This is a genomic window from Pantoea rwandensis (assembly GCF_000759475.1).
GTDB classification, from domain to species: Bacteria; Pseudomonadota; Gammaproteobacteria; order Enterobacterales; family Enterobacteriaceae; genus Pantoea; species Pantoea rwandensis_B.
Genome location: NZ_CP009454.1, coordinates 575,659 through 691,001 on the forward strand (window position 1 = coordinate 575,659; position 115,343 = coordinate 691,001).

At 52.8% G+C, this 115,343-nt stretch carries 104 protein-coding genes, 4 tRNA genes, 3 rRNA genes and 1 riboswitch (1 of these 112 running past the window's edge); of the genes, 53 read left to right on the top strand and 58 right to left on the bottom strand.

Going from position 1 to position 115,343, the window contains the following annotated elements:
• Positions 1–57: 57 nt before the first annotated feature.
• From yihX to fabY, 4 genes are read left to right on the top strand one after another with little or no spacing between them, the layout of a single operon-like run.
• Positions 58–654, top strand: a complete 597-nt coding sequence (yihX, locus tag LH22_RS02520; protein WP_038644008.1) for a glucose-1-phosphatase — start codon at positions 58–60, stop codon at positions 652–654.
• Positions 655–1,527, top strand: coding sequence for a virulence factor BrkB family protein (locus LH22_RS02525; protein ID WP_038644010.1), 873 nt, complete (start codon positions 655–657; stop codon positions 1,525–1,527). It begins immediately after the preceding gene.
• A complete protein-coding gene (dtd, locus tag LH22_RS02530) occupies positions 1,524–1,961 on the top strand; it encodes a D-aminoacyl-tRNA deacylase (RefSeq protein WP_038644012.1) in 438 nt (145 codons plus the stop codon). Before LH22_RS02525 ends, dtd begins: the two co-directional genes overlap by 4 nt.
• Positions 1,962–2,020: 59 nt before the next feature.
• Positions 2,021–2,968 carry a fatty acid biosynthesis protein FabY gene (gene fabY / locus LH22_RS02535; protein ID WP_038644013.1) on the top strand — a complete coding sequence of 316 codons (948 nt, stop codon included), beginning with the start codon at positions 2,021–2,023 and terminating at the stop codon, positions 2,966–2,968.
• Positions 2,969–3,097: 129 nt separating this feature from the next.
• Here the strand turns inward: fabY and LH22_RS02540 are convergent, their stop codons facing one another.
• From LH22_RS02540 to LH22_RS02550, 3 genes are all read right to left on the bottom strand, one after another.
• Positions 3,098–4,777 carry an AsmA family protein gene (locus LH22_RS02540; RefSeq protein WP_038649774.1) on the bottom strand — a complete coding sequence of 560 codons (1,680 nt, stop codon included), beginning with the start codon at positions 4,775–4,777 and terminating at the stop codon, positions 3,098–3,100.
• A gap of 122 nt (positions 4,778–4,899) precedes the next feature.
• Positions 4,900–6,276, bottom strand: a complete 1,377-nt coding sequence (locus tag LH22_RS02545; RefSeq protein WP_038644014.1) for a nucleobase:cation symporter-2 family protein — start codon at positions 6,274–6,276, stop codon at positions 4,900–4,902.
• Positions 6,277–6,368: 92 nt separating this feature from the next.
• Positions 6,369–7,304: a quinone oxidoreductase family protein gene (locus LH22_RS02550; protein WP_038644016.1), complete on the bottom strand. Its 936-nt coding sequence runs from the start codon at positions 7,302–7,304 to the stop codon at positions 6,369–6,371.
• 70 nt (positions 7,305–7,374) lie between these two features.
• Here LH22_RS02550 and LH22_RS02555 point away from each other — a divergent pair, with 70 nt between their 5' ends.
• On the top strand, positions 7,375–7,851 hold the full coding sequence (locus LH22_RS02555; RefSeq protein ID WP_038644017.1) for a MarR family winged helix-turn-helix transcriptional regulator: 477 nt from the start codon (positions 7,375–7,377) through the stop codon (positions 7,849–7,851).
• A gap of 52 nt (positions 7,852–7,903) precedes the next feature.
• On the opposite strand, the gene recG is transcribed toward LH22_RS02555, so the two are convergent.
• Genes recG through gmk form a run of 5 tightly spaced genes read right to left on the bottom strand, consistent with a single transcriptional unit; the run spans position 7,904 to position 13,763 of the window.
• Positions 7,904–9,982 (bottom strand): ATP-dependent DNA helicase RecG, encoded by a 2,079-nt coding sequence (gene recG, locus LH22_RS02560; protein ID WP_038644019.1) that lies wholly within the window; start codon positions 9,980–9,982, stop codon positions 7,904–7,906.
• A complete protein-coding gene (gene trmH, locus LH22_RS02565; RefSeq protein WP_034823857.1) occupies positions 9,979–10,674 on the bottom strand; it encodes a tRNA (guanosine(18)-2'-O)-methyltransferase TrmH in 696 nt (231 codons plus the stop codon). The genes recG and trmH overlap by 4 nt, the downstream gene beginning before the upstream one ends.
• 3 nt (positions 10,675–10,677) lie before the next feature.
• Positions 10,678–12,786 (bottom strand): bifunctional GTP diphosphokinase/guanosine-3',5'-bis pyrophosphate 3'-pyrophosphohydrolase, encoded by a 2,109-nt coding sequence (gene spoT / locus LH22_RS02570; RefSeq protein ID WP_038644020.1) that lies wholly within the window; start codon positions 12,784–12,786, stop codon positions 10,678–10,680.
• A 20-nt stretch (positions 12,787–12,806) separates the two neighbouring features.
• Positions 12,807–13,082 (bottom strand): DNA-directed RNA polymerase subunit omega, encoded by a 276-nt coding sequence (gene rpoZ / locus LH22_RS02575; RefSeq protein ID WP_034823855.1) that lies wholly within the window; start codon positions 13,080–13,082, stop codon positions 12,807–12,809.
• A gap of 57 nt (positions 13,083–13,139) precedes the next feature.
• Positions 13,140–13,763, bottom strand: coding sequence for a guanylate kinase (gene gmk / locus LH22_RS02580; RefSeq protein WP_034823854.1), 624 nt, complete (start codon positions 13,761–13,763; stop codon positions 13,140–13,142).
• A gap of 239 nt (positions 13,764–14,002) precedes the next feature.
• Here gmk and ligB point away from each other — a divergent pair, with 239 nt between their 5' ends.
• Positions 14,003–15,745, top strand: a complete 1,743-nt coding sequence (ligB, locus tag LH22_RS02585) for an NAD-dependent DNA ligase LigB (protein WP_038644021.1) — start codon at positions 14,003–14,005, stop codon at positions 15,743–15,745.
• On the opposite strand, the gene LH22_RS02590 is transcribed toward ligB, so the two are convergent.
• The 12 genes from LH22_RS02590 to LH22_RS02645 form a co-directional block, all read right to left on the bottom strand.
• Positions 15,686–16,303 carry a trimeric intracellular cation channel family protein gene (locus LH22_RS02590; RefSeq protein WP_038644022.1) on the bottom strand — a complete coding sequence of 206 codons (618 nt, stop codon included), beginning with the start codon at positions 16,301–16,303 and terminating at the stop codon, positions 15,686–15,688. The genes ligB and LH22_RS02590 overlap by 60 nt on opposite strands.
• A gap of 321 nt (positions 16,304–16,624) precedes the next feature.
• On the bottom strand, positions 16,625–17,269 hold the full coding sequence (locus LH22_RS02595) for an oligosaccharide flippase family protein (protein ID WP_038649777.1): 645 nt from the start codon (positions 17,267–17,269) through the stop codon (positions 16,625–16,627).
• 74 nt (positions 17,270–17,343) lie between these two features.
• Positions 17,344–17,610 (bottom strand): hypothetical protein, encoded by a 267-nt coding sequence (locus tag LH22_RS02600; protein WP_034823852.1) that lies wholly within the window; start codon positions 17,608–17,610, stop codon positions 17,344–17,346.
• 436 nt (positions 17,611–18,046) lie between these two features.
• The gene (locus tag LH22_RS02605; protein ID WP_034823851.1) at positions 18,047–18,442 is read right to left on the bottom strand and encodes a hypothetical protein; all 396 of its coding nucleotides are present in this window, start codon (positions 18,440–18,442) and stop codon (positions 18,047–18,049) included.
• Positions 18,443–18,660: 218 nt separating this feature from the next.
• Positions 18,661–19,803: an alanine racemase gene (locus LH22_RS02610; protein WP_369801880.1), complete on the bottom strand. Its 1,143-nt coding sequence runs from the start codon at positions 19,801–19,803 to the stop codon at positions 18,661–18,663.
• 72 nt (positions 19,804–19,875) lie between these two features.
• Complete coding sequence (locus LH22_RS02615) at positions 19,876–21,357, bottom strand: efflux transporter outer membrane subunit (RefSeq protein ID WP_240474686.1); 1,482 nt, start codon at positions 21,355–21,357, stop codon at positions 19,876–19,878.
• A 112-nt stretch (positions 21,358–21,469) separates the two neighbouring features.
• Positions 21,470–22,393, bottom strand: a complete 924-nt coding sequence (lpxP, locus tag LH22_RS02620; protein ID WP_038644026.1) for a kdo(2)-lipid IV(A) palmitoleoyltransferase — start codon at positions 22,391–22,393, stop codon at positions 21,470–21,472.
• Positions 22,394–22,813: 420 nt separating this feature from the next.
• Positions 22,814–24,082 (bottom strand): maltoporin, encoded by a 1,269-nt coding sequence (locus LH22_RS02625; protein WP_200539252.1) that lies wholly within the window; start codon positions 24,080–24,082, stop codon positions 22,814–22,816.
• Between the two features lie 43 nt (positions 24,083–24,125).
• Positions 24,126–25,775 (bottom strand): alpha,alpha-phosphotrehalase, encoded by a 1,650-nt coding sequence (treC, locus tag LH22_RS02630; protein ID WP_038644030.1) that lies wholly within the window; start codon positions 25,773–25,775, stop codon positions 24,126–24,128.
• Entirely contained in the window at positions 25,759–27,210 is a 1,452-nt protein-coding gene (treB, locus tag LH22_RS02635) for a PTS trehalose transporter subunit IIBC (RefSeq protein WP_052059339.1), read from the bottom strand. The genes treC and treB overlap by 17 nt, the downstream gene beginning before the upstream one ends.
• Before the next feature lie 199 nt (positions 27,211–27,409).
• Complete coding sequence (treR, locus tag LH22_RS02640) at positions 27,410–28,366, bottom strand: trehalose operon repressor TreR (RefSeq protein WP_038644031.1); 957 nt, start codon at positions 28,364–28,366, stop codon at positions 27,410–27,412.
• Positions 28,367–28,547: 181 nt separating this feature from the next.
• The gene (locus LH22_RS02645; RefSeq protein WP_038644032.1) at positions 28,548–29,411 is read right to left on the bottom strand and encodes a YicC/YloC family endoribonuclease; all 864 of its coding nucleotides are present in this window, start codon (positions 29,409–29,411) and stop codon (positions 28,548–28,550) included.
• A gap of 174 nt (positions 29,412–29,585) precedes the next feature.
• Between LH22_RS02645 and LH22_RS02650 the strand changes: the two genes are divergently transcribed.
• Positions 29,586–30,029 carry a DUF3574 domain-containing protein gene (locus LH22_RS02650; protein WP_038649786.1) on the top strand — a complete coding sequence of 148 codons (444 nt, stop codon included), beginning with the start codon at positions 29,586–29,588 and terminating at the stop codon, positions 30,027–30,029.
• Between the two features lie 67 nt (positions 30,030–30,096).
• Here the strand turns inward: LH22_RS02650 and LH22_RS02655 are convergent, their stop codons facing one another.
• Positions 30,097–31,281: a NupC/NupG family nucleoside CNT transporter gene (locus tag LH22_RS02655; RefSeq protein ID WP_038649789.1), complete on the bottom strand. Its 1,185-nt coding sequence runs from the start codon at positions 31,279–31,281 to the stop codon at positions 30,097–30,099.
• Positions 31,282–31,427: 146 nt separating this feature from the next.
• On the opposite strand from LH22_RS02655, the gene rph reads away from it, so the two are divergent.
• Entirely contained in the window at positions 31,428–32,144 is a 717-nt protein-coding gene (rph, locus tag LH22_RS02660) for a ribonuclease PH (RefSeq protein ID WP_034823841.1), read from the top strand.
• A 49-nt stretch (positions 32,145–32,193) separates the two neighbouring features.
• Entirely contained in the window at positions 32,194–32,835 is a 642-nt protein-coding gene (pyrE, locus tag LH22_RS02665) for an orotate phosphoribosyltransferase (protein WP_034823839.1), read from the top strand.
• A gap of 95 nt (positions 32,836–32,930) precedes the next feature.
• On the opposite strand, the gene slmA is transcribed toward pyrE, so the two are convergent.
• The 3 genes from slmA to coaBC form a co-directional block, all read right to left on the bottom strand.
• The gene (gene slmA, locus LH22_RS02670) at positions 32,931–33,527 is read right to left on the bottom strand and encodes a nucleoid occlusion factor SlmA (RefSeq protein WP_038644034.1); all 597 of its coding nucleotides are present in this window, start codon (positions 33,525–33,527) and stop codon (positions 32,931–32,933) included.
• Between the two features lie 115 nt (positions 33,528–33,642).
• The gene (gene dut / locus LH22_RS02675; RefSeq protein WP_034823835.1) at positions 33,643–34,101 is read right to left on the bottom strand and encodes a dUTP diphosphatase; all 459 of its coding nucleotides are present in this window, start codon (positions 34,099–34,101) and stop codon (positions 33,643–33,645) included.
• Positions 34,079–35,299, bottom strand: coding sequence for a bifunctional phosphopantothenoylcysteine decarboxylase/phosphopantothenate--cysteine ligase CoaBC (gene coaBC / locus LH22_RS02680; RefSeq protein ID WP_038644036.1), 1,221 nt, complete (start codon positions 35,297–35,299; stop codon positions 34,079–34,081). Before coaBC ends, dut begins: the two co-directional genes overlap by 23 nt.
• A gap of 189 nt (positions 35,300–35,488) precedes the next feature.
• Here coaBC and radC point away from each other — a divergent pair, with 189 nt between their 5' ends.
• The 4 genes from radC (at position 35,489) to mutM (ending at position 37,691) form a co-directional block, all read left to right on the top strand.
• A complete protein-coding gene (gene radC, locus LH22_RS02685) occupies positions 35,489–36,145 on the top strand; it encodes a RadC family protein (RefSeq protein WP_038644038.1) in 657 nt (218 codons plus the stop codon).
• 243 nt (positions 36,146–36,388) lie between these two features.
• Positions 36,389–36,625 (top strand): 50S ribosomal protein L28, encoded by a 237-nt coding sequence (gene rpmB, locus LH22_RS02690; protein ID WP_007885297.1) that lies wholly within the window; start codon positions 36,389–36,391, stop codon positions 36,623–36,625.
• 18 nt (positions 36,626–36,643) lie between these two features.
• Positions 36,644–36,811 carry a 50S ribosomal protein L33 gene (gene rpmG, locus LH22_RS02695; RefSeq protein WP_001051798.1) on the top strand — a complete coding sequence of 56 codons (168 nt, stop codon included), beginning with the start codon at positions 36,644–36,646 and terminating at the stop codon, positions 36,809–36,811.
• A 70-nt stretch (positions 36,812–36,881) separates the two neighbouring features.
• Positions 36,882–37,691 carry a bifunctional DNA-formamidopyrimidine glycosylase/DNA-(apurinic or apyrimidinic site) lyase gene (gene mutM / locus LH22_RS02700; protein ID WP_038644041.1) on the top strand — a complete coding sequence of 270 codons (810 nt, stop codon included), beginning with the start codon at positions 36,882–36,884 and terminating at the stop codon, positions 37,689–37,691.
• On the opposite strand, the gene coaD is transcribed toward mutM, so the two are convergent.
• From coaD to LH22_RS02730, 6 genes are all read right to left on the bottom strand, one after another.
• Complete coding sequence (gene coaD / locus LH22_RS02705; RefSeq protein ID WP_038644042.1) at positions 37,692–38,177, bottom strand: pantetheine-phosphate adenylyltransferase; 486 nt, start codon at positions 38,175–38,177, stop codon at positions 37,692–37,694.
• The gene (locus LH22_RS02710) at positions 38,174–38,950 is read right to left on the bottom strand and encodes a glycosyltransferase family 2 protein (protein WP_038644044.1); all 777 of its coding nucleotides are present in this window, start codon (positions 38,948–38,950) and stop codon (positions 38,174–38,176) included. Before LH22_RS02710 ends, coaD begins: the two co-directional genes overlap by 4 nt.
• A gap of 3 nt (positions 38,951–38,953) precedes the next feature.
• Complete coding sequence (gene waaA / locus LH22_RS02715; protein WP_038644046.1) at positions 38,954–40,228, bottom strand: lipid IV(A) 3-deoxy-D-manno-octulosonic acid transferase; 1,275 nt, start codon at positions 40,226–40,228, stop codon at positions 38,954–38,956.
• Between the two features lie 85 nt (positions 40,229–40,313).
• On the bottom strand, positions 40,314–41,447 hold the full coding sequence (locus LH22_RS02720) for a glycosyltransferase family 4 protein (protein ID WP_038644047.1): 1,134 nt from the start codon (positions 41,445–41,447) through the stop codon (positions 40,314–40,316).
• A complete protein-coding gene (gene rfaQ / locus LH22_RS02725) occupies positions 41,440–42,516 on the bottom strand; it encodes a putative lipopolysaccharide heptosyltransferase III (RefSeq protein WP_038644048.1) in 1,077 nt (358 codons plus the stop codon). Before rfaQ ends, LH22_RS02720 begins: the two co-directional genes overlap by 8 nt.
• Before the next feature lie 73 nt (positions 42,517–42,589).
• Positions 42,590–43,579 carry a glycosyltransferase gene (locus LH22_RS02730; protein ID WP_071845579.1) on the bottom strand — a complete coding sequence of 330 codons (990 nt, stop codon included), beginning with the start codon at positions 43,577–43,579 and terminating at the stop codon, positions 42,590–42,592.
• A 177-nt stretch (positions 43,580–43,756) separates the two neighbouring features.
• Here LH22_RS02730 and LH22_RS02735 point away from each other — a divergent pair, with 177 nt between their 5' ends.
• A complete protein-coding gene (locus tag LH22_RS02735) occupies positions 43,757–44,788 on the top strand; it encodes a glycosyltransferase family 9 protein (protein ID WP_038644052.1) in 1,032 nt (343 codons plus the stop codon).
• Here the strand turns inward: LH22_RS02735 and LH22_RS02740 are convergent.
• Complete coding sequence (locus LH22_RS02740) at positions 44,763–45,734, bottom strand: deacetylase (RefSeq protein WP_038644053.1); 972 nt, start codon at positions 45,732–45,734, stop codon at positions 44,763–44,765. The two genes, LH22_RS02735 and LH22_RS02740, sit on opposite strands and share 26 nt — an antisense overlap.
• Before the next feature lie 186 nt (positions 45,735–45,920).
• Here LH22_RS02740 and LH22_RS02745 point away from each other — a divergent pair, with 186 nt between their 5' ends.
• Positions 45,921–47,003 (top strand): glycosyltransferase, encoded by a 1,083-nt coding sequence (locus LH22_RS02745; RefSeq protein WP_038644055.1) that lies wholly within the window; start codon positions 45,921–45,923, stop codon positions 47,001–47,003.
• Between the two features lie 35 nt (positions 47,004–47,038).
• Here the strand turns inward: LH22_RS02745 and tdh are convergent, their stop codons facing one another.
• Together tdh and LH22_RS02755 are read right to left on the bottom strand one after the other, a co-directional pair.
• Positions 47,039–48,067, bottom strand: coding sequence for an L-threonine 3-dehydrogenase (gene tdh, locus LH22_RS02750; RefSeq protein ID WP_038644056.1), 1,029 nt, complete (start codon positions 48,065–48,067; stop codon positions 47,039–47,041).
• Positions 48,064–49,272 (bottom strand): glycine C-acetyltransferase, encoded by a 1,209-nt coding sequence (locus LH22_RS02755; protein WP_038644058.1) that lies wholly within the window; start codon positions 49,270–49,272, stop codon positions 48,064–48,066. The genes tdh and LH22_RS02755 overlap by 4 nt, the downstream gene beginning before the upstream one ends.
• Positions 49,273–49,503: 231 nt before the next feature.
• Here LH22_RS02755 and rfaD point away from each other — a divergent pair, with 231 nt between their 5' ends.
• From rfaD to LH22_RS02780, 5 genes are read left to right on the top strand one after another with little or no spacing between them, the layout of a single operon-like run.
• On the top strand, positions 49,504–50,436 hold the full coding sequence (rfaD, locus tag LH22_RS02760; protein WP_038644059.1) for an ADP-glyceromanno-heptose 6-epimerase: 933 nt from the start codon (positions 49,504–49,506) through the stop codon (positions 50,434–50,436).
• 17 nt (positions 50,437–50,453) lie between these two features.
• Positions 50,454–51,497, top strand: a complete 1,044-nt coding sequence (gene rfaF, locus LH22_RS02765) for an ADP-heptose--LPS heptosyltransferase RfaF (RefSeq protein WP_038644061.1) — start codon at positions 50,454–50,456, stop codon at positions 51,495–51,497.
• A gap of 2 nt (positions 51,498–51,499) precedes the next feature.
• Positions 51,500–52,462 (top strand): lipopolysaccharide heptosyltransferase RfaC, encoded by a 963-nt coding sequence (gene rfaC / locus LH22_RS02770; protein WP_038644062.1) that lies wholly within the window; start codon positions 51,500–51,502, stop codon positions 52,460–52,462.
• Complete coding sequence (locus tag LH22_RS02775; RefSeq protein ID WP_038644063.1) at positions 52,463–53,371, top strand: hypothetical protein; 909 nt, start codon at positions 52,463–52,465, stop codon at positions 53,369–53,371.
• Positions 53,349–54,506 (top strand): O-antigen ligase family protein, encoded by a 1,158-nt coding sequence (locus LH22_RS02780; protein WP_052059342.1) that lies wholly within the window; start codon positions 53,349–53,351, stop codon positions 54,504–54,506. Before LH22_RS02775 ends, LH22_RS02780 begins: the two co-directional genes overlap by 23 nt.
• A 43-nt stretch (positions 54,507–54,549) precedes the next feature.
• On the opposite strand, the gene LH22_RS02785 is transcribed toward LH22_RS02780, so the two are convergent.
• From LH22_RS02785 to envC, 3 genes are all read right to left on the bottom strand, one after another.
• Positions 54,550–55,629, bottom strand: a complete 1,080-nt coding sequence (locus tag LH22_RS02785) for a glycosyltransferase family 9 protein (RefSeq protein ID WP_038644064.1) — start codon at positions 55,627–55,629, stop codon at positions 54,550–54,552.
• Between the two features lie 129 nt (positions 55,630–55,758).
• On the bottom strand, positions 55,759–56,658 hold the full coding sequence (locus LH22_RS02790; protein WP_038649794.1) for a divergent polysaccharide deacetylase family protein: 900 nt from the start codon (positions 56,656–56,658) through the stop codon (positions 55,759–55,761).
• Between the two features lie 3 nt (positions 56,659–56,661).
• Positions 56,662–57,963, bottom strand: coding sequence for a murein hydrolase activator EnvC (gene envC / locus LH22_RS02795; RefSeq protein ID WP_038644065.1), 1,302 nt, complete (start codon positions 57,961–57,963; stop codon positions 56,662–56,664).
• A gap of 249 nt (positions 57,964–58,212) precedes the next feature.
• Between envC and LH22_RS02800 the strand changes: the two genes are divergently transcribed.
• The 5 genes from LH22_RS02800 to cysE all read left to right on the top strand — a co-directional run bounded on the left by LH22_RS02800 (position 58,213) and on the right by cysE (position 61,322).
• Entirely contained in the window at positions 58,213–58,644 is a 432-nt protein-coding gene (locus LH22_RS02800) for a rhodanese-like domain-containing protein (RefSeq protein ID WP_034823789.1), read from the top strand.
• 17 nt (positions 58,645–58,661) lie between these two features.
• Entirely contained in the window at positions 58,662–58,916 is a 255-nt protein-coding gene (gene grxC, locus LH22_RS02805; RefSeq protein ID WP_007885328.1) for a glutaredoxin 3, read from the top strand.
• Positions 58,917–58,955: 39 nt separating this feature from the next.
• Positions 58,956–59,420 (top strand): protein-export chaperone SecB, encoded by a 465-nt coding sequence (secB, locus tag LH22_RS02810; RefSeq protein WP_034823785.1) that lies wholly within the window; start codon positions 58,956–58,958, stop codon positions 59,418–59,420.
• Entirely contained in the window at positions 59,420–60,439 is a 1,020-nt protein-coding gene (gpsA, locus tag LH22_RS02815; protein ID WP_038644068.1) for an NAD(P)H-dependent glycerol-3-phosphate dehydrogenase, read from the top strand. The genes secB and gpsA overlap by 1 nt, the downstream gene beginning before the upstream one ends.
• A 67-nt stretch (positions 60,440–60,506) precedes the next feature.
• Complete coding sequence (cysE, locus tag LH22_RS02820; protein ID WP_034823780.1) at positions 60,507–61,322, top strand: serine O-acetyltransferase; 816 nt, start codon at positions 60,507–60,509, stop codon at positions 61,320–61,322.
• Here the strand turns inward: cysE and trmL are convergent.
• From trmL to cpxR, 3 genes are read right to left on the bottom strand one after another with little or no spacing between them, the layout of a single operon-like run.
• The gene (trmL, locus tag LH22_RS02825) at positions 61,319–61,792 is read right to left on the bottom strand and encodes a tRNA (uridine(34)/cytosine(34)/5-carboxymethylaminomethyluridine(34)-2'-O)-methyltransferase TrmL (RefSeq protein ID WP_038644069.1); all 474 of its coding nucleotides are present in this window, start codon (positions 61,790–61,792) and stop codon (positions 61,319–61,321) included. The two genes, cysE and trmL, sit on opposite strands and share 4 nt — an antisense overlap.
• Before the next feature lie 35 nt (positions 61,793–61,827).
• Positions 61,828–63,204, bottom strand: a complete 1,377-nt coding sequence (gene cpxA, locus LH22_RS02830) for an envelope stress sensor histidine kinase CpxA (RefSeq protein WP_034823776.1) — start codon at positions 63,202–63,204, stop codon at positions 61,828–61,830.
• Complete coding sequence (gene cpxR / locus LH22_RS02835; protein WP_007885339.1) at positions 63,201–63,899, bottom strand: envelope stress response regulator transcription factor CpxR; 699 nt, start codon at positions 63,897–63,899, stop codon at positions 63,201–63,203. Before cpxR ends, cpxA begins: the two co-directional genes overlap by 4 nt.
• A gap of 150 nt (positions 63,900–64,049) precedes the next feature.
• Here cpxR and cpxP point away from each other — a divergent pair, with 150 nt between their 5' ends.
• The 5 genes from cpxP to LH22_RS02860 all read left to right on the top strand — a co-directional run bounded on the left by cpxP (position 64,050) and on the right by LH22_RS02860 (position 68,861).
• Positions 64,050–64,562 carry a cell-envelope stress modulator CpxP gene (gene cpxP, locus LH22_RS02840; protein ID WP_038644071.1) on the top strand — a complete coding sequence of 171 codons (513 nt, stop codon included), beginning with the start codon at positions 64,050–64,052 and terminating at the stop codon, positions 64,560–64,562.
• A 200-nt stretch (positions 64,563–64,762) separates the two neighbouring features.
• On the top strand, positions 64,763–65,665 hold the full coding sequence (gene fieF / locus LH22_RS02845; protein ID WP_038644073.1) for a CDF family cation-efflux transporter FieF: 903 nt from the start codon (positions 64,763–64,765) through the stop codon (positions 65,663–65,665).
• 207 nt (positions 65,666–65,872) lie between these two features.
• A complete protein-coding gene (pfkA, locus tag LH22_RS02850; protein WP_034823768.1) occupies positions 65,873–66,835 on the top strand; it encodes a 6-phosphofructokinase in 963 nt (320 codons plus the stop codon).
• A gap of 147 nt (positions 66,836–66,982) precedes the next feature.
• Positions 66,983–67,972 carry a sulfate ABC transporter substrate-binding protein gene (locus tag LH22_RS02855; protein ID WP_034823765.1) on the top strand — a complete coding sequence of 330 codons (990 nt, stop codon included), beginning with the start codon at positions 66,983–66,985 and terminating at the stop codon, positions 67,970–67,972.
• A gap of 130 nt (positions 67,973–68,102) precedes the next feature.
• Positions 68,103–68,861, top strand: a complete 759-nt coding sequence (locus LH22_RS02860) for a CDP-diacylglycerol diphosphatase (protein WP_038644075.1) — start codon at positions 68,103–68,105, stop codon at positions 68,859–68,861.
• Between the two features lie 138 nt (positions 68,862–68,999).
• Here LH22_RS02860 and tpiA read toward each other — a convergent pair whose 3' ends face one another.
• From tpiA to fpr, 3 genes are all read right to left on the bottom strand, one after another.
• The gene (gene tpiA / locus LH22_RS02865; protein WP_038644077.1) at positions 69,000–69,767 is read right to left on the bottom strand and encodes a triose-phosphate isomerase; all 768 of its coding nucleotides are present in this window, start codon (positions 69,765–69,767) and stop codon (positions 69,000–69,002) included.
• 120 nt (positions 69,768–69,887) lie between these two features.
• A complete protein-coding gene (locus LH22_RS02870; RefSeq protein ID WP_038644079.1) occupies positions 69,888–70,478 on the bottom strand; it encodes a YiiQ family protein in 591 nt (196 codons plus the stop codon).
• 106 nt (positions 70,479–70,584) lie between these two features.
• Positions 70,585–71,331 (bottom strand): ferredoxin--NADP(+) reductase, encoded by a 747-nt coding sequence (gene fpr / locus LH22_RS02875; protein WP_038644081.1) that lies wholly within the window; start codon positions 71,329–71,331, stop codon positions 70,585–70,587.
• A gap of 290 nt (positions 71,332–71,621) precedes the next feature.
• Between fpr and emrD the strand changes: the two genes are divergently transcribed.
• Entirely contained in the window at positions 71,622–72,818 is a 1,197-nt protein-coding gene (emrD, locus tag LH22_RS02880; RefSeq protein WP_038644083.1) for a multidrug efflux MFS transporter EmrD, read from the top strand.
• On the opposite strand, the gene glpX is transcribed toward emrD, so the two are convergent.
• The 3 genes from glpX to LH22_RS02895 form a co-directional block, all read right to left on the bottom strand.
• The gene (gene glpX / locus LH22_RS02885; protein ID WP_038644085.1) at positions 72,808–73,818 is read right to left on the bottom strand and encodes a class II fructose-bisphosphatase; all 1,011 of its coding nucleotides are present in this window, start codon (positions 73,816–73,818) and stop codon (positions 72,808–72,810) included. The two genes, emrD and glpX, sit on opposite strands and share 11 nt — an antisense overlap.
• Positions 73,819–73,914: 96 nt before the next feature.
• On the bottom strand, positions 73,915–75,426 hold the full coding sequence (glpK, locus tag LH22_RS02890; protein WP_038644087.1) for a glycerol kinase GlpK: 1,512 nt from the start codon (positions 75,424–75,426) through the stop codon (positions 73,915–73,917).
• A 29-nt stretch (positions 75,427–75,455) separates the two neighbouring features.
• Positions 75,456–76,304, bottom strand: coding sequence for an MIP/aquaporin family protein (locus LH22_RS02895; RefSeq protein WP_034823747.1), 849 nt, complete (start codon positions 76,302–76,304; stop codon positions 75,456–75,458).
• A 421-nt stretch (positions 76,305–76,725) separates the two neighbouring features.
• On the opposite strand from LH22_RS02895, the gene zapB reads away from it, so the two are divergent.
• Positions 76,726–76,965 (top strand): cell division protein ZapB, encoded by a 240-nt coding sequence (gene zapB / locus LH22_RS02900; RefSeq protein ID WP_034823745.1) that lies wholly within the window; start codon positions 76,726–76,728, stop codon positions 76,963–76,965.
• A gap of 53 nt (positions 76,966–77,018) precedes the next feature.
• Here zapB and rraA read toward each other — a convergent pair whose 3' ends face one another.
• The 6 genes from rraA to priA form a co-directional block, all read right to left on the bottom strand.
• Entirely contained in the window at positions 77,019–77,504 is a 486-nt protein-coding gene (gene rraA / locus LH22_RS02905; protein WP_034823742.1) for a ribonuclease E activity regulator RraA, read from the bottom strand.
• A gap of 153 nt (positions 77,505–77,657) precedes the next feature.
• Positions 77,658–78,995, bottom strand: a complete 1,338-nt coding sequence (gene hslU / locus LH22_RS02910; protein WP_038644089.1) for an HslU--HslV peptidase ATPase subunit — start codon at positions 78,993–78,995, stop codon at positions 77,658–77,660.
• 5 nt (positions 78,996–79,000) lie between these two features.
• Positions 79,001–79,537, bottom strand: coding sequence for an ATP-dependent protease subunit HslV (gene hslV / locus LH22_RS02915; protein WP_071845580.1), 537 nt, complete (start codon positions 79,535–79,537; stop codon positions 79,001–79,003).
• A gap of 179 nt (positions 79,538–79,716) precedes the next feature.
• Positions 79,717–80,607 carry a cell division protein FtsN gene (gene ftsN, locus LH22_RS02920; protein ID WP_038644091.1) on the bottom strand — a complete coding sequence of 297 codons (891 nt, stop codon included), beginning with the start codon at positions 80,605–80,607 and terminating at the stop codon, positions 79,717–79,719.
• 171 nt (positions 80,608–80,778) lie between these two features.
• Positions 80,779–81,816, bottom strand: coding sequence for a DNA-binding transcriptional regulator CytR (gene cytR, locus LH22_RS02925; protein ID WP_038644093.1), 1,038 nt, complete (start codon positions 81,814–81,816; stop codon positions 80,779–80,781).
• Positions 81,817–81,983: 167 nt separating this feature from the next.
• Positions 81,984–84,182: a primosomal protein N' gene (gene priA / locus LH22_RS02930; protein WP_038644095.1), complete on the bottom strand. Its 2,199-nt coding sequence runs from the start codon at positions 84,180–84,182 to the stop codon at positions 81,984–81,986.
• 372 nt (positions 84,183–84,554) lie between these two features.
• On the opposite strand from priA, the gene rpmE reads away from it, so the two are divergent.
• Complete coding sequence (rpmE, locus tag LH22_RS02935) at positions 84,555–84,770, top strand: 50S ribosomal protein L31 (RefSeq protein ID WP_021506837.1); 216 nt, start codon at positions 84,555–84,557, stop codon at positions 84,768–84,770.
• A 76-nt stretch (positions 84,771–84,846) separates the two neighbouring features.
• Here rpmE and metJ read toward each other — a convergent pair whose 3' ends face one another.
• Entirely contained in the window at positions 84,847–85,164 is a 318-nt protein-coding gene (gene metJ, locus LH22_RS02940) for a met regulon transcriptional regulator MetJ (RefSeq protein WP_034823729.1), read from the bottom strand.
• Between the two features lie 277 nt (positions 85,165–85,441).
• Here metJ and metB point away from each other — a divergent pair, with 277 nt between their 5' ends.
• The 3 genes from metB to metF all read left to right on the top strand — a co-directional run bounded on the left by metB (position 85,442) and on the right by metF (position 90,150).
• Positions 85,442–86,602 carry a cystathionine gamma-synthase gene (gene metB / locus LH22_RS02945; RefSeq protein ID WP_038644098.1) on the top strand — a complete coding sequence of 387 codons (1,161 nt, stop codon included), beginning with the start codon at positions 85,442–85,444 and terminating at the stop codon, positions 86,600–86,602.
• A 2-nt stretch (positions 86,603–86,604) separates the two neighbouring features.
• On the top strand, positions 86,605–89,037 hold the full coding sequence (locus LH22_RS02950) for a bifunctional aspartate kinase/homoserine dehydrogenase II (RefSeq protein ID WP_038644100.1): 2,433 nt from the start codon (positions 86,605–86,607) through the stop codon (positions 89,035–89,037).
• Between the two features lie 216 nt (positions 89,038–89,253).
• Positions 89,254–90,150, top strand: a complete 897-nt coding sequence (gene metF, locus LH22_RS02955) for a methylenetetrahydrofolate reductase (RefSeq protein WP_038644102.1) — start codon at positions 89,254–89,256, stop codon at positions 90,148–90,150.
• 231 nt (positions 90,151–90,381) lie between these two features.
• Here the strand turns inward: metF and ppc are convergent, their stop codons facing one another.
• Both ppc and argE read right to left on the bottom strand, forming a co-directional pair.
• Positions 90,382–93,033, bottom strand: coding sequence for a phosphoenolpyruvate carboxylase (ppc, locus tag LH22_RS02960; protein WP_038644104.1), 2,652 nt, complete (start codon positions 93,031–93,033; stop codon positions 90,382–90,384).
• A gap of 246 nt (positions 93,034–93,279) precedes the next feature.
• Positions 93,280–94,428, bottom strand: coding sequence for an acetylornithine deacetylase (gene argE / locus LH22_RS02965; RefSeq protein WP_038644106.1), 1,149 nt, complete (start codon positions 94,426–94,428; stop codon positions 93,280–93,282).
• A 169-nt stretch (positions 94,429–94,597) separates the two neighbouring features.
• Between argE and argC the strand changes: the two genes are divergently transcribed.
• The 5 genes from argC (at position 94,598) to oxyR (ending at position 100,256) form a co-directional block, all read left to right on the top strand.
• Positions 94,598–95,602, top strand: coding sequence for an N-acetyl-gamma-glutamyl-phosphate reductase (argC, locus tag LH22_RS02970; protein WP_038649797.1), 1,005 nt, complete (start codon positions 94,598–94,600; stop codon positions 95,600–95,602).
• A 15-nt stretch (positions 95,603–95,617) separates the two neighbouring features.
• A complete protein-coding gene (gene argB / locus LH22_RS02975) occupies positions 95,618–96,391 on the top strand; it encodes an acetylglutamate kinase (protein WP_038644108.1) in 774 nt (257 codons plus the stop codon).
• A gap of 15 nt (positions 96,392–96,406) precedes the next feature.
• Positions 96,407–97,624: an argininosuccinate synthase gene (locus LH22_RS02980; protein ID WP_038644110.1), complete on the top strand. Its 1,218-nt coding sequence runs from the start codon at positions 96,407–96,409 to the stop codon at positions 97,622–97,624.
• Between the two features lie 76 nt (positions 97,625–97,700).
• Positions 97,701–99,074 (top strand): argininosuccinate lyase, encoded by a 1,374-nt coding sequence (gene argH, locus LH22_RS02985; RefSeq protein ID WP_038644112.1) that lies wholly within the window; start codon positions 97,701–97,703, stop codon positions 99,072–99,074.
• 264 nt (positions 99,075–99,338) lie between these two features.
• Complete coding sequence (oxyR, locus tag LH22_RS02990; RefSeq protein WP_034823715.1) at positions 99,339–100,256, top strand: DNA-binding transcriptional regulator OxyR; 918 nt, start codon at positions 99,339–99,341, stop codon at positions 100,254–100,256.
• Here oxyR and sthA read toward each other — a convergent pair.
• On the bottom strand, positions 100,239–101,639 hold the full coding sequence (sthA, locus tag LH22_RS02995; RefSeq protein WP_038644114.1) for a Si-specific NAD(P)(+) transhydrogenase: 1,401 nt from the start codon (positions 101,637–101,639) through the stop codon (positions 100,239–100,241). The genes oxyR and sthA overlap by 18 nt on opposite strands.
• Before the next feature lie 194 nt (positions 101,640–101,833).
• On the opposite strand from sthA, the gene fabR reads away from it, so the two are divergent.
• Positions 101,834–102,478: an HTH-type transcriptional repressor FabR gene (gene fabR, locus LH22_RS03000; RefSeq protein ID WP_034823706.1), complete on the top strand. Its 645-nt coding sequence runs from the start codon at positions 101,834–101,836 to the stop codon at positions 102,476–102,478.
• Positions 102,479–102,496: 18 nt separating this feature from the next.
• Positions 102,497–102,853, top strand: coding sequence for a YijD family membrane protein (locus LH22_RS03005; RefSeq protein WP_034823705.1), 357 nt, complete (start codon positions 102,497–102,499; stop codon positions 102,851–102,853).
• Between the two features lie 36 nt (positions 102,854–102,889).
• Here the strand turns inward: LH22_RS03005 and trmA are convergent, their stop codons facing one another.
• The gene (gene trmA / locus LH22_RS03010; protein WP_038644116.1) at positions 102,890–103,993 is read right to left on the bottom strand and encodes a tRNA (uridine(54)-C5)-methyltransferase TrmA; all 1,104 of its coding nucleotides are present in this window, start codon (positions 103,991–103,993) and stop codon (positions 102,890–102,892) included.
• Between the two features lie 112 nt (positions 103,994–104,105).
• A riboswitch (cobalamin riboswitch) is annotated at positions 104,106–104,286 on the top strand.
• Between the two features lie 70 nt (positions 104,287–104,356).
• Here trmA and btuB point away from each other — a divergent pair.
• From btuB to LH22_RS03055, 9 genes are all read left to right on the top strand, one after another.
• Positions 104,357–106,234 carry a TonB-dependent vitamin B12 receptor BtuB gene (btuB, locus tag LH22_RS03015; protein WP_038644118.1) on the top strand — a complete coding sequence of 626 codons (1,878 nt, stop codon included), beginning with the start codon at positions 104,357–104,359 and terminating at the stop codon, positions 106,232–106,234.
• Complete coding sequence (gene murI / locus LH22_RS03020; protein WP_038644120.1) at positions 106,179–107,030, top strand: glutamate racemase; 852 nt, start codon at positions 106,179–106,181, stop codon at positions 107,028–107,030. Before btuB ends, murI begins: the two co-directional genes overlap by 56 nt.
• A 397-nt stretch (positions 107,031–107,427) precedes the next feature.
• Positions 107,428–108,967: ribosomal RNA gene (locus LH22_RS03025) — 16S ribosomal RNA — on the top strand.
• A 74-nt stretch (positions 108,968–109,041) separates the two neighbouring features.
• Positions 109,042–109,118 (top strand) — tRNA-Ile (locus tag LH22_RS03030).
• 142 nt (positions 109,119–109,260) lie between these two features.
• A tRNA-Ala gene (locus tag LH22_RS03035) sits at positions 109,261–109,336 on the top strand.
• 202 nt (positions 109,337–109,538) lie between these two features.
• Positions 109,539–112,445: ribosomal RNA gene (locus LH22_RS03040) — 23S ribosomal RNA — on the top strand.
• Between the two features lie 226 nt (positions 112,446–112,671).
• Positions 112,672–112,787: ribosomal RNA gene (rrf, locus tag LH22_RS03045) — 5S ribosomal RNA — on the top strand.
• Together the 16S, 23S and 5S rRNA genes with 4 tRNA genes alongside form the textbook arrangement of a ribosomal RNA operon.
• A gap of 102 nt (positions 112,788–112,889) precedes the next feature.
• Positions 112,890–112,966 (top strand) — tRNA-Asp (locus LH22_RS03050).
• A gap of 7 nt (positions 112,967–112,973) precedes the next feature.
• Positions 112,974–113,049 (top strand) — tRNA-Trp (locus LH22_RS03055).
• A gap of 126 nt (positions 113,050–113,175) precedes the next feature.
• Here LH22_RS03055 and hdfR read toward each other — a convergent pair.
• Positions 113,176–113,997 carry an HTH-type transcriptional regulator HdfR gene (gene hdfR, locus LH22_RS03060; protein ID WP_034820037.1) on the bottom strand — a complete coding sequence of 274 codons (822 nt, stop codon included), beginning with the start codon at positions 113,995–113,997 and terminating at the stop codon, positions 113,176–113,178.
• 121 nt (positions 113,998–114,118) lie between these two features.
• Between hdfR and LH22_RS03065 the strand changes: the two genes are divergently transcribed.
• Positions 114,119–114,457 carry a DUF413 domain-containing protein gene (locus LH22_RS03065; RefSeq protein WP_034820034.1) on the top strand — a complete coding sequence of 113 codons (339 nt, stop codon included), beginning with the start codon at positions 114,119–114,121 and terminating at the stop codon, positions 114,455–114,457.
• A 30-nt stretch (positions 114,458–114,487) separates the two neighbouring features.
• On the opposite strand, the gene LH22_RS03070 is transcribed toward LH22_RS03065, so the two are convergent.
• On the bottom strand, positions 114,488–115,343 hold the 3' portion of the coding sequence (locus tag LH22_RS03070) for a YifB family Mg chelatase-like AAA ATPase (protein WP_038644123.1). It continues 665 nt past the right edge of the window; the window shows 856 of its 1,521 coding nt (coding positions 666–1,521); the start codon falls outside the window, past its right edge; the stop codon is at positions 114,488–114,490.

Consider the following 115,343-nt stretch of genomic DNA (forward strand, 5'->3'; position numbering starts at 1 on the left):
TCAGCAATGCTTTTTGCCGCTAGAGTGAATGATCCAGGGAATAGAAGGAGAGGCGTCATGCTGTACATCTTTGATTTAGGCAATGTGATTGTTGATATCGATTTTAATCGCGTGCTCGGCGTCTGGAGTGACCTGGGACGTGTGCCGCTGGCGACATTACAAAGTCGCTTCCAGATGGATGAAGCATTCGAGAAACACGAACGTGGTGAGATCAGCGATCCCGAGTTTGCGGCACGTATCTGTGATCAACTGGATATCGCCTTGAGCTATCCGCAATTCACCGCGGGCTGGCAGGCGGTGTTTGTCGGTGTGCGTCCGGAAACACTGGCGATCATGAACACACTGCGCGCTAATGGCGAGCGTGTGGTGATCCTGTCCAACACCAATCAGTTGCACTTTGAGTTCTGGCCAACGCAATATCCGGAAGTGCAACAGGCAGCCGATCACGTCTATATGTCGCAAGACATAGGCATGCGCAAGCCTGAGGCGCGTATCTATCAATATGTGCTTGAGCACGAAGGCTATACCGCCGATCAGGCGGTGTTCTTTGATGATAATCGCGCCAACATTGATGCGGCCCGCGCTCTGGGGATTGAGAGCGTGCTGGTGGAAGACGCGAAAACTGTGCCGGACTGGTTCGCGAGCCGTCGCTGAGTGGTAACACGTAACCATTTGCGCCATTCGGCGCACGCGTTTTTCCTGTGGGTCAAACTGCTGTGGCGACGCGTTGATGAAGACAACATGACGACGCAGGCCGGGAATCTGGCCTACGTCTCATTGCTGGCTTTGGTGCCGCTGATCGCCGTGGTGTTTGCGCTTTTTGCCGCTTTCCCGATGTTTTCGGAGATCAGCGTCCAGCTTAAACACTTCATCTTCAGCAATTTTATGCCGGCAGCCGGTGACGTTATCCAGCGCTACCTCGATCAGTTTGTGGCCAACGTCAATAAAATGACAGCGGTGGGGATTGTCGGATTGATCGTGACCGCGCTGTTGCTAATGCACTCGGTGGACAGCGCACTCAACGCGATCTGGCGCAGTACTAAACCACGGCCAATGGTTTACTCCTTTGCCGTCTACTGGATGATCCTGACGCTGGGCCCGATACTGGCCGGTGCCAGTCTGGCCATCAGCTCTTACTTGTTATCGCTGCGCTGGGTCAATGTCACTGGCGTGACCAGCCTTATCGATCAGGTACTACGAATCTTCCCTCTGGTGCTCGCTATCCTCGCGTTCTGGTTGCTCTATAGCATCGTCCCGACGCGCCGTGTGCCAACGCGTGATGCACTGATCGGTGCGATTGTCGCCGGGCTGCTGTTTGAGCTGGGCAAAAAAGGGTTTGCGCTCTATGTTACGATGTTCCCTTCGTATCAATTAATTTACGGCGTACTGGCAGTCATCCCGATTCTGTTTTTATGGGTTTACTGGACCTGGTGTATTGTGTTGTTAGGCGCGGAAATCACCGTCACCCTGGATGACTATCGCCAGCTAAAACAGCAGGAACGCGAAAAAGAACGAGAGGAAACATGATTGCTTTGATTCAGCGCGTCAGTCGCGCCAGCGTCGTGGTGGATGACGCGACGGTGGGTGAGATTGGCGCCGGTTTGCTGGTGTTGTTAGGGGTGGAGAAGGGCGATGACGAACAAAAGGCCCAGCGGTTGTCTGAACGTGTGCTGGGTTATCGCATCTTCGGTGATGAGAACGACAAAATGAACCTGAATGTACAGCAGGCCGGTGGCAGCGTGCTGGTGGTTTCGCAATTCACTCTTGCCGCCGACACCAACAAAGGCATGCGTCCCTCATTCTCAGGTGGTGCCGAACCGGCGGAAGCCGAACGTCTCTATTACCATTTCAGCGAGTGTTGCCGGGCACAGGGTGTGACCACGGCGAACGGTCGTTTTGCTGCCAACATGCAGGTTTCACTGGTGAATGATGGTCCAGTGACCTTCTGGTTGCAGGTGTGAGGTTTTCAGCCGAGCGGCCAGGGATCAGCCACGCAAGCTCCGAACGAGAGAATCACTTTATGTATCATCTTCGTGTGCCGCAAACGGCGGAAGAACTGGATACTTATTATCAGTTCCGCTGGGAAATGTTACGTAAGCCACTGCGTCAGCCGCAGGGCTCTGAGCGTGATGCCTGGGATGCGCTGGCGCATCATCAGATGGTGGTCGATGAGCAGGGCGATCCTGTTGCGGTTGGCCGTCTCTATATCAATGCGGAAAACGAAGCGGCCATCCGCTTCCTGGCCGTACACCCTTCAGTGCAGGGCAAAGGATTAGGGACGCTGGTGGCGATGACGCTGGAATCCGTTGCGCGTCAGGAAGGGGCGAAGCGTGTGACCTGTAGCGCGCGTGAAGACGCCGTGGAGTTCTTCGCCAAGCTGGGCTATGTCAATCAGGGTGAAATCACCGCGCCACAAACCACGCCGGTGCGCCATTTCCTGATGATCAAACCGGTGGTGACACTGGATGATATCCTGCACCGCGCTGACTGGTGTGGTCAGTTGCAGCAGGCCTGGTACGAGCATATTCCGCTCAGTGAGAAAATGGGCGTGCGCATTCTGCAATATACCGGGCAGAAGTTCGTTACTACCATGCCAGAAACCGGCAACCAGAACCCGCACCACACGTTATTCGCTGGCAGCTTGTTCTCACTGGCTACGCTCACAGGCTGGGGGCTGATTTGGCTATTACTGCGCGAGCGGCATCTCGGCGGCACTATCATCCTTGCCGATGCTCATATTCGTTACAGTAAGCCCATTAGTGGACGTCCGGGTGCGATTGCCGACCTGGGATCACTGAGTGGCGACCTTGACCGTCTGGCGCGTGGTCGTAAAGCGCGCGTGCAGATGGAAGTGGAACTGTTTGGTGATGATGAGCTGGGTGCGGTGTTTGAAGGGGTTTATATCGTACTGCCAGCCGATGCAGATGGTGCATTAGAAGAGGGTGGCTCGGGTGCACGCATTAATTAATGCGTGCAGATTACGTTGTAGCCATCTTCAACCTCAATCGGTAGCAGCGTGAAGAATGGCGCATCGGTGAGCGACAGGGTGTCGCTACTGATACGCGGCATTCCTCGCACCGCTGCCTTTTCTGAAAACCTATTGAACCTGACCCGCATGCATCGTCTGCTGCACCGATTGCGTATCGGTGGTCACTGACACATTCCCCTCAACGCTTTGGCGCAATGGCGCGGCAGCACTCAATGAACCTTTCACCTGCAGCAAAAGATTACTGTTGCCGCTAAGAGGCAATGCAGGCCAGCCCCAGTTTTGCAACACATTGGCTGGCACCGCCTGACCTTTGAGATTCAGTGTCAATGGGCGCTGTGCATCCTGCCCAACGCTCGCGGTGCCCTCCAGCAAACCATTGCCGTTAAAGGCGCTCATTTCTGTCACCTGAATTTGCTGATCGTTAGCATTAAAGGCAATGGAAGGATGGCGCAGATCGGTGCGATTAAACGTTGCTTCCGCCGCGTTAAAGCTCGCTTTACCGCCCCAGATTCCCCACTGATGCTGGCGTGCCAGTAGCAGGTTATCGGCGTTACCATCCAGCGCGGTCATCTGGAATGGGAAAGCAGGGTTGATGTCGATCACCAGATTTCGATTGGCCGTAGCGTGTGTCACCAGCACGCTATCCAGCCATGATGGCAATGCTTGCTGCCAGCGATCGCGCCAGTTCTGCGGTAAGGTATATTCCAGCCCGGCAATAGCTAAATCATTCAGCGTCAGGCGTTTATCGCTGCGCGTCCAGTTGCCGCTGGCACGGATCACGCCATTGGCCCAACGTGAACTGAACTGGGCCAACTCAATGCCCTGCGCCGAGAAGTTGGCATTCACAATCGGATCGTTAAGCTCAAAGCCACCATTAATGAAGTTACCGGCATTCATCGACAGTGAGCCATCATCGCTTTGCCAGTCATCTCCACGCAGCGTGATGTTCTTCAGGGTTAAATCGAGGTCGGTGACAGCCCAATCCGGCCCTTGCAGTCGCGCATCGGTCATATCCAGGCGATTGATGCTCACTGACGGCACGTCGCGCAGCGGATTGAGGAAATCACTCAGATTTTGATGGGTCTGCAGGCGGATATCATTAAGACGTAGCTGATCAATCTTCCAGTTACCCTGCGTGTCGCGCTCGGCGTTGCCGGTCATCGAACCACGCGCGAGATCGGCCCCAATATTGCTGAATATCATGCGGTGCTGCTTCACACTTCCCTGCAGCAGCACATTGTTGCCCGGAACACCATTCAGCGTCAGCTTGCCCGCACTCATCTGGAACTGTGCATCGCTGCCCAGCATATCCGTCGGGGTCGGTTTCCACGGGATAATTCCGCCATTAACCCGTTCAGCGATCATCGGCAGCATGCTGTGCGGGCTATCAATGCGCACGTTATTCAGTTGCAGGCGATTGGCCTGGATAGGCAGCGTGGTATCGGGCGTCTGATTCGCGAGGTTAATCTCGCCATCACGCACGTCGATGCTATCAAAATGCAGCCAGTCACTGAATTGCACCAGTGCCAGTCCGAGGTCGACGCGCTTGGCCACCAACACCGCTGGCTGACCATCGTGCCCAAAGCTGAAATCATCCAGCATGATGTGCGAGGGAGAAGAGAAGTTATGCTCAATCTTGCTGAGGGAGAGATGCCAGGCGGTCTTGTCACTTACCCAACGGCTAAACCAACCTGCGCCCCACTGTGTCTGCAGCAAGACATACAGGACAACCAGCCCCAGCAGAATCAGCAGCAGTAAGGTAAGGAAAAACTTGCCTAAAAATTTCATCGCATCCATCCATCCCGATATTTATCCGGTAAGAGGTTGTTATGCCTGAATTACCGTTACAGCTCAACAGCCTGGATGTAAAAGCGGATAAATAACAGGCAGGCCGCAGCCTGCCTTAAGGATTACTTTTCCTGTGGAAAGACGAGGTTAAGCACGATTGCGGTGATACCACCGGCAGCAATGCCTGAGGAGAGCAGGGTTTTCAGCCAGTCCGGGGCGAATTGCAGAATCAGCGGTTGCTGTGAAACACCCAGGCCAACGGCCAGCGACAGTGCGATGATCATAATGGCGCGGCGGTTCAGCGGCTCGCGCGAAACGATGCGTACACCCGATGCCGCAATCGTGCCAAACATCACGATGGTGGCTCCACCCAGCACTGGCTCAGGAATGTGCTGCACAAAACCACTCACCGCCGGGAACAGGCCGAGCACAATCAGCATCAGCGCCACGACAAAACCCACATAACGGCTGGCAACGCCGGTCAGCTGAATCACGCCGTTGTTCTGCCCGAAGCAGGAGTTCGGAAACGTATTGAACAATGCGGATACAAATGAGTTGAGGCCGTTAGCCAGCACGCCGCCTTTCAAGCGCTTTATATACAGCGGACCACTCACCGGTTGTTCTGACACATCCGAGGTGGCAGTAATATCGCCAATGGTTTCCAGTGAGGTCACCATAAACACCAGCATCAGCGGGATCAACAGGTTCCAGTCAAAACCGAGGCCGTAATATAGCGGTGTTGGCACCGCCACCAGTGGTTGATCGGCGGGCGCGCTGGTGGCAGGTAACATATCCAGCGCCCATGCCAATCCGTAACCGACAGCCATGGCGATCACCAGTGAGGCCACACGCAGGTAGGGATTGCGCTGACGGTTAAGCAGGATAATCACCACTAATACCGCGCCAGCCAGCAGCAGATTTTTTGGCGCGCCGAAAGAGTGATCGCTCATTGCCGCGAAGCCGCCGCCAATCGAGGTCAGGCCAACCTGAATCAGTGACAGGCCAATAATCATCACCACAATGCCGGAAACCAGCGGTGTAATAATACGACGAGCCAGATGCAGGACGCGTGACAGCACCATTTCGGTACAGGAGGCCACCATCAACGTACCGAACAGCGCGGCCATCATGGTCGGGACATCGGCACCGCCATTTTTCAGCGCCATGCCGCCCATAATCAGCGGTGTCACAAAGTTAAAGCTGGTGCCTTGAATCGACAGTAAACCAGAACCGACTGGTCCCCAGGTTTTGATTTGCAGGATTGAAGCCACACCCGATGCAAACAGCGACATGCTGATAATGTGTTGCGTATCCTGAGCCGGTAAACCCAGCGCCTGGCAAATCAATAGCGCAGGAGTGATGACCGCGACAAACATCGCCAGCAGATGCTGACAGGCCGCAAAGAGGGTTTGCGGTAGCGGTGGACGGTCTTCGAGGCGGTAAATCAGTTCACTCTGTGGACGGGCTGACTGATGAGATTCAGCAGTATTAACGGACATGGTGCGCGTTCTCAATGACAACAAAGGGGCGATTTTAAACGGTTGCGGTGTGAAAGCAATCGTTTGCAATGCCCCTTTTCACTTGCATTGATTTAAAGCGTAAACACGGTACGACTACGGCTATCATCTTCCTGCCAGGCCTGAGCCACTTCACTCAACGGACGCATCTGGAAAGCGACCGAAAAATCACTCTCTGCCGCGGCATTCAACATTTCGCTGATACAGGCAATCAGCTCCGCATCGGATACGCTACCCAGCCCGCTGCCCATTAATGTCAGACCGGATGAGCGCAACAGCTTGCTGTGCAGGGTGATCTCCTGGCCACTCAGCGAGCCGATTTGCACGAAGCGCACCGCTTTCTCTCCCCCCGCGACAGCCGCCTGCATGATATCAAGTGCACTCTGGCCCCACAGGTAATCCAGCACGATATCGATGCCTTCTTTCATCAGTGCAGGCAGTGCGCCGGGCAACTCATCCAGCGTCAGGGTGATGTCCGCGCCTTGGGCACGCAATTGATCCAGTACTTCACGATTGCGTCCGGTGGCGATGATTTTGCCTGCGCCAAGATGGCGAGCTATTCGCACTGCTAATCCACCTGAGGTGCCGGTGGCGCCATTGATCAACACGGTTTCACCCGGCTGCAACTGCGCCCGGCGCGTCAACGCTGCCCAGGAGGACATGCCCGGATTGGCGATGGCGGCAGCCAGCACCGGATCGAGCGAAGCGGGCAATGGCACAATGGCCGCGGCGGGAACCTGCGTTCTTTCCGCCATGCTGCCCCAGGGCGCATTAAAGGCGAGAAAATAGACCGGATCGCCATTGCTGAGCGTACCGGTACCGTCAATGCCGGTGATAAAAGGATAATGTGTGGTGGCGCTGTAGTGTTTGCCAGAAGCGCGTGCCTTCGCCAGTTGACTGACGGCAGCCGCTTTAACGCTGACAACCACATGCTGTTCATCGGCTTGTGGCTCGGGAAAATCACCGTAAACCGGCTGTTCGCCCGCTGTGGAAACGATAGCTGCTTTCATGCTTTCTCCTTCAGATAATCGGAAATTATGTGTAATATGCACACATTAGTTCTGCCTCGGGATAACGTCAATGAAAAGTGTGCAAAATACACATAATAATGCAGAGTTCGACGATCTGCATAATGCGCTGCTGATGATTGTGGGTACTTTTAATCGCCCGCAACGTGATGAATTACTAATAAAAGAGTCCAATATTCAACTCGATCGTGCGTTATTTCCGCTGCTGATCCAGATTGGCCGCTTTGGACCGATTGGCGTGGTGGAACTGGCAGAGCGCGCCGGACGCGATTACACCACCGTGAGCCGTCAGGTGGCAAAACTGGAAGAGCTGGGGTTAGCGCAACGGCAGAAAAATGCCAAAGACAAACGCGTCAACGAAGCAGTCATTACCGTCACTGGCAAAGCGATGACGGATAAAATCGATGCCGCACGGGCGCAGATTTATCAGCATCTGTTTGAGAACTGGCAGGATAGCGAGCGCACCGAGCTGGCGCGTCTGTTGCAGAAATTTGTCGGAGATTTTATGGCGATCGATCGTAGCGAGTAAGGGCGGGCATCGTGTCGTTTTGGCTCTTCAACACGCCGCCTTTTGCCCACTTTTAAGCGTTGCTGTAGCGCTCGGTCTCTGGCAACCAGCGTTCAATCAACGCCTGAGCCTGCTCTGGATAGTGCTGGTGGATATGGCGTGCCACGCGTTGCACTTCCGGGATCATGCCCTGATCGCGCAGTAAGTCTGCGACCTTAAACTCTGCATTACCGGTCTGACGCGTACCCAGTAATTCACCGGGACCGCGAATTTCCAGGTCGTGCTGAGCGATGACGAAGCCATCGTTGCTGTCGCGCAGTACCTGCAAACGCTTCTGCGCGGTTTTGCTGAGCGGCGCTTTGTACAGCAGCACGCAATGCGAGGCGACTGCACCACGGCCCACGCGGCCACGCAGCTGATGCAGCTGAGCCAGGCCCAAACGTTCCGGGTTTTCGATGATCATCAGGCTGGCGTTGGGCACGTCTACCCCGACTTCAATCACCGTCGTTGCGACCAGTAACTGAATCTCGTTGGCTTTGAAGGCCGCCATCACCGCCTGTTTCTCTGCCGGTTTCATGCGGCCATGCACCAGCCCAACCTGCAAGCCAGGCAGCGCGAGTTTCAACTCTTCCCAGGTGGCTTCCGCCGCTTGTGCTTCCAGTACATCTGACTCTTCAATCAGCGTACAGACCCAGTAAGCCTGGCGACCTTCATGGCAGGCGTTTTTCACCCGCTCAATAATATCGCCGCGGCGACTGTCAGGAATGGCCACCGTGGTGACCGGTGTGCGGCCAGGCGGTAATTCGTCGATGGTGGAGGTGTCGAGATCGGCATAGGCGGTCATCGCCAGGGTACGCGGAATCGGTGTGGCGGTCATAATCAGCTGATGCGGATGGAAACCCTGCTCTTCACCTTTTTCCCACAGCGCAAGCCGTTGATGAACGCCGAAGCGGTGTTGCTCATCAATGATCACCAGCGCCATGCCGTTGTATTTCACCTGTTCCTGGAACAGCGCATGCGTGCCGACCACCATCGCTACCTGCCCGCTGGCAATCGCTTCCTGCTGGGCTTCACGTGCTTTGCCTTTTTGCTTACCAGCCAGCCAACCCACTTCAATACCCAGCGGCGCAAACCACTGGCGGAAATTGTTGGCATGCTGCTCGGCCAGCAGTTCAGTCGGCGCCATCAGCGCCACCTGTTTGCCATGCGCGATGACATCAAGCGCCGCCAGCGCAGCGACCAGCGTTTTGCCCGATCCGACATCACCCTGCACCAGACGCATCATCGGGAAGTCGTTGGCTAAATCGCGCTCGATCTCCTCAACCACGCGTTTTTGCGCACCGGTGGGTGAGAAGGGCAGCGCGGCCAGCAATTGATTCACCAGATTATGCTTAGCAGGCATCGGCAACGCATGATGACGTTGAGCACCGGCACGAACCGCCAGCATGCTGAGGTTGTGCGCCAGCAGCTCTTCAAGGATTAAGCGCTTTTGTGCGGGATGGCGACCAGTTTCCAGTTCGCTCAGACGTAAATCGGGCGGCGGACGATGCAGCGTGCGCAGGGCATCCGGCAAACTCATCAAGCCACCGCTCAGTTCTGACGGCAGCAATTCGGCAATCGGGCAGCTTTCCAGCAACGTCAGCGCTTGATCGGTGAGATTGCGCAGCGTGGCCTGACGAATGCCTTCAGTGGTGGGATAGACCGGTGTCAGGGTTTCCTGTAGCTCGACGCCGCCCTGTTCGCCCTGCACGCGATACTCGGGATGAATAATTTCAGCACCGCGCTGGCCACGTTTGATTTCGCCATAAGCGGTGACGCGGCGGCCTGGCGCCAGACTGTTTTTCATCCCGGCATTGAAATTGAAGAAGCGCATGGTCAGCATGCCGCTGCCATCACTGATCTGGCACACCAGCATGCGGCGGCGGCCAAACGTGATCTCACTGTGCAGCACTTCACCTTCCACCGTGGACCAGACGCCCGGCAGCAGGTCATTAATCTTGTAGAGTTGGGTGCGATCTTCGTAGCGCAGCGGCAGATGCAGCAGCAAATCCTGAATGGTGAACAGGCTGAGTTTAGCCAGTTTTCCCGCCTGACTGGCGCCGACGCCGGTCAGGGTACTGAGCGGTATGGCATCCAGCAGACGACCTTTCATTTTTTACCTGTGGATTGCATGGTGGCCCACCAGTCGGCATCGGCTTCCACCTCGCCCTGGGCGTTGATATGCGGATAAGGCAGACCTTTTTGCTTCGCCACGCGCGCAAGCACAGGATAACCGCCTTCAAACAGCAAACGCTGCTGTTCATCGGCATCAAGCAGGCTGTGCTGACGTTTGTACATGCCCGCGTTCTGCCGTTGACGCTGCGCTTCATACAGAATCAGCGCGGAGGCAACGGACACGTTGAGCGACTGCACCATGCCGACCATGGGCACAATGATGTCCTGATCGGCGAGCGCCAGCGCTTCAGCGGTGATGCCGGTTTTTTCCTGCCCCATCAGAATGCAGGTTGGTTTGGTGTAATCAATCTCGCGGAAATCCACCGCATTGGCCGACAGATTGGTGGCCAGCACCTGCATGCCTTGATCTTTCAGGTGACGCACGGCTTCCGCGATATGACGATGCGTCTGCACTTTCACCCAACTGTTGCTGCCCGCTGAAGCGGATACCATGGTGCGCATGCGCACGCTAGGCCAGACGGCGTGCACTTCATGGATGCCGACCGCGTCAGCAGTACGAATCACCGCCGAGACATTATGCGGCTTATGGACCTGCTCCATGCAGACGGTGAGGTCGTGCTGGCGCATGGCCAGCATTTCCTGGATACGAGCAAAACGTTGAGCGTTCATGCACTAATTACGGTTACGGTGAACTTTAATCACATCTGGCATCACGCGGATTTTACGCATAATGTTGGCCAGATGGACGCGATCGTTCGCGGTGAGGCGGATAAAGGCGCTGTAAACACGGCCGTCGCGCTCTTCCGTGTTAAGACTTTGGATGTTGGATCCCGCGGTGTTGATCGCCGCCGTCAGGTTCGCCAGTGCGCCCTGATGGTTGAACATATCCACCTTAATTTCCGCAACGAACTCCTGATCGATAACTTTATCCCACTCAACCGGCATAAACTTCTCGGGCTCTTTCTGATAGCCACGGATGTTACGACAGGATTCGTGGTGCACCACCAGGCCTTTGCCCGGGCTGACGTGCGCAACAATCGGATCGCCAGGAATCGGGCGACAGCACTTGGCAAAGGTAATCAATACGCCATCAGCACCTTTGATCGGCAGCTTTTTGCGTTTGCTGTTGCTTTGCGGCTGTTCAGCACCCGACTGCAGCAGGTTTTTCGCCACGACCACGCTCATGGCGTTGCCGAGGCCGATCTCTGCCAGCAGATCGTCAATGCTGGCCAGCTTCATGCGTTCCAGCTCGTGCTGGATATTCTCCGCCGGAATTTCCGCCAGTTTTTTGCTGCCGCCGAGAGCATGGCTCAACAGGCGACGGCCAAGGTTAACGGAGTCTTCGCGTTTCAGGTTTTTCAGCAGCTGACGAATCTTGGCGCGCGCTTTTGAACTCACCACAAAGTTAAGCCACGCCGCATTCGGACGTGCGCCTGGCGCGGTGATAATTTCAATGGTTTGGCCGCTGGTTAGCGATTGCGACAGCGGATAAGGCTGGCGATCGACGCGGGCGCCGACACAGGCATGGCCAATATCGGTGTGCACGGCGTAAGCGAAGTCTACCGGCGTGGCGCCAGCAGGCAGTTCGACGATGCGTCCTTCCGGCGTGAAGACGTAGATCTCATCCGGGAAGAGATCGGATTTGACGCTCTCGATAAATTCAAACGAGCTACCGGCGCTTTGCTGCAGCTCCAGCAGGCTTTGCAGCCAGCGCTGGGCGCGAATCTGTGCGGTCGTGCCGCTTTCACCGGCCTCTTTATAAGCCCAGTGTGCCGCTACCCCCATCTCCGCCATCTGATCCATATCTTCGGTACGGATTTGCACTTCAACGGGCACGCCGTGCGGACCAATCATTGATGTATGCAGTGATTGATAGCCGTTGGCCTTGGGAATCGCGATGTAATCTTTGACGCGTCCAGGACGCGGTTTGTACAGGCTGTGCATCTGACCGAGCACGCGATAACAGGTATCCAGGTCTTTCACGATAACGCGAAAGGCATAAATATCCATGATCGAGTGGAATCGCTGCTCTTTCAGGTGCATTTTGCGGTAGATCGAATAGAGATGCTTCTCGCGACCACTCACACGGCAGGGAATGCCTGCTTCCTGTAAGCGCCCATCGATTTCAGAAAGGATCTTCTGAATCATCTCTTTACGATTACCGCGTGCCGCTTTCACCACCTCTTTTATCACGCGGAAACGATTTGGATAGAGGGCTTCAAAGCCGAGTTCTTCCAACTCTGTTTTCAGGTGATGAATACCAAGGCGGTGCGCCAGAGGACTGTAAATCTCCAGCGTTTCCAATGCGATACGACGTTTCTTATCCGGCCGTAACGCACCGAGCGTGCGCATATTGTGCGTGCGGTCAGCCAGCTTGATCAGAATGACGCGGATATCCTGCACCATCGCCATGATCATTTTGCGAAAGTTTTCAGCCTGCGCTTCTTTCTTGTCGCGGAACTTCAGCTTGTCGAGTTTCGACACGCCTTCCACCAGTTCGGCCACGCTTTTGCCAAACAGCTGTTCCATATCCTGGTAAGTGGCGGGTGTATCTTCGATCACGTCATGCAGCAGCGCTGCCATCAGCGTTTCATGGTCGAGTTTCATCTCGGCCAGAATGCAGGCAACGGCAACAGGATGGGTGATGTAAGGTTCACCGCTGGAGCGTGTCTGACCCTCGTGGGCATCACGCGCGACGAGATAAGCTTGCTTGAGGCGCTTGATTTGCTCCTCAGGCAAGTATTTTTCAATCAGTTGATTGAGGCTTTCAAACAGATACAAGGTTGACCTGCGAAGTGCTGTTAACGACGACCTTCAGCGATAGCGGTAACGGCTTGTAACTCAGCGGCTTCCTGCTCTTGCTGCTCCTGACGATCACGCACATCCAGAATCTGGGTGGTGATCAGGCCTTCTTCGATTTCGCGCAGGGCGATAACGGTGGCTTTATCGTTCTCTTCCGGAACCAGCGGATCTTTACCGCCTACCTGCATCTGACGTGCACGACGTGCAGCGACCAACACCAGGTCAAAACGGTTACCAATTTTCTCTACTGCGTCCTGAACGGTTACGCGTGCCATAGGTGTGCTACTCCACAGATGATGAAGAAATGACTGGGCATAATACTGAAAGTGACTTCAGACTGCCAATAGTTTGCTGATTAAAGCATCATGTCGCGATTTTTGGCGACTCATACGCAGACGTTCTGCGCGAATAATGTGTTTCAGGTCGGTCAGTGCCAGGTCGAAATCATCATTCACGATCAGATAATCGTATTCAGCGTAGTGACTCATTTCCGCCACGGCTTGAGCCATACGGCGGGCGATAACCTCTTCGCTATCCTGACCACGGCCACGCAGGCGACGATCTAACTCTTCAGTCGACGGCGGCAACACAAAAATGCTGCGTGCGGCAGGCATTTTCTGACGAATTTGCTGAGCACCTTGCCAGTCGATATCCAGAAATACATCGACACCGGTCGCCAGCACGCGCTCAATCGCGGCGCGCGAGGTACCGTAGTAATTGCCAAACACTTCCGCATGTTCGAGGAAGTCTTCAGCGGCAATCATGGTCTCAAATTCGGGCTTGGAGACAAAGAAATAGTGTTCACCATGAACTTCACCGGGACGCACGCCGCGAGTGGTATGGGAAACAGACACCTGCGTATCGTACAGCGGCTGTGTCTTCAATAAAGCCTGAATCAGACTGGATTTACCCGCGCCACTGGGGGCGGAAACAATATAAAGCGTGCCTTGAGCCATGGTTATCTTGAATTGAGTAAAGAGCGGAGTCGATTTCCTGCACAGTATACACGGCTTAACGGTGCCACGCAGCGTTTGCCGTTGGGCTAAGGTAATTCTTTTTCTGTGAACCCGCGCCAGACAACGCGGTAAGCCGCTGCAAACGGCTTAAAAAACCGGGAATACGTTTGCTCTTTATCACCTTCAGCACTGGTCATTGCCCTCATCGCACTCTCCAATAGACAAAAAGGAGAGCAACGATGAAAGGATGGTGGTGGCTGTGTTGCTGGTTTTTCACTGCGGCTTGCGGGGCTGAAGCGTTGTGCCCTAACTGGTCACCGGTGCGCGCCGAACAAGAGATAGTTCAATTACATAGCCAGCTACGGCACTGGGATGATGCCTACTATCGCAAGGGCACGAGTCTGGTTAGCGATGGGGACTATGACAGCCTGCAGCAACGCTTACTGCATTGGCAGCGCTGCTTCACGCCGGATCAACAGGCTTATAAAGCGCAGCCCACAACGGACGGTAGTACCCGACATCCGGTGGCACACACAGGGGTACGGAAACTGCGTGACAAGCTGGCAGTGGCTTACTGGATGCAGGATAAATCGCCACTGTGGATACAGCCGAAAGTCGATGGCGTAGCGGTAACGCTGGTGTATCGATGCGGGCAATTGGTTTCTCTGGTGAGTCGCGGCGATGGCCTGCGTGGGGAAGAGTGGGTAAGCAAAGCCCATCATATTCCGGCAATTCCACCGCACATCGACACCGAGCGCGAAGAGGTGGTGCTGCAAGGTGAGCTGTTTCTGCTCATGACCGATCATCAGCAAGCACGTGACGGAGGGCGAAACGCCAGAGCGCAGGTGGCGGGTGCGATGATGCGTCATGAAGCTTCCCCGCTGCTGGCAGATCTCGGCATTTTTATCTGGGCATGGCCCGATGGTCCAATTCAGATGCCCGCTCGACTGGCGCAGTTATCACGCTGGGGATTCGGTCTGGCGCAGGACTGGAGCCGCCCAATCGAGAACGAAGAGGAGGCGGAGGTGTGGCGCGATCGCTGGTTCCGTGCATCTTTGCCGTTCGTCACCGATGGCGTCGTGATCCATCAATCACCCGTCGGTGCCGGGCGGGACTGGCAGCCTGGTCAGGGACACTGGTCCGCCGCGTGGAAATATCAGCCGGTTGAAGTCAGCAGTGAAGTGCTGTCCGTGGATTTCAATGTAGGGCGCACAGGGAAAATTGCCGTGGTGCTGAACCTCATTCCCGTTCAGCTGGATGATAAAACCGTGCGCAGAGTGAATCTTGGATCGCTGCGGCGATGGCGGGAGCTGGATGTCATCGCAGGTGATCAAGTGATAGTCACGTTAGCCGGTCAGGGGATTCCTCGCTTAGAGCGAGTAATTTGGCGGGTGAGAGGGCGCGATTATCCTTTAACACCGCAGCAGGGCGAATTTAATCCGCTGTCTTGTTTGCACTTCAATCAGGATTGCCGGCTGCAGTTTTTATCACGCCTCAGCTGGCTCAGTCAGAAATCGGTGCTGAACATCCCTGGCGTGCAACGGAGTAGCTGGCAGCGATTACTGAACAGTGGCGCGATCACCCATCTTTTCTCCTGGCTGACGTTAACGCCAGAAGAGATCGCGCACGACAGCGGGATGTCCTCTGCGCGGGCACAAGAGATTTGGCAGCGTTTCCAACAGACACGTCAGCAACCCTTTCGGCGCTGGGTGAGCGCATTAGGTCTACCGCTTCCCCGTTCCGCGTTGCAGGCCTTACCGGATAACGACTGGACAGCGTTACTGGCTCGCTCGACAGAAGAGTGGCAGCAGTTACCGGGCATCGGGCGCACGCTGGCAGAGCGAATTGTGACCATGCTGCAGGATGAGGAGTTACAGCAACTGATTCGCTTTTTACAGCAGCAGGAAATTCCTGCTGCACCTTCAATGCTCGGGGTGGGGATAGTTGAAGATCGGCAGGCCAAGGCGGAAGCGCAGCGCTAATAAGCGGCCAATGAAGCCGGCCAGCAGCGTAATGATCACCACGGCTTCATGGGGAAGCGGCGTTTTGAGCAGCAGAATGTAGAGCCAGCCTGCGGCAAATGCGATACCGGCATAGAGCTCTTTTTGGAATACCAGCGGGATGCGATTGCAAAACATATCACGCAGCACGCCACCAAAAACCCCCGTGATCACGGCGGCAATAGCGGCAATGATCGAGGCATGACCAGAATCCAGCGCGACCTGCGCGCCAATAATGGAGAACACCACCAGGCCAAGCGCATCCAGTACCAGAAACACTTTACGCAGATGATTCATTAAAGGGGCAACAAAAGTGGTCACCACCGCAGCGGCGGCCACTATCATGATGTACTCCGGGTTTTTAACCCAACTCAACGGATAATGCCCGAGCAAGATGTCACGCACCGAGCCGCCTCCGATTGCAGTGACGGACGCAATGATGATGACGCCAAACAGGTCCATTTTGCGGCGACCAGCGGCCAGCGCACCGGTCATAGCTTCGGCGGTGATACCAATAATGTAGAGAACGGTTAATAACATAGAGCACTCCAAAAGATCGGCGGCCAGCCTAAAGATTTCCTCAGCTATCGACCACTGAGTATTTCTAAAGCAGACATCATCGGATTAGCTGTTTTGATGCCGCACATGCTAACAGGCTTAACCCGCTTGATAAATCAGGCGTGCGTTATGCTTTCGCATTAAAAAATGTGATGTGCTCCGTGTGATCGTGCAGGTCTGAGAGGTAAGAGGACGGGGAAGAAGAGATGTTAACCGTATCAAAAAAGAAAAAAGCGTGCTGGCGACCAGCACGCGAACGCATCTTCTCAGATGCCCAGAGCCCACCATACAGACTTGTTTTTATTATCCGTTTCTTGCTCGCACGTTAGCGAAACTTTTCAGGCTAAAACGGTATTCTGGCTGGAACCAGGAACGACCGTAGTAGCAGTAGACCAGCATTCTGATGGATACCATGGCCAGGTAGCCCCAGATAGCGCACAACACTGAAGGGGTCAGCCATACGGTAAACAGTGTGACACCCAGGCCTACCAGCACCGATGAGGTTTCTGTGAAGGCGATACGCGAGAATTGTTTCTCACGCTGTAATATGGCGCGATAATGTTGCCCTTGCGGAATAATGATGAAAATCACCGAAATCATTTCCAGCATAATCGCCATTTCCGGTTGATTCATTATTCGGCTATATAAATCACTACCAATAAACAGCACGGCGAATATCATCATGCCACTTAACACATTTCCCCAGTAGAGAATGGAAAGTTCGCTGTTATTAAGGTTTATATTTCTGATAACTGAATTACCAAACCCACGATCGGCAAGCGTATCAATAATCAATAACATCACAATGGCAATGGCGAGTAAATCTAACTCGTTTGCCTGAAGTATTTGTGCCAGAAGTGAAAGCTGTAAAACACCAATGCCGACGATTTTTATGGATGACAAAATTGACCATTTGGCGCTGGCCAAACTTTTTTCTCTTATCGCCATGTTCTGCTCGTTATGGTACATGTACCAATGCAATTAAGGGTTCACCCGGGCGCCTGCCCAGAGTACAGATCACATCAATGCAGCGTGTCCTGACGCAGCCCTGAAATGCCTTTCAGAGTTTGCCACGTAAAGATGCATTCAATTAAATGATGCTCTGAATTTAAAGAGATGCCCCTGGCGCGTAAATATTTCATTGTCTCAGCGGTATCTCCTCCTGTTCGGAGGAAATCCGCAAGATCATTATAAAATCCCTTTGAATTATTATATTCCCCGGCCAGTATCCTACTGGCAATCTCAACAAATTCTTTTTCAGACAACAAAGGATAGGTTGAGCGATCCATGTTATTTCCCTGCTGTTGTTATTATCGGGTATTGCTGTGTGTGAATGAGTTATACCGTGTTTTAATTAAATTAACACCATAAGAAAACTCCTATAAATGAACTTCAGGAATAAATGGTTTCAGACTTTGCATCAGAATAGATAAGGGGACGGCTGAGCGATTAATAAGTTATGTCAGACATTTTGATCGGCGATTAAACAAGTCATTTGAATAAGTAAGAAAAAACACCGATAAATCAGAGGGACTAAGATTTAGGTGACGTGCTCTCACCAGGAATTTTCCTGGTGAGAAGACTTTAGCCAGACTGGTGATTAGCACGAAAAGGAGCAGATATCATCGTTAAACAGTTAAACGCTATTACGTGGAAAAAATTGACTCTTTTATGGATTACTTCCAGCGAAAATTAAAGCATTACGATTTTTATAATGCATTGATTCTAATGAGTTAACAGGTGTAGAAGTTGATCCAGGTCGCGTTTTACCCAGGCAACATCCTGAGAAAATTTTTCATCAGACATAAGGGGTTGGCGATAAACCACCATCACCACTTCGGCTCCCTTTTCGTTAGCAATCACGCGCATCGGCATATAAATCTCCTTACCGCTGCCGGTATCGATCCAATGATCCATGACGCCAAAGGGGTTATGTGGCGTGAAGCGGATTTTCACTGAACCTTCAGGTCCTTTGGCTTTCCAGTAGTTACCCTCTTGCGTGAGCGTACTGGCACTTAGCCCACTGGCCCATTTGGCAAAGCATTCAGGTTTCCAGATGGTTTCATATAAATCTAACCAGTTGCGGGGAATGGTCAGCGTGACTGTTTGAGATGGCAGCATGGAACCTCCGTTAGGCGAATGAAAGGCAGGGAATCCGTAAGGGTGGCTTCTGGAGATGAATGATGACCGCCACAGTAAAATGGCGGTCTTAAGGCCGTACCCTACAGAATGATGAGACTGCCTACAGCAAAGAGTACCTTAACTGAAGGGGATTCCGCTGCAAATGGCAGGATAGTGGAAGTGTGCTGCAACAGAGGTTTCCAGTAAATATCCTGCTATCAGATAAACTTGCCACGTCCCTGAATATCCTTCGTCTCTGCTGTGCCGTCCTGATGGCGTAAAACAAAGCGGTCAGATTGAGCCACTACCGCGCAGCTGTGATTGGGGAAGATGCGCAGCAGAGCCCCACGCGCCGGAGCATGATCTCCGTATTGCAGAAAGCCATGCTCTTCCGAAAGCTTCAGAACGTCGTATTGGTTGCCCTGCTCATCAACGGCGATACCGAAACCGCTGGCGTTAGTGCCGTGCGGACCTTTATCAGAGCTGAGCATCTTGGAGCCGGCATCAATAATCGCGTAATGCGGATTCACCGCCACGACACGTGTTACCACGCTGAGTGCCAGTGCATCGGGCGTGCACAGCCCCAGGCGCCAGGCGGTAAGATCCAGCAGCGCATAATTTCCCGGACGAATCTCGTCGCTGCCTTCAGCCACCGGCGCGGCCAGTGCTGTAGGCGTAGAGCCAACAGAAATGGGGCAATGCGCAAAGCCTGCAGCGATCAATTGCTGCTGAACCTGGTGCATTAATATGATTTCTTGCTGTGCAACTTCAGCAATAGCCTCGGCATGACCTGCGCCGTAAGCATGGCCGGCGTGCGAAACCAGTCCGGCAAAAGGCAATCCCGCTGCTTTAATCTGCTGCGCCAATGCCACGGCGTCACCGCTGTGCGGATCAACCCCCACGCGATGCAATCCCACATCGACTTTAATGGCGATAGAGAGTTCACAGCTGGGCTGCTGGCGATGCGCTTGAGCAATGGCCGTGACGCCGAGAGTACAGTCGGCAATACAGGTGACACGCGCCTGATGTTGCACGGCGACAGCCAGTAATTCAGTGAGTGTATCGGCGTGAACAACGGGATAAGCCAGCAGTACATCACGCTCCCCGCCAAGGATAAAGGCAATACCCTCACTGGGTTTTGACACGGTAATCCCACGCGCACCTGATTGACGTTGCTGCTCGGCAATCCAGACACTCTTATGGGTTTTAATGTGTGGGCGCAGCGCGACACCCGCAGCATCGGCTTTTTGCTGCATGTGTTGCAGATTACGTTGCAGACGCGTCGCATCAATTTCGAGATAAGGCGTCAGTCGGTCAGCGATAAGCGGCCGTAACCAGCCGGCATTGGCATTCTGTTCCATCATGATAATCCGCAGAGTATTCCAGGTGCGGACTATCATTCATTAATGTGCGGCAGAATGCCAGCCGTCAGCTTATCCCTTAGCTGAAGCGCTAGCGTTCTGGAATCCGCCCCCCAGGTCTTCAATCAGCACCACCGCCAGATTGATCTGCTGCGCTTGTAACGCCACCAGTTTCTGATCGGACTCGATGAGTTGGTTCTGAATGGTTAGCACATCAAGGTACGGACGCAATCCTGCGGTGTATTCACGGTTTAAATCATCCCATGCGCTATGAATGAGTTGATTCGCGCTCTGCTGCTGCGCCAGCTGATCCTGAATCGACTGCAGTTGCGTAATGGTATCGCTGATATTACCCATGGAGCCAATCAGCAGCTTGTTGTACTGCGCCACGGCCAGATCATAGTTAGCGTCACTTTCGGCTAAATCGGCGCGGCGCTTGCCGGCATCGAAGATCGGCAGAGACAGACTTGGACCCACGTTAAAGAATCGGCTGGGTGCACCGAAAAATGCATCGCCGAGCAGTGAACGTGTACCGGCTTCCGCCACCAGGTTGATGTTGGGATAGAACTCGGTTTTCGTTGCGGCAATTTGTTTTGATGCCGCTTCTACGCGCCAGCGTGCTGCCACCACATCCGGGCGACGGCCCAAAAGCTCCGCTGGAATATTACCCGGCAGCGTGGCGGCAATTGGGACACTCATTTTCGCCGGTTTCAGTTGGTGCCAGTAATCGGGCCCTTTGCCGATCAGCGTGGAGAGTTGAATGCCAGCATCGGTGACATTCTGTCTGGCTTCGGTCTGAGTTGCTTCAGCGGTTTTTTGCTGCGACAGCGCCTGCTTATATTGATAGTCGGACGTCAGACCGGCGCTGACATACTGCTGCTGAATTTTGGCGATGCCACTGGAACGATCGGCATTCTGCTTTGCCAGTTCAGCGTTCGACCAGGCCAGGTTGAGGTTATTCCAGGCACGCGTCACGTTGACGGCGAGTGTCAACTGGCTGGCCTGACGATCTAACTCACTGGCGCGCGCCTGGCCCAGCGCGGCTTCTGCCGCATCTTTCTTACCGCCCCACAGATCAAAGGTGTAGCTCATGCCGATATTGGCCGTGCGCAGCGTGCTGTAGCTTTTCCCTTGCAGAAGCGGGTCGTCGACTTTTGCCACACGTGAACGCGTGATTCCGGCATTGAGGTCCACATCGGGATAGCGCTCAGCATCGGCGGCAATGACCTGCGCATTGGCTTTATCGGCCTGCGCATTCACCACCTGCAGATCCGGGCTTGAAGTCATGGCATCAGCAATGAGCCGATTCAGCTGTGGATCGTTAAATCCCTGCCACCATTCGGTTTTCGGCCAGTTTGCTGCGCTGAAATGCGCGCCGCTAAGGGATGCATTGGCTTGCAGTGAGTTGGCATCGAGCAATGAGTTATGAGGATGTAAGCCGTGCGGATTGGCACAACCAGCCAGCAGTGCGCTGGCCACGGCAAGCGCCAGCAGCGCGCGTGGTTTAGTGGTAAATAGCAGGTTCATGTTTTTGGTCAGAATAGAAGAGAGCATACCATTACATGAGTCTGTGCAATTTTTGACAAACCTGTTTTTCGTTAAGAATGGTTGGTAAATGTGAGCAGTGCAGAAGGGGCAGCAGGCGAATGCCTGCTGCATCAACAGATTAGACGTAAAGTGACGCTTCACCCGGTGGGCGAGTTTTAAAGCGGCGGTGCAGCCATAAGTATTGCTCAGGTGCGCGCAGGATCTCTTTCTCGATCACTTTATTCATGTATGCCGCGGCAGCCGCTTCATCTTCATACGGATAGTTTTGCAACTCCGGCTGAATGATGAGCTGATAGCCGCTCTTATCGCTGTTGCGGATCAGCACAATCGTTAGCATGGCCGGTTTAGCCAGACGCGATAAAACGAAGGTGCCATTGGTGGTAGCCGCTTTTTCGACAGCAAACAGCGGTGCGAAAACGCTGCCTTTTGGGCCGTAATCCTGATCTGGCGCGAACCAGACGGCTTCGCCCTGTTTCAACGCCTGCACCATACCGCGCAGATCGCGACGATCAATCATCGCCTTATTCGATCGCATACGACCTTTCGTCTGTGCCCATTCCATTGCCTGATTATTGTGCGGACGATACATCGCCATCATCGGCTGACACAGCCCAGTGATGCGACCCCCCAGCTCAAGCGACATAAAATGCACGCCAATCGCCATCACGCCACGTTGATCTCGTTGGGCATGTTGCAGGTTGTGCAAACCTTCAACATGGAAATAGCGGCGAACGCGCGCATCAGACCAGAACCAGGCAATGCCGGTTTCTGCCAGCGCCATACCAAGGGATTCAAAGTTACCCGCGATCAATACCTCTTTATCTTCCTCATTGATATGGGGGAAGCAAAGTTCAATATTGCGGCGGGTAATGCGCTCACGACGCTTCAGGAAGTGGCGCGACAGCTTGCCGGCAGAGGCGCCAAGCCGAATTAAAACAGGATAGGGAAGCTGCACCAGCAGCCACAGCACACCCAGCCCAAACCAGGTAAACCAGTAGCGGGGATGCAAAAGTTTAGAATTGAACTGCCCGTTTTTCTTCATAACGCCTTCAGGGAGAGAGTGGGTGTATCGCACAAAGAAGGGTGTCCATGAATTCCTGGCGGTACGGCTGTGTTAATTACGACCAGTAGATTAGCAAATAGTGCCCTCAAAGAAACGTAATCTCTGCAATCTCCAGGATTGAGAGGTTTCATTGAGATAAGGAAATTTAAAAAAATGATGATGTAAATTGTATATACTTAATTGAATTATAGATGTTTTTACACAATGAATGAAGCTGTGAGCTGAGTTCGACCTTCATACCTGGTCAAACAATATCATGAATGTATACCGATCTTTTCAATTAACCTACATTGCGAAATTTCAAAAATCGGCTAATCACATCAACAACAGATGAATATGTATACTGCCTTTCGGTTAAAACGAATAGTGCGCAAGTAGAACACCTGCGCACTAAATCAGTTACCACCACGCTTCAATCTGAGCACCAAATGCAATTTCGTTGTTTGACCCTCGGCTGTAGGTTTTTGCTGGAGTATCTCGCATTGCCAGATCCTTGCGGTATCCGCTATCGTTTGCAGAAGCATAGCCCCAGTTTTCATTCCATTTCGCATAAGTTGTATACAGGCGTAAGGCAGGGCGTGACCAGATGCTTTCTCCTGCCTGCCATTGCTGTGCCAGAGTGAGCTTGTATTGCCTATTGCGTTCATTAACCTGCTGCGATTTGACACTGTCATAACCTAGCTCAAGCTGCGTGCTCATTATCGGCGTCCATTTGTACATTGGACGAACACCCGCGCTATACCATGTCGATCCACTCTGATTGACTCTATCTACATTTTGATAAAGCGCGACATACATCAGTCCCCACTTATCGTTGATATCGAAAGCACCATGATTAATGAGCCTGATCATACTGCCATTGTTATCAACACTGGCTCCTTCAGGCCGGCCTGTCCGCTGGGAGGTCATCGCGTCAGTGGCATATTGGAAGACAAACTTATTAAATCCTTCCTTTAATGTTTGCGTATGCTCGGCCGTTGCCATCCAACCACGTGTTGAGGCACCCTCTGTGAGTGAAAAACCTTTCTGCACCTGGGCACGGCCATAGTCAACGCCGAGTTCGAGTGTGCCCCCGGGATTGGTTTCAATATCCGCCAGGCGCACATCAAAGGTGTCATTGATCGTGGGTTGCCACTTCATTTGATTCTCAATAAATCCCCACGACCCGCCTGCTTCGGTGTTGCGTGTCACTGCAAATGAAAATTTTCCGACTGGGGTATGAATATCTTCTAATCCTGCGCCAGGACCAGAAATGTCCCAGTAGTAAAAATCAATCATATGCACATCATGGCGTTGATAAAGACGTTTACCCGCCCATAACGTTGAGCCAGGCAACGCCTCAATCAGATTCTTGCCTTGAATATTGGCCTCACGAAAATTAGGCGTCACGCTCTCTACGTCATTCTGCTGGGACACAGCGTACGCGACAAGAGTATCAAGATAAAAACGCTGTTCATTAGACTCCCAAAGGGATTGACCCAGTTTAAGTTCTGCATAGGTCTCGCATTCATTGCCCAACCGGAAAGATCCATTTGCCCCCGTGGTGCGGGCACATTGCTGCTCACCTCCTTTGCTACTCCATCCAATGCCAGAACGCACATAGCCACCGAAATCGACTGCCATTACGGGGTCCACAACGATAAGTCCTAACAGCGGAATTAAGCGCATTGATTTCCCTGGTTTATTCATGATTATTTCCTTTTTTATTGAGTTATTTAAGAGTGAGGTAGAGGCATTCGTAGGGGCGTAAAGTAGTATTAGCGGCATTGCGCCGATAATTACTCAGCAGTAGGCGGCCACTCAACATTGTGGAATCAAGCGTTTGGGTTGAACTGCTGAGATTAGCGATGATCTTAAGCGTTGAGTGACCCGTGGCATGGCGTGTGTAACACCAAAGTGATGGGTGATTGGGTAACAAATCGATGTAATTGCCTTCGGTAAGCACGGGCAGTGTTTTACGCAGATGAATGAGTTGCTGATAGAGATAAAACACGGAGTCTGGATCACTTAGTGCTTGTTCCACATTGATTTCGCGAAAGTTCTCGCATAGTGAAATCCATGGTTCAGCCTGAGAAAATCCGGCATGCGGTGAGGTATCCCACTGCATTGGGGTGCGTCCGTTATCGCGAGATTTGCAGGCAAGGGTGCGCATTAATGCGCTTTCATCACGTCCCTGTGCTTTATAGGCAGAGTAGAGATTCAGTGTTTCAACATCTCGATACTGTGAAATATCGTTGAAACCTGGATTGGTCATGCCAATCTCTTCACCTTGATAGATGAAGGGAGTGCCTTGCATGCCATGAAGCAGCATGGCCAACATTTTGGCGGAAAGCACACGCCATTGATCGTCGTTACCGAAGCGAGAAACAATGCGCGGTTGGTCGTGGTTACACCAAAACAGTGCATTCCATGCATGGCCATGCATCCCTTGCTGCCATCGTCTAAAAATGGTTTTTAAAGCAACAAAGTCAGGGGCAACAAGGCTCCACTTTTCCCCTTGTTTATAATCCACTTTTAAGTGGTGAAAATTGAAGGTCATCGACAATTCGCGACCATCAATAGCGGCATATTGGCGGCAGTGCTCCAGTGAAGTGGATGACATTTCACCCACCGTCATCAGTTGCAGTGGCTGAAAAATCTCGCGGCTGAACTCCTGCAGGTAATCGTGAATATGCGGGCCATCGGTGTAGTAACGCCGCCCATCACCTTGGGTGTCATTGGGAAAATCATGAAGTTTTGAAACCAGATTGACCACATCAAGGCGCAAACCATCTACGCCGAGTTCTGCCCAGAACCGGCATACATTTTTGAGCGCTTCGCGCACGGGCGGATGTTGCCAATTGAGATCGGCCTGTTGATGGCTAAATAAGTGCAAATAATATTGCTGGCTTTGTTCATGCCATTGCCATGCGCTTCCACCAAACTTTGACTGCCAATTATTGGGCGCTCCTTTTTGCCCTGCGCTTTTCCAGATATAAAAATCCCGATACGGACTTTCAGGATTCTCTGCCTGTTTAAACCACGGGTGCTGTGTCGAAGTATGATTAAAAACCATGTCCATGACGACACGAATACCATATTGATGCGCAGTAGCGATTAGCTGTAAAAAATCAGCCAACGTGCCGTAACTGGGATCAATATTGCAGTAATCGGCGACGTCATATCCATTATCAACTTGCGGTGAAACATACATTGGCGTAAGCCATATCGCGTCGATACCGAGTTTTTTTAAATAGGGCAGACGTTGTGTGATCCCATTGATATCACCTTGTCCATTGCCCGTGCTGTCTTGAAAGCTTTTTGGATAGATTTGGTAAATGACCGCATTTTTCCACCACGGGTTACTATTCAGTTGTTCCATAACTGGCGTCCTGGCTTTGTGTCGCTTCTTGTTGAGATGAGTGGTTTTGGTGTCTATAGATCAGTGAAGTAAGAACGGCTGGAACAACTATTGCGACCAGCGTTGCTACGGCAAATACACCCCAAAACTGCGGTTTAATTGAGAGGATGCCGGGTAGGCCACCAACGCCAATTCCGTTGGCATTCACGCCATAAAGGCCACACAACAGTGCCGCAAGAGCGGAGCCGACCATGGCACAGAGCATGGGATAACGGTATTTAAGGTTGATGCCGTACATCGCGGGTTCAGTGACACCCAGATAGGCGGAGATAGCGGCTGGAACGGAAACTTCGCGCTCTTTCTGTTTTTTACTGATTAAAATAATTCCAACAAAGGCAGAAGCTTGGGCGATATTTGAAAGAGCAATCAATGGCCATAATGGCGTTCCTCCCGTGCTTTGCAGCATTTGCATGTCAATCGCCAGTGTGGTTTGGTGCACGCCAGTGATAACCAGAGGAGCATAAAGAAAGCCGAAAAGCGCAGCGCCAATAGGTGCGAAGGTACCGGACATGACGCTTTTCACGCCCCAGGCAACCGCATCGCCCAACATGCGTCCGAAAGGACCGATTAGGGCATGAGCCAGAAATACCGTCAGGAGTAAGGTAGTGACGGGCACAATGACCAGATGCAGGAAATTTGGGATGACTTTTTTGAATTGATTTTCAATGAAGGCAAGGGCGAGGCCCGCAAGCATGGAAGGAATAACCTGAGCTTGATAACCTACTTTCTCGACAGTAAACCAACCAAGATTCCATACTTCAGGTATTTGCTGTCCCAGGCCATAGGCGTTCATGAGCTGGGGTGAGACCAGCGTAATGCCTAGCACAATACCCAGTATTTCCGTGCCTCCCATCTTTTTAACCGTTGACCAGCACACGGCAACAGGCAGGAACATGAAGATAGCTTCGCCCGGCAGCCAGAGCAGGTCATACAGTGTTTGCCAGATAGGGGAGATTTGCGCCAGTGTCTTTCCGTTACTGACTGGAATATCACCAATAATGTTACGAAAACCGAGAATCAGTCCCCCGCTGATCAATGCGGGTAGCAGGGGAAAAAATATTTCTGCGAAATGTGAAATAGCGCGTTCAAACGCGCTCATATTTTTACGTGCGGCAACCTTCACCGCGTCTTTATTTTGATTATGGCTACCCGTAAGGTGCATTAATACACTGTAGTAATCCCCAACATCCGTACCGATGACCACCTGAAATTGCCCGGCATTAGTGAAGCAACCTTTGACCATCGGTAAACTTTCTATTTTTTCTGGAAATGCCAAACCGGGATCGTTTAAGACAAAACGCAGTCGTGTAATACAGTGACTCACACTCGCTATATTGTATTTTCCACCTACAAATTCAATTAAGCACTCAACATCCTGTTGTTTGTCTTTGCTCATTTTGTTTAGCCTTTAGCTCTAGAGTTTAATCACGGCTAAAAAGGCATGTCTCCTTTCTAACCCTCTGGCGCAGACAATACACAAACAAAAATGGTTAAGTCTGGGAACGTTCCCATTAATGTGCTGTTATTCACAAACTTTTTGGGAACGTTCCCAAGTTTGTGTTTGTGATCACAGTGGCATTGCAATGAAAGTGGCGTTACTCAGGTAAACCTAGCGTCGCAGAAATCACATGCTGAAGGGGGGGGGAGTTGCCCAAAAGCTGAGAGATGAGTTGTTTAACCGCCACTTCTCCGCTATCTCGATAACCCGGTTGTACAGATAGGGTGTTTGGAAAAAGAAAATTTAACAGAGGATGACTTCCAACGCAGCACACTTGAATAGCGCTGATACCCTGTAATTGTAGGTACTTATGCACGCCTAATGCAATGGTGTCTGTAGCACAAATCACCGCTTGAGTGTCCGGTTTTAGCACCTGGGAGGTTAAATCAAATCCGCTTTGATGGCTCAGATTGCCTAAGGCTATCGACACGTCTAAACCGTGTTCACGGCACTGGTTTATATAGGCTTCGGAACGTTGCTGACCGGTGGTTGCGTCCTCTGCTTCAACTCCAATATAGCTGATATTCTTAATTTTTCTTTTAATGAGCTGTTCCATTAACAGCTCGACAGCGCCAGCATTGTCATATTCTACGGAGGATATTCCCGGCATCGAACGTGCAACCATGACCATTTTGTGGTGCCACTGCGTAAACATGCTGATATCTAATCCGGAAAAGCCGAAGAGAATCAGACCGTCAATGTTGCGCCTCTCCAGTACCTGCAGATGTTCAGCAACCCGGTCAGTACAGAATTGGCTCTCAAGCACAATCGGGTCATAGCCTTGCTGATAAAGCATAGGAAGCATGGCGCGTACAGATTGGTTTTCTGAGGGGGAGTCCAATCGTGAAACAATTATTGCGACGATCTTATCGCTCCCTCCCCGCATGGATCGGGCCGATTTTGAAGGGCTGAAATTCTGATCCTGAACGACTTTAAGAACTTTTAGGCGGGTCGACTCACTGACACCCTCTTCATTATTGATTACGCGCGAAACGGTAGATTTACCTACTCCGCTAAGACGGGCGATATCTTTAATGGTGAGACGGTTTTGCATAATTTCGAGTAACTACAGTCAATGAGAAATGCGCTTATTGTAAGCGCACCTTATTCTGTTACACACTATTTTTAAAATTAGTCCTATATATTTGCTCATTTTGTGCCAAAGAACATGTAAGTTAAGAAGCAACTCAACACTCAAGCCCCCTGTTAAGGGGCTTGATCGCTGTCAGGCAGTATTACTCAATATTTTGAATCTGCTCGCGCATCTGTTCAATCAACACCTTCAGCTCGATAGCTGACGCCGTGATATCGGCATTGATCGACTTAGAGGCCAGTGTGTTCGACTCACGGTTGAACTCTTGCATCATAAAGTCGAGACGGCGGCCAACCGCTTCTTTCTTCTTCAGGATGTTATAGGTCTCTTTGACGTGCGCATCCAGACGATCCAGCTCTTCCGCTACATCAATGCGCTGCGCCATCATGACGAGTTCTTGCTCAAGGCGCGTATTTTCCAGCTGCACTTCCGCTTCTTTCAGTTTACTGACCAGACGTTCACGCTGCCACTTCACCACATCCGGCATCTGCGCACGGACTTTGCTGACTTCCAGCGACACGCCTTCTAAACGCTGCTCAATCAGGGTTTTGAGCGCAGTGCCTTCGCTTTCACGAGCAATGATGAAGTCATCCAGTGCGCCGTCGAGTGCGGTCAGCAGTTCGGTATTGATAGCATCCAGATCCTGTTCCTGAGCTGACATCACGCCTGGCCAGCGCAGAATATCCAGCGGATTGATCGCGCCTTCATCGGTCTGCATCTTCACCCAGTTGGCGGAACGCACCAGCTGTTTCGCCAACGCCTCATTCAGTTGCAGCTCACCTTGCGCACTGGGGTCGGCATCAAAGCGCAGGTTGCACTCGATTTTACCGCGCGTCAGGCGATTACGGATTCGCTCGCGAATCACCGGCTCCAGGCTACGAAATTGTTCCGGCAGACGGATGTAGGTTTCCAGATAGCGTTGGTTTACCGAACGGATTTCCCAGGCTGCGCTGCCCCAGTGGCCTTTTGCTTCGCGGCGGGCGTAAGCGGTCATGCTGCGGATCATAAGCTTGTACTCATTTTCAGGAATGTTCCTCGCATTATAGTGATGGCAGCCAAACCATGATAGGCATAAGCGCAATGAGCTAACGCAGCGCGCAACTTTCGGTGAAAAGGATGACGTATCCACCTTTCACACCCTATGATGTCCTGTGTGATACCTAAACAGTCTGAGGCTATGATGCTGAATAAATTGGCGATGCCGTTGGCGTTCGTCTTCTTTCTGGCCGGATGCCAGACAACCGCTGCACCTCCTGAACAGATCCCACCGAATACCGCTCCTGTTGCTGTGTGCGGCTCAGGGGACATCATGATGCAAACCACCCTGTGGTTCGGGATGAACAAGCCGAAAGGCGGCGTTATCAGCAGCAGCGAATGGCAGCAATTTGTTGATAATGATGTCACACCACGATTCAAAGACGGGCTTTCAGTGTATGACGGTAAAGGCCAGTGGCTGGGAGAGGGTGGAAAGCTGGCGCGTGAAAACAGCAAAGCGTTAATGCTGATACATCAGCCGGACCGTGCAAGTTCTGACAGCATCAATGCGCTGCGCGACATTTATAAAAAGCGCTTCGATCAGGAGTCGGTGATGCGTGTCGATTCACTGGTGTGTGTCGCGTTCTAAAGCAGAACAGAGCCGCTTTGATGGGCGCGGCCCAGTAAAGAGCGGCTAACTGGCCGCTCCGCTGTGATTAAATGAACAATCCTGCAAACGCGGCTGACAGCAGGCTCACTAGCGTGGAACCATAAACCAGCTTCCAGCCAAAGCGCGATACCACATTGCCCTGGCGCTCATTCAGTCCTTTAATCGCTCCCGCCACGATGCCAATTGAGGCAAAGTTAGCAAATGACACTAAAAACACGGACAGAATGCCGAGACCGCGCGGTGACATTTCCGCAGCGACTTTCTTCAGCTCAATCATGGCCACAAATTCATTGGCCACCAGTTTGGTCGCCATGATGCTTGCCGCTTGCAGGGCTTCGGCAGAAGGAATGCCAATCAACCACGCAAACGGATAGAAGACATAGCCAAGCAGTTGCTGGAAGCTGTAGCCAAATACCGCGGCAAACAGAGCGTTAATGGCGGCGATCAGGGCGATAAAACCAATCAACATCGCCAGAATAATCATCGCCACTTTAAAACCTGCCAGAATGTACTCGCCCAGCATCTCAAAGAAGCTCTGATCCTCGTGCAGCTTATCCAGTGCAATGTGTTCTTCATTTTCCGGGCGTGTCGGATTGATGATCGACAGAATAATAAAGGTACTGAACATATTCAGTAGCAGTGCGGCAACCACATATTTTGCATCAATCATCGACATGTAAGCACCGACAATCGATAGCGACACCGTCGACATCGCGGTCGCGGCCATGGTGTACATGCGCGGTGCGGAGATATCGCCGAGGATACCTTTATAGGCGATGAAGTTCTCCGATTGACCCAGAATCAGCGTACTCACGGCATTGAATGATTCGAGTTTGCCCATCCCGTTCACCTTCGACAGCAGGGTACCGACCAGACGAATCAACAACGGCAGAATACGCCAGTGCTGCAAGATGCCGATCAGGGCGGAGATGAACACAATCGGACAGAGCACGCCGAGGAAAATAAACGCCAGTCCCTGTTTCGCCATATTGCCGAACACAAAATCGGTACCTTGTGCAGCAAAGGTCAATAAGGTTTCAAAGAAGCCGCCGACAGCGGTCACCACAGACTGGCCGCCCGCAGAATGCAGGAAGAACCAACCCAGTGCCGCTTCAACCACCAGCAATTGAATAATAAAGCGCGGGCGAATCAGTTTGCGGTCATGGCTGACCAAAAGCGCAAGGGCAAAGATCACCACCAGCGCCAGCAGGAAATGGAGTATTGCTGTCATCATTTGTCTTTTTATGAGAGGAAAGGGCGCATTTAGCCACAGCTGAGGCGAAATTTCATCCGGGAAAAGTGACGCATGTAGGCAGGACAGCCGCGCACGAAGTCCGTATAATGCGCAGCCAAACCTAAGTAAGCCGGAGAGAAACCATGCGTCCAGCAGGCCGTAACGCATCTGAAGTGCGTCCCGTCACCCTCACTCGTCACTACACCAAACATGCAGAAGGATCCGTGCTGGTTGAGTTCGGTGAAACCAAAGTGCTGTGCACCGCCACCGTTGAAGAGGGTGTGCCACGTTTCCTCAAAGGCAAAGGTCAGGGCTGGGTCACTGCGGAATATGGCATGTTGCCGCGTTCCACCCACAGCCGTATGGCGCGCGAAGCGGCCAAAGGTAAGCAAGGTGGCCGTACGCTGGAGATTCAACGTCTGATTGCTCGCTCGCTGCGTGCCGCGGTGGATTTGGATGCGCTGGGCGAGTTCACCATCACACTGGACTGCGACGTGATTCAGGCCGACGGTGGCACGCGTACGGCGTCGATTACCGGTGCATGCGTCGCGTTAGCCGATGCGTTGAATGCGCTGGTTGCGGCGGGCAAGTTAAAAGCCAGCCCGTTAAAAGGCATGGTGGCGGCAATTTCGGTCGGTATCGTTGGCGGTGAAGCGCTGTGCGATCTGGAGTACGTGGAAGATTCTGCGGCTGAAACCGATATGAACGTCGTCATGACTGAAGATGGCCGCATGATTGAAGTGCAGGGCACCGCCGAAGGCGAGCCGTTCAGCCATGAGGAATTACTGCAGCTACTGGCGCTGGCGCGAGGCGGCATTGAGCAGTTGATTCAGGCGCAAAAAGCAGCGCTAACAAATTGATATAACAGGCGACCATAGAGTCGCCTTTTCTTTATTTGAGGAGTGAGAAATGAAAGCCTGGCAGCGTCAGTTTATTGAATTCGCCCTGAACAAAGGGGTGCTGAAGTTTGGTGAGTTCACCCTGAAATCGGGTCGTAAAAGCCCGTACTTCTTTAATGCCGGTTTATTCAATACCGGCCGTGACTTAGCGCTGCTGGGACGTTTCTATGCGCAGGCGCTGGTGGATGGCGGCGTTGACTTTGATCTGCTGTTTGGCCCGGCCTACAAAGGGATTCCGATTGCCACCACCACGGCCGTCGCACTGGCCGATCATCATGATCGCGATGTGCCTTACTGCTTCAATCGTAAAGAAGCCAAAGACCACGGTGAAGGCGGCTTGCTGGTCGGTAGCCCGCTGCAGGGTAAGGTGATGCTGGTGGATGATGTGATCACCGCGGGTACCGCCATTCGTGAATCAATGGATATCATCAGCGCGCACAATGCCACATTGGCGGGCGTCATGATTTCGCTGGATCGCCAGGAGCGCGGCCGTGGTGATATCTCCGCCATTCAGGAAGTGGAACGTGACTATCAGTGCAAGGTCACGGCGATCATTACGCTCGCGGAACTGATTGATTATCTGGAAGAGAAGCCGGAAATGGCAGACCATCTGGCGAAAGTGCGGGCGTATCGTAAAGAGTACGGTATTTAACATCGCGGCTTTATCACGGTCGCCATCGCTGGCGACCGGATGATGAACCACGGTGCTTTATCGCGTACCCAATCATGGGCGCGCCTGATGAATCGCTACACTAACTGTGCCGCAATCAGTGGCCAGCGGCTCTCAAAATCAGCTGTTGGACGATAGCGGAATTCAGAACGCACATAGCGGGAAAGCAATCCTTCGCAGAACGCCAGTAATTGGCTCGCCAGCAGTGTTTCATCGGTCTGGAAACCTTCACCGTCACGCATTTTCTTCTCGCGCATCACCTGACGCAGTTGCACCTCGATGCGTTCGAACAATTGGTTGATGCGCCCTTGCAGACGATCCTGTTCAAACATCAGCGCATGGCCGGTCAAAATGCGCGTCAGCCCCGGATTACGCTCACCAAATCCCAGAATCAGCTGCACGATTAAACGCAGTCGTGCGTGTGTTTCTTTCTCATCTTTCAGGATTAGATTGATGCGGGTAATCAGACTGTCTTCAATAAACTCGATCAGGCTGTCGAACATACGCGTTTTGCTCGGGAAGTGACGGTAGAGTGCCGCTTCCGAAACGCCTACATTGGCTGCCAGCTTGGCGGTGGTGATTCGCTGACTGCCATCGCCCGACTCCAGCATTTGCGCTAGCGCCTGCAAAATCTCTTCGCGACGATTCCGTTTCGCGGCTTTTTTTTCTGCCATGACCTTCAAGACCCCTGAAATTCACCAAAAACAGGCAATACTGCCTCGTCAGCCACAAGCGGTTTGGCCCGTGGCGACGAGAGATAAAAAGATGGCTTGCGAAAAGTGTCGCGTGTTACTGACGACCAGAGTGGCCGAAACCGCCGGCGCCGCGATCGCTGGTGTCAAAATCTTCCACCAGGTTGAATTCGGCTTGTACCACAGGCACAAAGACCAGTTGTGCCAAACGGTCGCCAGGCTGCAGCGTAAAGCTATCCTGACCACGGTTCCAGACGGAGACCATCAATTGGCCCTGATAATCGGAGTCGATTAAGCCCACCAGGTTGCCCAGCACGATCCCATGCTTATGGCCCAGACCTGAGCGGGGCAAAATCACAGCGGCCAGCGCAGGGTCAGCAATGTGAATTGCCAGACCGGTTGGCACCAGCGTGGTCATGCCTGGGGAGATCTCCAGTGCACCATCAAGGCAAGCACGCAGATCGAGACCCGCAGAACCCGAGGTGGCATAAGTTGGCAGTGGGAATTCGTTACCCACGCGCGCATCCAGAATTTTAACGTCGATTTTTTTCATCATAACGGCTGACAATCTCGTCTATTAATTGTTGGCCAAGGAGCGTCTTATCACTGAGCGGTAAGACTTTCTCTCCTTCCTGCCAAAAAAGGTGAAGAGCATTGGTGTCGCTATTGAATCCCTGTCCTGCCTGCGCCACATCGTTCGCGCAGATTAGGTCCAGATTTTTTCGCACCCGTTTTTGCCGCGCGTATTCTTCCACATTCTGGGTTTCGGCAGCAAATCCCACCACATAAGGGCGATGTTTCTGCAATGCCGCTACGCCTGCGACAATATCCGGGTTCTTCACCAACTGCAGCGTGACGTTATCATCGCCACCCTGTTTTTTGATTTTCTCTGCGGCAATGTTTGCCGCCCGGTAGTCTGCCACGGCAGCGCTGGCAATGAAAATATGTTGTTGGCTGATTTGCGCCATCACCGCCGCTTCCATTTCCAGTGCACTCCCCACATCAACGCGCGTGACGCCAGCGGGCGTGGGCAGTGTGACCGGGCCCGCCACCAGTGTCACCGTTGCGCCACGTTTTGCTGCTGCGGCGGCAATGGCGAACCCCATTTTACCGGAGCTGTGATTGCTAATGTAACGAACCGGGTCCAGCGCCTCACGGGTTGGACCGGCGGTGATCATAATGTTGAGATGTTGCAGATCGTTGACGGGCGCGGCCCATTCCAGCGCATGGGCGACAATTGCCAGCGGATCAAGCATGCGGCCGGGGCCCACATCGCCGCAGGCCTGGCTGCCGCTGTCTGGCCCCCAAATCAGAACGCCTCGCTGATTGAGACGCTGAAGATTTTCCTGGGTGATCGGCGCGCGGTACATCTGTTGGTTCATGGCCGGCACGATCGCCAGAGGTGCTGCGCTGGCGATGCAGGCGGTGGTCACCAAATCGTTAGCCATCCCTGCCGTGATGCGTGCGATCAAATCGGCGGTCGCGGGGGCCAGTACAATCAGATCAGCCCATTTCGCCAGCTCGATATGGCCCATCGCGGCTTCAGCAGCAGGGTCGAGTAAATCATCCAGCACCGGATATCCGGAAACGGCTTGTAAGCTGAGCGGGGTGATAAAGGCTTTCGCTGCATCAGTCATCATGACACGCACCTCTGCGCCACGATCGCGCAGACGACGAACCAACTCGGGTGTTTTATAAGCAGCAATACCGCCGCTGACGCCGAGCAGAATTTTTTTTCCGGCTAATCCCGTCATGTTCTTTGCCTCAACTCAAAACGGATTGCCGCTGTGATGCGGCAGATGCAGGCAACTTTATCACAAAATCCATCGACCGCCTTTTCACGGCCTGCGCCCTTTGCGAGATGGCTCTGAAATCGCGACCGGTTTGCTGGTATGCCTCCTGGCAAATACGCACAATCGCCCTGACCCAGGAAGGAGAATGTCATGACGGAACTGGCCCCACGAGAAAAACTGGCCATCACAGGCGCAGAATCATTGAGCGATGCAGAACTGCTGGCGATTTTTTTGCGCACCGGCAGCCACGGTATCCCGGTGATGGTACTGGCGCGACAAATGCTTAACGAGTTTGGCTCGCTATATCGCATCATGACGGCAAATGAAACAGAACTGAGCGTGATTAAAGGCGTAGGCACGGCCAAAATTACTCAACTGCATGCGGTTGCTGAACTGGGGCGACGTTTTTTCGCCAGTCAGCTGGCGCGAGAAAATGTGATGGAGAATCCACAGGTGACAAGGCATTACCTGCAAAGTGTGCTGGCGCATCAGGAGCGAGAAGTTTTTATGGCGCTGTTTTTGGATAATCAGCATCGGGTTCTGCAGGCGCAAAAAATGTTCAGCGGCAGTATTGCCAGTGTTGAAGTCCATCCACGTGAAATTGTGCGTGAAGCGTTAAAACTCAACGCGGCCGCCGTGATTCTGGCGCATAATCATCCCTCTGGCGTTGCTGAACCGAGCCGTGCCGATCGCGATATCACCGTTAAAGTCGGGCAGGCTTGCGCGCTGCTGAATATTCGCTTACTGGATCATTTGGTGATCGGTCATGGCGAGTTTACCTCTTTCGCAGAACGCGGATGGCTGTAAAACATCCGCCCGATTGAGCAGAAATGATGCATTTTCACGCGATCCATCGGGATCTTTATTTGTTCGGGACTTGAGCACTCGGGCTGAGCGGCGTATACTACGCCACCTTTGAGAATCTCGGGTTTGGCGTTTGGGCCAGCTTAGCGGGTTCACATGGAACTCGCCTGGGCGGGCTAAGGCCTGACGAGGCGGCCAAAACCTAGTTTTTAAAGCTCGAGCTGATTTGATTTTTGGAGAATAGAAATGTCACGAGTCTGCCAGGTAACTGGAAAGCGTCCGGTGACGGGTAACAACCGTTCCCACGCAATGAACGCGACGAAACGCCGTTTCCTGCCGAACCTGCACTCTCACCGTTTCTGGGTTGAGAGCGAAAAGCGCTTCGTTACTCTGCGTGTATCTGCTAAAGGTATGCGTGTTATTGATAAAAAGGGCATTGATACGGTTCTGACCGAAATCCGCGCCCGTGGTGAGAAGTACTAAGTACTAAGGAACTGAATCATGGCTAAAGGTATTCGTGAGAAGATCAAGCTGGTTTCCTCTGCTGGTACAGGTCACTTCTATACCACCACGAAGAACAAACGTACTAAACCAGAGAAACTGGAACTGAAAAAGTTCGATCCGGTTGTACGTCAGCACGTGATCTACAAAGAAGCTAAAATTAAGTAATTTTAGTGTTCTTGCGAAAAACCCGGCTTCGGCCGGGTTTTTTGTTTCTGCGGTTTGTTGAGGAGAGGACATGCCTGAATTACCAGAGGTAGAAACCAGCCGACGTGGTATTGAGCCACATATGGTAGGCGCGACCATTTTGCATGCGGTTGTGCGTAATTCACGCCTGCGCTGGCCGGTCTCGCACGAAATCCATGCGCTAAGTGACCAGCCGGTGCTGAGCGTGCAACGGCGCGCAAAATACCTGCTGCTGGAACTGCCACACGGCTGGATTATCATTCACCTCGGCATGTCTGGCAGCCTTCGAGTCCTTCCTGGTGAGCAACCCGCCGCAAAACACGATCACGTCGATTTGGTGATGAGCAACGGCAAGGTGCTACGTTATACCGATCCACGCCGTTTTGGTGCGTGGTTGTGGACTCCAGATCTGGAAGGCAGCAGTGTACTGGCACATCTCGGTCCTGAGCCGCTCAGCAGCGAATTCGATGGTGCTTATCTGTTTGAGAAGTCGCGTGGAAAGCGCACGGTCATTAAACAGTGGCTGATGGATAACAAAGTGGTGGTCGGCGTGGGCAACATTTACGCCAGCGAATCACTGTTTACCGCCGGGATCTTACCCGATCGACCAGCGATGAGTTTGAGTCGTGATGAAGCGGAGTTGATGGTGGCGACAATCAAGGCCGTATTGCTGCGTTCGATTGAGCAGGGCGGTACCACGCTACGTGATTTCCTGCAAACGGATGGAAAGCCTGGCTACTTTGCTCAGGAATTGCAGGTCTATGGCCGAACGGGCGAACCCTGCCGAGCCTGCGGTACGCCAATCGTCAGCGGCAAACACGGCCAGCGCAGCACCTTCTGGTGCCCTCGCTGCCAGCATTAATCAGGACTGCGCCAGTTTTGCCAGCAATGCCTGATGCACCACGGCAGGCAGAAATGCCTGCACATCACCTTTATGACGCGCCACTTCCTTCACCAGCGACGATGACACGAACGAGAATCCTTCGGACGGCATCAGAAACACACTCTCCAGTGAAGGAAGCAGATGACGGTTCATCTGTGCCAGTTGCAGCTCATATTCGAAATCTGATACCGCACGCAGTCCCCGCACCAGCACATTGGCATTTTGCGCTTTGGCGAAGTTCGCCATTAAATCGCTAAAACCCAAAACCTCAACATTGGCTAAGTGCTGAGTAGCCTGCCGTGCCAAATCTACGCGCTCATCGAGTGTAAACAGCGGCTTTTTGCTGGGGCTGGCGGCAATGGCAACCACGATGCGATCAAACATTTGCGCCGCGCGCGTCACAATATCCACATGGCCCAACGTGATGGGATCAAACGTGCCGGGATAAATCGCTTTGGTGCTCATACGCGACCTTGTGTTGAGGTGTGATGCAGCGCCCAGAGCGCTGAGTATTTGTTAAAGGTGTATTGCGCGTTCACGACGGCCAGGATCCAGCCCTGCTTACCATCGAGGAAACCAGCGCGCAGCAGCAACGTCTTAAGGAATGCGCCCAACGTGTGGCTGAATATCGAGAAGATGCCACAACGCTTGCCTCGCTGAAAACGTTCTTGCGCCCAGGCTTCGGCATAATTCATCTGTTTACGTTGGAAAGCGATCAAATCGCGGCAGGTGAGATGCTGGAGATCGCCTGGTAACGTCACCACCGATGCGCCCTGGGTTTCCAGCGATTCGTGCACCAGATTGTCATTGTAATTGAGTGCGCGAGGATAGAGGCGCATCACGCGATCCGGATACCAGCCACTATGGCGCATAAAGCGGCCAAGAAACAAATTGCTGCGTCCCAGGCTATAAACGGTAGCGGAGGGTGGCTGCTCCAGTACGTTTTCAATCGCGCGGCGTAACTCGGGTGTGACACGTTCATCGGCATCCAGCATCAGAATCATATCGCCGCTTGCATGAGCTTGTGCACGCTGGCGCTGCTTGCCGAAACCCGCCCAGCCTTCAGCCTGATGCACCTGCGCGCCGTGCGCGCGGGCCACTGCTACGGTGTTATCCTGGCTGCCTGAATCCAGCAGCACAATCTCATCTGCCCAGCTCACTGAGGCCAGCGCCTCCGGCAGCAATTCAGCTTCGTTTTTGGCGATCATCACCACGGAAAGACGTTGGCGTTGTGGCATGCGTTAATGAGCTCGTGGCGGCAAATGTGGTTCGAGTAACTGTAGCAGACGCTGCAATGCGCCCTGATTTTGATGCAGCACTTCGACAGCGTGGCGACCGTAATAACGGCGGTAATCATCATCCTGCAGCAGGTTGGCCACCTGTTTCTCCAGCGAAACCACGTCGGTGACGGTGATCAGGCCTTCTGCCTGCTGCAATTTGGCGCAGATATCTTTGAAGTTCCAGATATGCGGACCCATCAGCACCGGAATGGCATGGGCGGCCGGTTCCAGCGGATTATGACCGCCGCGTTCGACCAGACTGCCGCCAACAAAGGCGATATCGGCGATGCCGTACAGCAGCATTAATTCACCCATGGTGTCGCCAATCACAACCTGCGTTGCGCCAGACGGAATTTCACCGCTGCTGCGCAGAGTGAAACTGAAACCGCGCTTTTGCGTCAGTTCACAGGCATCTTTAAAACGTTCAGGATGGCGTGGCACCAGAATTAGCAACAGATCAGGGAACTGCTGCAGCAGACGACGATGCGCATCAAGGATGATGGTCTCTTCGCCTTCGTGCGTGCTGGTTGCGATCCACACCGGGCGGCGCGATGCCCATTGACGGCGCAGGGTGACCGCACGGGCCGCCAGCTCTGGCGTTACAGAGATATCAAACTTCAGGCTACCGGTGACGGCGAGATGCGTTCGTTTAAGGCCGAGGCTGAGGAATCGCTCAGCATCCTCGTTGTTCTGCGCTGCTATCAGCGTAATGCGCTGCAGCAAATCACGCATAAAGCCACCGAGTTTTTTATAACCTTTGGCCGAACGCTCTGACAGGCGGGCGTTGGCAATGACCAGCGGAATTTGGCGCTGGTGCAGAATACGGATGATGTTCGGCCACAACTCAGTCTCCATGATGATCACCAGACGAGGATCAACGGTGTCGAGGAAACGGTTAATCGAACCGGGCAAATCATAGGGCAGATAGACATGATGCACATCTTTACCAAACGCGGACTGAGCGCGTTCGGAGCCCGTGGGCGTCATGGTGGTCACGGTGATGGGCAGTGTGGGATAGCGATGGCGCAATGCGCGCACCAGCGGCACGGCAGCGAGCGTCTCACCCACAGAAACGGAATGCAGCACGATACCGTGCGGTTCAACTTTGCCCGCGCAGTAGCCGTAACGTTCCGCCCAGCGTTTACGATAGGCCGGTGCTTTTCGACCGCGCAGCCACAGGCGCAGCCAGATCAGTGGCTGTATTAAATAGAGCAGGGCTGTGTATAGAGTTGTCATAGTTATCGTTACGACAGATTCGCGTCAAAAAACACATGAAAGGCGGCATGTTATCAGAAACTGACCGCCTGCTCATACCACTTCGTCAGCTGGCCTTCAGCACCTGCTGATAGAGTGAAGTCAGCGACTGTGCCAGCCGCTGCGGACCAAAAGGTTCGATTCTGCGGCGTGCGGCTTCACCCATGGCAGAATTCTGCGAAAGTGCAGGTGTGGCGACAATGGCGTCATTTAATGCCTTGATATCTAATGCATCACAAACGAAGCCTTCCTGGCCGGCTTGAATAAATTCTGCGCCGCCACAGCCGGTGCTGGTAATCACGGCCAAACCGCAGGCCATCGCTTCCAGCACCACATTCGGAAAAGGATCATAAAGCGTGGGCAACAGTAAGGCGTCAGCGGTGTGATAATAGGGCTGCACATCCTGCTGCACGCCAACAAAGCGCAAGCGATCGAGGCAATTAAGCTGGTTAGCCAACTGCTGATAGCGTGAAAGTTGCTTGTCCTGGCCAACCACAACCAGATAGCGATCGCTGTGGGCGAGTGCTTCGATGGCGGCTTTCAAGCCTTTGCGCTCAAAGCCTGAACCCACGTAGATCATCACCGTGGCATCTTGTGGCAGCGTCAATTGCTGGCGCATGGCGTAGCGCTGAGCTTCTGTTGCTGGCTGGAAACGTTGGCTATCAATGGCGTTGTAAATGACATGGATTTTGCTGGCATCTAGCGTGAAATGACGCAAAATATCTTGCTTCACCATCTCAGAGTTACAGATTACTGCTTTTAAAGATGCTGCATTGAACATCTCTGCTTCAGCCTGTAAAACATAGCGATGATAAGGACTCAGGCTGGCGCTCAAACGCTGCCAGGGTGAGACAATACGCGCACGTTGTTCCAGCCACACGCGATGGACGCCATCACCGGCGCGAAAAATATCGCAGCCCGCAATGCGTTCGTGGCTCTGCACGATATCGAACTTTTCACGTTCCCAGCATGCACGTGCCGCGCGGGCAAAACCGCGTTCGCGCGATACGCGTCCAAATTTGGCGGGATTGCAGATGTGCAGATGCCAGGCCGGATTGGGTGTGCCCTGCCAGCTACGTGTGATGATATTCAGATCGAGCTGTTCGCCGTCCAGTGCTTCCAGCGCCCGCGAGATGAAACGCTCGGCACCGCCATCCGGACGATATTTCTGCCGGACAATCGCCAGGCGTAACTTAGTCATGCAAAAAACTCCTGGCGGCGGCCACCACATCATCCACCGGAATGGCTGAGAGATAGCGCTGTTCTGTTTTGGTATCGATGTCGTCTGGCGAAGGCAGCGGTGCATAATCACCGGCCCAGATCACGCGATTGTTTTCACCCCACGGACTCCAGTGTTGCAGTTTGGTGGGGCCAAACAGCGCAAGACAGGGCGTATCGAGTGCGGCGGCCATGTGCATGGGGGCAGAATCCACACCGATAAATAGCTGCGCGGCATCAATCAATGCCGCCAGTTGCGGCAATGAAAACTGCCCAGCAAGTGAAACCACATTCTGGCTGTGGCACAGCGACTGAATGTGGGCAATCATCGCTTGCTCTTTCTGGTCTGGGGCAGCGGTAAGAACAAGGGTATGGCCGTCAGCCGCGAGCGTATCAATCAGCTGCGCGACCTTTTCATCTTCCCAGCATTTAAATACCCAACGCGATGTCGGCTGTAACACGATAAACGGCCCGCTGACCTTTTGCTGAGCCAATGCATCCTGCACTTTCTGTTTATCTGCCGCACTAAAGTGCATTGAGGCTTTTGCACCTTCCGCGCTGATTCCTAGCGGCTCAAGCGCCGCCATATTCTGCTCGACGGTATGCAATTGATTATGTGTTTTTGTCGAAACCAGATAGGTATGGCACCAACGCCACAGGGCGTGATCACGTTTGGCGTAGGCAAACCCAATACGCACCGGAGCAGCTGAAAAACGCGTGATAATCGCGCTACGCCACTGGTCGGCGAGGTTAATCACCAGGTCATAATGACAGGCACGTACAGCTGAAAGCAGAGCCATCTCGTGGCGGAACTTCTGCCAGCCGCCCTCTTTTTTCCAGTTGCGGTCAATGATGTGCAACTGGCGAATCGCGGGGTGCGCTTCCAGCATCGGCCGCGTCTCTTTGTACAACAGGACGTCGATGTTGGCCTGGGGATAGCGTTGGCGGAGCGCATTGATAACGGGCGTGGTCAGCAGCATATCGCCGTGATGGCGTAGCTTGATCAGCAGAATGTTTTTCGGTGCAAATTGGACTGGAATCGGGCTTGCCATACTCAAATGATCTCAAATTTCAGTGAGCTGATTGTAGGGCAAACCCCTATAGGGCGAAAGCCAGCCGCGACGCTTATTTGTTACGCCAGCGATAAATGCGACTCAGCCATAACAGCAGTTGATACCACTGCCGCGCGCCGCGTGCATTACGCAGCATCCGTTTATGGGTTTGCGTGGCAAACAGATCCGCAATCATCGCCTGCCGTGCGCTCTCTTCCGGTTCACGGCGAATGGAATGGCAGACGCTGAGCGCTTCACGCGTAATTTGATAATGGAATGCGGGATAGATTTTAACTTTATCGCGATAGCGTGCATTGATCTCTTCCAGCATCTGCGCGATTTTCAGGTAATGGCGTTGATACTCGACATTTCGTTGACCGGTGCGTTTGCGGTTGCTGATGGAGGCATCGTGCAGGTAGTAGCGGTAGAGCATTTGATCGGTGTAGCGCACGCGTTTGGCGTTGAACATGAACTCTGTGGTCCAGGGAATATCCTGATGATGCAATCCCGGTTCGAAAGTGAGATTGTTTTGTTCAATCAGTTCACGGCGATAAATACCTAGCCATACAACATGCATATATCGATGGGTTTTCAAGGCTTTGTTGAGCCATTCTGGTCCACTTAACACCGCTGTGCTGGTTAAGCGATCCAGTGGGATGAGCGGTTTGGTTGTTTGGCTGGCTTTGAAAAACCACTCTGCATTACATTGTGCGGCGTCTAAATCATCCCGTTCTGCCATCTCCACCAGCGTTTGATACATCGCCGGGTTCATGGTGTCATCGGCATCCGGGAAAGTAACGTATTTCCCGCGCGCCATTGCGAGCCCGGCATTGCGCGCACGCGACACGCCGCCATTGGCTTGGTGAATGACCCGTACCTGAGGATACTGGCGCGCATAAGCCTCAGCCCGTTCGCCGGAACCATCAGTGGAGCCATCATCGACAATGATGATTTCGAGATTTATCAGCGATTGCATCAGTAGAGACTGCATAAACGTCTCGAACATCGCGCCAGCGTTGAACATGGGTGTAATGATGGAAAGTGCGGGATTATCAAGCGACATTGTTATTTATGGTTTTATGAATTATTTACGATTTTCTAACGTTAATTATTGCTAAGAAATTCAGAACTTTTTGGACATTAATGGTCAAAAGTAGTTAGCTCGCTAGCATTTTTGCGCTTTTAGGAACGGTTCTGGCCGGAATGTTTGGCATCAATCCTTTTTACCCTGGGCATCAGTATGAAAAACATCCTTGTTATCCGACGCGATAACATTGGCGATATGGTGTGTACCACTCCACTGCTGGAAGGTTTGAAACGCACTTTTCCTGACGCAAAAATCACCCTACTGGTTAATAAGATTGCTCAGGATGTGGTGAGCCATAATCCTCACGTTGACCGTCTGTATGTCTACAAAAAAGCCAAACATCGCGGTAAGAACGAAACCACACTCGGTGTTTACTGGCAGCGCGTAAAAATCATGCTGGCACTGCGTAAAACGCGCTTTGATGCCACGATTTTGGCTAATCCGGTGCCGTGCAAATACAGCTTACGCCTGGCGAATATGGCCGGCGCGCACAATATTATTGGCGCTGCTTTGCCCGACGTTCAGCTGGATCATCCGTTCCGTAAAAGCGATTTTCAGGGCAGCCATCAGGTCGAACATACCTTTTCTTACCTCTCGGCATTGACTGATAGCTTGCCTGCCGTGCCATCTGTGAATCTTTATCTCGCAGATGCAGAACGTGAAGCCGCGAAAGCGCGGGTTGCACAAAGCTTCGCCTCACCGGGCAGGGTATATGGTGTGCACATCAGCAGCCGCAGCCCTAAGCGTCGCTGGCCGATAGCCAGTTATGCGGCTTTTATCAATAAGCTGCTGGAAGATGAGCAGGCGCGCGTGCTGGTGTTTTGGTCGCCTCAAGGCACGTTGGATGTCCATGACAAAGGCGATGCGGCACGTGCTGATGAGTTGATGCAGTTGGTCAATTCACCGCGCGTAGCGCGCTATCCCACCGCATCGGTGCGGGAAGTCATCGCAGGCTTTGATTGCTGCGAGCAAATTTTGTGTAGCGATGGGGGGCAGATGCATCTTGCCGCCGGGCTGCATAAAAAGCAGGTTGTGTTCTTTGGCGATACCAATGCGACGTTGTGGCATCCATGGTCGGGTGAGTACCAGATTATGCAGACCGATTCCGGTGAATGCACTGATATCGCACTGGAAACGGTCTGGCAGGCGTGGCAAAAACTTAACGTGCAGGCTGCTGTAGCCTAAAACTGTCGTGGTATTCAGACAGGGTCTGACCAACAAAACGGGGCGCTAACCAACTAAAGAGCGCCTCTAAATCCGCATAAAGTTGTTCGATATCGCGTTCGTTTTTAAACGTTGGGCTGCCGTCTGGCATGAACTCAGAACTGTGCAGCATAAATTCCGTGTAATTATTGCCTTCTGCCAGCGACATTTCGACCACACGTTGCATATCCGCAAGATTACCGCCGGACGGGCGCAGCCAATGTACGGCGGGGCTTTTTTGCTTGCCGCGAAGTCGATACAGACTTTGTTTGAAGGTATTCATCAAAGGCGAGTATTTGTATTGAATACTCATAGGGATTTCGAGCAGTGAAGAGTTGCCGCTGCGTGAGATATCCTGCGGATCGATGAAATAAGGTTTGAACGGAAAATCTGTATAGTTAGTGCCGCCTTTACCCTGTGGCGCGCCGCGTGTGTAGGACCAGTTCACGCGCGGGGTAACGGAACAATCCACCTGATAGCCTAATTCGGTGAGAATGGCGGCATAGCGTTCATCAAATGCCCAGCGCCCTGCACGATGGCTCAGCATTTTGGTCTGGAACTTTTCTTCCAACAGATCAGTCATATAAACGACTTTATCGCGCAGCACGGTATCCGGGTATTCGACCAGGAAAGGCTGCCAACGCCAGTCATCATCGGTGAGTGGAGCTTCTGGCGGACTGTTCCATGCATGCAGATGCATGCCAATCTCACCTTGTTTGCGCGCGATGACATCTTTACCGAATTCCACAAAAGCAGGATCCATCGCCATTTCATAGTTGGTCAGCCAGGTGGGTTTAAAACCATAACGCTCGCACAGGTCCTGAAAACGTGGCAGATAGCCGGTATTTTCGGTGGTGATTGAACGGTGATTGCGCCAAAGGTTGTCGCCTTCAGTGTCAATGGTAATAAGGAACGCGTGCCGGGTCATGTTCGCCGCCTGAAGCCAATAAAATCGCAATGTTACGCTGAGCCATTCAGTGACGCAAAACTATTTGCCCGGGCAGGAAACAGGCGAAAAGCACGAAGGATCTGCGCTACTATCCTGGCCAGGACTGCAGGCAATCACATGTTATTTCATTCAGACAGGTAGAATATTTTGTCAAAACGCATACTCATGGTGATAGATGGATTGCCGGGCGGCGGCGCTGAAAAAGTGGTTCTGACGCTGGTCACCGGTATGCTGGCACAGGGGCACCGTGTATCACTGTTTTCCCTGCGAAAAGTGTGCGAATACCCCTTGCCGCAGGGAGTGGATTATCAGGTCATTCTGGACACCAATCGTCGACCCTGGCGCAAACTCACCGAGCTGAGTCGTCGGGCCCGTTTGCTGGACGCAGCAATACAACAGGCGGAGAAAACGGCAGGTGAATTTGATCTTGTGGTGTCTCATCTGCACAAAACCGACCGTATTGTGCGTCGAAGTCGCGCGCTGGATGCGAAGAAAACCTGGTTCTGCCTGCATGGCGTGTTTTCAGCCTCCTATCTTGGGCATCGCACCGGATTATCACGCTGGTTAAAGGCGCGTAAAATCCAGCAGGTTTATCAGGGGCGTAACGTGGTCGGCGTTTCACCCGCCGTGCTGGAGGATTTGAAAGAGGCCTTTGCTGTGAAGCTCACAGGCGAAGCGGTGATTGGCAATCCGTTCGATATTGCACTGATTCGGCAGTTGGCAGCAGAGCCCGCTGAAGTGCCTGAGTCTGGTTTTCTGGTGCATGTCGGGCGCTTCCACCAAACTAAACGGCATGACCGCCTGTTAAAGGCTTACGCATTAAGCAATATTCAATTGCCGTTGGTGTTATTGGGGCAGGGATCGGCACAGCGTAAAGCCGCTTTAGAAGCCCAGGCACAAGCGCTAGGGATTGCCGATCGTGTTATTTTCCAGGGCTTTACACAAAACCCTTATGCATGGATCAGCCGGGCGACAATGTTGATCGTCAGTTCGGATAGCGAGGGTTTTGGTAATGTGCTGATCGAAGCCGTATTGTGTGGCACGCCTGTCGTCAGTACGCGTTGTCCGGGTGGCCCGATGTGGCTGTTGCAAGGTGATTTAGCGCGCGGCCTGGCGGATCTCAATCCTGAATCGCTGGCAGCAGCAATGTGTGACATTTATCAGCGCCCGCCGTTGTTAGCAGCGGATGCCTTTGCCGAATTTGATACGGAGGCAATCTGTCAGCAATATCTGGCGCTGATTAAGTGAATCCATGGGAGGCCCAAAAGCCTCCCTGTGAATCCTTAATCCCAGCTCAATACCACTTTTCCTGAACGCCCGGATCGCATCTCGTCAAATCCCTGCTGGAATTCATCGATGTGGTAGCGATGTGTGATGATAGGCGTTAAATCGAGGCCGGATTGAATCAACGCTGCCATTTTGTACCAGGTTTCAAACATCTCGCGGCCATAGATGCCTTTGATGAACAGTCCTTTGAAGATCACCAGATTCCAATCGATCGCCATCTCGCCCGGCGGAATGCCCAGTAGAGCGATTCGCCCACCATGGTTCATCACCTCCAGCAGGGTGCGAAACGCGGGAGGCGCGCCAGACATCTCCAGCCCGACATCGAAACCTTCGGTCATACCCAGCTCAGCCATCACATCGCGCAGATTTTCCTGCGCCACATTGACGGCGCGTGTCACACCCATCTGGCGTGCCAGACCGAGGCGATATTCATTGATATCGGTGATGACCACATTGCGTGCGCCTACATGTTTGCACACCGCTGCAGCCATAATACCAATGGGGCCAGCGCCAGAGATCAGCACATCCTCGCCGACCAGATCAAACGAGAGCGCGGTATGCACGGCGTTGCCAAAGGGATCGAAAATCGCTGCCAGCTCGTCAGAGATATTGTCGGGAATCTTGAAAGCGTTAAATGCAGGGATGACCAGATACTCAGCAAAACAGCCCTGACGATTGACGCCGACACCCACGGTATTGCGGCACAAGTGAGTGCGACCGGCGCGGCAATTTCGGCAGTGACCGCAGGTGATATGACCTTCGCCGGACACACGATCGCCAAGGGCAAAGCCTCTTACCTCTTCGCCCATACCGACGACTTCGCCGACATATTCATGGCCAGTGATCATTGGAACGGGAATGGTTTTACGCGACCAATCATCCCAGTTGTAAATGTGAACATCGGTGCCGCAAATTGCGGTTTTACGAATTTTAATCAGCAGGTCGTTGTGACCAGGTTCCGGAATCGGTGCATCCTTCACCATCCAGATACCTTCTTCGGCTTTGAGTTTGGCCAATGCTTTCATCGTTCTGCTCCTGCGATCACGCCCAACTGTCGGCCAATGCGAGTGAAGGCGGCAACGGCATGTTCCAGTTGTGCCTGCGTATGACCTGCAGATATCTGAGTGCGGATGCGTGCCTGACCTTGCGGCACCACCGGATAAAAGAAGCCTGTGACGTAGATGCCCTCTTTTTGCAGCAGGCTGGCAAACTGCTGAGCCACTTTTGCATCGCCAAGCATCACCGGAATGATGGCGTGGTCAGCACCCGCCAGCGTAAAGCCGGCTGCGGTCATCTTCTCGCGGAAGAATCGGGCGTTATCCCAAAGGCGCTGGCGTAACCCATCGCCTTCACTGAGCAGGTCTAACACCCGCAGCGAGGCGGCGACGATGGTAGGTGCCAGGGAGTTGGAAAATAGGTAAGGGCGTGAACGCTGGCGTAGCCATTCAATCACCTCTTTTTTCGCAGCCACATAGCCACCGGAAGCACCACCTAGCGCTTTGCCTAATGTGCCAGTCAGGATATCTACGCGATCCATTACGCCGCAGTATTCATGGGTGCCACGCCCAGTTGCACCGACAAAACCGACCGCATGGGAATCATCAATCATCACCAATGCGTCAAATTCGTCGGCCAAATCGCAAATGCCTTGCAGATTGGCAATCACGCCATCCATCGAGAACACACCGTCTGTGGCGATCAGAATATGGCGTGTACCTTTATCACGCGCTTCCTCTAACCGAGCACGTAACTCAGACATATCGTTGTTGGCATAGCGATAGCGCTGGGCTTTACACAGGCGTACGCCATCGATAATTGAGGCATGATTGAGTGCATCAGAGATGATGGCATCTTCCGCACTGAGCAGTGTTTCAAACAGACCGCCATTGGCATCGAAGCAAGAGGAAAATAGGATGGCATCTTCCATGCCGAGAAAGGCCGCCAGCTTTTGTTCCAACTGCTGATGGATATCTTGTGTGCCGCAGATAAAGCGCACGGATGCCATGCCGAAGCCGTGGGAATCCATGCCTTCTTTGGCGGCCTGAATAAGTGCGGGGTGATTCGCCAGACCGAGATAGTTGTTGGCGCAGAAGTTAATCACCGGAGGACTATTAGCGACATGGATCTCAGCCTGCTGCGCCGACGTGATGGTACGTTCTTGTTTGAACAATCCATCGCTACGTGTTGTCTCAAGCTGTTGACGGATTTGCGAATAAAACTGACTGGACATGATTCTGCTCCTCAGATAGCAAAATTTTGGCACATATTACTGATCAGGACGCATCGTGCCGACATTTCCGCCAGAGAAATCTTCGTTTTGCAGCATAGTTCACGCGATGGATGCAAATTGTGCAGCGGTTACGGAGTCATCTGGCTGCCTGCCGCGGGCTGAAATGTTATGATGTTAGGCATTCGTGCGTGAAACCTCCTGTTTCACCCCAACTGTTTAAAGGCAAAGCATATGATTATCGTAACCGGTGGCGCTGGCATGATTGGCAGCAACATTGTTAAAGCGCTGAACGATCGCGGTCTTACCGATATTCTGGTGGTGGATAATCTGAAAGATGGCACCAAATTCGTGAATCTCGCAGATCTGGATATCGCAGACTACATGGACAAAGAAGAGTTCCTCTCTTACATCATGTCCGGCGAAGATCTGGGTCCAATCGAAGCGGTATTCCATGAAGGTGCCTGCTCGGCGACCACAGAGTGGGATGGCAAGTACATGATGGATAACAACTATCAGTACTCGAAAGACTTGCTGCATTTCTGCCTGGAACGCGAAATTCCTTTCCTTTACGCCTCTTCAGCGGCCACTTACGGTGGCCGCAATGAAAACTTCATTGAAGAGCGCCAGTACGAGCAGCCGCTGAACGTCTATGGCTACTCGAAAATGCTCTTCGACCACTACGTGCGTCAGATTATGCCGGAAGCCGATTCTCCAGTGTGTGGGTTCCGCTATTTCAACGTTTACGGCCCACGCGAAGGTCACAAAGGCGGTATGGCGAGTGTGGCTTTCCACCTCAATACTCAGATCAGCAATGGTGAAAATCCAAAGCTGTTTGAAGGTAGCGACGATTTCCGCCGCGATTTCATCCATGTTGACGATGTTGTTGCGGTAAACCTGTGGTGCTGGGAAAACGGTGTATCTGGCATCTACAACTGTGGTACAGGCCGTGCGGAGTCCTTCCAGGAAGTCGCCGATGCAGTGCTGAAGTTCCATCAGCAAGGCCAGATCGAATACATCCCGTTCCCTGAGAAACTGAAAGGCCGCTATCAGGCATTCACTCAGGCGGACCTGACCAATCTGCGCGCAGCGGGTTATGACAAGCCATTCAAAACCGTTGCTCAGGGTGTGGGTGAATACATGACCTGGCTCAATCGTAAAGCATAAGGAAACCGGCACCAGCGATGAAAATTCTGGTCATTGGCCCTTCCTGGGTCGGCGATATGATGATGTCGCAAAGTCTCTATCGCACGCTCAAGGCTGAGCACCCGGATGCGGTCATTGATGTGATGGCACCGGCATGGTGTCGGCCACTGCTGTCACGGATGCCGGAAGTCAATCAAGCGCTGGCGATGCCACTGGGCCATGGTGCTTTGGCACTGGGTGAAAGGCGGCGTTTAGGGAAATCCCTTCAGGCCAGCGGTTATGACCGTGCTTATGTGCTGCCGAATTCGTTCAAATCAGCACTGGTGCCGTTCTTTGCAGGTATTAAGCGCCGTGTCGGCTGGCGCGGTGAGATGCGCTATGGCGTGTTGAACGATGTGCGTGTGCTGGATAAAGCCGCGTTTCCGCTGATGGTGGAGCGCTATGTTGCACTGGGCTACGACAAACCCATCGCCTCCGCTCAACAGTTGCCGCAGCCATTACTGTGGCCACAGTTGCGTGTCGATGAAGACGAGAAGCGCATGACGGCAGCGCAGTTTTCTTTGTCGGCCGATCGTCCTGCTATAGGGTTCTGCCCTGGTGCCGAATTTGGTCCAGCGAAACGCTGGCCGCACTATCATTACGCTGCGCTTGCTGAACAACTGATTGGCGAAGGGTACCAGGTGGTGTTGTTCGGTTCCGCGAAAGATCGCGAAACCGGTGACACTATCGTTCAAACGTTATCGGAATCAGCGCGGGTACACTGCAAAAATCTGGCCGGCGATACGCAATTAGAACAAGCGGTAATCTTAATCGCACATTGTGCGGCTATCGTCAGTAATGATTCCGGGTTGATGCACATTGCCGCCGCACTGAACCGTCCTTTGGTCGCCTTGTATGGCCCAAGTAGCCCGGATTTCACACCACCGCTGTCTCATCAGGCGCGCGTAATTCGTTTAATCTCCGGCTATCACAAAGTACGCAAAGGTGATGCCGAAGAGGGTTATCACCAAAGTCTCATTGATATTCAGCCGGCTCGAGTTCATCAGGAACTCAGCACGCTGCTGCATTTGGTGCAGGAGTAGCCATGCACGTTTTGATTGTAAAAACCTCCTCAATGGGGGACGTGCTGCACACCTTACCGGCGCTCACAGATGCGATGCAGGCTATTCCCGGCATTCGTTTTGATTGGGTTGTCGAAGAGAATTTTGCACAGATCCCCAGTTGGCATCCGGCAGTGGATAAAGTGCTGCCGGTGGCGATTCGTCGCTGGCGTAAACATTGGTTTGGCAGTCAGCAGCGCGAAGAGCGCGTCTTGTTCAAACGTGAGCTGCAATCGCGCCAGTATGATGTGGTGATTGATGCCCAGGGGTTGATCAAAAGCGCTGCGCTGGTGACGCGCCTGGCTAAAGGCGTTAAGCATGGACAAGACAGCCGCAGCGCGCGGGAACCCTTTGCCAGCTGGTGGTATGACAAACGCCATGAAATTAATAAACAGCAACACGCGGTTGAACGCACACGTGAGCTATTTGCGAAAAGCCTGGATTATGCGAAACCGGAGACCCAGGGTGATTATGCCATTGCGGGACATTTCCTTTCCACGCTGCCCAACGATGCGCATCAATACCTGGTGTTTCTGCACGCGACCACCCGCGATAACAAACATTGGCCAGAGTCGCACTGGCGCGAACTTATTGAACGGGTACAGCCGACGGGTCTGCGGGTGAAACTGCCGTGGGGTGCTGAACATGAGCATCAGCGTGCATTAAGAATGGCGGAAGGTTTTGACCACGTTGAGGTGCTACCAAAATTAGCGCTGGAACAAGTGGCACAGCAGTTGGCGGGGGCACGCGCTGTCGTTTCGGTCGACACGGGTTTGAGTCACTTGACCGCCGCGCTGGACCGCCCGAATATTACGCTGTTTGGTCCAACTGATCCGGGGCTGATTGGGGGGTATGGGAAGAATCAGCATGAGCTACGCGGTGCAGGTGGCACAATGCAGGCGATATCCGCCGTGAGCGTAATGGAAAAATTGCGGGAATTGCTTTGAATGGGATCAATATTTAAACAAATCTATCGTTATACCCATGAACGAGCTTATCGGCACAATGAAAATTTTTGGCCTCATATCAGAATTCAACGTGGAGCAGAAGACCATATTGAACGGCTAGTCTGGCGAAAAAATGAAATAAAAATTGAAGCATTAGATTCATTACGTAAAACCGTTACCAATGATATGACGATACTGGCAACGGGCCCGTCAGTGAATGATCTCGATTTTGAATTACTTTCAGAAACGACATTTATTGGTGTTAATGGCGCTTATCACCTACGAGATAAAGTCGTATTTTCATATTATGTTATTGTCGATCGCGGTTTTGTTGAGAACCGTTTTGATATTGTCGGAAAAGTACTGGACGACCCTGAGTTGACGCTCTTTACAACAGTTCATTGCCTCAATGATATGTTGAATTGCGTTGGAGTCGATAAGATAAAGTGTCGTTTGGCTATTATTGAAGATCTGAGTTATAAGATATTTCGAAAATCAGTAGTACCTGCTGAGTATGCTTTGAATTTCAATGATAATAAAGGATTGTCAGTCTATCCGACCGATCCATTATCAGGTTTTTCATGGGATATCCGACAAGGTATTTTTGATGCGGGAACAGTGGCCTATTGGGCGTTGCAAATAGCCGTATGGCTCAGCTCAAATCGTATACTGTTAGCAGGGGTTGATATGAATAATTTTTCATCCCCACGGTTTTATGAAAATGAAAATAATAAGCAGAAAAGCTTTTTAGGGGAAAACTTTAATCAAGTGATAAAGCCCGCATTCTTGAATGCCAGCAGCGAGCTTAATCATGCAGGGATAAAAGTTTACAATTTGTCTATGAATAGTGGACTGACAGAGGAAATTTTCGAGAAGGCGACGCCAGATGTCATTTTTAAAAAAAACTGAAAGTTTAGAAGTTATTGCATCTATTTCTTTTATGGCATTTTTATTTCTAATGACCATATTTACAGGTGTTGGAAAAGTAAATAATTTATTTCATCTGTCGATTACAGCGATGATGATATTTTTGTTTGTCCAGCGAAAAAAGCTTAGTCTTTCCGAGCCATATCCCTGGAAGTCAATAGGCGTTATTGCACTATTCCTCATTTATTACAGTATTACGAACTTATGGACAAGTGTTCCAGAGAATATAATTTCAACTCTGAAGCATACCGGTTATCTTCTTTTTTTCGTTTGTATGTTTGATTACTGTATTAAGCGTTATGGTTTGCTGAAGGTTTATGGTTGCATTTTTTCCGGATGTTTTATTGTCCTTGTTTTGACATTTATGTTGGTAGACAAGAACACGCTACTGACTAATAGACTTGAAAACGGTTTTTTTGCCGCACCAAAGAATGTCATTGATCTCGGCGGATATTTTGCTCTTGGTATTTTAAGCGCACTGATTATTGCTCGTGAGTCAGGCAGGCATTGGATTTACATACCTGCATCGTTGCTCTTTATTGGCTTGATATTGACGCAAAGTCGAGGTCCGTTATTGGCTTTAATAGTTTCTTTAGCTATTTTACTTGCTAAATATAAACATGTTCACCTTAAACATGTTTTGTATATCATGATTTCAATTGCTACTATTTTATTATTCTTCTACTTTACCGATTATGGCAGTGATTTTTATGCACGCATTGTTTCCTCTTATGCCCAGAGTTTTATCAGATTTGGAATCTGGAATCATGCCATTTCAGATGCAATGATTCATCCCTATTTCGGTTGGGGGTTTGATAAGCAGCTGATATTCGTAAACAGTATTGGTCAACATGTTATAACCACACACAGTATTTATATATCGGCTTTCTTAAAAGGCGGTGTGGTGGGTGTGCTATTTATGGCATCTCTCATCCTGGTTGGCTTGTATCATGCGTATAGAAAGTATCATCAAGGCATGGGGTTAGAAGCCTCAATTTATCTCTTCTCTTTGATGTTTTTTGTTACTCAGGGGATGTTTGTGATTGGTGGACCTGGAGAAACATGGGTATTATTCTGGTTGCCATTAGCGATAGTTTTGTCATCCCGTAAGGCCTAGATAAAAACCACTACCAGATCGCTTGCTATCTGGTAGTGTAATTTTAGACTGAAATATTTTTCATCATCACGTTATAAACCTGATCAACGCTTATTTTTCTTAATGGGTAATGCGGATCATCATTAGATTCAGGTTCAATTCTGATAGTCTGATGAATGTGCAAATCCTGATAAGGTCCTGTATGTCTGGGATTAGCACTGACATAAAGACTCACTGTCGGCGTTTCTGCCGTGATAGCAATATGTAGTGGTCCGGTGTCACCTGTGATCAACACATCAAGGTTTTTAATTATCTGTAAGAGTTCAGGTAGGCGAGTCTTACCAATATAAGAGTGAACCCTTGAATGGTATTTATTTTTTAATAAATCAAAGAATGATTTTTCAATATTTTTATCCTGGGCGGCACCAGTCAATACTATTTTTGCATCTTTGTGATTTTCTAAAATACGCTCTGCTAGTTCAGAAAAATGTTCAACTGGCCAGCAACGGTTTTTCCCGGACGCCCCCATTTGAAAGCCAATTACAGGTCGATAGTTTTCACGTGCTACAGAGTGAATTGCAATGGGAAATTGCATTCTGATGTCTGTTGTATTGCATCCAAGAATACTAATCAGGTCGAGTTTGCGCTGAATAATATGAACATCTGTTGCCGATGAATAATGATCTATCCAGTGATTAAAGACAGTGTTGTCACTTCTGAAATTATCTCTGATAATGTATTTTGAGCCAGACAGGCGTGCGCAGAGAATGTCATAGCCTAATGTCGAATGCAGTAGCACAGTCATATCAGGTTTGAATTTTCTCATTCTCCTGATTACGCGATGGGAATGAACTATTTTATTATCCCAAATGACTATTTCATCAAACCATTGACTTTTTTCAACGAGATCACGGTTTTTATCACTGGATACCAGCATGAGCCTGGCCTCTGGATAGCGATGCTTTATGGCTTTGATCGCAGGAGTATTAAAAAGTAGATCTCCTAATGCGGTCGTTGAGAAAATAACAATGCGCTTAAACTCATGATTTGAGCTTAGCGGTGTCTTGTTTTTGTCAATCTGGCTCAGTCTGGCATGTAAACTGAGTACGTTATTGATGACGTTTATTTTCCAAAGCTTTTTCATTATTCCAATTCACCCTAAGAACCTGGCAAATTTGACATCAGTCGCGGGAATTAATTTCGTAATGATAACGAAAAAAACGTTAGCCCCGAATGGGACTAACGCTAATTTTCAAAAACGTTGATGATTGGGTTAAAAAAGTAAACCTAACTGATTGATTAACTTACTACCTGCCACATTTTCAATCACTATTTCAACGGCTCGACTTTGCGGCACGGGTGTCAGTGGTTTACTGACCTTACACACGCCTGGAGCACGGAATTTCGGTCCCGGAGATTTATCGGTTGTCGGCGGTGTTTTACCCTGATGCACAGGCTCATTCAGCAACTGACTCGGGCGTACCAGCGTAATATCGGCTGGCAGTGATGGCAGCATCTGTTGCAGCACACGAACGGTGGTGGGATGCGGATGACCAATCGCAATGGCATAACCATCGCGCTGTGCCAGTTTTACGGCACGGGTAAACTGTTCACGGATCGCTGCTTCATTCTGGCTATCATCAAGGAATACCCGGCGTTTCAGCACTTTAACATGCGTACCTTGCGCTGCGGGAACGGACTGGCTATTACCAATCGTCATGCTATCGAGAAAGTAGTAATTGTACTGATTTAGCACTTGCATCACTTTCTGCATGCCGGGCAGGCTAGAGGTCATTTTGCTGCCCATATGGTTATTCAAACCTACGGCGAAAGGCACTTTACCCGAGGCATCCCGCACAATGCGTGCGATCTCTTCACTGCTCATCTCTGGGGTTAAGGTATCTTTTTCCAACGGTTGTTTACTGAGTGGTGCCATTGGCAAGTGAATCAACACCTCATGACCGCCCTGATGTGCTTTTGTCGCCATCTCACGAGCATGAGGTGCATTCGGCAGTACAGCGACCGAAATCGCAGCGGGCATTTGCAGCACTTTATTCTCTTCAACCGGACGATAACCGAAGTCATCAATCACAATTGAGAGTTTACCTGCCTGAGCCGATAGTGTGAAAAACAGTGCGCAGAACGCAATTGAGAGCTTTTGAGGCTGAAACAACACTTATCTTCCTAACCACGGTAGTGGATTGACGGCCTGTCCCTGACGTCGGATTTCAAAGTAGAGCGAAGGCGTCCCGCGGCCGCCACTGGTACCCACAAGGGCGATAGGCTGTCCTGCCTTCACCTGAGTACCCACGCTCACCAGCGCACTTTGGTTGTAGCCATAAAGACTCATATCGCCTTTACCATGTTCCAATACCACAACCAGACCGTAGCCTTGCAGCCAGTCGGCCATCAGTACGCGTCCATCGGCGATGGCTTTCACTTCGGTGCCTTCTGGTGCATCAATCACCAGACCTTTCCAGCGCAGCTCACCCTGCATGGATTCACCGAAGCGGTGTTCAATACGTCCCTTCACCGGCCACACCGCCTGCCCACCAGGCTTACCGAGGCCACCGGTGCGTGCCATCAACTCACGTTCGCTTTGTGTGGGTTGATAGCTTGATCCCTTGGCTTTTGCCTGCGCCTGACGCTGGCGTACTTTTTCTGCCTCGCGTGCTTCACGTTCGGCACGCTCACGCGCTTCGCGTTCGGCTTTGGCAATTTTATCCTGCAGACGGCTTTCGTTTTCTCGCATCTCAACCAAATCGGCCTGATCTTTTTCCAGCGAGCTTTCCAGTACCGTCAGGGTTTTCTTGCGTGCCGCACTGGCGGTTTCCAGTTTGGCCTGCTGCGACTGCTGTTGGGCTAACAGGGATTTTTGTTGTTCCTGCTTACCTTGCAATGCCTGCCGCTGCTCGGCCAACTGTTGCTGAGTTTGTTTGAGATCGTCGATGTTTTTCTGGCGTGCAGCATTAAGGTAGCCGAAATAGGCAAGAATGCGTTCACTGCGCTGTGCTTCTTCACCGCCCAGCAGCAGCTGTAACCCATTATGCTGGCCTTGTCGGAAAGCCGCATCCAATTGCTGAGCCAGCAGTTTTTCCTGCTGAGCCTGCTGTTTTTCCAGACGAGAAATGGAGGTGGTAATTTGCGTGATTTCACCGTCGAGCGCGGTCAAACTATTGCGAGTTTCCCGAAGCTGCCGGCTGGCTTGCGCAATCACTTTTTCCTGACTTTGCAGTTGATCGAGAAGTTTGCTGCGCTGTAGTTTCTGCGCTTTAACGCTTTTCTCTTTGTCAGCGATATCCTGCTGAATGGACTTGAGCTGAGTTTTACTGTCATCCGCACTGTGCGCGTAAACGGGCAATAACAGTGCGCCCGCGCAGAGCAAGCTCAGGGAGATTTCGGACCAGCGAAATAACAACGGATGCGCTGGGCCGTTGTGACAGGTCCTTGTGTGTGTAACGGTCGCTTTTCCCTTCATAGTCGATAATTATTCCACGATGAACAGCCGCTTACCAGTTATCCCGGGCGGGTTTTGCTTTACGAAAGATGTCGGTGCCGAGCTTAGCGGCATAAACCTTGACTCAATTTTGCGATTAGAACACTTTTTTTGGAAAATGACGCACAAATCGTAACTCTGCCCGCTTCGCGACTGTACATGCTAAGTGGCGCAGGTATACTCAGAACCCTTGTTTTAGCTTATTAGCCCGGTCTGGAGTCGTTACCCCTCATGCAAGAAATTATGCAGTTTGCAAGCAATCACACCATCCTTAGTCTGGCATGGGTTGTTTTACTCGTTCTGGTGATTGTGACCACCGTTAAAGGAATGTTCTCTAAGGTAAAAACCATCAGCCGTGGTGAAGCAACCCACCTGATCAACAAAGAGGATGCGGTGGTTGTAGACGTGCGTTCGCGCGATGATTATCGCAAAGGGCACATTTCAGGTGCGGTGAATATTGCAGCGGCTGACATCAAAAAAGGGAGCTTTGCCGAACTGGAAAAGCACAAGTCCCAGCCCATAATTGTGGTATGTGCCACTGGTCAGAGCGCAGGTGAGTCAGCCGCTAAATTGAGCGCTGAAGGTTTTGAAAAAGTCTCCGTGCTGAAAGATGGCGTGAGCGGCTGGAGTGGTGAGAATCTGCCGCTGGTACGCGGTAAATAATTCCCAGAGGTAACCGCATGGCTAATGTTGAGATTTACACCAAAGTCACATGCCCTTATTGCCACCGGGCAAAAGCATTGTTGGATCAGAAAGGTGTTTCGTTCCAGGAGATTCCTATTGATGGGAACGCGGCGAAACGTGAAGAGATGATTCAGCGAAGCGGGCGTACGACAGTTCCCCAGATTTTTATTGATGCGCAGCACATTGGTGGCTGTGACGATCTTTACGCGCTGGATGGGCGTCAGGGACTGGATCCCTTACTCCAGGCATAATTTTTCGGTCAGACAATTTAACTCACAGGATTTAGTAACATGTCAGAACATAGCACAAACGAAATGCAGTTCCAGATTCAACGTGTTTATACCAAAGATGTTTCTTACGAAGCGCCAAACGCGCCTCAGGTTTTCCAGAAAGAGTGGGAACCGGAAGTGAAACTGGATCTGGACACCGCTTCATCTCAGCTGGCTGATGAAGTCTATGAAGTTGTTCTGCGCGTTACCGTGACAGCAACCGTTGGTGAAGACACCGCATTCCTGTGCGAAGTTCAGCAGGCGGGTATCTTCACCATCGGCGGTATCGAAGGCACTCAGATGGCACATTGCCTCGGTGCATACTGCCCGAACATTCTGTTCCCGTATGCACGTGAATGCATCACCAGCCTCGTGTCTCGTGGTACTTTCCCTCAGCTCAATCTGGCGCCAGTTAACTTTGATGCCCTGTTCATGAACTATCTGCAGCAGCAAGGTGAAGGCGAAGCGCCACGTCAGGATGCCTGATGAATACCCTCAACGCTTCGATTAGCGTCATCGGTGCCGGCTCGTACGGCACCGCATTGGCCATTACGTTGGCTCGTAACGGCCATCCGGTTCTGCTTTGGGGCCACAATCCGCACAGTGTGGCACAGCTCCAGGCTGACCGATGTAATGCCGCTTTCCTGCCTGATGTACCTTTCCCTGACAATCTTGTTCCTGAAGCCGATTTGGCAACGGTGGTGAGTGCCAGTCGTGATCTGTTGGTGGTGGTACCCAGCCACGTGTTTGGTGATGTTCTCACCCAACTGAAGCCGCATCTGCGTGCAGATTCCCGAATTGTCTGGGCAACCAAAGGCCTCGAAAAAGAAACTGGCCGGCTTTTGCAGGATGTTGCGCGTGAAATCCTCGGCGATCAAATTCCGCTGGCCGTGGTTTCCGGCCCAACTTTCGCGAAAGAGCTTGCAGCGGGCCTGCCTACAGCGATAGCGCTGGCTGCCACTGACGCACAGTTCGCTGAAGATCTGCAGCAAAAACTGCATTGCGGTAAAAGCTTCCGCGTGTACAACAATCCAGACTTCATCGGCGTGCAATTGGGTGGCGCGGTGAAAAACGTGATTGCGATTGGTGCCGGTATTTCTGATGGCATCGGTTTTGGTGCCAACGCACGTACCGCGTTAATCACACGTGGATTAACGGAGATGAGCCGCCTCGGTGCTGCACTGGGTGCCGATCCCACCACCTTTATGGGCATGGCGGGGCTGGGCGATTTAGTACTGACCTGTACCGATAATCAATCCCGTAATCGTCGTTTTGGCATGATGCTGGGACAAGGCGAGAGCGTGGATGAGGCACAGCGCATTATCGGACAAGTTGTAGAAGGGTATCGAAACACCAAAGAAGTCAAAGCATTGGCGGCGAGAATGGGTGTTGAAATGCCCATTACCGAGCAGATTTATCAGGTACTGTATTGCGAAAAATCGGCGCGAGAGGCAGCATTGAGTTTACTTGGCCGTGCAAGGAAGGACGAAAACAGCCAAAGCTGAAGCAGGATGCTCAGCTAAATCACCTGCAGCGCCTCTCAGGCGCTTTTTTTATCGGGAGCACAGAGCAATGTCGTCAGAAGAGTTAGAACTGGTCTGGAACAACATCAAAGCTGAAGCCAGAGCGCTGGCTGATTGTGAACCCATGCTGGCCAGCTTTTATCACGCGACTTTGCTCAAGCACGAAAATCTTGGCAGCGCACTAAGCTACATGCTGGCGAACAAACTCGCCAACCCGATCATGCCAGCTATTGCGGTACGTGAAATCGTTGAGGAAGCGTATCGCGAAGATCCAGAGATGATTGTCTCTGCAGCTTACGATATTCAAGCCGTGCGCCAGCGCGATCCTGCCGTTGATAAGTATTCAACGCCATTGCTGTATCTGAAAGGCTTCCATGCATTACAGGCTTATCGCATCGGCCACTGGCTCTGGAAAGAGGGCCGCCGCGCGTTAGCCGTCTATTTGCAGAACGAAATATCCGTCTCCTTTGCAGTGGATATTCACCCAGCAGCTCGTATTGGTCGCGGCATCATGCTCGATCATGCTACCGGTATCGTGATTGGTGAAACCGCCGTAGTAGAAAATGACGTGTCGATTTTGCAGTCGGTAACGCTTGGTGGTACCGGAAAAACCAGCGGCGATCGCCATCCGAAAATCCGTGAAGGTGTGATGATTGGCGCAGGTGCCAAGATTCTCGGTAACATAGAAGTGGGGCGCGGCGCGAAAATTGGCGCGGGTTCGGTGGTACTACAACCGGTGCCGCCGCATACCACGGCAGCCGGTGTACCTGCGCGTATCGTTGGCAAACCCACCAGCGATAAACCTTCGATGGATATGGACCAACTCTTCAACGGCGCGGGCTTTGAGTACGGCGACGGAATTTAGCTCTTGATCAGCGCGCCAGCATAATCAAGCTGGCGCCACGCTTCATAAACCACCACAGATACCGCATTCGACAGATTCATACTGCGACTTTCAGCCATCATCGGGATGCGGATCTTCTGCTCTGCTGGCAGCGCGTTCAGTATCTCTGCCGGCAAACCACGGCTCTCAGGACCAAACAACAAATAATCCCCTTTCCGATAGCTCACAGCGCTATGGGCAGGTGTACCTTTGGTGGTGAGTGCAAACAGGCGCTGTGGTGTTTCAGACTCGATAAACGCAGAGTAATTGGCGTGTTTTTTGAGTGAGGTGTATTCGTGGTAATCGAGCCCGGCGCGGCGCAGACGCTTGTCATCCCAGGCAAAGCCCAGCGGCTCAATCAGATGCAACTGGAAGCCTGTATTGGCACACAAGCGGATGATATTGCCAGTATTTGGCGGGATTTCAGGTTCAAATAAAACGATGTTCAGCATAAGGCCCCCGGAAACGAGGGCCGAAGCATAGCAAATTATTGACGAGCGGAGTACAGCGGCAACCAGAGCGTAAGCCGCAGACCCCCTAATGGGCTGTCATCGGCTTTCACCCAACCGCGATGCTGTTGCACGGCTGTTTCCACAATTGCCAGTCCGAGACCGGTGCCACCAGATTCACGGTCGCGTGCTTCATCCGTGCGATAGAAGGGGCGGAAAATCTGCTCGCGATCTTCAGCGCTGACGCCTGGGCCATCGTCATCAACGTGAACGGTAATACCCTGAATATCCACCGAGAAGCTCACACTGATATGCGTGTGGGAATAACGCAGCGCATTACGCACGATGTTTTCCAGTGCGCTCTCCAGGGCATGCGGGTTGCCGTACAGTGGCCACGGACCTGGCGGATACGGCACATCCATGGTTTTACCCATCTGCTCGGCTTCGAATTTGGCATCTTCCAGTACACCGTTCCACAGCTGGTTCGCCTTCATCGCTTCACTGACTAAGGCATTTTTATGCTGAGTGCGTGAGAGCACCAGCAAGTCGTTAATCATGCCATCAAGCCGCTGGGCTTCCGTTTCGATACGCTGAAGTTCTTTACCTTCACCATTGCGACGGCGCAGTAGGGCAGTAGCCAATTGCAAACGTGTCAGTGGCGTGCGTAATTCATGACTGATATCGGATAACAAACGCTGCTGTGCGGTCATCATGCGTTCAAGTGCGCTCACCATTTGGTTGAAACTTGAACCTGCTGCCAGAAACTCCTGTGGACCAGATTCCAGTTCAGGATGCTGGCGTAAGTTTCCGCTCGCCACTTCATCGGCAGCATGTTTCAGTTTACGCGCAGGACGCGCTAGGCTCCACGCCAGCCATAACAGCAGCGGCGAGCTAATCAGCATGGTCACAATCAGCAGCAATAACGGACGGTCAAACAGTAGATTGACGAAGTCCAGTTGAGAACTGGTGGCGGGGCGGATCAGGTAGAGCTGATAGTTATCTTCACCATCCTGCACGGCGAACGGGCCCACCATCTCCACACGACCATACTTTTTCTTCTGCGGATGATCGGCATTATCAGACTGGCCGATAAAGTTACGAATCACCTGCATTTCATTATGCTGCGCCCCGATCACCCGGCCTTCGCTGGTCACCAATAACAAGCGTTGGCCGGGTGGGGCCCATTTGTCGATGGCGCGAAAGAGCCTGCGCCACCACATCAGGTCGTTAGGGGGATCTTGCGATAACTCAGCTTCAACATGCTGTTCAATCATGGTGCCCTGGCGTTGCTCACTTTCCAGCAGTGCGGTCATCTGGCGTGAGTCGAGTTTGGGCACCATCAAAACCAGCATCAACACCAGCGCCAGGGTGAGCCAGAAAATGGCGAAGATGCGGGTGGTCAAACTTCCAATCATGATGCCGAAACCATCAGATAGCCGCGTCCGCGTAGCGTTTTAAACCACGGATGACCATCACGACGTTCCGGCAATTTACGACGCAGGTTTGAAATGTGCATATCAATCGCGCGGTCAAACGGCGTCAGGCGTTTACCCAGCACTTCCTGGCTGAGGTGCTCACGCGACACGACCTGACCTAAGTGCTGTGCCAGCAAATAGAGCAGCGTGAATTCCGTGCCCGTCAGATCCAGCGTTTCACTATCGAAGCTGGCTTCCTGGCGGCCTGGGTTGAGGCGCAGGCAATCCACTTCCAGCGTGGGTGAACTATTGTCATGCTGCTGTTGTTGTTCGCTCCAGTTTGAACGGCGCAAAATAGCCCGAATGCGCGCCACCAGTTCACGGTCATTAAACGGTTTTGGTAGATAGTCATCCGCGCCCAGCTCAAGGCCAAGAACACGATCCAACTCACTACCGCGAGCGGTCAGCATAATGACCGGAGTTTGGTGCTGTTGTCGTAATTCTTTCAACGTATCAATACCGTTCTTCTTCGGCATCATGACGTCGAGTAATAACAAGTCAACGGTGTTATCCAGCAGGTTAAGCGCCTGCTCGCCATCGCTGGCGACAATCACCTCAAAACCTTCCATCTCAAGCAGTTCTTTAAGCAGCGAAGTTAATTCGCGGTCGTCATCAACCAACAGGATTTTATTCATTTTTTGTTGCCCTCCGCAGGCAAAATACCGTGTTCCTTGACTTGCAATCCAACGCTTTACGTAGTTTTACACCCCCTGACGGATGTTTGCAGCTATCGCCGTACACTAGCTCTCGTTGAATCGCAAAACGGAACGAACTGGGAGTAAACGATGCGCTACTTAACCGCCGTCGTCATTGCCTCAGCGATGGTTCTCAGTCACGCCAGCGCAGAAGCAGCAGACACGACGACGATTGACGAGATGCATCATAACGGCGGATTGACGACAGGCAGTATGACGCAAAATCCGCAAAGCCACATGTTCGATGGCATTGAGCTGACTGAACAACAGCGGCAACAGATGCGAGACCTGATGCAGCAAGCACGACATGAGCGCCCGGTTATGAGCGTTCAGGATATTGAAACTATGCATGACCTTGTCATTGCAGACAAATTTAACGAATCGGCTATCCGACAGCAGGCAGAGAAACAAGCCCGCGCGCAGATTGAACTGCAAGTTGAGATGGCTCGGGTTCGCAACCAGATGTATCACCTGCTAACGCCTGCACAGCAAGCGACATTGCAGAAGAATTATGAGCGGCGACTTAACGATATGCGTCAGCTCTCAGGATTGCAGCCATCATCACCGCTGCATGCAGTGAGTAGTACCAGCAGTAACCAGTAACATAGTATCCCTGTTTTCCTTGCCATAGACACCATCCCTGTCTTCCCCCGCATGATGCGGGGGTTTTTTTTATCTGCCAATCCTGTGCTGCATCATCACCTTAATATTCAATTCACGCAGCTTACGCTTGCCGATGATAAACTTGAGCCATTATGTGATTAACGGCGTTGCGCTGAGCAGACGCTTCTACGAGGCATGGCATGGATCCCTCCTACGCGAAACTCGTCAACCGCGCGGCACTGGCTGCAACGACGCTGGCGACATTACTGTTGATCGTGAAGATTTTTGCCTGGTGGCTGACCGGTTCAGTCAGTATGTTGGCCGCCCTGGTCGATTCACTGGTGGATATCGCTGCATCGCTGACAAATTTACTGGTGGTGCGCTATTCACTCCAGCCTGCGGACGCTGATCATACCTTCGGCCACGGTAAAGCGGAGTCGCTTGCCGCGCTGGCACAAAGCATGTTTATTTCCGGCTCAGCACTGTTTTTATTTCTCACTGGTATTCAGCATCTGGCCTCACCCAATATATTACGGGCGCCGCTGGTCGGTATCGTCGTCACTGTGGTCGCCCTTTTTTCCACCCTGTTACTGGTGACTTTCCAGCGCTGGGTGGTGCGTCGGACACGCAGCCAGGCGATACGTGCGGATATGCTGCACTATCAATCTGACGTAGTGATGAATGGCGCGATCCTGGTGGCTTTGGTGTTAAGCAGCTATGGTTTTGTCCGGGCAGATGCGCTCTTTGCGCTGGGGATTGGGGTGTACATCCTCTACAACGCTTTGCGCATGGGCTATGAAGCGGTGCAATCTTTGCTGGATCGCGCATTGCCGGAAGAAGAGAAGCAGGCGATTATCGATTTGGTTAGCGATTGGCCAGGTGTGCGCGGAGCCCATGCACTGCGTACGCGTCAATCCGGGCCCACCCGTTTTATTCAGCTTCATCTGGAAATGGATGACCACCTGCCGCTGGTGCAGGCACATCAGGTAGCGGATCAGATCGAGCAAGCACTGCGGCTTAAGTTTCCCGGTTCGGATGTTATCATCCATCAGGATCCCTGCTCGGTGGTGCCGGAAAATCAGCAAGGCTTTTTCCAGTTTTAGCGTTTAAATATCATGGTGTTGGGTTATAAAAATGACGTAACGCTAACAACTCTTTAAAAAAATAGCGAAAACTTGTCTGACCTGAATCAATTCAGCATCAAGCCTTTGATATACTATCTGCAACTATTAAGCCGCACGATCGTGAGCGGGTTTACACCGGTCGGCAGGCAGGAATAATCCTTAGTTTTGAACAATCCAGAGGTTGTCATGATCAAAAAAATCGGAGTACTGACCAGCGGCGGTGACGCCCCAGGCATGAACGCAGCCATCCGCGGAGTTGTCCGTTCCGCGCTGAGTGAAGGCCTTGAAGTTTTTGGTATCTACGACGGCTATCTGGGATTGTATGAAGACCGTATGATTAACCTCGACCGTTACAGCGTGTCCGATATGATCAACCGTGGCGGCACTTTCCTCGGTTCTGCGCGCTTCCCGGATTTCCGTAATGAGGAAGTTCGTCAGGTTGCCATTGAGAATATGAAGAAGCGCGGCATTGACGCGCTGGTGGTCATCGGCGGTGACGGTTCCTACATGGGTGCCAAACGTCTGACGGAAATGGGTTTCCCGTGCATTGGTCTGCCAGGCACCATCGATAATGACGTTGCCGGTACCGATTACACCATCGGTTACTTCACGGCGCTGGAAACCGTGGTTGAAGCGATTGACCGTCTGCGCGACACCTCCTCTTCGCATCAGCGTATCTCCATCGTGGAAGTGATGGGTCGTTACTGCGGCGATCTGACTCTGGCTGCTTCCATCGCCGGTGGTTGTGAATTCATCGTACTGCCGGAAATTCCTTATACCCGTGAAGAGCTGGTCGAAGAGATCAAAGCGGGTATCGCCAAAGGTAAAAAACACGCCATTGTGGCCATTACCGAACACATCTGTGATATCGACGATTTGGCGCATTACATCGAAGCAGAAACCAAACGCGAAACACGTGCCACTGTGCTTGGGCATATTCAGCGTGGCGGTGCGCCATGTGCTTACGACCGTATCCTGGCGTCACGTATGGGTGCCTACTCCATCGAACTGCTGTTGCAGGGCTACGGTGGACGTTGTGTCGGCATTCAGAATGAGAAGATGGTGCATCACGACATCATTGACGCGATTGAAAACATGAAGCGCCCATTCAAGCGCGACTGGCTGGATACGGCGAAAAAACTCTACTAATCATACTGAATCAGGGCGCGGCCTCCATCGTGCCCTCTTTTATTTCCACTTATATTCCCTCCAGTTATAACCACTTATTTTTAATTCTTTAATCATTGGATTGGTTTATGTCAGTCTTGTTCTATAACGACCTCGGGAGAGCAAGCAATGAACAAGTGGAGTATTGGTGTCACCCTGTTACTGGCTTCCACCAGTGTTTTGGCAAAGGATATCCAGCTGTTAAACGTTTCTTACGATCCAACGCGTGAGCTGTATGAACAGTACAACAAAGCGTTTAGCGCACACTACAAGCAGGAAACGGGCGACAATGTGGTGATCCGTCAGTCTCATGGCGGTTCAGGGAAGCAGGCAACCTCTGTGATCAACGGCATTCGTGCTGATGTCGTGACCCTGGCGCTGCAGTCTGACGTGGATGCTATTGCTGACCGTGGTCGGATCGATAAAAACTGGATTAAGCGCCTGCCAGACAACTCCGCCCCTTATACTTCAACCATCGTGTTCCTGGTACGCAAAGGCAACCCGAAGGGCATCCATGACTGGAACGATTTAATTAAACCTGGCGTATCGGTGATCACGCCAAACCCGAAAACTTCAGGTGGCGCACGCTGGAACTATCTGGCCGCGTGGGGCTGGGCGCTGGATCAAAACAACGGTGACCAGGCCAAAGCACTGGCGTATGTGAAGGCGCTGTTCAAGAACGTGGAAGTGCAGGACTCCGGTGCACGTGGCGCGACCAACACCTTTGTAGAACGTGGCATAGGCGATGTGCTGATTGCCTGGGAAAACGAAGCGTATCTGGCGGTGAACAAGCTGGGTAAAGACAAGTTCGAAATCGTTACGCCAAGCGAATCGATTCTGGCAGAACCCACTGTTTCGGTGGTCGATAAGGTGGTGGATGAGCAGGGCACGCGTAAAGTGGCCGAAGATTACCTGAAGTATCTGTACTCACCAGAAGGCCAGACCATCGCAGCGGAAAACTTCTATCGTCCGCGCGATCCTGAAGTCGCGAAAAAGTTTGCCAGCACCTTTGCGCCGGTGAAACTGTTCACTATCGACAGCAAGTTCGGTGGCTGGACGCAAGCGCAGAAAGCGCACTTCGCTGATGGTGGCAGCTACGATCAGGTCATGAAACCGTAATCGTCATCGCATCAAACAGAAACGGTCAGCCTGATGCTGGCCGTTTTGCATTGTAGAGCAGTAAAAGTCCGTGACATTGCCCAGACGGCAGGCGAGGATGCTGGCAAGTGATGAACAGAGGAATTCGGCCATGCAGGGAAGTCGTCGCACCCTGAAGTTGCTAACCGTTTTACTGCTGGTGCTGATTGTCGGACTGATCGTCAGCGCCTTCCATTTCCAGAAAAACTCTAACGCCCTCTGGCAGATCATCAATGAGAAGTGCGTGCCCAATCTGGCGAAGAGTGGCAATCCCGCCCCTTGCCAGCAAGTGAATACGGCACAGGGTTATGTCACGTTGAAAGATCTCAACGGGCCTTTACAGTATTTGCTGATGCCGATTGAGAAAATCACTGGCATGGAAAGCCCGATCATTCTCGAACCCGCTACGCCAAATCTTTTTGCCGCTGCCTGGCTGCAGCGTAGTCTGCTGGCAAAGAAACGCGGTGCGCCGATTGCTGACAGCGCGCTGTCTCTGGCCATCAACGCGCAATATGGCCGTACGCAGAATCAACTGCACATCCACATCTCTTGTCTGCGACCTGATGTGCGCCAACGGCTTGATGCGTTAAGCCCGAAGCTCAACGAACAGTGGCAGTCAGCTACGCTGCGCAAACATCGCTATTTGATTCGTGCGCTGTCGACGGCTGAACTGGCCCAGCAAAGTGCCTTTATCCGTCTGGCGACTGAAGTGCCTAATGCGCGGAGCGAGATGGGAAAATATGGGATGGCGCTAACGGCATTGCCGGATGGGCGTTTAGCCCTGCTGGCGCTGGAACGTAACTGGTTAATGCTAAACAGCGGTTCTGCGGAGGAGTTGCAGGATCACCAATGCCAGATTTTGAACCATTAACCATGGCTTCCAATCTCAAGCTTCACGGAAACCGATTATCACGTTGGGTGGGTTTGAAATACTGTCTCATCACATACCCTTTAAATCTCTGGTAATAAAAAAGGCGGCTTATCAGCCGCCTTATTACACGCCGAAAACTTAGGCGTTTTTCGCTGCTGCAGCTGCTTTCACGATCACTGCGAACGCATCGGCTTTCAGTGAAGCACCACCAACCAGCGCGCCATCGATGTCTGGCTGAGTGAACAGTTCTGCGGCATTTTTGTCGTTAACAGAACCGCCGTACTGAATGATCACTTGCTGAGCAATCGCCGCATCTTTCTTCGCGATATGGTCACGAATGAATTTGTGCACGGCCTGGGCCTGCGCAGGGGTAGCGGATTTGCCGGTACCAATCGCCCAAACTGGCTCGTAGGCAATGACCACGCCTTCGAACGCAGCCGCACCCTGAGTTTCCAGCACGGCGTCAATCTGGCGTGCGCACACTTCTTCCGTTTTGCCCGCTTCGTTCTCTGCTTCGGTTTCACCGATGCACAGGACTGGCACCAGACCGGCTGCTTTCAGCACAGCAAATTTCTTCGCGATGAACTCGTCGCTTTCTTTGTGGTAAGTACGACGCTCAGAGTGACCGATGATGATGTATTTCGCGCCGACATCTTTTAGCATTTCTGCGGAGGTTTCACCGGTGAATGCGCCAGACAGGTTAACGTCAACGTTCTGTGCACCCAGTGCAATGTGGCTGCCGGAGATGGCGTGTTTTGCCAGGTCAAGATAGAGAGTGGGTGGAGCAATTGCTACGCCACAACCTTCAACACCAGACAGCTCTTTGCGCAGACCTTCAATCAGCTCGCCTGCCATGTGCTTGCTGCCATTCAGTTTCCAGTTACCCATAACCAGTGGATGTCGCATTCTTTCCTCCGCATAACGCGATTCATGAAATAGCGCTGCCATCGGGCAGCGATGTCTGCCAGACAGTATAGAGATCAAACGTGTCGCTGGCTTTGCTTTTCGTCATTTTTGCCGCAGTGATCAAGGGGTCGCGAGCGCGAGTTTTATCGGCTCAACCGCGAAGGTTAATCCCTTGTCACCGTTATCCGCGACCACAAAACGCAATGCACCTTCAGTACTGGCAAAATAGCGTGCGCCTTTGCCTGCGCTGAGCAGTGCATCAAGCTTTTTTCGTCCATCTGCAGGCGATAAGCCAGGGACAAAAAATCGCAATAATGCCGTCATGTAATCCATCGCACGTGCCTGCGCGGTTTTCATATCCGGGCCGGGAACCGGTAGCCAGGTAATTTGCAGCGTTTTGATTTTTCCGGTGCCCTGTTCCAGCGCAGTAGAAGCATAGAGTGTTTCATTGATCTTGCTGGCGGCGCGTGTCAGGTTGCTTTTATCGTCTCGATTATCAATCGCACGATATTCCTGCAACGGCAGATCTGGATTCGTTGCGTTGTACTTCTCGCGAAACTGCGCGATGGTCATATCGAAGGTGGGGGCACCTGCCAATAGATAAGGGGCGGCAGGCAGGTGATCGCTTCGATCCTGCGGTGTCGCATCCTCCGCCCAGGCGGGAAATGTCAGCGCGACGCTTAGCAGCAACGCGACTGGCAGATTCTTCATTGCTTCGGCCCTAAATCATTCACTTAGCCCACGATTAGAACGGTTTTTACCGACCAAAGTCAAAACCCACACTGGGAAAAGTCTGACAATCTTCACACCGCACGTATTACCAGTAATGCTCGCTGGTCATATGGCCGGGTTTGCGTTTGAAATGTTTGCGCATCTCACGCGTATCTTTCAGCAATTGCTGGGTATCGCGCACCATTTGCGGGTTGCCACACAGCATCACGTGGCTGGTGTCAGCGGTCATCGGCAAACCTACCGCACGTTCAAGTTCACCGCTCTCTATCAGCTGCGGCACACGACCGTGCAGTGAACCGGCGATCTCTTCTCGACTCACCACCGTCTGAATGTGTAATTTGCCCGGATAACGCTGTTGCAGCTGTTGCATCAACGGCAAGAAGCTCAGGTCATCGGCGAAACGTGCCGCATGCACCAGCACAATGTTGTCAAACCGTTCCAGATCTTCGCCTTGCTGCAGAATCGATAAATAGGGACCGATTGCTGTACCGGTTGCCAGCATCCATAGTGTGCTGCAATCGGGAATTTCATCGAGTACAAAGAAACCGGCGGCTTCTTTGGTCACCATCACTTGATCGCCAGGCTGCAATGCCTGCAAACGCGGACTGAGTTTACCCTCAGGCACTGTGACCAGATAGAACTCCAGTAAGGGATCGTGCGGCGCATTCACATACGAGTAGGCGCGTTGCACACGTTCACCATCAATTTCCAGCGCCAGCTTGGCAAATTGCCCGGCGGTAAAGGTATCAATTGGCGCGGTAACGCGCAGGCTGAACAGTGCATCGGTCCAGTTTTTTACTTCTTGTACTTCCGCATTGATCCACTCTGCCATGATCGCTCCTTATTATTGATTATTCAGGCGTGTCACTATCATCGTCAGCCCTGTCGCAGATTTCCAGCCCGGCGGAGAGCAAAGGGCTCTCAGCGACAAATGATGCGCACTCCACATCAACTGTAGCGGTCGGGTTACGACCCGGTACGTAATCTTGACACCACTGCGTCAGTCGCTTTGCGCTCACCTCTCGATTTGTCACGCAATCCTGATATTTTTGCCGCCATTAATCGCCAGCAGCCTTTTTTAGTGCTGCTTTTATTTTGTTTCTCAGGCAGACATTTTGTTCCATGTTGATGAATAAAACACAAAACCGCTTCCTGTTATTCATGCTGATCGTGCTGGTGGCGGTCGGACAGATGGCGCAAACCATCTATGTGCCGGCGATGGCGAACATGGCAGAAGCCCTGAACGTGCGCAGTGGCACCATGCAGCAGGTCATGGCCGCATATCTGATGACCTATGGTGGATCGCAACTGATCTACGGTCCGCTGTCAGACAGCTTTGGCCGTCGTCCGGTGATCCTGATCGGTATGACGATCTTTGCCGTGGGAGCATTGATCGCCATGTTTGCACCATCACTGCAGATTTTGGTGCTGGGCAGTGCGGTGCAGGGTTTGGGTACTGGCGTCGCGGGGGTGATGGCTCGCACCATGCCGCGCGATCTCTATTCCGGTATCGCACTGCGCCAGGCCAATAGCCTGCTGAATATGGGTATTCTGGTGAGCCCGCTGCTGGCTCCGGTCATTGGTGCGCTGCTGACGCATCTGTTTGGCTGGCACGCTTGTTTTGCGTTCCTGCTATTGCTGTGTGTCGGTGTCACCGCTTCCATGGCGCGCTGGCTACCCGAAACGCGCCCGGTGGATACCCCTGCCACACCGTTTCTGCGTCGTTATGCCACCTTGCTTAGCGACGGGAATTTTATCCGCTATCTGCTGTTGTTGGTCGGCGCACTGGCAGGCATTGCGGTGTTTGAGGCTAGCTGTGGCGTGTTGATGGGAGGCGTGCTCGGTCTGGATGGTATCACCGTCAGCATCTTGTTTATTCTGCCCATCCCGGCCGCCTTTTTCGGTGCGTGGTTTGCCGGACGCGAGCAGAAGTCCTGGCATACGCTGATGTGGTATGGCGTAAACAGTTGCTTGCTGGCGGGTCTGCTGATGTGGATGCCGGCATGGTTCGGCATCATGAATATCTGGACACTGCTGGTGCCTGCCGCACTGTTCTTCTTTGGTGCCGGGATGCTGTTCCCATTGGCGACATCCGGTGCGATGGAGCCGTATGCATGGTTAGCAGGGAGTGCGGGCGCGCTGATTGGTGGCATACAGAATCTTGGTTCTGGCGTGATTGCCTGGCTGTCGGCGCTGCTGCCGCAGCACGATCAGTCGAGCCTCGGGATGCTAATGTTTGTCACGTCGCTGGTGATGCTGCTGTGCTGGTGGCCGCTCTCACGTCATCCGGAGAGCGGCAAACAGGCGATTACAGGATAAACTGATGCAGCGCCGCGTCTTTGCGATCCAAATAGTGGATCGACTGGATGCGGCGGATGGTGCGTGATTTACCGCGCACCAGCAGGGTTTCGCTGGTAGCGATGTTGCCTTTACGTGTAATGCCTTTCAGCAGGTCGCCGGTGGTGATACCGGTGGCGGCAAAAATCACATTATCGTTACGCGCCATCTTTTCCAGCTTCAGCACTTCTCCGGCTTTAATGCCCATTTCAGCACAACGTTGCAGCTCCTGCTCGCCCAAACGACGGTTCTCTTCACTGTCGCCTTTGACGTGGTGACGTGCCAATAGGCGCGCCTGCATGTCGCCATCCATTGCACGGATCACTGCCGCTGACACCACACCTTCAGGCGCACCGCCGATACCGTAAAGTACATCCACTTCGCTGTCAGGCATGCAGGTCAAAATCGAGGCCGCAACATCACCATCCGGGAAGGCAAACACACGCACGCCGAGCTGCTGGAGCTGCGCGATCACTGCGTCATGGCGCGGTTTGGCCAGGATCGACACGGTCAGCTGGCTGAGAGGTTTATCCAGAGCGATGGCGATGTTCTTCAGATTGGCGTCGAGCGGCAGGTTGAGATCGATAGCCCCGCGCGCGCCGGGCCCGACAATTAGTTTTTCCATGTACATATCAGGTGCGTGCAGGAAGCTACCTTTATCGCCCACGGCTAATACTGCCAGTGCGTTGGCCTGACCCATCGCCGTCATGCGTGTGCCTTCGATAGGATCGACAGCGATATCCACCGCATCCCCACGGCCGGTACCGACTTTTTCACCGATATAGAGCATCGGCGCTTCGTCGATTTCGCCTTCGCCAATCACAATCTGACCGTCGATATCAATGGTATTGAGCATAATGCGCATAGCGTGAACGGCTGCACCGTCGGCCGCATTTTTATCGCCGCGTCCTAACCAGTGATAGCCCGCTAATGCAGCGGCTTCGGTCACACGGGAAAATTCAATCGCGAGTTCTCGTTTCATGGTTGCACCTGATAAAAAACAGGCAGGCAGTGTAACACGGAGGGGAAAGCAGGGCGGGGAGAAAAAACCGCGGCAGGGTGCCGCGGGTGAGAGGTATTACTCAGCGTCTTCCCACGCTTGCGCACGCGCCACGGCTTTCTTCCAGCCTGCATAGCGCACGTTGCGTTCGGTGGTTTCGATGCTTGGGCGGAACTCACGTTCAACGACCGCTTTCGCACGCACTTCATCCAGATCATTCCAGAAGCCCACCGCCAGGCCAGCAAGGTAAGCTGCACCCAGCGCGGTCACTTCACGCACTTCAGGACGCTCAACGCGCGTACCGAGAATGTCTGACTGGAACTGCATCAGGAAGTTGTTGGCGACCGCACCGCCGTCCACGCGCAGAGATTGCAGACGGGTGCCCGCATCATTCTGCATCGCTTCCAGAACGTCACGTGTCTGATAAGCAATCGATTCCAGCGTTGCGCGGATGATGTGATTCGCGTTGGCACCACGGGTCAGACCGAAGATGGCGCCACGGGCATACGGATCCCAGTATGGCGCACCCAGACCGGTAAACGCAGGCACCATGTAGACGCCGTTGGTGTCCTTCACTTTCAGCGCGAAGTATTCAGAGTCAGTTGAATCGCTGATCAGCTTCATCTCATCACGCAGCCACTGAATGGACGCACCGCCGATGAACACCGCACCTTCCAGTGCGTAGTTCACTTCGCCACGCGGGCCGCAAGCAATGGTGGTCAGCAGGCCGTGCGTTGAAGTCACCGCTTCGGTGCCGGTGTTCATCAACATGAAGCAGCCGGTACCGTAGGTGTTTTTCGCCATACCCGGTTGTACGCACAGTTGGCCGTAAAGGGCTGCCTGTTGGTCACCCGCGATACCCGCGATTGGAATACGCGTACCGCCTTTACCACCAATGTTGGTCTGGCCGTAGATTTCAGAAGAGCCTTTCACTTCCGGCAGCATTTCGCGCGGAATATCGAGGATCTCCAGCATACGCTGATCCCACTCCAGCTTGTGGATGTTGTACATCATGGTACGAGAGGCGTTGGTGTGGTCGGTGATGTGCACGCGCCCCTGGGTCATTTTCCACACCAGCCAGGTATCAACGGTACCGAACAGCAGCTCGCCACGTTTTGCACGCTCGCGCGCACCTTCAACGTTGTCGAGGATCCACTTCACTTTGGTGCCTGAGAAGTAAGGGTTAATCACCAGACCGGTGGTGTGCTGGATGTACTCTTCCAGACCCTCTTTCTTCAGCTTGTTACAGTAGTCCGCTGTACGTGGATCCTGCCAGACGATGGCGTTATAGATCGGCTTACCGGTCTCTTTATCCCACACGATGGCGGTTTCACGCTGGTTGGTGATACCAATCGCGGCAATCTCATCAGAACGGATGTCGGCATGGGCCAGCACTTCGACCAGCGTGGAGCTTTGTGACGCCCAAATATCCATTGGGTCGTGTTCTACCCATCCCGCTTTCGGGTAGATTTGGGTAAATTCGCGCTGCGAGACGGCGACGATGTTCGCGTCATGATCAAGTACCACGGCACGCGAGCTGGTCGTGCCCTGATCGAGCGCGAGAATGTATTTTTTATCAGTCGTAGTCATTTTATTTTCCTGATGATTAACGATGAAACTTACGCTTTACGCTGCTCAGCGCGTGCGACCGGTTTTTCTGTTTTGCTGGCTTCCGCCACATTGACCGGCAGGTTACGGCCAATCAGTGAACGGTAACCGAAGGCTCCGAGGCAAGCACCCACCAGTGGGCCAAAAATCGGAACCAGGAAGTAAGGAATATCTTTGCCGCCGGTAAAGGCCACATCACCCCATCCTGCAATGAAGGCGAACAGTTTAGGACCGAAGTCACGCGCCGGGTTAAGTGCGAATCCGGTGAGCGGGCCCATCGAACCACCAATCACGGCAACCAACAGACCAATTAACAGCGGAGCCAGTGGACCACGTGGTACACCGTTGCCGTCATCGGTCAGCGCCATGATCACTGCCATCAGAACCGCCGTGATCACCATCTCAACCAGGAACGCCTGACCGACACTGATGTGTGGATTAGGGTAGGTTGAGAAGATACCGGCCAGATCGAGGCTCTGCACGCTGCCACGCACCATTTGATGGCTGGCTTCATAATCAAAGAACAAATTGTAGTAGAGACCATAAACCAGCGCCGCCGCACAGAAGGCACCGGCAACCTGCGCCAGGATGTAAGGCAGCACTTTGCGCCCTTCAAAGTTAGCAAACAGGCACAGCGCGACCGTTACCGCTGGATTTAAATGCGCGCCGGATACGCCCGCACTGAGATACACGGCCATGGAGACAGCAAGACCCCAGATAATACAGATTTCCCACTGACCGAATGCGGCACCAGCCAGTTTTAATGCAGCAACACAGCCTGCACCAAAAAAGATGATCAAACCGGTACCGAGAAACTCGGCGATGCATTGACCTTTTAGTGTGTTCGTTGTCTGACTCATAATGGCATTCCTGAAGCGAGGTTAAATTTTATCAGTTTTTGTTCTCAATCCATGAGTCACCCAGCTCTTATGTAGGGCTGATGTGAATTTATCGTTAACGAGCATAAACGAGAAATAGCGAAATCAAAATATGTGTACTCCGTCATAAAAATGCGCGTTTTCGCGTCTTTTACCTTTCTTTAAGGCCCATTAACCCTGCTTTACCTCAGTCCAATATCGTGACCGCGCGCAAAAATGCGCGATCGTGAGCGTTTTTTTAAGCATTAACTGAAAAGTGTTACAGACTGCCCGTGCAGGCCTTGTGTCGCTGGACTTGCGGGGTGTGGCTACATACAATCGGGACATCGTGGCTGGACGCACCATAACAAGGCAGTCCCAGCACCATCAACGCCTTGCAAGAGATTTAGGAGAGGTCATAAAGATGTCATTTGAAGTGTTCGAGAAACTGGAAGCGAAAGTACAGCAGGCGATTGATACCATCACCCTGCTGCAGATGGAAATTGAAGAGCTGAAAGATCAGAATAATACGCTGCGCAACGAAGCCAGCCAGGCTTCCGGCAACCAGGATGCACTGGTGCGTGAAAACCAGCATCTGAAAGAAGAACAGCACGTGTGGCAGGAGCGCCTGCGTGCACTGTTGGGAAAAATGGAAGAGGTTTAAGCGTCTATGCTTAAACCCATGACGGGTGCTGCGGCACCCGTTTTTGTTGTGGCTTACTCAATATCGAGAGCGTCTTCCGACAGAATGATGCCGGTGTTATCGGCATAAAGATGGTCGCCGGAGAAGAAGGTCACGCCGCCAAAGTTAACGCGTACGTCGCTTTCGCCAATCCCTTCGCCCGCCGCACCGACCGGAATCGCGGCAATCGCCTGAATACCAATTTCCAGCTCTTCCAGATCGTCAACCTGACGCACTGAGCCGTAAATCACCAGGCCTTCCCACTCGTTTTGCGCCGCCAGCCGTGCCAGTTGCGCATCAACCAATGCACGACGTACTGAGCCGCCGCCATCAATCACTAACACACGACCCCGGCCATTCTCTTCCAGCAGATCGTAAAGCAGGCCGTTGTCTTCGAAACATTTCACTGTGGTGATTTGCCCACCGAATGAGGTGCGTCCGCCAAAATTGGAAAAGAGCGGTTCAACCACGTTCACTTCTTCATGGTAGATGTCACAGAGTTCGGAAGTATCGTATTTCATGAGGGTATCGTCTGTTTGCCACAGGAGCGGTAAGTATATCGCTATCTGACGATTGTTGGCAAAATCATCACCCGCTAAAAAAAGCGCTGCATCAATATCCTGCGTAAAAAAATGCCCGGCACAGTGGCCGGGCAGCGGATAACGATGGAACCCTTACAGAATAAAGCGGCTGAGATCTTCGTCGGCCACCAATTCGTCCAGGTGTTTGCCAACGTAATCAGCATCAATAGTGATGGATTCGCCGTTGCGATCGCTGGCGTCATAGGAAATGTCTTCCATCAGACGCTCCAGCACGGTGTGCAGACGACGCGCGCCGATGTTCTCGGTGGTTTCGTTCACCTGCCATGCCGCTTCGGCAATGCGACGGATACCGTCTTCAGTGAAATCAACATTCACACCCTCTGTGCCCATCAGCGCTTTGTACTGTACGGTCACAGACGCGTTTGGCTCCGTCAGGATACGTTCAAAGTCATTCACGGTCAGCGCCTGCAGTTCTACACGGATCGGCAAACGACCCTGCAATTCTGGAATCAGATCTGACGGACTGGCAACCTGGAAAGCGCCTGATGCGATAAACAGAATGTGATCAGTTTTCACCATGCCGTGCTTGGTGGACACGGTGCAGCCTTCCACCAGTGGCAGCAGGTCACGTTGCACACCTTCGCGTGATACATCCGGGCCGCCGGCATTCTGGCCGCCGCGCTTACAGATTTTGTCGATTTCATCGATGAACACGATACCGTGCTGCTCAACGGCTTCGATAGCGTCTTGCTTCAGCTCTTCCGGATTCACCAATTTTGCCGCTTCTTCTTCAATCAGCAGTTTCATGGCTTCTTTGATCTTCAGCTTGCGCGCTTTCTGCTTCTGTCCACCGAGGTTCTGGAACATCGACTGCAGCTGGCTGGTCATCTCTTCCATACCCGGAGGCGCCATGATTTCAACACCGGCTGCTGATGCGGCCAGATCGATCTCAATCTCTTTGTCGTCCAGCTGGCCTTCACGCAGCTTCTTGCGGAATGACTGGCGGGCTGCAGAAGGTTCGGCAGCGTGCTCGGCTTGACCCCAGTTATTTTTCGCCGGTGGGATCAGGACATCAAGAATGCGCTCTTCTGCCATCTCTTCGGCGCGGTATTTGTTTTTCTCGATCGCCTGACTGCGCACCATTTTGATGGCGGAGTCGGTCAAATCGCGAATAATCGAGTCGACTTCTTTACCCACGTAACCCACTTCGGTGAATTTCGTGGCTTCGACTTTGATGAAAGGCGCGTTGGCGAGTTTTGCCAGACGGCGTGCAATTTCAGTTTTACCGACACCGGTCGGGCCAATCATCAGAATATTTTTTGGCGTCACTTCATGGCGCAGCTCTTCGTCGAGCTGCATGCGGCGCCAGCGATTACGCAGTGCAATCGCCACGGCCTTCTTTGCGCCGTCCTGGCCGATGATAAAGCGGTTAAGCTCGCTGACAATCTCGCGGGGAGTCATCTCAGACATGATGTTTAGTCCTTAGCCTTAGACGGTAATTCTTCGAAGTTAATGTTGTGGTTGGTGTAAATGCAGATATCGCCAGCGATGTTCAGCGCCTTCTCAACGATATCGTGCGCACCAATGTCGGTGTTCTCCAGCAGGGCGCGTGCCGCTGCCTGGGCGTAAGGACCACCCGAACCGATGGCAATCAGGTCATTTTCAGGCTGAATCACGTCACCATTACCGCTGATGATCAGTGAGGAGTTTTCATCAGCCACCGCCAGCAGCGCTTCAAGGCGGCGCAGCATGCGATCGGTACGCCAGTCTTTTGCCAGTTCGACCGCTGCTTTCACCAGATGGCCCTGGTGCATTTCCAGCTTGCGCTCGAACAGTTCAAACAGGGTGAAGGCATCTGCGGTGCCGCCAGCAAAACCGGCGATCACTTTGTCATTGTAGAGACGACGCACTTTCTTCACGTTGCCTTTCATCACGGTATTGCCGAGCGTAGCCTGGCCATCACCGCCAATCACGACTCGGCCGTTGCGTCGTACACTTACTATTGTTGTCACGGGCAGACCCCTTGTTGCAGTGGATAAGGAACTTCGCGCACAGAGCACGGAGTATCATGCAACCAGATATGGGGTAGGTTTGAAGGGTTTCAACCCCGAGATTTGTCTTACTTGAAAGGGCAGGTGCGCTCACCCCTGTGACTTACAGATGTAAGCTCAGAGGGGTGAGCACTTATCGCTTAGGGTAAAGCGAGCGGAATGCAGCTGCTGTGTCCGGAGCTGTGTAAGCGTTTGACGGTGCTGTCAGCACTGCTGCGATCTTTAAATGGACCGATAACCACGCGATTCCAGCCTCCGCCGGTGGTGATACGGCTCTCGAAACCTTCAAAAGCCAGACCTGCGCGCACAGACTCTGCCTGGTCAGTGCCTTTGAACGAGCCACACTGCACCATCCAGCGCTGCGAAGCGGCTTTCTCTTCCGGTTTCGCTTTTGCCGTTTCCTGCGGTTTCGGCTGTTGCACCGGTTCACGCGTTATCGGCGCTGGCTGTTGTTGTTGACGCGTCGCCTGCTGTTGCTGCAACTGCTGTTGGCGTTGTTGCTGCTGTAACTGTTGCTGCTGGCGCTGCATCTGTTGCTGTTGTTGCTGTACCTGCTGTTGGCGTTGCAGAGTTTGCTGACGCTGTGCCGGAGTTTGTTCGTTCCACGGCACTTCGTTGAGCTGCGTCGGTTGTTGGCGCATATCAGCCTGCATCTGTTCCAGCAATTGGCGCTGCTCATCCGTAAGCTGGGTCTGTGATTGCACACCACCACCAGCAGACGGTTCCGTCGGCGTCGGCACGGTGATTTGGCGATTTTCCAGCTCTTTGATGTATTTCCAGCGTTCTTCTGGCTTAGGCGGAAGGCCGTTGCCGTTGGCTTTATGATTCGGAATGACCTCAGTCTCTTCTTTTTTATGATGAGAGATGAACCATAAACCACCGGCAAAGGTGACCAGTACGGCCACGGCCAGTACGATCATCAACTTTGACGTGCCGGAGCCGCCTTTGCTTTTCTTACTGCGGCCTGCAGCGGGTTTTTTGCGACGCGTCCCTGTTGAACGCCCGCGGCCTACATAATCTCTCTGTGCCACTTTCGTTCTGATACCCTTCAAAAAAATGCCAATGGGCGAAACCCTAAATTAAGACGGGTGTAAATGTTCTGTTAATTGCCCGGCAACGAATGCGTCATGTTACTCAAGGGCTGGAACTTTGACCAGCAGAGTCTGCCTTCAGAATCCGCTGAAAATGCAGTGAAGCCTAGACTATTTTTCCCGTTTTGTGGCGGGTGCGGTGCTTCCGCGCACGCGTAATTCCGCGTCGAGTAAACGTGAGCCGTTGTTGACGCGTTTGCCCTGCAGTTCATCCAGCAACAGCAGCATCGCCTCGCGGCCAATGGCAAATCGCGGCTGTGCCACGGTGGTGAGTGGGGGATCGTAATACTGCGCCAGTTCGATATCGTCAAATCCCACTACGGAAAGATCCTGCGGAATGCGCATGCCCAGCTTTCGTGCCTGATTCATCGCACCCAATGCCATCAAGTCGCTGTGGCAGAAAATGGCTTTCGGCGGTTGCGGTAAGCTCATCAGCTGTTTCAACGCACTGGCACCGGCTTCGAAGGTGAAATCACCGTGCACAATCATCGTGGGATCGATAGCGATACTGCTGCGGCGCAGAGCCTGGATGTAGCCTTGTAAACGATACTGGCTGAGCGGGATGTGTTCCGGCCCGGTAATGCAGGCAATCTGGCGATGACCGAGTTGCAGCAGATGATTGACGGCTTCAAATGCCGCCGTCAGGTTATCAATGTGCACGGTAGGCAGAGCCATTTCCGGGGCGAATTCGTTGCCCATCACCATCGGCGGCAGGTTACGCTGATCTTCAATTCCTGCATCGAACGGCAGTTGTGAACCCAGTAGCACCATGCCGTCGATTTGGCGCGTCAACATCAGGTTGAGGAAGGTTTTTTCCTGCTGATCCTGATGTGCGCAGTCGCCAATCAGCACCAGATAGCCCTCCTGCGCCGCCGTGACTTCGACGCCTCGGATGATTTCACTAAAGAACGGATCGCAGATGTCCGGCACTATCACCAATATGGTTTGCGTTTCGCCGCGTTTGGCATTGCGCGCCAGCCCGTGTGGCGCATAGCCGACATCAATCACCGCTTGTTCTACTTTCTGCCGGGTGGCAGCCGAGACTTTTTCCGGGTTCATCAGCGCGCGAGAAACCGTGGCGGTAGACACGCCGGCTTTCTCGGCCACATCTTTCATGGTGGCAGCAGATGAAGGTTGCTTCTGGTCCAACGTATAACTCCTGACGCGGTACAGCGCATTGATTTTCAGACATTGCCGGGCTTCAACCGGGATGGGCACTATTGATAACCCAACGCCGGGTGAGGTTGTTACTTAATTTGCATAAAAATTGTGACTTGTGCGACTTTTTTCGATCTGGCTCGCAGATGTTATGCGGCCTAACTCTCGGTGGGATCGATATCCAGTGTCCATTTGGTTTTGCGCGCGGCGGGCAGGGTGGAGATCAGCGGTAGCGAACTGCTCAGCAGCTGTTGCAGGCGTTTACGCGAAGGATGCTGTAGCAACAGTTGCCAGCGCCAGCGTCCACTGCGTTTCGGTGCCAGTGCCGGAACCGGCCCCATCAACCACATGGCCTCATCTTTCAGCGGGCTGGCTTCGAGTAAATTGCGCAGCTGCGTGAGGAATTCAGCAGCCTGCGCATTGTCCATGTCCTCCGCGCGGAACAGCGCGTGGCTGGTCCACGGCGGCAGCTGCACCGATTGGCGCTCCAGCAAGGTTTCCTCGGCAAAGGCGAAATAGCCACGATGCAGCAGCGTCTGCAACAGCGGATGCTCGGGATGGTGCGTCTGCAGCAGTACTTCACCTTGTTTACCAGCGCGCCCGGCGCGCCCAGCCACCTGGGTATAGAGTTGAGCAAAGCGTTCAGCGGCGCGGAAATCGGCGGAGAATAAGGCGCCATCGACATCCAGCAGGGAAACCAGCGTCACGTCGGGGAAATGGTGCCCTTTTGCCAGCATCTGTGTGCCAACCAGAATGCGGGCGCCGCCGCGATGCACATCCGCCAGATGCTGCTCCAGTGCACCTTTGCGGCTGGTGGTATCGCGATCAATGCGCGACACCGGTACGCCGGGAAAGAGTGTGCTGAGCTGCTGTTCAAGCTGCTCTGTACCGACGCCGACCGGCATCAGGTGTGTGGAACCGCACCCCGGACATTGATTGGGCAGCGGGCGCTGGCTGTCGCAGTGGTGGCAGCGCAGCTGGCGATGATGTTGATGCAGCGTGTAATAGCTGTCGCAACGCTGACACTCGGCCAGCCAGCCGCAGTCGTGGCACATTAATGCTGGCGAGAATCCGCGACGGTTCAGGAACAGCAACACCTGATTATCGGCCTGCAGGTGCTGGCGCATTTTACCCAGCAATGCGGGCGCAAGTCCCCCTTTAAGCTGCTGGCCTTTAAGGTCGATAAGTTGCTGAAGCGCCGGTTTGGCGTTACCCGCGCGTTTGGTGAGATTGAGCTGTCGATACTTGCCAACGCGCACATTATGCAGGGTTTCCAGCGCAGGCGTCGCTGAACCCATGACAATGGGAATATCTTCTTCGTGGGCGCGAAACACCGCCAAATCGCGCGCCTGATAGCGCCAGCCTTCCTGCTGCTTGTACGAACTGTCGTGTTCTTCATCAATAATGATTACCCCCGGACGCGCCAGCGGTGTGAACAGCGCGGAACGCGTGCCGATGATAATCGCGGTTTCGCCACGGCGCGCTCTCAGCCACACCGCAAGACGTTCGCTGTCGTTGAGTGCCGAGTGCAGCACATCAATCGGCGCATCGAAGCGTTCACGGAAGCGAGCAATGGTTTGCGGGGTCAGACCGATTTCCGGCACCAGTACCAGCGCCTGTTTGCCGCGCGCCAGCACATTCTCTAACACGCTGAGATAGACTTCGGTCTTGCCCGAACCGGTTATCCCCGCCAGCAACCATGCTGCATAATGATCATCTTCACTGCGCATCGCGCCGACGGCCATCGCCTGATCGGTATTAAGACGCAGGCGATCGCCTTTCACGGCAAAAGTGGTGCGCCAGTCGTGCATCTGCGGCGCATGTTCGCGCAGATCACACAGACCTTTTGCTCGCAGTGATTGCAGTGCCGCGTCAGTCAGATCCTGTTCGCTGACCTGATGGCGATAGAGGGGCTGTTGGCGCAGTGCCGCCAAAGCTTGCTGCTGCTTCGGCGCACGCTTGAGGCTCTCCATGGCCACTTCACGTCCGGCATCGTTGACCACCCATTGCCAGAGTGGCGCTTCCTGAGCCGGTTTGCCCTGGCGCAGCAGCACGGGTAGAGCATGGTTGAGCACCTCGCCGAGCGGCGAATGGTAATAGCTGGCGGCCCAGTTAAGGATGCGCCACAGCGCTGGAGAGAACAGGCTCTGATCGTCCAGCACGCTTTCCAGCGGTTTGAGCTGAGTCAAAGGCAGATCGCTGGTTTCCTTTACAGCCACCACAATGCCGATCATTTTACGATTGCCAAACGGCACGCTGACGCGGGCGCCCACCACCGGCTGCGGCGCATCGGCGGGCAGAAGGTAGTCAAACAGGCGAGGCAGCGGAACGGGCAGGGCAACCTGAACAACGGGCATGTCGATCTCTATCCGGTTCTGTAATAAGGAGAAGTAGTGTACACGCTGATGCAACCCTCGTCATACTTCACGCCACAGCCACAGCCACAGCCACAGCCACAGCCACAGCCACAGCCCACACCGCATAGCCACATTGGCTGCGCTCGCTCTCTCCATCAGATTGACTGGGATGAGGGCGTTTACCGCCTCCCAGTGGCTCGAGTGACTCAGAGAATAAACGGCTGCTATTTGCCTGGTGCGGTCAATTTCTGTATACTATGCCGCCTTTGATGAGATGACTTGTCAAAGATACACTTAATTGTTCAACCGCGTGTGGTGCTGTGCAGGTTCGCCTGGCACGGAGAGCGACACGGCCTTTTATGAGGTTCTCCCATGAAACAAGGTATTCACCCGAAATACGAAGCTGTGACCATCACCTGCTCTTGCGGCAACGTGATCAACACCCGTTCAACCATGACTGGTACCCTGAACCTGGACGTGTGCGGCAAATGCCACCCGTTCTACACTGGTAAGCAGCGTGTTGTTGATTCTGGTGGTCGTGTTGATCGCTTCAACAAGCGTTTCAGCATCCCAGGCAGCAAGAAATAAGATTATTTGCCATCGAATCTTCGGATTCGGCAGCAAGAAAAAACCCAGCCTTGGCTGGGTTTTTTTGTTTCTGGACTCAGTATTCCCAGGTGTCGGGATCGATGCCCATCTCACGCATAATCTGCTTAGCTTCTTCCGGAATCTCATCGCTGCGTTCTTTGCGCAAATCGACATCATTTGGCAGCGGCTGCCCGGTGAAAGCATGCAAAAAGGCTTCGCACAGCAATTCGCTATTGGTGGCATGACGCAGGTTGTTCACCTGACGGCGCGTGCGTTCATCCGTTAAAATTTTCAGCACTTTCAGCGGGATAGAAACTGTAATCTTCTTAACCTGCTCGCTCTTCTTGCCGTGTTCAGCGTAAGGGCTGATATATTCGCCGTTCCATTCAGCCATGGGTTACCTTAATCAATAAAAGTTGAATATGGGGAAATCCGTTGATTATGCCCGATTTTTCGATGCCTGACCGCTTAAACTGCCGGTTTTATGCTTACGCATCGCTTTTCACAGGAAAGCGCGCTGAACACCAGGCGATGACGCGTAATTTTAGCGGGTATTGATGATTTGCTCAATCTATACGCAAAGACATTTAGATGTCCAGATGTATTGACGTCTATGCGCTGAATGTTATCCTGTTGCCACTTCTTATTACACTTCAGGAACAGTAAGCACCATGACGCGTAAACAGGCAACCATCGCAGTACGCAGCGGTTTGAATGATGACGAGCAATATGGCTGCGTTGTCCCACCAATTCACCTCTCCAGTACCTACAACTTCCTCGACTTTAATGAGCCGCGTGCACATGACTACTCACGTCGCGGTAACCCCACGCGTGATGTGGTACAACGCGCGCTGGCGGAACTGGAAGGCGGTGCGGGCGCGGTATTAACCAATACCGGGATGTCAGCGATTCATCTGGTGACCACCGTGTTCCTGAAGCCGGGCGATCTGCTGGTTGCCCCACATGACTGCTACGGCGGCAGCTATCGCCTGTTCGACAGCCTGAGCAAACGCGGTGCTTATCGCGTGAAATTTGTCGATCAGGGTGACAAAGCTGCTCTGGCAGCCGCGCTGGCCGAGAAACCCAAACTCGTGTTGGTGGAGAGCCCAAGCAATCCGCTGCTGCGCGTGGTGGATATCGCAGGCATTTGCCAGGCAGCGCGCGAAGCGGGTGCAATCAGCGTGGTGGATAACACCTTCCTGAGTCCGGCATTGCAGAACCCGCTGGCGCTGGGCGCCGATCTGGTGATCCACTCCTGTACCAAGTATTTGAATGGTCACTCCGATGTGGTCGCCGGAGCGGTGATTTCTAAAGATCCGGCGATGGCCACGGATCTTGCCTGGTGGGCGAATAATATTGGTGTAACCGGCGCAGCGTTTGATAGCTACCTGCTGCTGCGCGGTCTGCGCACGCTGGCGCCGCGTATGGCAGCAGCACAGCGTAATGCGCTGGCGATTGTTGATTACCTGAAGCAACAACCGCTGGTGAAAAAACTGTATCATCCGTCTCTGCCGGAAAATGCCGGACATGAGTACGCGGTGCGTCAACAACGTGGCTTTGGTGCGATGCTCAGCTTTGAACTCGACGCTGATGAAGCACGTCTGCGCCGCTTCCTGAAAGCGCTGCAGTTGTTCACGCTGGCAGAATCGCTGGGTGGCGTGGAGAGCCTGATTTCGCACACCGCGACCATGACGCATGCCGGCATGTCTGCGGAAGCGCGCGCGGCAGCGGGGATTTCAGAAACGCTGCTGCGTATTTCTGTCGGAATTGAAGATCACGAAGATTTAATCGCCGATCTGGATAATGCATTCCGGATCGCAGCCGAGGAGTAAGCATGACAAGTTCAGCAGGCGCGGGAACGCCGAACAAGCAGTTGCATAAATTTGGTGGCAGTAGCCTGGCGGATGCACGTTGTTATCAGCGTGTCGCCAGCATCATGGCGGATTACAGCCAGCCAGGCGATTTAATGGTGGTCTCTGCCGCAGGCAGCACCACCAACCAGCTGATTAGTTGGCTTAAACTGAGCCAGAGCGATCGCTTATCTGCCCATCAGGTGCAACAAGCTTTACGCCGTTTTCACAGCGAACTGATCGCTGCGCTGTTGCCTGCTGAATTTGCTGAAACGCTGACCGCTGCCTTTATTCGCGATTTGGAACGTCTGGCGGCCCTGCTTGACGGCGCTATCACCGATGCGGTGTATGCCGAAGTGGTGGGGCATGGTGAAATCTGGTCGGCACGCCTGATGGCGGCGGTGCTGAGCCAGCGTGATATCGAGTCTGCATGGCTGGACGCGCGTGACTTCCTGCGTGCCGAACGTGCTGCGCAACCACAGGTGGATGAAGGCAAGTCCTGGCCATTGCTACAGGCACTGCTGGCTCAACATCCTCATAAACGTTTGGTGGTAACCGGCTTTATCAGCCGTAGCGATGCCGGTGAAACGGTGTTGCTGGGTCGCAATGGTTCGGACTACTCAGCCACCCAGATCGGTGCGCTGGCAGGCGTAAACCGGGTCACCATCTGGAGCGATGTGGCCGGTGTCTATAGCGCCGATCCGCGTAAAGTGTCCGACGCCTGTTTGCTGCCGTTACTGCGTTTGGATGAGGCCAGCGAGCTGGCGCGTCTGGCCGCACCGGTATTGCATACCCGTACGCTGCAGCCCGTGTCGAATAGCGATATCGATCTGCAGTTGCGTTGCAGCTATCAACCTGAGCAGGGCTCAACGCGCATTGAGCGCGTACTGGCTTCCGGTACCGGCGCGCGTATTGTCACCAGCCACGACGATGTGTGCCTGGTAGAGATTCACATCCCAGAAAACCACGATTTCAAAACGCAGCAGAAAGAGATCGATCTGCTGCTGAAGCGTGCGCAACTGCGTCCGTTAGCAATGGGCGTCCATCCTGACCGCCGTCTACTGCAACTTTGCTATACCTCCGAAGTGGTGAACAGCGCATTCAATTTATTGCAGGACGCTGCGCTGCCGGGTCATCTGCAACTGCGCGATGGCTTAGCGCTGGTGGCGCTAGTGGGCGCGGGCGTGACGCGCAACCCGCTGCACAGCCATCGTTTCTGGCAGCAAATCAAAGACCAGCCGGTCGAGTTCGTCTGGCAGTCGGAAGATCACATTAGTATTGTTGCGGTGTTACGCGTAGGACCGACACAGCACTTGATTCAGGGGCTGCACCAATCACTGTTCCGCGCGGAAAAACGCATTGGTCTGATGCTGTTTGGCAAAGGCAACATCGGCTCCCGCTGGCTGGAACTGTTTGCGCGTGAGCAGGAGAGCTTATCTGCACGTACCGGTTTCGAATACGTGCTGGCGGGCGTGGCAGATAGCCGCCGCAGCCTGCTGAGTTATGACGGCCTGGAAGCTAGCCGTGCGCTCGCCTTCTTTGATGACGAAGCCGAAGAGCGTGATGAAGAGTCGCTGTTCCTGTGGATGCGCGCCCATCCGTTCGATGATTTAGTGGTTCTGGACGTCACCGCCAGCGCGCCACTGGCACAGCAATATCTTGATTTTGCCAGCCACGGTTTCCATGTTATCAGCGCCAACAAAGTCGCAGGCGCATCCAGCAGCCAGAGTTGGCGGCAGATTCGTGATGCGTTCGCCAAAACCGGTCGTCACTGGCTGTATAACGCCACGGTAGGCGCAGGATTGCCGGTGAACCATACGGTGCGCGATCTGCGCGAAAGCGGCGACAGCATTCTGGCCATCAGTGGTATTTTCTCCGGCACGCTGTCCTGGCTGTTCCTGCAATTTGATGGCACCGTGCCATTCAGTGAGCTGGTGGATCAGGCCTGGCAGCAAGGTCTCACCGAACCCGATCCGCGCGTGGATCTGTCGGGGCAGGATGTGATGCGCAAGCTGGTAATCCTGGCGCGTGAAGCCGGTTATGACATCGAGCCGGATCAGGTACGTGTTGAATCGCTGGTGCCGTCGGATTGCGAAGAAGAATCGATTGACCACTTCTTCGAGAATGCCGACGAGTTGAATGACCAAATGCTGCAACGCTTTGAAGCGGCGCAGGAGATGGGTCTGGTGCTGCGCTATGTGGCACGTTTCGATGCCAACGGTAAAGCCCGTGTGGGGGTGGAAGCGGTGCGTCCGGAACATCCGCTGGCTTCACTGCTGCCGTGCGATAACGTGTTTGCTATCGAAAGCCGCTGGTATCGTGACAACCCACTGGTGATCCGCGGGCCGGGCGCCGGCCGTGATGTGACAGCCGGTGCGTTACAATCGGATATCAATCGCCTCGCACAGCTACTGTAACCTGCCTTGCAACGCAGACGGTGCCCGCCGTCTGCGCTTTTCACCCTCTCCGCGAACATGAAACTCTTTCAACTTGATTGAATATTTGTCACGCCTGTACATTAATTTTAAGTTGACGCTAACGCGCTAATGGTTCATTTTGTGCATCTGGACGTCTAAACGTATGGATGTTCGCAGGCCGCAAGTTAATCGATATGTGACGACGAGGTAATCTGGATGAGTTTCTTTCACGCCAATCAGCGCGAAGCGTTGAACCAAAGCCTGGCTGAGCTGAACGGGCAAATTAACGTCTCTTTTGAATTTTTCCCGCCTCGTACCAGTGAAATGGAAGAAACCTTGTGGAGTTCGATTGATCGACTGAGCATCCTGAAACCGAAATTCCTCTCCGTAACCTACGGTGCGAACTCTGGCGAGCGCGACCGTACGCACAGCATCATCAAAGGCATTAAAGAACGCACCGGTCTGGAAGCGGCTCCGCACTTGACCTGCATCGATGCCACGCGTGATGAGCTGCGCACCATCGCGCGCGATTACTGGGATAACGGTATCCGTCACATTGTGGCGCTGCGCGGTGATTTACCGCCGGGCGGCGGCAAGCCTGAGATGTACGGCGCTGATTTGGTCGAATTGCTTAAAGAAGTGGGCGATTTTGATATCTCTGTAGCCGCTTACCCGGAAGTGCATCCTGAAGCGAAAAGTGCGCAAGCGGATTTGATCAACCTGAAGCGTAAGGTTGATGCTGGTGCCAACCGCGCTATTACGCAGTTCTTCTTTGATGTCGAAAGCTATCTGCGCTTCCGCGATCGCTGTGTCGCGGCAGGCATTGATGTCGAAATCGTGCCGGGCATTTTGCCAGTATCGAACTTTAAGCAGTTACAGCGTTTCGCCACCATGACCAACGTGCGCGTGCCGGGCTGGATGAACGCGATGTTTGCCGGATTGGATGACGATCCAGAAACGCGCAAAATGGTCGGCGCTAATATCGCGATGGACATGGTGAAAATTCTGTCACGTGAAGGGGTGAAGGATTTCCACTTCTATACGCTGAACCGCGCAGAGCTAAGCTACGCTATCTGTCATACGCTGGGTGTGCGTCCAACCTTAACGGCCTGATTTTCTTAAATTGAATTATGAGGGGGCCAATGCGCCCTCTTTCTTATTTGCACCATGTTACCCAGCGGGAAGAGGCGGCAAATTGAGTAAAGCGTTGGGCGCCATGGATGGCGCACGCCGAGCGATCAGGGACGAGACAGCGACTTTACGTAATTACCGCCTCTTCCCGCGACGCGCACCGCCCAAAAAAAAGGGCCAGATTGGCCCCTTCATGATTAGCGCATACCGCAACTAGCCGGTATTACGCATACCCGCTGCCACACCGGCAATCGTCACCATCAGCGCTTGTTCAACACGCGCATCTGGCGCATCACCACGCGCTTCCTGCGCACGTGCACGATGCAGCAGTTCAGCCTGCAATACGTTGAGCGGATCGGTATAAACGTTACGCAGCGCGATAGACTCGGCGATCCACGGCTGGTCAGCCATCAGGTGCGCATCGTTGGCGATGGTCAGCACGGCTTTAATATCCGCAGCCAGCTGATCGCGCAACTGCAGACCCAGCGGCCACAGTGATTTATCCACCAGACGCTGATCGTAGTATTCCGCCAGCCACAGATCGGCTTTCGAGAACACCATCTCCAGCATGCCAAGACGGGTGGCGAAGAACGGCCACTGGCTACACATCGCTTCCAGCTGATCCTGATGGCCTTCATCCATCGCCTTTTGCAGCGCCGCACCAGCACCCAGCCAGGCTGGCAGCATCAAACGGTTCTGCGTCCAGGCGAAGATCCACGGAATCGCACGCAGTGATTCCACGCCGCCGGTAGGACGACGCTTCGCCGGACGTGAACCGAGTGGCAGTTTACCCAGCTCTTGCTCTGGCGTGGCCGAGCGGAAGTACGGTACGAAGTCCGGGTTTTCACGCACATAGCCGCGATACATGGCGCAGGAATGGGCTGACAAACCGTTCATGATCTCTTTCCACTCGCGCTTAGGCTCTGGCGGTGGCATCAGGTTGGCTTCCAGAATCGCACCGGTATACAGCGACAGGCTAGCGATAGTGACTTCTGGCAAACCATATTTGAAGCGAATCATCTCGCCCTGTTCGGTCACGCGCAGGCCGCCTTTGAGGCTGCCCGGCGGTTGCGACAGCAGTGCTGCGTGCGCAGGTGCGCCGCCACGACCGATTGAACCGCCACGTCCATGGAACAGCGTCAGGGTGATGCCAGCTTTCTCACAGGTCTTGATCAGCGCATCCTGTGCTTCGTACTGTGCCCAACTGGCGGCCATCACGCCGGCATCTTTCGCCGAGTCGGAATAACCAATCATCACCATCTGTTTGCCGTTGATGAAGCCACGATACCAATCGATATTCAGCAGTTGTGTCATCACGTCATTGGCGTTGTTCAAATCGTCGAGGGTTTCGAACAGTGGCGCTACTGGCATCGCGTAAGGAATGCCGGCTTCTTTCAGCAGCAAATGCACCGCCAGCACGTCCGACGGCGTTTTCGCCATCGAAATCACGTAAGAGGCGATAGAGCCTTGTGGCGCTTCTGCCACCACTTTACAGGTATCCAGCACTTCGCGCGTGTTGTCGCCCGGCTCCCATTGATGCGGCAGCAGCGGACGTTTGGAGTTCAGTTCACGGATCAGGAACGCCTGCTTGTCGGCTTCTGACCAGCTTTCGTAGTCACCCAGCCCCAGATAGCGCGTCACTTCCGCAATCGCTTCGGTGTGGCGGGTGCTCTCCTGACGGATATCAATACGCACCAGCGGCACGCCAAAGCACTTCACGCGACGCAGCGTATCCAGCAACTGGCCATTCGCGATGATGCCCATGCCGCACTGTTGCAGAGATTGATAGATGGCGAACAGCGGTTGCCACAGTTGATCGTTTGATACCAGTAGATCGGCAGGGCGCGGCAGGCGCTCGCCTTTCAAACGACGGCCTAAATAAGCTTGCGTGGTCATCAGCTGGCCACGGATGCGCTTCAGAATCATGCGGTACGGTTCCAGCGCTTCCGGATCGCCGCACAGCTCACGCACTTCATCGCTGCATTCGGACATCGACAGTTCAGAAATCAGCACGCCCACGTCGCGCAGGAACAGATCGGCGGCTTTCCAGCGGCTCAGCTGCATCGCATGGCGTGTGATAGGCGCGGTGACGTTCGGGTTACCGTCGCGATCGCCACCCATCCACGAGGTGAATTTAATTGGCACGAAATCCACCGGCAGTTTAATGCCGAAGGTCTCTTCAACTTGCTCGTTCAGCTCGCGCAGGAATGCCGGTACGCCTTGCCACAGGCTATTTTCGACCACGGCAAAGCCCCATTTGGCTTCATCAATCGGGGTTGGGCGGTACTTACGGATTTCATCGGTATGCCAGGCTTGTGCGACCAATTGACGCAGGCGACGCATGACTTGCGTGCGCTCGTAATCGGAGAGATCGCTGTGGTCGAGTTGCTGCAGGCAGCTATTCACTTCACCCAGCATGTGAATCAGCGTACGGCGGGTGATCTCCGTTGGGTGAGCGGTCAGCACCAGCTCCAGTGACAGTTCTTCAATCGCCTGGCGAATCGAACTTTCGCTGATGTCGTTTTGCTGCTTCAGACGCTCAAAGGTCTTCTTCAGGATTTCAGGATTGTTCGCGCCATCGCCGCTGCGGGAAATGGTCTGATACTGCTCTGCCACGTTGGTCAGGTTGAGGAACTGGCTAAACGCACGCGCGACGGGCAGCAGCTCGTCGTTAGAGAGATTTTGCAGCGTGTTCAGCAGTTCCTTACGATCGGTGTCATTGCCTGCGCGGGAGGACTTAGAGAGTTTGCGGATAGTTTCCACCCTATCGAGGATGTTCTCTCCCAGTGCATCCTTTATCGTATCCCCGAGCAGTTTGCCGAGCATACTGACATTACTTCGCATTGCGGAATATTGTTCGTTCATTTGACCCTGACACCCTTATCGTCTTGAAAGTACCCTTACACCCAACGGGCATAACATCGTCTTTTATCTAGCCACGGTTCTTCCTGTTCGTCAATTGACTTAAATTGACGATAATTCGCTGCTAACTACCGAAAATTCATAGAATTAACTTGAGGGGAAGCGAGATAAGTTATTCTTATTATCAAATCCCGAACAATGACCGGGCAATTTACTGTTTTAACAGTGAATTGCCCCATCTATTGTTAATCAGTGACAAAAATGCTGAACAATCTGCGTGATAAGCGCATGAGTTGGCTTAATAAATGCGGTATCGATAAATTCATCTGGCTGGTGGGCCTGATTGATCGATCCCGGGCCTAAAACCAGCGTTGGACACAATTGCTGGATAAATGGCGCTTCGGTGCAATAGTTCACCACTTCAGTCGGCACACCCAGCAGTTTCTCCACCACTTTTACCAGCTCATGATCGGCAGGGCATTCGTAGCCAGGGATCGGCGGATGCAGTTCGCCCACGGTCAAACGCCCCGGCCAGCGTTCGCTTACCGGCGCCAGTGCTTCATTCAGCAAGCCATCCAGATCGCTTAGAGTTAAGCCCGGTAGCGGGCGAATATCCATGTGCAATTCGCAGCAGGCGCAGATACGGTTTGCAGCATCGCCACCGTGAATGTGACCAAAGTTCATGGTCGGATAAGGAATCGCAAATCCATCGTGGTTATAGCGATTTTTCAGGGTATTGCGCAGTTGCATCAGCTGGGTAATGGATTCGTGCATCAGCTCAATGGCGTTCACACCGCGTGAAGGATCGCTGGAGTGGCCTGACTGACCCTGAATACGAATCACGTTCGACAGATGGCCTTTGTGCGCGCGCACTGGCTTCAGTGAGGTCGGCTCACCAATGATGGCGCAATCCGGACGCAGCTGAGTGGATTCGGAAAAGTACTTTGCACCGGCCATGGTGGTTTCTTCATCGGCGGTGGCGAGGATGTACAGTGGCTTGCTCAGTTTGGTCACGTCAACGTCACGCAGCGCATCCAGAATAAAAGCAAAGAAACCTTTCATATCTGCGGTACCCAAACCGTACAGCTTGTTGTCGTGCTCGGTCAGGGTGAAAGGATCGCGCGTCCAGCGGCCATCATCATACGGAACGGTGTCCGTATGACCGGCCAGCAGCAGGCCACCCGCACCCAAGCCGCTGCGTGCCAGCATGTTGAATTTATGACGCGTCCCCGGGACTGGCTGGACTTCAACACTGAAGCCTAAATCGCGGAACCAGCCCGCCAGCAAATTGATTAAAGTTTCATTGCTCTGATCCAGCGCGCTGTCGGTGGCGCTGATCGATGGTGTGGCAATCAGCTGGCGGTAGAGTTCGATAAAAGGTGGTAATTTTGTCTTCACTGTTGACGGTCCTTGGGTTAGGATGTATCAATATTCATGCATTAATAGTGAATAAAAATACAATAACGTCGCTTGCAAGTGAAGAGTAAAATCATCTGCAAACGGCATCGTGGGCAACGGGGCAAAGCCGCGACCCGGAATGAGTGACTGTAAAAAGGGTTACAGCCTGATGTTGAATACGCTGATCGTTGGTGCCAGTGGTTATGCTGGCGTAGAGCTTGCCACTTACCTGAATCGCCATCCGCATATGAACATAACCGCTTTGGCGGTTTCAGCGCAAAGCCCGGACGCCGGAAAATTACTCTCCGATCTGCATCCGCAGCTGAAAGGCATTGTCGATTTGCCGCTGCAGCCGCTGAGTGAGGCTTCCGAGTGGGCAGACAAAGTCGATGTGGTGTTCCTCGCGACCGCGCATGAAGTCAGCCACGATCTGGCACCCGAATTCCTCAAAGCAGGCTGTGTGGTGTTCGACCTTTCCGGTGCGTTCCGTGTCAACGATGATGCTTTCTATACTCAATATTATGGTTTCAGCCATCAGCATCAGGATTGGCTGGATAAAGCCGTATACGGCCTGGCCGAATGGCAGCATGATAAAATCAAAGATGCGCAGCTGGTGGCGGTACCCGGTTGTTATCCCACGGCGGCGCAGCTGTCGTTAAAACCACTGGTCGAAGCGGGACTGCTTAACGATGCACAATGGCCGGTGATCAATGCTACCAGTGGTGTGAGCGGGGCAGGGCGTAAAGCCAACGTCGGCACCAGCTTCTGCGAAGTGAGCCTGCAGCCGTATGGCTTGTTCAACCATCGTCATCATCCTGAGATCGTGGCACACCTCGGTACGCCCGTGATCTTCACCCCGCATCTGGGCAGCTTCCCGCGCGGAATTCTTTCGACCACCACCTGCCGCCTGAAAGCAGGCGTGACGCAGCAGGATGTGGCAGTTGCCTTCCATAAGGCGTATCACGACAAACCCTTGGTTCGCGTGTATGAAAAAGGTGTGCCGGCGCTGAAAGCAGTCGTCGGTTTACCGTTCTGCGATATCGGTTTTGCCATGCAAGGCGAACATCTGATTGTGGTGGCTGCCGAAGATAACCTGTTGAAAGGCGCCTCTTCGCAGGCGGTTCAATGCTTAAACATTCGTTTCGGCTTCCCCGAAACGCTGTCACTGATTTAACGGACGGAAACTGCCATGAATCCATTAATCATTAAACTGGGCGGCGTGCTGCTGGATAGCGAAGAAGCGCTGGCCCGCTTGTTTGATGCGCTGCTGGCCTACCGCAATGAACATCAGCGTCCGCTGATCATTGTGCACGGCGGCGGCTGCCTGGTTGACGAGCTGATGAAGAAGCTCGCTCTGCCAGTGAAAAAGAAGAACGGTTTGCGCGTGACGCCAGCCGATCAGATTGACATTATTACTGGTGCCCTGGCGGGTACAGCGAACAAGACCTTGCTGGCCTGGGCGAAGAAGTATGGCATTGGTGCCGTTGGCTTATGCCTCGGTGATGCGGGGCTGGTGAACGTGGCGCAGTTCGACGAGGAACTAGGCCATGTGGGCAACGCGACGCCAGGTAATCCAGCGCTGGTAAATACCTTGTTGAGCGCGGGCTATATGCCGGTGATCAGCTCCATCGGTATTACTGACGGCGGCGATCTGATGAACGTCAACGCTGACCAGGCGGCGACCGCGCTGGCTGCGACCATTGGTGCTGATTTAGTACTGCTTTCAGATGTCAGCGGTATTCTCGATGGCAAAGGTCAACGCATCGAAGAGATGACGGCCGAGAAAGCACAGCAGCTGATCGATCAGGGCATTATTACTGATGGCATGATCGTTAAAGTGAACGCGGCACTCGATGCCGCACGTACTTTAGGTCGTCCGGTTGATATCGCCAGCTGGCGCCATGCTGAACAGCTGCCAACCCTTTTCAACGGCGTGTCGATTGGCACCCGGATTCTCGCATAATCAAGGATTTAAGACATGAGCACGCAAAACATCAAAAAAATCGTTCTGGCCTATTCTGGCGGTCTGGATACTTCGGCCATCATTCCATGGTTGAAAGAGAATTACGGCGGTTGTGAAGTGGTGGCATTCGTGGCCAACATTGGCCAGGACCCAGCCGATCTGGAAGGCGTTGAGAAGAAGGCGCTGCAGTCTGGTGCATCGGAGTGTCACGTTGCTGACCTGCGTGAAGAGTTCATCAGTGAATACGTTTATCCCGTGCTGCAAACCGGTGCGCTGTACGAAGGCACTTACCTGCTGGGCACCTCAATGGCTCGTCCTATCATCGCGAAAGCGCAGGTTGAACTGGCGCTGAAAGTGGGTGCAGATGCGCTGTGCCACGGTGCGACCGGTAAAGGTAATGACCAGGTGCGTTTCGAAACCACCTATACCGCACTGGCACCACAGCTGAAAGTGGTTGCGCCATGGCGTGAGTGGGATCTGCGTTCACGTGAAGCGCTGCTGGATTACCTGAAAGTGCGTAACATCCCAACTACGGCATCACTGGAAAAAATCTACAGCCGTGATGAGAACGCGTGGCACATCTCTACTGAAGGTGGCGTGCTGGAAAGCCCAGCGAATGCACCGAACAAAGATTGCTGGGTGTGGACCGTTGATCCACTGGAAGCGCCAGATCAGCCAGAGAACGTCACCGTGACCGTTGAGAAAGGTCGTGTGGTGGCGGTAAATGGCGAGAAGCTGAGCCCGTTCCAGTGTCTGGAAAAACTGAACGTGCTGGGCGCAAAACACGGTGTGGGTCGTATCGACATCGTGGAAAACCGTCTGGTCGGTATCAAATCTCGTGGCTGCTATGAAACCCCTGGCGGCACCATTATGGTCAACGCGCTGCGTGCGGTTGAGCAGCTGGTACTGGATCGTGATAGCTTCAAATGGCGTGAGCAGCTGGGCCACGAAATGTCATACGTGGTTTACGATGGCCGCTGGTTTGCGCCGCTGCGTAAATCTATCCAGGCTGCTGCCGAATCCCTGGCAGAAGAGGTGAATGGCGAAGTGGTCCTGCAGCTGTATAAAGGCCACGCCACTGCGATTCAGAAAACCTCGGCGAACAGCCTGTACTCTGAAGAGTTCGCCACCTTCGGCGAAGACGAAGTGTACGATCACAGCCACGCGGGCGGCTTCATCCGTCTGTTCTCTCTCTCTTCACGCATTCGTGCACTGAACGAGCAGAAGAAGTAATACCGCAGCAGATAACACATTTTGCAAGGGCGGCTTCGGGCCGCCCTTTCTTTAACAGAATTCAGGAGTATGAGAGATGGCACTTTGGGGCGGACGTTTTTCGCAGGCAGCAGATCAACGGTTCAAACAGTTTAATGACTCACTGCGTTTTGACTATCGTCTGGCGGAGCAGGACATCACCGGTTCGATAGCGTGGTCAAAAGCGCTGGTGACCGTCAATGTGCTGAGCAACGAAGAGCAGCAGCAACTGGACGTCGCATTGAATGAACTGCTGGCAGAAGTGCGCGCCAATCCAGAACAGATTCTGCAAAGCGATGCCGAAGATATCCATAGCTGGGTCGAGGGCAAGCTGATCGACAAAGTGGGTGCCCTGGGCAAAAAACTGCACACCGGCCGTAGCCGTAACGACCAGGTGGCTACCGATCTGAAACTATGGTGCAAAGAGCAGGTTGCAGTATTACTGGATGCGACGCGTGAGCTGCAATCGGCCTTGGTCGCGACGGCAGAAGCCAACCAAGACGCAGTGATGCCAGGCTATACGCACCTGCAGCGTGCGCAGCCGGTGACCTTTGCACACTGGTGCCTCGCCTATGTAGAAATGCTGGCGCGTGATGAAAGCCGTCTGCAGGATACGCTGAAGCGCTTAGACGTGAGCCCGCTGGGCTGTGGCGCACTGGCCGGTACCGCGTATGAAATCGATCGCCAGCAGCTGGCGGGTTGGTTAGGCTTCGCATCTGCCACACGCAACAGCCTCGATACCGTGTCTGATCGTGACCACGTGCTGGAGCTGTTGTCGGATGCCTCAATCGGTATGATTCACCTTTCACGTTTCGCAGAAGACCTGATTTTCTTCAACACTGGCGAAGCGGGCTTCCTTGAGCTGTCTGACAAAGTGACGTCAGGCTCATCACTGATGCCGCAGAAAAAGAACCCGGATGCACTGGAACTGATTCGCGGCAAATGTGGCCGTGTACAAGGCGCACTGACCGGCATGATGATGACACTGAAAGGCTTGCCGCTCGCCTACAACAAAGACATGCAGGAAGACAAAGAAGGCCTGTTCGATGCACTCGATACCTGGGTTGATTGTCTGCACATGTCGGTACTGGTGCTGGACGGCATTCAGGTGAAACGCCCACGTTGCCAGGAAGCAGCAGAGCAGGGCTACGCTAACTCCACGGAGCTGGCGGACTATCTGGTGGCCAAAGGCGTTCCGTTCCGTGAAGCGCACCACATTGTCGGTGAAACCGTGGTTGAAGCGATCAAGCAGGGCGTGGCGCTGGAAGCGTTAAGCCTGGCGCAATTGAAGCAGTTCAGTGCGGTGATTGAGGATGACGTCTACCCGATTCTGTCGCTGCAATCCTGCCTCGACAAGCGTAATGCACAGGGCGGTGTGTCGCCTCAGCAAGTCGCATTTGCCATCGCTGAAGCGAAAAAGCGTTTGGCATAAAAAAAGAGCGGGCTCCTTTTCGGTAGCCCGCCAACCTCTAGCTTCAGAAATACATATTGTTATAGGCACATCATCAAGGGCTGGCACTCCCGGCCAACACTATGATTTTTCGAGCTCATCGCAGGTGATGCTCGATGTCATCTCAACTTCATTTTCAACATTGCTTGCTATGGCCGGTATTATTCCTGTTCATCGCTTGATAGGGCTAATCGTTCATTGCTATTCTATCTATCGCCACGGGCTATCGTGGTTTGGAGGAAATCAATGAACATTCGTGATCTGGAGTATCTGGTTTCGCTTGCGGAGCATCGCCATTTCCGGCGTGCAGCTGATGCTTGTCATGTCAGCCAACCTACCTTAAGCGGGCAGATTCGTAAGCTGGAAGATGAGCTCGGTGTGATGCTGCTGGAGCGAACCAGCCGGAAGGTGTTATTTACCCAGGCTGGATTGTTGCTGGTGGATCAGGCGCGAACCGTGCTGCGCGAAGTGAAAGTGCTGAAGGAAATGGCGAGTCAGCAGGGCGAGGCGATGTCCGGTCCGCTGCATATTGGCCTGATTCCGACAACGGGCCCGTATTTGTTGCCGCAAATCATCCCAATGCTGCACCAGACTTTCCCCAAACTCGAAATGTACCTGCATGAAGCGCAGACGCAGCAACTGCTGGCACAGCTCGATAGCGGCAAACTGGATTGTGCCATTCTGGCGCTGGTGAAAGAGAGCGAAGCCTTTATTGAGGTGCCGCTGTTTGACGAGCCGATGAAGCTGGCGATCTACAAGGATCATCCATGGCACGATCGCGATCGTGTGCCGATGTCTGATCTGGCGGGTGAAAAGCTGCTGATGCTGGAAGATGGCCACTGCTTACGTGATCAAGCCATGGGCTTCTGCTTTGAAGCCGGTGCGGATGAAGATACCCATTTCCGCGCAACCAGCCTGGAAACGCTACGCAACATGGTCGCGGCAGGAAGCGGTATTACTTTGCTGCCATCGCTGGCGGTGCCGAATGAGCGTGTGCGAGATGGCGTGTGCTATTTGCCGTGCTACAAGCCGGTGCCACAACGCACGATTGCTCTGGTATATCGTCCAGGATCACCTCTGCGCAGCCGCTATGAGCAGCTGGCAGAAGCAATCAAAACCCATATGCAGGGTTATCTGGATACGTCGTTAAAACAGGCGGTTTAAGCCGTTGAGCGCCGCAACGCGATAGGCCTCGGCCATTGTCGGATAGTTGAAGGTGGTATTCACGAAATACTCAATCGTGTTGCCGCCGTTCTTCTGCTCCATGATGGCTTGCCCGATGTGAATAATTTCTGCTGCACGCTCGCCAAAGCAGTGAATGCCCAAAATCTCTTTGGTTTCACGATGGAACAGAATCTTCAGGCTGCCCACGTGCATCCCCACAATCTGCGCACGAGCCAGATGTTTAAACTGCGCACGACCCACTTCATAAGGCACTTTCATCGCGGTTAACTGCTGCTCGGTTTTACCCACTGAGCTGATTTCCGGAATGGTATAAATCCCGGTGGGAATATCTTCGATCAGATGTGCAGTGGCTTCACCTTTAATGATCGCCTGCGCGGCAATACGGCCCTGATCGTAAGCGGCGGAAGCCAGACTCGGATAACCAATCACGTCGCCAACGGCATAGATGTGCGGTTGAGCAGTCTGGTACATGCTATTCACTTTCAGCAGACCACGACCATCGGCTTCTAACCCGACATTTTCCAGCGCCAGTGAATCCGTGTTACCGGTACGACCGTTAGCGTACAGCAGGCAGTCCGCTTTCACTTTTTTGCCTGACTTCAGGTGCATGATCACGCCGTCACTCACACCTTCAATCTTCTCAAACTCTTCGTTGTGACGAATCACCACGCCGCTGTTCCAGAAGTGGTAGGAGAGCGAATCTGACATTTCCTGATCGAGGAACGCCAGCAAACGATCGCGCGTGTTAATCAAATCAACTTTGACGTTCAGGCCACGGAAAATCGACGCGTATTCACAACCAATCACACCGGCACCGTAGATAATCACATGGCCAGGTTCATGATGCAGGTTGAGGATGGAGTCGGAATCGTAAATGCGTGGGTGCGTAAAGTCGACGTCGGCAGGATGATAAGGACGTGAACCGCACGCAATCACGAATTTTTCTGCGGTTAGGCGTTCGCGGGTGCCATCGGGCTGTTCAACTTCGATAGTGTTGGCATCAACAAAATGGGCATCGCCCTGATAAATCTCACAACGGTTGCGTTCGTAAAATCCCTGCCGCATGGCCGTTTGCTGACTGATAACGTTTTCGGTGTGATTCAGAATGTCAGCAAATGAGGAGCGCAGGAGTCGGGTGTGATCGCTATAAAGAGGGTTTTGATTGAACTCGATAATACGGCTGACAGCGTGACGTAGAGCTTTGGAGGGGATGGTCCCCCAGTGAGTACAACCGCCGCCGATATTATGGTAGCGTTCGATCACTGCAATGCGCGCTCCCTGCTTCACCAGGCCCATTGCCGCACCTTCGCCGCCTGGACCTGAGCCAATCACAATGGCATCGTAATCGTAAGACTTTTGCATACCAGTACGTCCTATTTTTCTATCACATTTTTACAACGAGATTCTAACATCTCACCGCGCACATCTGAATTCTAACAGCGAAAAATCCCCAGTTTTGACAAAGCGTGAGGTACACAGGCGGTCACAAACTTTGCGCCACTGTACGCTGAAAAGTTTGTTATAGTGCCTTCCAGATCACTCAAAAGGCCGGGAAAATGGGCGTCAGGGCGCAACAGAAAGAACGTACAAGACGTACGCTGATTGAAGCAGCCTTCAGTCAGTTAAGTGCAGAAAGGAGTTTTGCCAGCCTGAGTTTGCGTGAAGTTGCGCGTGAAGCCGGGATTGCACCGACCTCGTTTTATCGTCACTTTAAAGATGTGGATGAACTGGGTCTGACCATGGTCGACGAAAGCGGCCTGATGTTACGCCAGTTGATGCGTCAGGCACGCCAGCGCATTGCCAAAGGCGGCAGCATCATCAAGACCTCCGTTTCCACATTTATGGAATTTATCGGGAACAATCCCAACGCTTTTCGTCTCTTACTACGCGAGCGCTCCGGAACATCGGCCGCGTTCCGTGCCGCAGTTGCGCGAGAGATTCAGCACTTTATTGCTGAGCTCGCTGATTACCTTGAGCTGGAAAATCGCATGCCGCGCAGCTTTACCGAAGCGCAAGCCGAAGCCATGGTGACAATCGTGTTCAGCGCCGGTGCGGAAGCGCTGGATGTGGATATCGAACAGCGTCGCAAGCTGGAAGATCGCCTGGTGCTGCAATTGCGTATGATCGCTAAAGGCGCTTATTACTGGTATCGCCGGGAGCAGGAACGTCTGGCGGTTACCCTGGAAAAACCCGAAGAGTAATGTGATAAGGATAATGAAATGATTGAGCAAAACCCTCGCGATAAAGGAACCCTGTTACTGGCTTTTATCACCGGTTTAGCGATCAACGGCTCCTTTTCGGTGCTGTTCAGTACGTTTGTGCCTTTTTCGATATTTCCGCTGATCGCCCTTGGCCTCGCGGCCTGGTGTCTGCATCAGCGTTACCTTAACCGCAACATGCCCGATGGCATGCCTTCACTGGCTGCGGCGTTTTTCCTATTGGGTATTTTGGTGTACAGCGCGCTGGTTCGCGCTGAATATCCGGATATCGGTTCCAACTTCATTCCGACCATCCTGATGGTGGCACTGGTGTTCTGGATTGCCACGCGCTTCCGCCGCGCCAGGAACAAGAGCTAAATACAACAACGGGAACCGCAGGGTTCCCGTTTTGTTTTACGCTTTACGCGTGAGCCAGACACCGCATTCCATATGATGGGTGTAGGGGAACTGGTCAAACAGCGCCAGCCGCGACACGTCATGCGTTTCACTTAGCGTGGCGAGGTTATCGCACAGAGTTTGCGGATTGCAGGAGATATAAAGAATGCGCGGATACGCCTGCACCATCTTCACGGTTTCCTCATCGAGTCCACTGCGTGGTGGGTCGACAAAGATGGTCTCGCACTGATAGCTCTTCAGGTCGATCCCTTCCAGGCGATTAAAGCTGCGTACGCCATTCATCGCCTGCGTAAACTCTTCCGCCGCCATGCGGATAATCTGCACGTTAGCGATATGGTTGGCGGCAATGTTGTACTGCGCTGAGGCCACAGATGGCTTGGCGATCTCGGTTGCCAGTACACGATGGAAGTTACGCGCCAGCGCCAACGAGAAGTTGCCGTTGCCGCAGTAAAGTTCCAGTAGGTCACCACGCGAACCTTTGGTCACATCCAGCGCCCATTCCAGCATTTGAATGTTCATCGCCGCATTAGGCTGAGTGAAGCTGTTCTCTACCTGACGGTAAATCATCTCTTTGCCCGCTACAGGCAGGCATTCATCAACGTAATCGCGATCGAGGCAGATTTTGGTTTTGGTCGCACGACCAATCAGCTGCACATCAATACCTTCGGCACGCAGCTTGTCACGCAGTATCGTGGCGGCTTCTGTCCACTCCGCTTCCAGCTTGCGGTGGTAAAGCAGCGAGATCACAATCTGATTGCTCATGGTCGACAGGTAGTCAATCTGGAACAGCTTGAAACGCAGCACCGGGTTATCACGGATCGCGTCGATCAGCTTTGGCATCAACTGATTGATCAATTCGCTCGCCGCTGGGAATTGATCCACACGGATGCGCTGCTTGGTCTCTTGATCAAAGATGATGTGATACAGATCGTCGCCATCATGCCAGATGCGGAATTCGGCGCGCATACGATAGTGGCTGACCGGTGAGCGGAACACCTCCACGTCAGGCGCGGCAAAGGGCACCATCATCGCCTGTAAACGGCTGACTTTTTCCGCCAGTTGCGCGTCGTATTGTTCAATTGGGAGTTGTTCGGGTGTCATCGTTCATCCTGGTAATAAGCCTGCTTGCCGGGCGATTGTAGGCATTCACCTGCTGATGTCCAGTTCTGTGAAAAGATGATGGCGAGCAGTCTGGATTCGCGGCCTGCTTAACCGTAGACTGCGACAGCCGGCCTCCTTGAGTTAAAAGGGAATCCAGTGTGAATCTGGAGCTGACGCGCAGCGGTAAAAGAATGTCATGGTGATGGTATCGACAAACACTGTCCTGCGGGATGGGAAGTTTTTCACCATTTATGATTCTCAGCCCGAAGACCTGCCGGTGTGTCGTCGCAATCACTACAACTATCGCGTGCTATCGGTTGTAGGCCTGCGGCATCCTGCTTCGTCTTTTGGATGCTTACAACAATGAATAAAAGCAAAACTACGCTGTGTGCCTTCAGTGCAACGGCGCTTTCACTCTGGGCTGCGTATGGCTACGCTCAGGATGATGATACGCAAATCGTCACCGCTAACCGTTTCGCCCAGCCGGTTTCATCGGTGCTGGCGCCAACCACCGTTGTCACCCGTGAAGAAATCGATCGCTGGCAGGCAAAAAGCCTGACTGATGTGATGCGCCGTTTACCGGGCGTGGATATCGCGCAGAATGGTGGCCTTGGTCAATCCAGCTCAATGTTCATTCGCGGTACCAACTCCAGCCATGTGCTGGTGCTGATTGACGGTATTCGTCTCAATCAGGCGGGTATTTCTGGTTCATCTGACCTGAGCCAGATTCCGCTGTCACTGGTGCAGCGCATTGAATATATCCGTGGCGCGCGTTCAGCGGTTTATGGTTCGGATGCGATTGGCGGGGTGGTGAACATTATTACCGGCCGCGATAAAGCAGGTACCACGTTGACGGCGGGTGTCGGTTCCAATGGCTACCAAAGTTACGATGGTTCCACGCAGCAAATGCTGGGCGATGCCACAAAACTCACCATGGCGGGTAATTATACCTACACCAAGGGTTACGACGTGGTGGCCAACTTGCCTGACGTTTACGGCGATCCCGCGCAGAAAGATCGCGATGGTTTTATGAGTAAATCGATATACGGTTCACTGGAGCATCAGTTTAGTGATGAACTGAGTGGCTTTGTGCGTGGTTATGGTTTTGATAATCGCACGGCTTACGACGGTACCTATAGCTATGACAGTAGTTTCAATCTTCTGGGATTAGCTGATACACGCCAACTCTACAGCCAGACCTGGGATACCGGGCTGCGATTCAACCATGACATCTATTCAACTCAGTTAATTGCCAGCTATAGCCGCAGTAAAGACTATAACTATGATCCACGTGTCGGCCGATATGGCCCAGCCACCACGCTTGATGATAGTAAACAGTACAATCTGCAGTGGGGTAACACGCTGCAATTAGGCCAAGGCACGGTCAGTGGTGGCGTAGACTGGCAGAAACAGACTACGGAACCGGGCACTGCTTATGTAACCAATAGCACTGAACTGCGTGACACCGGTATTTATGCCACCACTCAGCAAAAGTTTGGCGACGTAACCGTTGAAGGTGCAGTGCGTGGTGATGACAATAGCCAATTCGGTTGGCATACCACCTGGCAGACGGGGACATCTTGGGAATTTGTTGACGGCTATAGCGTGTTCGCCAGCTACGCAACCGCTTACAAGTCGCCACAGCTCGGGCAATTGTATGGCTCCTATGGTAACAGCGATCTGAAACCCGAGCAGAGTAAGCAATGGGAGGGGGGCTTTGAGGGGCTTACAGGTCCAGTGAACTGGCGTGTTTCTGGTTACCGTAATGATATCGACAACCTGATCGATAGCGACCCATCCACCTATATTTATTACAACATTGATAAAGCGCGTATTAAGGGCGTTGAAGCCACGGCATCATTTGATACGGGCCCATTAAGCCATCAAATCTCTTACGACTATGTTGACGCACGTGATGCAGCAACTAACCAGCAACTCGTACGCCGTGCCAAACAACAGGTTAAGTACCAGCTTGATTGGACTCTCTATGACTTCGATTGGTCTGTGACATATCACTACCTTGGCGATCGCTACGATACCGATTACAACCACTCCTATACTGCACAACGTATTAAATTAGGCGGTGTAAGCTTGTGGGATCTCGCAGTCTCGTATCCGGTCACATCACAACTCACCGTTCGTGGTAGAATTGCCAACCTGTTCGATAAAGACTACGAGACAGTGTATGGCTATCCAACTCCAGGAACGGAGTATTACCTCAGCGCCAGCTACAGCTTCTGATCTGCGTCCCACCGTGCTGGTGTTTGACTCCGGCGTCGGTGGGCTCTCCGTCTATGATGAGGTCCGGCAGTTATTGCCGGATCTTCACTATTTATACGCCTTTGATAATGAAGGTTTCCCTTACGGTGAAAAAACCGAAGACTTTATTGTCGAGCGTGTGGTTGCTGTGGTTGAGGCGATGACAAAACGCTTCCCGCTGGCATTAGTCATTATTGCCTGTAACTCGGCCAGCACCGTTTCTTTACCTGCACTGCGTGAGCGATTCGAGTTTCCTGTTGTGGGTGTTGTGCCGGCGATTAAACCTGCCGCTCGTCTCACGCGTAATGGTGTCGTGGGATTACTGGCAACGCGCGGCACGGTAAAACGTCCTTATACTCATGAGCTGGTGGCGCAGTTTGCGCGCGAGTGCAAAATTGAAATGCTGGGTTCTGCTGAACTGGTAGAGCTGGCGGAAGCGAAACTGCATGGTGAAGAGGTGGAACTCTCTGATGTGCGCCATGCTGTGCAACCCTGGCTTCGCATGAAAGAGCCACCTGACACTGTCGTCCTGGGATGTACGCACTTCCCTCTATTGCGTGACGAGCTGCAAATGGTACTGCCTGAAGGCACGCGGTTAGTGGATTCCGGTGCAGCCATTGCACGCCGCACAGTATGGTTATTAGAACATGAAGCGCCGCACGTCGTTTCTTCTGGTCAGAATATGGCATTCTGCACGCTGATGGATGAGGAGGCGGTGCAATTATCACCGGTTCTACGGCGTTATGGCTTCCCATTGCTGGAAAAACTGGCGATTTAGTGGGGTTTCGACGAAAAAAACAGCACTCAGAATTTAATTTGCATTTAGCGCTTGTCAGCCCAAAAGAAATCCCTATACTGCGCCTCCACTGACACGGAACAACGGCTTACGAAGCGAAGTGTTCAGGAGGTGGTCTTCAAGGCAACCTTCAGAAAAGCAAAAAATAAATGCTTGACTGAGAATGCGGAAGGCGTAATATACGCATCCCGCGCCGCTTGAGAAATCGCGGCACTGCTCTTTAACAATTTATCAGACAATCTGTGTGGGCACTCGCAGGATTGATATCAACGTCTCCGGACGTAAAAAATATCAAGTCTCACGAGTGAACACATAATGAAATTCATTATGACGTTTTACAGATGAGCATCGCTGAACTTGTTTCAGCAAATCAAACTTTAAATTGAAGAGTTTGATCATGGCTCAGATTGAACGCTGGCGGCAGGCCTAACACATGCAAGTCGAACGGTAGCACAGAGAGCTTGCTCTTGGGTGACGAGTGGCGGACGGGTGAGTAATGTCTGGGAAACTGCCCGATGGAGGGGGATAACTACTGGAAACGGTAGCTAATACCGCATAACGTCTTCGGACCAAAGTGGGGGACCTTCGGGCCTCACACCATCGGATGTGCCCAGATGGGATTAGCTAGTAGGTGGGGTAAAGGCTCACCTAGGCGACGATCCCTAGCTGGTCTGAGAGGATGACCAGCCACACTGGAACTGAGACACGGTCCAGACTCCTACGGGAGGCAGCAGTGGGGAATATTGCACAATGGGCGCAAGCCTGATGCAGCCATGCCGCGTGTATGAAGAAGGCCTTCGGGTTGTAAAGTACTTTCAGCGGGGAGGAAGGCGTTAAGGTTAATAACCTTGGCGATTGACGTTACCCGCAGAAGAAGCACCGGCTAACTCCGTGCCAGCAGCCGCGGTAATACGGAGGGTGCAAGCGTTAATCGGAATTACTGGGCGTAAAGCGCACGCAGGCGGTCTGTCAAGTCGGATGTGAAATCCCCGGGCTTAACCTGGGAACTGCATTCGAAACTGGCAGGCTAGAGTCTTGTAGAGGGGGGTAGAATTCCAGGTGTAGCGGTGAAATGCGTAGAGATCTGGAGGAATACCGGTGGCGAAGGCGGCCCCCTGGACAAAGACTGACGCTCAGGTGCGAAAGCGTGGGGAGCAAACAGGATTAGATACCCTGGTAGTCCACGCCGTAAACGATGTCGACTTGGAGGTTGTGCCCTTGAGGCGTGGCTTCCGGAGCTAACGCGTTAAGTCGACCGCCTGGGGAGTACGGCCGCAAGGTTAAAACTCAAATGAATTGACGGGGGCCCGCACAAGCGGTGGAGCATGTGGTTTAATTCGATGCAACGCGAAGAACCTTACCTACTCTTGACATCCAGCGAATTCGGTAGAGATACCTTAGTGCCTTCGGGAACGCTGAGACAGGTGCTGCATGGCTGTCGTCAGCTCGTGTTGTGAAATGTTGGGTTAAGTCCCGCAACGAGCGCAACCCTTATCCTTTGTTGCCAGCGGTTCGGCCGGGAACTCAAAGGAGACTGCCAGTGATAAACTGGAGGAAGGTGGGGATGACGTCAAGTCATCATGGCCCTTACGAGTAGGGCTACACACGTGCTACAATGGCGCATACAAAGAGAAGCGACCTCGCGAGAGCAAGCGGACCTCATAAAGTGCGTCGTAGTCCGGATTGGAGTCTGCAACTCGACTCCATGAAGTCGGAATCGCTAGTAATCGTAGATCAGAATGCTACGGTGAATACGTTCCCGGGCCTTGTACACACCGCCCGTCACACCATGGGAGTGGGTTGCAAAAGAAGTAGGTAGCTTAACCTTCGGGAGGGCGCTTACCACTTTGTGATTCATGACTGGGGTGAAGTCGTAACAAGGTAACCGTAGGGGAACCTGCGGTTGGATCACCTCCTTACCTGAAGATACCTTCCCGCGCAGTGCTCACACAGATTGTCTGATAGAAAAGTAACGAGCAGAAAAAACCTCTACAGGCTTGTAGCTCAGGTGGTTAGAGCGCACCCCTGATAAGGGTGAGGTCGGTGGTTCAAGTCCACTCAGGCCTACCAAATTTCTTCTCATGCTGCGTTAAAGCGCCGCTCGTATAGCTCACTATACGTCGCGACCCTTTTACTTGCCTGAAAAGAAATTACCGTTTGAAAAAGCGGAACTCCTGGTGAGTGGTAGTAGTGGTCTCTGCAGTAACTGTATGGGGCTATAGCTCAGCTGGGAGAGCGCCTGCCTTGCACGCAGGAGGTCAGCGGTTCGATCCCGCTTAGCTCCACCATTACAGTGACTCAAAACAATACTTCAGAGCGTACCGGCAACGGTGTGCTGCGAAGTATTATGCTCTTTAACAATCCGGAACAAGCTGAAAATTGAAACGACACGTCGCGTTCATTCTCCGTAATAAGAATGAATAAACGATGTGTTCGAGTCTCTCAAATGCTTGCAGTCTGCATGCGTTGTAAAACGCCTGTGGGTTGTGAGGTTAAGCGACTAAGCGTACACGGTGGATGCCCTGGCAGTCAGAGGCGATGAAGGACGTGCTAATCTGCGTAAAGCGTCGGTAAGGTGATATGAACCGCTACAGCCGACGATGTCCGAATGGGGAAACCCGGTGCACTCTGTGCATCATCGCAACATGAATACATAGTGTTGCGAGGCGAACCTGGGGAACTGAAACATCTAAGTACCCAGAGGAAAAGAAATCAACCGAGATTCCCCCAGTAGCGGCGAGCGAACGGGGAGCAGCCCAGAACCTGAATCAGTTTGTGCATTAGTGGAAGCGTCTGGAAAGTCGCAGGGTACAGGGTGATACTCCCGTACACAAAAATGCACATACTGTGAGTTCGAAGAGTAGGGCGGGACACGTGGTATCCTGTCTGAATATGGGGGGACCATCCTCCAAGGCTAAATACTCCTGACTGACCGATAGTGAACCAGTACCGTGAGGGAAAGGCGAAAAGAACCCCGGCGAGGGGAGTGAAACAGAACCTGAAACCGTGTACGTACAAGCAGTGGGAGCCTGATTTGTCAGGTGACTGCGTACCTTTTGTATAATGGGTCAGCGACTTATATTCTGTAGCAAGGTTAACCGTATAGGGGAGCCGCAGGGAAACCGAGTCTTAACTGGGCGTTAAGTTGCAGGGTATAGACCCGAAACCCGGTGATCTAGCCATGGGCAGGTTGAAGGTTGGGTAACACTAACTGGAGGACCGAACCGACTAATGTTGAAAAATTAGCGGATGACTTGTGGCTGGGGGTGAAAGGCCAATCAAACCGGGAGATAGCTGGTTCTCCCCGAAAGCTATTTAGGTAGCGCCTCGTGAACTCATCTTCGGGGGTAGAGCACTGTTTCGGCTAGGGGGCCATCCCGGCTTACCAACCCGATGCAAACTGCGAATACCGAAGAATGTTATCACGGGAGACACACGGCGGGTGCTAACGTCCGTCGTGAAGAGGGAAACAACCCAGACCGCCAGCTAAGGTCCCAAAGTCATGGTTAAGTGGGAAACGATGTGGGAAGGCACAGACAGCCAGGATGTTGGCTTAGAAGCAGCCATCATTTAAAGAAAGCGTAATAGCTCACTGGTCGAGTCGGCCTGCGCGGAAGATGTAACGGGGCTAAACCATGCACCGAAGCTGCGGCAGCGACACTATGTGTTGTTGGGTAGGGGAGCGTTCTGTAAGCCGTTGAAGGTGTGCTGTGAGGCATGCTGGAGGTATCAGAAGTGCGAATGCTGACATAAGTAACGATAAAGCGGGTGAAAAGCCCGCTCGCCGGAAGACCAAGGGTTCCTGTTCAACGTTAATCGGAGCAGGGTGAGTCGACCCCTAAGGCGAGGCTGAAAAGCGTAGTCGATGGGAAGCAGGTTAATATTCCTGCACTTGGTGTTACTGCGAAGGGGGGACGGAGAAGGCTAGGTTATCCGGGCGACGGTTGTCCCGGTTTAAGCATGTAGGCGGAGAGTTTAGGTAAATCCGGACTCTTTTTAACGCTGAGGTGTGATGACGAGCCACTACGGTGGTGAAGTAACTGATGCCCTGCTTCCAGGAAAAGCCTCTAAGCTCCAGGTAACACGAAATCGTACCCCAAACCGACACAGGTGGTCAGGTAGAGAATACCAAGGCGCTTGAGAGAACTCGGGTGAAGGAACTAGGCAAAATGGTGCCGTAACTTCGGGAGAAGGCACGCTGGCGCGTAGGTGAAGGGACTTGCTCCCCGAGCTGAAGCCAGTCGAAGATACCAGCTGGCTGCAACTGTTTATTAAAAACACAGCACTGTGCAAACACGAAAGTGGACGTATACGGTGTGACGCCTGCCCGGTGCCGGAAGGTTAATTGATGGGGTTATCCGCAAGGAGAAGCTCTTGATCGAAGCCCCGGTAAACGGCGGCCGTAACTATAACGGTCCTAAGGTAGCGAAATTCCTTGTCGGGTAAGTTCCGACCTGCACGAATGGCGTAATGATGGCCAGGCTGTCTCCACCCGAGACTCAGTGAAATTGAAATCGCTGTGAAGATGCAGTGTACCCGCGGCAAGACGGAAAGACCCCGTGAACCTTTACTATAGCTTGACACTGAACATTGAGCCTTGATGTGTAGGATAGGTGGGAGGCTTTGAAGCGTGGACGCCAGTCTGCGTGGAGCCAACCTTGAAATACCACCCTTTAATGTTTGATGTTCTAACGTAGGCCCGTGATCCGGGCTGCGGACAGTGTCTGGTGGGTAGTTTGACTGGGGCGGTCTCCTCCCAAAGAGTAACGGAGGAGCACGAAGGTTGGCTAATCCTGGTCGGACATCAGGAGGTTAGTGCAATGGCATAAGCCAGCTTGACTGCGAGAGTGACGGCTCGAGCAGGTGCGAAAGCAGGTCATAGTGATCCGGTGGTTCTGAATGGAAGGGCCATCGCTCAACGGATAAAAGGTACTCCGGGGATAACAGGCTGATACCGCCCAAGAGTTCATATCGACGGCGGTGTTTGGCACCTCGATGTCGGCTCATCACATCCTGGGGCTGAAGTAGGTCCCAAGGGTACGGCTGTTCGCCGTTTAAAGTGGTACGCGAGCTGGGTTTAGAACGTCGTGAGACAGTTCGGTCCCTATCTGCCGTGGGCGCTGGAGAATTGAGGGGGGTTGCTCCTAGTACGAGAGGACCGGAGTGAACGCACCACTGGTGTTCGGGTTGTCATGCCAATGGCATTGCCCGGTAGCTAAGTGCGGAAAAGATAAGTGCTGAAAGCATCTAAGCACGAAACTTGCCCCGAGATGAGTTCTCCCTGACCCCTTGAGGGTCCTGAAGGGACGTTGAAGACGACGACGTTGATAGGCCGGATGTGTAAGTGCAGCGATGCATTGAGCTAACCGGTACTAATGACCCGTGAGGCTTAACCTTACAACGCCAGAGGCGTTTTTTGAGAGACGCAACAGATTTTCAGCTTGATTCATCCGGATAAAAGAATTAGCGATGTCCTGCGGACTTAAGTCCGAAGGATTTTGCGCTGAGGCAAGGCGCCGACCGAGACGGAACGAAGGAGCATACTGAAGTATGTGACTGAGTTACGCGAGGGAGAGCAACGCAGCATCAGCACAAAAGACACAGGACATGGCACCAAGATTTGCCTGGCGGCTGTAGCGCGGTGGTCCCACCTGACCCCATGCCGAACTCAGAAGTGAAACGCCGTAGCGCCGATGGTAGTGTGGGGTCTCCCCATGCGAGAGTAGGGAACTGCCAGGCATCAATTTAAGGCTCATTCATGAGTCGTGACCTTTCAAGTGACGCTGAAAGGGTGAAACACCCAGATTCAGAACGATTTTCTGATTTTGGTACAGAATCGGTGGAGCGGTAGTTCAGTTGGTTAGAATACCTGCCTGTCACGCAGGGGGTCGCGGGTTCGAGCCCCGTCCGTTCCGCCACCCTTTTAGGGGCGTAGTTCAATTGGTAGAGCACCGGTCTCCAAAACCGGGTGTTGGGGGTTCGAGTCCCTCCGCCCCTGCCAGAAAACAATCCTTTGCTTCGGCAAAGGATTTTTTTTGTCCAAAATTTGGCATTTACCTCATAAATTCGCCAGTGAAAAGGGTTTGAGTTTCACTGCGCGACACTCAAACCCCTCTCAATTTCTGCTTTATTGCGTCAATACTGGAAATTTAAGCAGCTGACGAATATGCGCCTGTTGATCGCTATTCTGCAGCCACACCGCATAGAGTGGGCGAACGGCAACGGGTGTATCTGGAATAACCATCAAATCACTATAAATGCTGTGCCATGAATCCGGTAAAAACGCGCAAGCGCCGGTAGTGTGCAGTAATTCACGTGTCACATGCGCTGAAGTTGTGGTCAATACTGGCACATCATCACTGGATAAATAACTTTCATGTTGATGAAAATCCGCACCCCATTCCAGTTTAATGTAATCATATTTTTCACGTTTCTCAGTCTTACGTGCACGGAAGAGCGCGAGTGAAATATGACCAATCTGTTGGCTGGTTAATTCATCCATTTTGGGCGCTTCGGTGGTGATTAAAAGATCCAATTGACGCTCATGTAATTGCTTTACCAGCAAATGCCGTTGTGCGATACGTGCTTCAAGATGAAGGCTTTCACGGTTCTCATAAAGCGTTTTTAACCAAGGGGTTAGATAAGCTTCCCACAACGACGCGCTGGCGCCTATCGATAGCTCATGATGCTGTTGTGTATGTGAAACTTCCTTTTTGGCCATCAGCCAGGTACTCATCAGGCTCTCTGCATAGGGTAATAAACGCTCACCCGCAGAGGTCAGCCGAATATTATTTCGATGACGGGTGAAAAGGTTGACTCCTAACTGATTTTCCAGCTGACGAATGCGAAAACTAACGGCAGATTGCGTGAGGTAAAGCGCTTCAGCAGCACGCCCGAAATGGCGTGTTCTGCTCACTTCGAGGAAAGTTTTCAGTAATTCCGTATCCACAGCATTCTCCCAAAAAATGTTTGTCGTACTGATTTAAATGTTTTGTTTTACACTCTGTCAAGCCTATCTAATACTCCGCGCCATAAATAGCACGGCCATAAGAGAGTCGGGAGCGTGTAAAATGGCGGATAGCTTCGCAACAACAAATCGTTTCTTTGATAACAAACATTACCCTCGTGGTTTTTCACGTCATGGTGATTTCACCATTAAAGAAGCTCAGCTTCTGGAACGCCACGGTTACGCCTTTAATGAACTGGACCTCGCCAAGCGTGAACCAGCGACTGAAGAAGAGCGTTCGTTTTTAGAAGTATGTCGTGGTCTGCGTGAGCCGCAAACGGAAGCTGAACGTGTCTGGTCGAAATATACCGCACGTATTAAGCGTCCTAAGCGTTTCCACACATTGTCTGGCGGTAAGCCGCAGATGGACACTGTGGAAGACTTTAGCGATAGCGATGATTAAAAAATAGCGGGGCTTCTAAAGCCCCGTTTTTTATTCCAGACTGTTGTGCAGAAAGATTAGCAATCGGTCAATGCTGCGATAACCCACCGCCTCCTGCAAATGCTGTCGTGAAATCGTCTCCTCCCCTGCCAAATCGGCAATCGTCCTGGCGACTTTCAAAATGCGTTGCCACGCGCGCACAGAAAGGCCCAACGAATTCAACACAGCTTCCAGCCATATAGCATCGTCCTGTCTCAGTACACAGCACTGGGCAATCTCCGGATTAGATAAATGAGCGTTTATTTTGCCTGCTCGCTCAATTTGCCTCTGACGAGCAGCAAGGACGCGTTTAAGCACTGTCTCGCTGCTCTCACTGACTTCCTGTTTTTGGCTTAAGGTTCCACTGGGTAGCAACGGGATTTCCAGAGACAGATCAAAGCGATCAAGAAACGGACCTGAGAGACGGCTCAAATAGCGCAGCACCTGTTGCGGCGTGCATCGGTTGTGACTGCCTTGATAATGCCCGGTAGGGCTGGGGTTCATGGCGCCAATTAACTGAAAGCGCGCTGGATAAGTGACTTTGGCGCGTGTACGGGAAATTGCGATCTCGCCGGATTCAATGGGCTCGCGTAATGCATCCAGTACCTTGCGGTCAAACTCCGGGAGTTCATCCAGAAACAGGACGCCATTGTGCGCCAGAGAGATCTCACCAGGCCGGGGGAGTGCTCCACCTCCCACTAATGCATACAGCGAAGCGCTGTGATGAGGTGCTCTGAATGGCCTTCTGCGCCACTGATGATGGAGGTTTCGGCTGCTGACCAGGCTATTAATCGCTGCGCACTCCAGCGCTTCCTGGTCGTCTAAGGGCGGCATAATGCCGGGCAGGCGGGTCGCCAGCATCGTTTTC

Bases quoted from the DNA above. Each gene is read 5' to 3' on its own strand.
- rph (WP_034823841.1), top strand. From the start codon at position 31,428: ATGCGTCCAGCAGGCCGTAACGCATCTGAAGTGCGTCCCGTCACCCTC.
- glpX (WP_038644085.1), bottom strand. From the start codon at position 73,818: ATGAAACGAGAACTCGCGATTGAATTTTCCCGTGTGACCGAAGCCGCT.
- LH22_RS02555 (WP_038644017.1), top strand. From the start codon at position 7,375: ATGAAAAGTGTGCAAAATACACATAATAATGCAGAGTTCGACGATCTG.
- LH22_RS02625 (WP_200539252.1), bottom strand. From the start codon at position 24,082: ATGCGCTTAATTCCGCTGTTAGGACTTATCGTTGTGGACCCCGTAATG.
- zapB (WP_034823745.1), top strand. From the start codon at position 76,726: ATGTCATTTGAAGTGTTCGAGAAACTGGAAGCGAAAGTACAGCAGGCG.
- argC (WP_038649797.1), top strand. From the start codon at position 94,598: ATGTTGAATACGCTGATCGTTGGTGCCAGTGGTTATGCTGGCGTAGAG.
- sthA (WP_038644114.1), bottom strand. From the start codon at position 101,639: ATGCAAAAGTCTTACGATTACGATGCCATTGTGATTGGCTCAGGTCCA.
- LH22_RS02550 (WP_038644016.1), bottom strand. From the start codon at position 7,304: ATGAAAGCAGCTATCGTTTCCACAGCGGGCGAACAGCCGGTTTACGGT.
- rfaF (WP_038644061.1), top strand. From the start codon at position 50,454: ATGAAAATTCTGGTCATTGGCCCTTCCTGGGTCGGCGATATGATGATG.
- treC (WP_038644030.1), bottom strand. From the start codon at position 25,775: ATGGAACAACTGAATAGTAACCCGTGGTGGAAAAATGCGGTCATTTAC.
- LH22_RS02775 (WP_038644063.1), top strand. From the start codon at position 52,463: ATGGGATCAATATTTAAACAAATCTATCGTTATACCCATGAACGAGCT.
- murI (WP_038644120.1), top strand. From the start codon at position 106,179: ATGGCTATCCAACTCCAGGAACGGAGTATTACCTCAGCGCCAGCTACA.
- tdh (WP_038644056.1), bottom strand. From the start codon at position 48,067: ATGAAAGCATTGGCCAAACTCAAAGCCGAAGAAGGTATCTGGATGGTG.
- LH22_RS02860 (WP_038644075.1), top strand. From the start codon at position 68,103: ATGCAGGGAAGTCGTCGCACCCTGAAGTTGCTAACCGTTTTACTGCTG.
- metB (WP_038644098.1), top strand. From the start codon at position 85,442: ATGACGCGTAAACAGGCAACCATCGCAGTACGCAGCGGTTTGAATGAT.
- LH22_RS02655 (WP_038649789.1), bottom strand. From the start codon at position 31,281: ATGACAGCAATACTCCATTTCCTGCTGGCGCTGGTGGTGATCTTTGCC.
- LH22_RS02600 (WP_034823852.1), bottom strand. From the start codon at position 17,610: ATGGATCGCTCAACCTATCCTTTGTTGTCTGAAAAAGAATTTGTTGAG.
- hslU (WP_038644089.1), bottom strand. From the start codon at position 78,995: ATGTCTGAGATGACTCCCCGCGAGATTGTCAGCGAGCTTAACCGCTTT.
- LH22_RS02870 (WP_038644079.1), bottom strand. From the start codon at position 70,478: ATGAAGAATCTGCCAGTCGCGTTGCTGCTAAGCGTCGCGCTGACATTT.
- LH22_RS02950 (WP_038644100.1), top strand. From the start codon at position 86,605: ATGACAAGTTCAGCAGGCGCGGGAACGCCGAACAAGCAGTTGCATAAA.
- treR (WP_038644031.1), bottom strand. From the start codon at position 28,366: ATGCAAAACCGTCTCACCATTAAAGATATCGCCCGTCTTAGCGGAGTA.
- trmL (WP_038644069.1), bottom strand. From the start codon at position 61,792: ATGCTGAACATCGTTTTATTTGAACCTGAAATCCCGCCAAATACTGGC.
- fabY (WP_038644013.1), top strand. From the start codon at position 2,021: ATGTATCATCTTCGTGTGCCGCAAACGGCGGAAGAACTGGATACTTAT.
- pfkA (WP_034823768.1), top strand. From the start codon at position 65,873: ATGATCAAAAAAATCGGAGTACTGACCAGCGGCGGTGACGCCCCAGGC.
- rpmG (WP_001051798.1), top strand. From the start codon at position 36,644: ATGGCTAAAGGTATTCGTGAGAAGATCAAGCTGGTTTCCTCTGCTGGT.
- LH22_RS02745 (WP_038644055.1), top strand. From the start codon at position 45,921: ATGGTGATAGATGGATTGCCGGGCGGCGGCGCTGAAAAAGTGGTTCTG.
- trmH (WP_034823857.1), bottom strand. From the start codon at position 10,674: ATGAACGCTCAACGTTTTGCTCGTATCCAGGAAATGCTGGCCATGCGC.
- cysE (WP_034823780.1), top strand. From the start codon at position 60,507: ATGTCGTCAGAAGAGTTAGAACTGGTCTGGAACAACATCAAAGCTGAA.
- emrD (WP_038644083.1), top strand. From the start codon at position 71,622: ATGTTGATGAATAAAACACAAAACCGCTTCCTGTTATTCATGCTGATC.
- LH22_RS02615 (WP_240474686.1), bottom strand. From the start codon at position 21,357: ATGCTCTCTTCTATTCTGACCAAAAACATGAACCTGCTATTTACCACT.
- radC (WP_038644038.1), top strand. From the start codon at position 35,489: ATGACGGAACTGGCCCCACGAGAAAAACTGGCCATCACAGGCGCAGAA.
- LH22_RS02540 (WP_038649774.1), bottom strand. From the start codon at position 4,777: ATGAAATTTTTAGGCAAGTTTTTCCTTACCTTACTGCTGCTGATTCTG.
- LH22_RS02800 (WP_034823789.1), top strand. From the start codon at position 58,213: ATGCAAGAAATTATGCAGTTTGCAAGCAATCACACCATCCTTAGTCTG.
- LH22_RS03065 (WP_034820034.1), top strand. From the start codon at position 114,119: ATGGCGGATAGCTTCGCAACAACAAATCGTTTCTTTGATAACAAACAT.
- cpxA (WP_034823776.1), bottom strand. From the start codon at position 63,204: ATGATTGGAAGTTTGACCACCCGCATCTTCGCCATTTTCTGGCTCACC.
- rpmE (WP_021506837.1), top strand. From the start codon at position 84,555: ATGAAACAAGGTATTCACCCGAAATACGAAGCTGTGACCATCACCTGC.
- rfaD (WP_038644059.1), top strand. From the start codon at position 49,504: ATGATTATCGTAACCGGTGGCGCTGGCATGATTGGCAGCAACATTGTT.
- LH22_RS02605 (WP_034823851.1), bottom strand. From the start codon at position 18,442: ATGCTGCCATCTCAAACAGTCACGCTGACCATTCCCCGCAACTGGTTA.
- recG (WP_038644019.1), bottom strand. From the start codon at position 9,982: ATGAAAGGTCGTCTGCTGGATGCCATACCGCTCAGTACCCTGACCGGC.
- argH (WP_038644112.1), top strand. From the start codon at position 97,701: ATGGCACTTTGGGGCGGACGTTTTTCGCAGGCAGCAGATCAACGGTTC.
- LH22_RS02755 (WP_038644058.1), bottom strand. From the start codon at position 49,272: ATGTCCAGTCAGTTTTATTCGCAAATCCGTCAACAGCTTGAGACAACA.
- priA (WP_038644095.1), bottom strand. From the start codon at position 84,182: ATGCCCGTTGTTCAGGTTGCCCTGCCCGTTCCGCTGCCTCGCCTGTTT.
- trmA (WP_038644116.1), bottom strand. From the start codon at position 103,993: ATGACACCCGAACAACTCCCAATTGAACAATACGACGCGCAACTGGCG.
- coaD (WP_038644042.1), bottom strand. From the start codon at position 38,177: ATGAGCACCAAAGCGATTTATCCCGGCACGTTTGATCCCATCACGTTG.
- rraA (WP_034823742.1), bottom strand. From the start codon at position 77,504: ATGAAATACGATACTTCCGAACTCTGTGACATCTACCATGAAGAAGTG.
- ligB (WP_038644021.1), top strand. From the start codon at position 14,003: ATGAAAGGATGGTGGTGGCTGTGTTGCTGGTTTTTCACTGCGGCTTGC.
- fieF (WP_038644073.1), top strand. From the start codon at position 64,763: ATGGATCCCTCCTACGCGAAACTCGTCAACCGCGCGGCACTGGCTGCA.
- rpmB (WP_007885297.1), top strand. From the start codon at position 36,389: ATGTCACGAGTCTGCCAGGTAACTGGAAAGCGTCCGGTGACGGGTAAC.
- LH22_RS02730 (WP_071845579.1), bottom strand. From the start codon at position 43,579: ATGTCGCTTGATAATCCCGCACTTTCCATCATTACACCCATGTTCAAC.
- lpxP (WP_038644026.1), bottom strand. From the start codon at position 22,393: ATGAAGAAAAACGGGCAGTTCAATTCTAAACTTTTGCATCCCCGCTAC.
- ppc (WP_038644104.1), bottom strand. From the start codon at position 93,033: ATGAACGAACAATATTCCGCAATGCGAAGTAATGTCAGTATGCTCGGC.
- LH22_RS02980 (WP_038644110.1), top strand. From the start codon at position 96,407: ATGAGCACGCAAAACATCAAAAAAATCGTTCTGGCCTATTCTGGCGGT.
- LH22_RS02720 (WP_038644047.1), bottom strand. From the start codon at position 41,447: ATGACTAAGTTACGCCTGGCGATTGTCCGGCAGAAATATCGTCCGGAT.
- LH22_RS03005 (WP_034823705.1), top strand. From the start codon at position 102,497: ATGATTGAGCAAAACCCTCGCGATAAAGGAACCCTGTTACTGGCTTTT.
- dtd (WP_038644012.1), top strand. From the start codon at position 1,524: ATGATTGCTTTGATTCAGCGCGTCAGTCGCGCCAGCGTCGTGGTGGAT.
- slmA (WP_038644034.1), bottom strand. From the start codon at position 33,527: ATGGCAGAAAAAAAAGCCGCGAAACGGAATCGTCGCGAAGAGATTTTG.
- treB (WP_052059339.1), bottom strand. From the start codon at position 27,210: ATGAGCAAAGACAAACAACAGGATGTTGAGTGCTTAATTGAATTTGTA.
- mutM (WP_038644041.1), top strand. From the start codon at position 36,882: ATGCCTGAATTACCAGAGGTAGAAACCAGCCGACGTGGTATTGAGCCA.
- gmk (WP_034823854.1), bottom strand. From the start codon at position 13,763: ATGGCTCAAGGCACGCTTTATATTGTTTCCGCCCCCAGTGGCGCGGGT.
- fpr (WP_038644081.1), bottom strand. From the start codon at position 71,331: ATGGCAGAGTGGATCAATGCGGAAGTACAAGAAGTAAAAAACTGGACC.
- pyrE (WP_034823839.1), top strand. From the start codon at position 32,194: ATGAAAGCCTGGCAGCGTCAGTTTATTGAATTCGCCCTGAACAAAGGG.
- LH22_RS02735 (WP_038644052.1), top strand. From the start codon at position 43,757: ATGAAAAACATCCTTGTTATCCGACGCGATAACATTGGCGATATGGTG.
- gpsA (WP_038644068.1), top strand. From the start codon at position 59,420: ATGAATACCCTCAACGCTTCGATTAGCGTCATCGGTGCCGGCTCGTAC.
- tpiA (WP_038644077.1), bottom strand. From the start codon at position 69,767: ATGCGACATCCACTGGTTATGGGTAACTGGAAACTGAATGGCAGCAAG.
- secB (WP_034823785.1), top strand. From the start codon at position 58,956: ATGTCAGAACATAGCACAAACGAAATGCAGTTCCAGATTCAACGTGTT.
- LH22_RS02590 (WP_038644022.1), bottom strand. From the start codon at position 16,303: ATGTTATTAACCGTTCTCTACATTATTGGTATCACCGCCGAAGCTATG.
- LH22_RS02545 (WP_038644014.1), bottom strand. From the start codon at position 6,276: ATGTCCGTTAATACTGCTGAATCTCATCAGTCAGCCCGTCCACAGAGT.
- btuB (WP_038644118.1), top strand. From the start codon at position 104,357: ATGAATAAAAGCAAAACTACGCTGTGTGCCTTCAGTGCAACGGCGCTT.
- dut (WP_034823835.1), bottom strand. From the start codon at position 34,101: ATGATGAAAAAAATCGACGTTAAAATTCTGGATGCGCGCGTGGGTAAC.
- rfaC (WP_038644062.1), top strand. From the start codon at position 51,500: ATGCACGTTTTGATTGTAAAAACCTCCTCAATGGGGGACGTGCTGCAC.
- oxyR (WP_034823715.1), top strand. From the start codon at position 99,339: ATGAACATTCGTGATCTGGAGTATCTGGTTTCGCTTGCGGAGCATCGC.
- envC (WP_038644065.1), bottom strand. From the start codon at position 57,963: ATGAAGGGAAAAGCGACCGTTACACACACAAGGACCTGTCACAACGGC.
- rfaQ (WP_038644048.1), bottom strand. From the start codon at position 42,516: ATGGCAAGCCCGATTCCAGTCCAATTTGCACCGAAAAACATTCTGCTG.
- LH22_RS02740 (WP_038644053.1), bottom strand. From the start codon at position 45,734: ATGACCCGGCACGCGTTCCTTATTACCATTGACACTGAAGGCGACAAC.
- LH22_RS02610 (WP_369801880.1), bottom strand. From the start codon at position 19,803: ATGGAACAGAATGCCAATGCCGGCTGGTTACGGCCGCTTATCGCTGAC.
- coaBC (WP_038644036.1), bottom strand. From the start codon at position 35,299: ATGACGGGATTAGCCGGAAAAAAAATTCTGCTCGGCGTCAGCGGCGGT.
- LH22_RS02645 (WP_038644032.1), bottom strand. From the start codon at position 29,411: ATGATCCGCAGCATGACCGCTTACGCCCGCCGCGAAGCAAAAGGCCAC.
- LH22_RS02595 (WP_038649777.1), bottom strand. From the start codon at position 17,269: ATGGCGATAAGAGAAAAAAGTTTGGCCAGCGCCAAATGGTCAATTTTG.
- fabR (WP_034823706.1), top strand. From the start codon at position 101,834: ATGGGCGTCAGGGCGCAACAGAAAGAACGTACAAGACGTACGCTGATT.
- metF (WP_038644102.1), top strand. From the start codon at position 89,254: ATGAGTTTCTTTCACGCCAATCAGCGCGAAGCGTTGAACCAAAGCCTG.
- LH22_RS02650 (WP_038649786.1), top strand. From the start codon at position 29,586: ATGCTGAATAAATTGGCGATGCCGTTGGCGTTCGTCTTCTTTCTGGCC.
- cpxP (WP_038644071.1), top strand. From the start codon at position 64,050: ATGCGCTACTTAACCGCCGTCGTCATTGCCTCAGCGATGGTTCTCAGT.
- grxC (WP_007885328.1), top strand. From the start codon at position 58,662: ATGGCTAATGTTGAGATTTACACCAAAGTCACATGCCCTTATTGCCAC.
- LH22_RS02785 (WP_038644064.1), bottom strand. From the start codon at position 55,629: ATGAAAAAGCTTTGGAAAATAAACGTCATCAATAACGTACTCAGTTTA.
- yihX (WP_038644008.1), top strand. From the start codon at position 58: ATGCTGTACATCTTTGATTTAGGCAATGTGATTGTTGATATCGATTTT.
- glpK (WP_038644087.1), bottom strand. From the start codon at position 75,426: ATGACTACGACTGATAAAAAATACATTCTCGCGCTCGATCAGGGCACG.
- rpoZ (WP_034823855.1), bottom strand. From the start codon at position 13,082: ATGGCACGCGTAACCGTTCAGGACGCAGTAGAGAAAATTGGTAACCGT.
- LH22_RS02895 (WP_034823747.1), bottom strand. From the start codon at position 76,304: ATGAGTCAGACAACGAACACACTAAAAGGTCAATGCATCGCCGAGTTT.
- cpxR (WP_007885339.1), bottom strand. From the start codon at position 63,899: ATGAATAAAATCCTGTTGGTTGATGACGACCGCGAATTAACTTCGCTG.
- argB (WP_038644108.1), top strand. From the start codon at position 95,618: ATGAATCCATTAATCATTAAACTGGGCGGCGTGCTGCTGGATAGCGAA.
- waaA (WP_038644046.1), bottom strand. From the start codon at position 40,228: ATGACAACTCTATACACAGCCCTGCTCTATTTAATACAGCCACTGATC.
- LH22_RS02780 (WP_052059342.1), top strand. From the start codon at position 53,349: ATGTCATTTTTAAAAAAAACTGAAAGTTTAGAAGTTATTGCATCTATT.
- LH22_RS02710 (WP_038644044.1), bottom strand. From the start codon at position 38,950: ATGCCACAACGCCAACGTCTTTCCGTGGTGATGATCGCCAAAAACGAA.
- LH22_RS02855 (WP_034823765.1), top strand. From the start codon at position 66,983: ATGAACAAGTGGAGTATTGGTGTCACCCTGTTACTGGCTTCCACCAGT.
- metJ (WP_034823729.1), bottom strand. From the start codon at position 85,164: ATGGCTGAATGGAACGGCGAATATATCAGCCCTTACGCTGAACACGGC.